Annotated in this window: 81 protein-coding genes, 1 tRNA gene and 3 pseudogenes; 47 read left to right on the top strand and 38 right to left on the bottom strand. The window is 71.1% G+C overall.

Going from position 1 to position 88,419, the window contains the following annotated elements; all coding sequences use genetic code 11:
* Positions 1-611: 611 nt before the first annotated feature.
* Positions 612-842, bottom strand: a pseudogene (locus IEY82_RS33075) (RNA-guided endonuclease TnpB family protein); the annotation flags it as partial.
* Between the two features lie 47 nt (positions 843-889).
* Here IEY82_RS33075 and IEY82_RS33070 point away from each other — a divergent pair.
* Complete coding sequence (locus IEY82_RS33070) at positions 890-1,708, top strand: DUF4253 domain-containing protein (protein WP_189128203.1); 819 nt, start codon at positions 890-892, stop codon at positions 1,706-1,708.
* 34 nt (positions 1,709-1,742) lie between these two features.
* Here IEY82_RS33070 and IEY82_RS33065 read toward each other — a convergent pair whose 3' ends face one another.
* On the bottom strand, positions 1,743-2,534 hold the full coding sequence (locus IEY82_RS33065) for an SAM-dependent methyltransferase (RefSeq protein ID WP_189128202.1): 792 nt from the start codon (positions 2,532-2,534) through the stop codon (positions 1,743-1,745).
* Positions 2,535-2,728: 194 nt separating this feature from the next.
* Positions 2,729-3,988, bottom strand: a complete 1,260-nt coding sequence (locus IEY82_RS33060; RefSeq protein ID WP_189128201.1) for a DUF5753 domain-containing protein — start codon at positions 3,986-3,988, stop codon at positions 2,729-2,731.
* Between the two features lie 228 nt (positions 3,989-4,216).
* Here IEY82_RS33060 and IEY82_RS33055 point away from each other — a divergent pair, with 228 nt between their 5' ends.
* Genes IEY82_RS33055 through IEY82_RS33010 form a run of 10 tightly spaced genes read left to right on the top strand, consistent with a single transcriptional unit; the run spans position 4,217 to position 13,568 of the window.
* Positions 4,217-4,975 (top strand): hypothetical protein, encoded by a 759-nt coding sequence (locus IEY82_RS33055; protein ID WP_189128200.1) that lies wholly within the window; start codon positions 4,217-4,219, stop codon positions 4,973-4,975.
* Positions 4,972-6,564, top strand: a complete 1,593-nt coding sequence (locus IEY82_RS33050; protein ID WP_189128199.1) for an MFS transporter — start codon at positions 4,972-4,974, stop codon at positions 6,562-6,564. The genes IEY82_RS33055 and IEY82_RS33050 overlap by 4 nt, the downstream gene beginning before the upstream one ends.
* A gap of 11 nt (positions 6,565-6,575) precedes the next feature.
* Entirely contained in the window at positions 6,576-6,785 is a 210-nt protein-coding gene (locus IEY82_RS33045; protein WP_189128198.1) for a hypothetical protein, read from the top strand.
* 32 nt (positions 6,786-6,817) lie between these two features.
* Entirely contained in the window at positions 6,818-7,015 is a 198-nt protein-coding gene (locus IEY82_RS33040; protein WP_189128197.1) for a hypothetical protein, read from the top strand.
* Positions 7,015-7,476 (top strand): glutamyl-tRNA reductase, encoded by a 462-nt coding sequence (locus tag IEY82_RS33035; RefSeq protein WP_229697759.1) that lies wholly within the window; start codon positions 7,015-7,017, stop codon positions 7,474-7,476. The genes IEY82_RS33040 and IEY82_RS33035 overlap by 1 nt, the downstream gene beginning before the upstream one ends.
* Positions 7,473-8,201, top strand: a complete 729-nt coding sequence (locus IEY82_RS33030) for a maleate cis-trans isomerase family protein (protein WP_189128195.1) — start codon at positions 7,473-7,475, stop codon at positions 8,199-8,201. Before IEY82_RS33035 ends, IEY82_RS33030 begins: the two co-directional genes overlap by 4 nt.
* Entirely contained in the window at positions 8,198-9,388 is a 1,191-nt protein-coding gene (locus IEY82_RS33025; RefSeq protein ID WP_189128194.1) for an FAD-dependent oxidoreductase, read from the top strand. Before IEY82_RS33030 ends, IEY82_RS33025 begins: the two co-directional genes overlap by 4 nt.
* A gap of 1 nt (position 9,389) precedes the next feature.
* Complete coding sequence (locus IEY82_RS33020) at positions 9,390-10,190, top strand: aspartate/glutamate racemase family protein (protein WP_189128193.1); 801 nt, start codon at positions 9,390-9,392, stop codon at positions 10,188-10,190.
* A gap of 3 nt (positions 10,191-10,193) precedes the next feature.
* Positions 10,194-11,171, top strand: a complete 978-nt coding sequence (hemB, locus tag IEY82_RS33015; protein WP_225263275.1) for a porphobilinogen synthase — start codon at positions 10,194-10,196, stop codon at positions 11,169-11,171.
* A 39-nt stretch (positions 11,172-11,210) separates the two neighbouring features.
* On the top strand, positions 11,211-13,568 hold the full coding sequence (locus IEY82_RS33010; RefSeq protein WP_189128192.1) for an RNA polymerase sigma factor: 2,358 nt from the start codon (positions 11,211-11,213) through the stop codon (positions 13,566-13,568).
* 95 nt (positions 13,569-13,663) lie between these two features.
* On the opposite strand, the gene IEY82_RS33005 is transcribed toward IEY82_RS33010, so the two are convergent.
* The 4 genes from IEY82_RS33005 to IEY82_RS32990 form a co-directional block, all read right to left on the bottom strand.
* Positions 13,664-15,586 carry a Xaa-Pro dipeptidyl-peptidase gene (locus tag IEY82_RS33005; RefSeq protein WP_225263274.1) on the bottom strand — a complete coding sequence of 641 codons (1,923 nt, stop codon included), beginning with the start codon at positions 15,584-15,586 and terminating at the stop codon, positions 13,664-13,666.
* 137 nt (positions 15,587-15,723) lie between these two features.
* A complete protein-coding gene (locus IEY82_RS33000) occupies positions 15,724-16,464 on the bottom strand; it encodes a hypothetical protein (RefSeq protein WP_189128191.1) in 741 nt (246 codons plus the stop codon).
* A gap of 51 nt (positions 16,465-16,515) precedes the next feature.
* A complete protein-coding gene (locus IEY82_RS32995) occupies positions 16,516-17,151 on the bottom strand; it encodes a class I SAM-dependent methyltransferase (protein ID WP_189128190.1) in 636 nt (211 codons plus the stop codon).
* A 219-nt stretch (positions 17,152-17,370) separates the two neighbouring features.
* Positions 17,371-17,919, bottom strand: coding sequence for a YybH family protein (locus IEY82_RS32990; RefSeq protein ID WP_189128189.1), 549 nt, complete (start codon positions 17,917-17,919; stop codon positions 17,371-17,373).
* A gap of 396 nt (positions 17,920-18,315) precedes the next feature.
* On the opposite strand from IEY82_RS32990, the pseudogene IEY82_RS39595 reads away from it, so the two are divergent.
* Positions 18,316-18,453, top strand: a pseudogene (locus tag IEY82_RS39595) (hypothetical protein); the annotation flags it as partial.
* Here IEY82_RS39595 and IEY82_RS39590 read toward each other — a convergent pair.
* The 3 genes from IEY82_RS39590 to IEY82_RS32975 are packed head-to-tail and all read right to left on the bottom strand — an operon-like array spanning position 18,417 to position 21,255.
* The gene (locus tag IEY82_RS39590; RefSeq protein ID WP_225263272.1) at positions 18,417-19,508 is read right to left on the bottom strand and encodes a glycosyltransferase family 2 protein; all 1,092 of its coding nucleotides are present in this window, start codon (positions 19,506-19,508) and stop codon (positions 18,417-18,419) included. The pseudogene IEY82_RS39595 and the gene IEY82_RS39590 overlap by 37 nt on opposite strands.
* A complete protein-coding gene (locus IEY82_RS32980; RefSeq protein ID WP_225263271.1) occupies positions 19,508-20,518 on the bottom strand; it encodes an iron-containing redox enzyme family protein in 1,011 nt (336 codons plus the stop codon). Before IEY82_RS32980 ends, IEY82_RS39590 begins: the two co-directional genes overlap by 1 nt.
* Positions 20,519-20,526: 8 nt before the next feature.
* Positions 20,527-21,255: a class I SAM-dependent DNA methyltransferase gene (locus IEY82_RS32975; RefSeq protein ID WP_189128187.1), complete on the bottom strand. Its 729-nt coding sequence runs from the start codon at positions 21,253-21,255 to the stop codon at positions 20,527-20,529.
* 192 nt (positions 21,256-21,447) lie between these two features.
* Here IEY82_RS32975 and IEY82_RS32970 point away from each other — a divergent pair, with 192 nt between their 5' ends.
* A complete protein-coding gene (locus tag IEY82_RS32970; protein WP_189128186.1) occupies positions 21,448-21,750 on the top strand; it encodes a hypothetical protein in 303 nt (100 codons plus the stop codon).
* A gap of 43 nt (positions 21,751-21,793) precedes the next feature.
* On the opposite strand, the gene IEY82_RS32965 is transcribed toward IEY82_RS32970, so the two are convergent.
* The 3 genes from IEY82_RS32965 to IEY82_RS32955 form a co-directional block, all read right to left on the bottom strand.
* Positions 21,794-22,486, bottom strand: coding sequence for an N-acetylmannosamine-6-phosphate 2-epimerase (locus IEY82_RS32965; protein ID WP_225263270.1), 693 nt, complete (start codon positions 22,484-22,486; stop codon positions 21,794-21,796).
* A gap of 166 nt (positions 22,487-22,652) precedes the next feature.
* Positions 22,653-23,138 carry a GNAT family N-acetyltransferase gene (locus tag IEY82_RS32960; RefSeq protein WP_189128184.1) on the bottom strand — a complete coding sequence of 162 codons (486 nt, stop codon included), beginning with the start codon at positions 23,136-23,138 and terminating at the stop codon, positions 22,653-22,655.
* 124 nt (positions 23,139-23,262) lie between these two features.
* Positions 23,263-23,532 carry a dsRBD fold-containing protein gene (locus IEY82_RS32955; protein WP_225263269.1) on the bottom strand — a complete coding sequence of 90 codons (270 nt, stop codon included), beginning with the start codon at positions 23,530-23,532 and terminating at the stop codon, positions 23,263-23,265.
* 239 nt (positions 23,533-23,771) lie between these two features.
* Here IEY82_RS32955 and IEY82_RS32950 point away from each other — a divergent pair, with 239 nt between their 5' ends.
* Together IEY82_RS32950 and IEY82_RS32945 are read left to right on the top strand one after the other, a co-directional pair.
* Positions 23,772-23,987, top strand: coding sequence for a hypothetical protein (locus IEY82_RS32950; RefSeq protein WP_189128182.1), 216 nt, complete (start codon positions 23,772-23,774; stop codon positions 23,985-23,987).
* Positions 23,984-26,122: a peptidase domain-containing ABC transporter gene (locus tag IEY82_RS32945; protein WP_189128181.1), complete on the top strand. Its 2,139-nt coding sequence runs from the start codon at positions 23,984-23,986 to the stop codon at positions 26,120-26,122. Before IEY82_RS32950 ends, IEY82_RS32945 begins: the two co-directional genes overlap by 4 nt.
* A gap of 78 nt (positions 26,123-26,200) precedes the next feature.
* On the opposite strand, the gene IEY82_RS32940 is transcribed toward IEY82_RS32945, so the two are convergent.
* Positions 26,201-30,100, bottom strand: coding sequence for a S8 family serine peptidase (locus IEY82_RS32940; protein WP_189128180.1), 3,900 nt, complete (start codon positions 30,098-30,100; stop codon positions 26,201-26,203).
* A 192-nt stretch (positions 30,101-30,292) separates the two neighbouring features.
* Between IEY82_RS32940 and IEY82_RS32935 the strand changes: the two genes are divergently transcribed.
* The gene (locus tag IEY82_RS32935; protein ID WP_189128179.1) at positions 30,293-31,267 is read left to right on the top strand and encodes a helix-turn-helix domain-containing protein; all 975 of its coding nucleotides are present in this window, start codon (positions 30,293-30,295) and stop codon (positions 31,265-31,267) included.
* Positions 31,268-31,313: 46 nt separating this feature from the next.
* Here IEY82_RS32935 and IEY82_RS32930 read toward each other — a convergent pair whose 3' ends face one another.
* Positions 31,314-31,685: a DUF5997 family protein gene (locus IEY82_RS32930; protein ID WP_189128178.1), complete on the bottom strand. Its 372-nt coding sequence runs from the start codon at positions 31,683-31,685 to the stop codon at positions 31,314-31,316.
* Between the two features lie 55 nt (positions 31,686-31,740).
* Between IEY82_RS32930 and IEY82_RS32925 the strand changes: the two genes are divergently transcribed.
* Positions 31,741-32,469, top strand: a complete 729-nt coding sequence (locus IEY82_RS32925) for a LysR family substrate-binding domain-containing protein (protein ID WP_225263268.1) — start codon at positions 31,741-31,743, stop codon at positions 32,467-32,469.
* An 87-nt stretch (positions 32,470-32,556) separates the two neighbouring features.
* On the opposite strand, the gene IEY82_RS32920 is transcribed toward IEY82_RS32925, so the two are convergent.
* On the bottom strand, positions 32,557-32,955 hold the full coding sequence (locus tag IEY82_RS32920; protein ID WP_189128176.1) for a hypothetical protein: 399 nt from the start codon (positions 32,953-32,955) through the stop codon (positions 32,557-32,559).
* A gap of 184 nt (positions 32,956-33,139) precedes the next feature.
* A complete protein-coding gene (locus IEY82_RS32915; RefSeq protein ID WP_189128175.1) occupies positions 33,140-33,616 on the bottom strand; it encodes an NUDIX domain-containing protein in 477 nt (158 codons plus the stop codon).
* Between the two features lie 483 nt (positions 33,617-34,099).
* Here IEY82_RS32915 and IEY82_RS32910 point away from each other — a divergent pair, with 483 nt between their 5' ends.
* Both IEY82_RS32910 and IEY82_RS32905 read left to right on the top strand, forming a co-directional pair.
* On the top strand, positions 34,100-34,615 hold the full coding sequence (locus tag IEY82_RS32910) for a GNAT family N-acetyltransferase (protein ID WP_189128174.1): 516 nt from the start codon (positions 34,100-34,102) through the stop codon (positions 34,613-34,615).
* Between the two features lie 236 nt (positions 34,616-34,851).
* On the top strand, positions 34,852-35,373 hold the full coding sequence (locus tag IEY82_RS32905; protein WP_189128173.1) for a tyrosine-type recombinase/integrase: 522 nt from the start codon (positions 34,852-34,854) through the stop codon (positions 35,371-35,373).
* A gap of 61 nt (positions 35,374-35,434) precedes the next feature.
* Here IEY82_RS32905 and IEY82_RS32900 read toward each other — a convergent pair whose 3' ends face one another.
* Positions 35,435-35,674, bottom strand: a complete 240-nt coding sequence (locus IEY82_RS32900; RefSeq protein WP_189128172.1) for a hypothetical protein — start codon at positions 35,672-35,674, stop codon at positions 35,435-35,437.
* A gap of 1,619 nt (positions 35,675-37,293) precedes the next feature.
* Complete coding sequence (locus IEY82_RS32895; protein WP_189128171.1) at positions 37,294-38,583, bottom strand: NsdA family TPR-like regulatory protein; 1,290 nt, start codon at positions 38,581-38,583, stop codon at positions 37,294-37,296.
* Between the two features lie 143 nt (positions 38,584-38,726).
* Here IEY82_RS32895 and IEY82_RS32890 point away from each other — a divergent pair, with 143 nt between their 5' ends.
* The 3 genes from IEY82_RS32890 to IEY82_RS32880 all read left to right on the top strand — a co-directional run bounded on the left by IEY82_RS32890 (position 38,727) and on the right by IEY82_RS32880 (position 39,703).
* Entirely contained in the window at positions 38,727-38,897 is a 171-nt protein-coding gene (locus IEY82_RS32890; protein WP_189128170.1) for a hypothetical protein, read from the top strand.
* A 33-nt stretch (positions 38,898-38,930) separates the two neighbouring features.
* A complete protein-coding gene (locus IEY82_RS32885) occupies positions 38,931-39,215 on the top strand; it encodes a hypothetical protein (RefSeq protein WP_189128169.1) in 285 nt (94 codons plus the stop codon).
* Between the two features lie 323 nt (positions 39,216-39,538).
* Complete coding sequence (locus IEY82_RS32880) at positions 39,539-39,703, top strand: hypothetical protein (RefSeq protein WP_189128168.1); 165 nt, start codon at positions 39,539-39,541, stop codon at positions 39,701-39,703.
* Positions 39,704-39,737: 34 nt separating this feature from the next.
* On the opposite strand, the gene IEY82_RS32875 is transcribed toward IEY82_RS32880, so the two are convergent.
* Positions 39,738-40,130 (bottom strand): hypothetical protein, encoded by a 393-nt coding sequence (locus IEY82_RS32875; RefSeq protein ID WP_189128167.1) that lies wholly within the window; start codon positions 40,128-40,130, stop codon positions 39,738-39,740.
* 174 nt (positions 40,131-40,304) lie between these two features.
* Between IEY82_RS32875 and IEY82_RS39585 the strand changes: the two genes are divergently transcribed.
* Positions 40,305-40,595 carry a hypothetical protein gene (locus IEY82_RS39585; protein WP_225263267.1) on the top strand — a complete coding sequence of 97 codons (291 nt, stop codon included), beginning with the start codon at positions 40,305-40,307 and terminating at the stop codon, positions 40,593-40,595.
* Positions 40,596-40,620: 25 nt separating this feature from the next.
* Here the strand turns inward: IEY82_RS39585 and IEY82_RS32865 are convergent.
* From IEY82_RS32865 to IEY82_RS32835, 7 genes are all read right to left on the bottom strand, one after another.
* A tRNA-Val gene (locus tag IEY82_RS32865) sits at positions 40,621-40,692 on the bottom strand.
* A 17-nt stretch (positions 40,693-40,709) separates the two neighbouring features.
* Complete coding sequence (locus tag IEY82_RS32860; protein ID WP_225263266.1) at positions 40,710-41,660, bottom strand: ROK family protein; 951 nt, start codon at positions 41,658-41,660, stop codon at positions 40,710-40,712.
* Between the two features lie 44 nt (positions 41,661-41,704).
* On the bottom strand, positions 41,705-42,022 hold the full coding sequence (locus IEY82_RS32855) for a hypothetical protein (protein WP_189128166.1): 318 nt from the start codon (positions 42,020-42,022) through the stop codon (positions 41,705-41,707).
* Between the two features lie 11 nt (positions 42,023-42,033).
* Positions 42,034-42,483 carry a peroxiredoxin gene (locus IEY82_RS32850; protein WP_189128165.1) on the bottom strand — a complete coding sequence of 150 codons (450 nt, stop codon included), beginning with the start codon at positions 42,481-42,483 and terminating at the stop codon, positions 42,034-42,036.
* A 40-nt stretch (positions 42,484-42,523) separates the two neighbouring features.
* Positions 42,524-42,952: a DUF3052 domain-containing protein gene (locus IEY82_RS32845; RefSeq protein ID WP_189128164.1), complete on the bottom strand. Its 429-nt coding sequence runs from the start codon at positions 42,950-42,952 to the stop codon at positions 42,524-42,526.
* Positions 42,953-43,067: 115 nt separating this feature from the next.
* Positions 43,068-43,475 carry a secondary thiamine-phosphate synthase enzyme YjbQ gene (locus IEY82_RS32840; protein ID WP_189128163.1) on the bottom strand — a complete coding sequence of 136 codons (408 nt, stop codon included), beginning with the start codon at positions 43,473-43,475 and terminating at the stop codon, positions 43,068-43,070.
* 9 nt (positions 43,476-43,484) lie between these two features.
* On the bottom strand, positions 43,485-43,667 hold the full coding sequence (locus IEY82_RS32835) for a DUF1918 domain-containing protein (RefSeq protein ID WP_189128162.1): 183 nt from the start codon (positions 43,665-43,667) through the stop codon (positions 43,485-43,487).
* Positions 43,668-44,075: 408 nt separating this feature from the next.
* On the opposite strand from IEY82_RS32835, the gene aceE reads away from it, so the two are divergent.
* From aceE to IEY82_RS32820, 3 genes are all read left to right on the top strand, one after another.
* Positions 44,076-46,823 (top strand): pyruvate dehydrogenase (acetyl-transferring), homodimeric type, encoded by a 2,748-nt coding sequence (gene aceE, locus IEY82_RS32830; protein ID WP_189128161.1) that lies wholly within the window; start codon positions 44,076-44,078, stop codon positions 46,821-46,823.
* Between the two features lie 130 nt (positions 46,824-46,953).
* Positions 46,954-48,453 (top strand): alpha/beta hydrolase, encoded by a 1,500-nt coding sequence (locus IEY82_RS32825; protein WP_189128160.1) that lies wholly within the window; start codon positions 46,954-46,956, stop codon positions 48,451-48,453.
* 15 nt (positions 48,454-48,468) lie between these two features.
* Complete coding sequence (locus tag IEY82_RS32820; RefSeq protein WP_189128159.1) at positions 48,469-49,212, top strand: maleylpyruvate isomerase family mycothiol-dependent enzyme; 744 nt, start codon at positions 48,469-48,471, stop codon at positions 49,210-49,212.
* A gap of 346 nt (positions 49,213-49,558) precedes the next feature.
* Here IEY82_RS32820 and IEY82_RS32815 read toward each other — a convergent pair whose 3' ends face one another.
* Positions 49,559-50,281: a helix-turn-helix transcriptional regulator gene (locus IEY82_RS32815; protein ID WP_189128158.1), complete on the bottom strand. Its 723-nt coding sequence runs from the start codon at positions 50,279-50,281 to the stop codon at positions 49,559-49,561.
* 110 nt (positions 50,282-50,391) lie between these two features.
* Positions 50,392-51,411: a PHP domain-containing protein gene (locus IEY82_RS32810; RefSeq protein WP_189128157.1), complete on the bottom strand. Its 1,020-nt coding sequence runs from the start codon at positions 51,409-51,411 to the stop codon at positions 50,392-50,394.
* A gap of 178 nt (positions 51,412-51,589) precedes the next feature.
* Here IEY82_RS32810 and IEY82_RS32805 point away from each other — a divergent pair, with 178 nt between their 5' ends.
* The 9 genes from IEY82_RS32805 (at position 51,590) to IEY82_RS32765 (ending at position 59,687) form a co-directional block, all read left to right on the top strand.
* Positions 51,590-51,937, top strand: a complete 348-nt coding sequence (locus tag IEY82_RS32805) for a hypothetical protein (protein ID WP_189128156.1) — start codon at positions 51,590-51,592, stop codon at positions 51,935-51,937.
* A 3-nt stretch (positions 51,938-51,940) separates the two neighbouring features.
* Entirely contained in the window at positions 51,941-53,089 is a 1,149-nt protein-coding gene (locus IEY82_RS32800; RefSeq protein ID WP_189128155.1) for a glutathionylspermidine synthase family protein, read from the top strand.
* Positions 53,086-53,517 (top strand): DUF350 domain-containing protein, encoded by a 432-nt coding sequence (locus IEY82_RS32795; protein ID WP_189128154.1) that lies wholly within the window; start codon positions 53,086-53,088, stop codon positions 53,515-53,517. Before IEY82_RS32800 ends, IEY82_RS32795 begins: the two co-directional genes overlap by 4 nt.
* A gap of 71 nt (positions 53,518-53,588) precedes the next feature.
* Positions 53,589-54,713 (top strand): PucR family transcriptional regulator, encoded by a 1,125-nt coding sequence (locus tag IEY82_RS32790; RefSeq protein WP_189128207.1) that lies wholly within the window; start codon positions 53,589-53,591, stop codon positions 54,711-54,713.
* A gap of 103 nt (positions 54,714-54,816) precedes the next feature.
* Positions 54,817-55,713, top strand: a complete 897-nt coding sequence (locus tag IEY82_RS32785) for an ACP S-malonyltransferase (protein ID WP_189128153.1) — start codon at positions 54,817-54,819, stop codon at positions 55,711-55,713.
* The gene (locus IEY82_RS32780) at positions 55,710-56,666 is read left to right on the top strand and encodes a beta-ketoacyl-ACP synthase III (protein ID WP_189128152.1); all 957 of its coding nucleotides are present in this window, start codon (positions 55,710-55,712) and stop codon (positions 56,664-56,666) included. The genes IEY82_RS32785 and IEY82_RS32780 overlap by 4 nt, the downstream gene beginning before the upstream one ends.
* Before the next feature lie 89 nt (positions 56,667-56,755).
* Positions 56,756-56,995 carry an acyl carrier protein gene (locus IEY82_RS32775; RefSeq protein ID WP_189128151.1) on the top strand — a complete coding sequence of 80 codons (240 nt, stop codon included), beginning with the start codon at positions 56,756-56,758 and terminating at the stop codon, positions 56,993-56,995.
* Between the two features lie 34 nt (positions 56,996-57,029).
* Positions 57,030-58,262 carry a beta-ketoacyl-ACP synthase II gene (fabF, locus tag IEY82_RS32770; protein WP_189128150.1) on the top strand — a complete coding sequence of 411 codons (1,233 nt, stop codon included), beginning with the start codon at positions 57,030-57,032 and terminating at the stop codon, positions 58,260-58,262.
* Positions 58,263-59,687 (top strand): acyl-CoA carboxylase subunit beta, encoded by a 1,425-nt coding sequence (locus tag IEY82_RS32765; RefSeq protein ID WP_189128149.1) that lies wholly within the window; start codon positions 58,263-58,265, stop codon positions 59,685-59,687.
* Positions 59,688-59,849: 162 nt separating this feature from the next.
* On the opposite strand, the gene IEY82_RS32760 is transcribed toward IEY82_RS32765, so the two are convergent.
* Positions 59,850-60,344, bottom strand: coding sequence for a DUF3145 domain-containing protein (locus IEY82_RS32760; protein ID WP_189128148.1), 495 nt, complete (start codon positions 60,342-60,344; stop codon positions 59,850-59,852).
* Positions 60,345-60,518: 174 nt separating this feature from the next.
* Here IEY82_RS32760 and IEY82_RS32755 point away from each other — a divergent pair, with 174 nt between their 5' ends.
* The 4 genes from IEY82_RS32755 (at position 60,519) to IEY82_RS32740 (ending at position 65,225) form a co-directional block, all read left to right on the top strand.
* Entirely contained in the window at positions 60,519-61,523 is a 1,005-nt protein-coding gene (locus IEY82_RS32755; RefSeq protein ID WP_189128147.1) for a S8 family peptidase, read from the top strand.
* 74 nt (positions 61,524-61,597) lie between these two features.
* Complete coding sequence (locus IEY82_RS32750; protein ID WP_189128146.1) at positions 61,598-62,134, top strand: RNA polymerase sigma factor; 537 nt, start codon at positions 61,598-61,600, stop codon at positions 62,132-62,134.
* Positions 62,131-62,577 carry a hypothetical protein gene (locus IEY82_RS32745; protein ID WP_189128145.1) on the top strand — a complete coding sequence of 149 codons (447 nt, stop codon included), beginning with the start codon at positions 62,131-62,133 and terminating at the stop codon, positions 62,575-62,577. Before IEY82_RS32750 ends, IEY82_RS32745 begins: the two co-directional genes overlap by 4 nt.
* Positions 62,574-65,225 carry a CHAT domain-containing protein gene (locus IEY82_RS32740; protein ID WP_189128144.1) on the top strand — a complete coding sequence of 884 codons (2,652 nt, stop codon included), beginning with the start codon at positions 62,574-62,576 and terminating at the stop codon, positions 65,223-65,225. Before IEY82_RS32745 ends, IEY82_RS32740 begins: the two co-directional genes overlap by 4 nt.
* Here IEY82_RS32740 and IEY82_RS32735 read toward each other — a convergent pair.
* The 4 genes from IEY82_RS32735 to IEY82_RS32720 form a co-directional block, all read right to left on the bottom strand.
* On the bottom strand, positions 65,165-65,977 hold the full coding sequence (locus IEY82_RS32735) for a sulfurtransferase (RefSeq protein WP_189128143.1): 813 nt from the start codon (positions 65,975-65,977) through the stop codon (positions 65,165-65,167). The genes IEY82_RS32740 and IEY82_RS32735 overlap by 61 nt on opposite strands.
* Positions 65,974-67,101, bottom strand: coding sequence for an alkaline phosphatase family protein (locus IEY82_RS32730; RefSeq protein WP_189128142.1), 1,128 nt, complete (start codon positions 67,099-67,101; stop codon positions 65,974-65,976). Before IEY82_RS32730 ends, IEY82_RS32735 begins: the two co-directional genes overlap by 4 nt.
* Positions 67,102-67,173: 72 nt before the next feature.
* Positions 67,174-67,764, bottom strand: coding sequence for a DUF5998 family protein (locus IEY82_RS32725; RefSeq protein WP_189128141.1), 591 nt, complete (start codon positions 67,762-67,764; stop codon positions 67,174-67,176).
* 171 nt (positions 67,765-67,935) lie between these two features.
* Positions 67,936-70,626 carry a bifunctional acetate--CoA ligase family protein/GNAT family N-acetyltransferase gene (locus IEY82_RS32720; RefSeq protein WP_225263265.1) on the bottom strand — a complete coding sequence of 897 codons (2,691 nt, stop codon included), beginning with the start codon at positions 70,624-70,626 and terminating at the stop codon, positions 67,936-67,938.
* Positions 70,627-70,796: 170 nt separating this feature from the next.
* On the opposite strand from IEY82_RS32720, the gene IEY82_RS32715 reads away from it, so the two are divergent.
* Together IEY82_RS32715 and IEY82_RS32710 are read left to right on the top strand one after the other, a co-directional pair.
* Complete coding sequence (locus IEY82_RS32715; protein ID WP_189128139.1) at positions 70,797-71,690, top strand: carbohydrate kinase family protein; 894 nt, start codon at positions 70,797-70,799, stop codon at positions 71,688-71,690.
* Positions 71,691-71,749: 59 nt separating this feature from the next.
* A complete protein-coding gene (locus IEY82_RS32710) occupies positions 71,750-74,350 on the top strand; it encodes an ABC transporter substrate-binding protein (RefSeq protein WP_189128138.1) in 2,601 nt (866 codons plus the stop codon).
* A 39-nt stretch (positions 74,351-74,389) separates the two neighbouring features.
* Here the strand turns inward: IEY82_RS32710 and IEY82_RS32705 are convergent, their stop codons facing one another.
* Positions 74,390-76,504, bottom strand: coding sequence for a RecQ family ATP-dependent DNA helicase (locus IEY82_RS32705; protein WP_225263264.1), 2,115 nt, complete (start codon positions 76,502-76,504; stop codon positions 74,390-74,392).
* A 180-nt stretch (positions 76,505-76,684) separates the two neighbouring features.
* Here IEY82_RS32705 and IEY82_RS32700 point away from each other — a divergent pair, with 180 nt between their 5' ends.
* Positions 76,685-79,183 (top strand): DNA gyrase/topoisomerase IV subunit A, encoded by a 2,499-nt coding sequence (locus IEY82_RS32700; RefSeq protein ID WP_372459727.1) that lies wholly within the window; start codon positions 76,685-76,687, stop codon positions 79,181-79,183.
* A 226-nt stretch (positions 79,184-79,409) separates the two neighbouring features.
* Positions 79,410-82,460, top strand: a complete 3,051-nt coding sequence (locus IEY82_RS32695) for a glycoside hydrolase family 3 N-terminal domain-containing protein (protein WP_225263263.1) — start codon at positions 79,410-79,412, stop codon at positions 82,458-82,460.
* A 51-nt stretch (positions 82,461-82,511) separates the two neighbouring features.
* Here IEY82_RS32695 and IEY82_RS32690 read toward each other — a convergent pair whose 3' ends face one another.
* Complete coding sequence (locus tag IEY82_RS32690; RefSeq protein ID WP_189128135.1) at positions 82,512-82,883, bottom strand: VOC family protein; 372 nt, start codon at positions 82,881-82,883, stop codon at positions 82,512-82,514.
* A 51-nt stretch (positions 82,884-82,934) separates the two neighbouring features.
* On the opposite strand from IEY82_RS32690, the gene IEY82_RS32685 reads away from it, so the two are divergent.
* Positions 82,935-83,498, top strand: coding sequence for a thioredoxin family protein (locus IEY82_RS32685; protein ID WP_189128134.1), 564 nt, complete (start codon positions 82,935-82,937; stop codon positions 83,496-83,498).
* A 3-nt stretch (positions 83,499-83,501) separates the two neighbouring features.
* On the opposite strand, the gene IEY82_RS32680 is transcribed toward IEY82_RS32685, so the two are convergent.
* A complete protein-coding gene (locus IEY82_RS32680) occupies positions 83,502-83,816 on the bottom strand; it encodes a hypothetical protein (RefSeq protein WP_189128133.1) in 315 nt (104 codons plus the stop codon).
* Between the two features lie 139 nt (positions 83,817-83,955).
* Here IEY82_RS32680 and IEY82_RS32675 point away from each other — a divergent pair, with 139 nt between their 5' ends.
* Complete coding sequence (locus IEY82_RS32675) at positions 83,956-84,450, top strand: beta-class carbonic anhydrase (RefSeq protein WP_189128132.1); 495 nt, start codon at positions 83,956-83,958, stop codon at positions 84,448-84,450.
* 43 nt (positions 84,451-84,493) lie between these two features.
* Positions 84,494-86,227, top strand: coding sequence for an NAD-dependent DNA ligase LigA (ligA, locus tag IEY82_RS32670; protein WP_225263262.1), 1,734 nt, complete (start codon positions 84,494-84,496; stop codon positions 86,225-86,227).
* Positions 86,228-86,320: 93 nt separating this feature from the next.
* On the opposite strand, the pseudogene IEY82_RS39580 reads toward ligA, so the two are convergent.
* Positions 86,321-86,511, bottom strand: a pseudogene (locus IEY82_RS39580) (transposase family protein); the annotation flags it as partial.
* An 804-nt stretch (positions 86,512-87,315) separates the two neighbouring features.
* Here IEY82_RS39580 and IEY82_RS39575 point away from each other — a divergent pair.
* The gene (locus tag IEY82_RS39575; protein ID WP_225263261.1) at positions 87,316-88,359 is read left to right on the top strand and encodes a CBASS oligonucleotide cyclase; all 1,044 of its coding nucleotides are present in this window, start codon (positions 87,316-87,318) and stop codon (positions 88,357-88,359) included.
* Positions 88,360-88,419: the final 60 nt, after the last annotated feature.

The following is an 88,419-nucleotide window of genomic DNA, read 5'->3' as shown; positions in this document are numbered from 1 at the left end:
GCCGTGCGGGCCGTGCGGGCCGTGCGGGCCGTGCGGGCCGTGCGGGCCGTGCGGGCCGTGCGGGCCGTGCGGGCCGTGCGGGCCGTGCGGGCCGTGCGGGCCGGGCGGTCGGCCGCGGGGCTTCCCGGCGGGCGGAGGCGCCGTAGCGGAGGCCCTGGTACAGGCGATATGTTCCGGTCGTGGTGCCCCGTACCGTGCCCGCGTCGGTCCGCACGACCGCGCGGTCTCCCGCGCCCCGCCCCGGCGGCCGGGCCCTCGTCGCTGGTGGCGCATCCCGTGAGCAGTACGGCTACGGCCGGCCAAATCCCCATGAACCCACCGTCATGGACCGGCACGGCCGGCCAGAAGGTCCATCGATCCAGGATCGTCCAGGACAAAGTCCCGGCCCCCGGAGACGTGTCAGTGCCCGGCACTACCATCTCCCCGACGGATCCGGATCGGAACGGTAAGGCTTGACCTCCTCCCCCTCGCGAACGAGGGGATTCCCACGGTCGCCCGTGAGGAATCCTGTTTCACCGCCGGTTGCCCGCCAGGAAGGAGGACTTCCCTTGAGGTCTTACATCGGCTCCGCAGGCGTTTCAGCTCTCCGCCGGCCCGGCGGCGAGGATGTTCTTGAGCATGCCGCGCCGCTCCCGCCAGGACGCGTCCGAGATGGCGCGCGCCAGCCTGTGATTCTTGACCATGTCGCTGACGGTCAGGGCGTCCACGGCGATCACTTGGTGCTCGTGAACAAGCCGGGTGCTGACCTTGCGCAGGCGTCCGCGGTCGGCGATCCGCGCGTGCACACGGGCCACCTGCGGCCGGGCCGTGGCCCGGTTGGCCGACCCCTTCGGTTTCCGGCTTTCCTTCCCGCCCTGAAGGACGGAGTCTCCAGCCTCAAGGAGATGCGATGAAGGACCACCGGCTGCCACGCGAGCTGTGCCGGCTGTTCGCCGACGGCGGCAGGGGCCGCACCCTGTCGGTCGCGCTGCCCGAGGGTGAGGCCGTCTGGCCCGACCCGGGCTACACCAGCCAGGGCGAGGCGTCGCGGCCCGCGTTCTGGATGAGCGACGAGCCGGCGACGGGCGCCGAGTGGGCCCGTTTCCGCGCCGAGCACCCGCGCAGCGGCCTGTGGCCGGTGCTGCTCGACGAGTCGGCCCAGCCCTGGTCGGTCGGCCAGGTGGTGCCCGACGACGCGGCGCTGATCGGCCACTTCACGGCCGAGGGGTTCATGGCGGAGGTGTGGCAGGAGTGGGTGGCCCAGATGCCGCCCGACGCGCTCGACGAGCTCGACCCCTTCGGCGCGATCTGCCCGGGCCTGGCGCCGCCCGGCGTGCCGGCGGCCGATCCGGGCGCCGTGGCCGACTGGCACGCCGAGCAGCTGGCCGGCCGGGGCCTGCCGCTCGGGCTGGTCGCCGCCCACCGGGGCGCCGACGCGCTGGCCGTCATGGGCTGGCAGGGGGCGCTGCACCACAACGAGTGGATGGTGCCGCTGGCGGCGGTCGTGCGCAGCTGGGAGGACCGGTTCGGCGTCCGGGTGGTGTGCGTCGGCTTCAACACGCTGGAGCTGAGCGTGGCCGCGCCTCCCGTCGAGCCCGAGCACGCGCTGCACGTGGCGGCCGAGCACTGGGCCTTCTGCCCCGACAACGTGGTCCAGGGGCCCGGCGACCTCCAGGGCTACGCCGAGCAGATCGCCGGGCGGCACACCTGGTCGTTCTGGTGGGACTGACCGCGCCCGGATCAGGCGGGCCGGGCCGGGCGCGTCAGATCAGGCGGGCCACGGCCCCATAGTTGCCCGACGTGCTCGGCTGCTCCAGGCAGGTGGTCTCGGCGCCGTCGGGCCGCCACTCCGGCACCCACACCAGGCCCGGCGCCACCAGGTCGAGGCCGTCCAGCAGGGCCGTGACCTCGGCCCTGTCGCGGATCGCGTGGCCGGGCAGGGTCATCGCCAGCAGCTCGCGGGCGGCCGGCAGCAGCTCCGGCGGGATGCCGTCGAACGTGGTCTGGAGCAGGGCCAGGTAGCTGTTGGCCGGGGCGGCGTGGCACAGGCACTTGATCACGTGCCCGGCGTGCTCGTCGCCGACGCCGTGCATCGTGACGAGCAGCATGCCGACCGGCCGGTCCCAGTCGAGGAACGTGCGCACCACCCGGTCGGACAGCAGCTCCTCGATCTGCCGCACGTCCCCCTCGACCACGCGCATCGCGTCGGTCACGGGCTCGATCGTGGCCCGGGCGTTGGCCAGCACCATGGGGTCGTTCTCGACGTAGACGACCCGGGCCTCCGCGCCGTGCAGCGTGTCACGGGCGATGTCGTGCAGTTGGTGGCCGGTGGGCAGGCCACTGGGCACGCCGCTGCCGATGATCAGATACTGGTCGACTCCGGCGAGCGCCAGGTGCCGGACCACGCGGGCGAGAAAGCCCAGCACGGCACGGGCGGCGGCGGTGGTCACGGGGGTGGCCTCGTCATAGCGCCGCACGGCCTCGCGGTCGGCCACGAAGTTGTTCTTGCCGCCCGCGGCGGCGTCCAGCATGCGGGTGATGCGAGCCTGAGACATATCGAGTCTCGCCAGATTACGGATGGCGCGCTCGTTCATTTCGTCTCGCCCCTTTCCCCTCGCCAGGCAATGCCGGGAAAGTTCTGGCTTCGTGTCTCACTCGGAACCAAGTTAAAAATGATCCAAATGTCCCAACAATTCAACACATTGGGGCCAACAAAATCAGGAAATATTAGTTTCCGACTTTGTTATGATCATCCTTGGGCGGCCCGGTCACGGTACGCATACAGCAGGTCGAGGGTCTCCTCGCGGGTCGTCGTCGTGACCGACAACTTGGTGAACGCCTGGTGATAGGCCTCGACGGCGGCCGGATCCGTGATCAATTCGTCGGATTCGACGGCGTGCGCGCAGGCGATGTCGGGCTCGAAAGCCTCCGCGAAACGCCAGAGCGTGAACGGCCCCGTACGCGGAAGATAAGCGGGATCTTGAATGGGGACCACGTGCACCGAGATGTGCGGGCGTTTGGCGTATTCGAGAAGCGTTTCGAGTTGCGTCAGATGCGCCTGTGGCTCGGCGATCGAACGCAGCAGCGCGCTCTCGTCCATGATCGCCCAGACGACCGGGCCGCCCTCGATCACCGGCTTCTGGCGGGCCAGGGCGAGCCGGGCCGCGTCGTCGACCGACTCCTGGCCGAGCGTGGCCGGCCCGGAGACCGTGATGGCGGCCCGCGCGTAGCCCTCGGTCCACAGCAGCGCCGGGACGAGCTGCGGGTGGTAGGTGCGGATCACCGAGGCGCGCTGTTCGAGCGCGCAGGCGGCGGCCAGCCAGACGGGTACGGCGTCGTCGTCCCAGCGCACCGGCTCGCGCTCGGCGCGGGCGAGCGACAGCACGTGCTCGCGGACGGGCAGCGAGGTCACGCCGTAGAGGTCGAGCAGGAGCTCCACCGTGGCGGGTGCGGGCGCGACGGCGCCCGCCTCGATGGCCTCGATCGCCGCCTTGCCGCGGCCGAGCGCGGCCTCGACCCGCTCGGGTGACATGCGCGCCGCCAGGCGCAGGCCGCGCAGCCGCCTGCCGAGCGCCTCGCGCTGCGCCCCGGAGAGCGCGGGCGCGACCTCGGGGATCTCCGGGATCCGGGGGGCGGGCTCGGGCTCGGGCTCCCGCTCCGGCAGGCCCTCGGCCCGCCGAGCCAGGCCGATCACGTCGCGCACGACGTGCAGCGAGCTGTCGGACAGGCCCGACGCGGACTCGCCGATCGCGCTCGCCGGCCCCGAGGATCGCTCCTCGCCGAGGTCGGCCTGCTCCTCGCCCACCAGCCAGCCCACGCTGACCTGCAGGCAGGCGGCCAGGGCGCGGAGCACCTGGAGCGTCGGGTTGGTCTGCTTGCCGGTGCGCAGCTGGCTGACATAGGCGCGGGTGATCGGGATGCCGGCCTTGGTCAGCTCGGCCGCCACCTGGGCCCCGCTGTAGCCACGCTTGCGCAGAGCGAGGTCAAGCCGCTCGGCGATGTTCGCCACCTGGCACCTCCCGCCGCCCGTAGGGCCTCCAGCGTAAGGGAAGCCGGGCGTTTCGTCGCATGTCCGGCCGCAGGTCCGGCATTCCGCTCCTTAAACCGATTCAAACTCAAATGATAACTACCAGTTGACACAACTTCGGCCAGGGTCCCACTATCGGACCGACACATGGAAACTGTGACTTGACGGCCGGACGGTTCTGGAGAGTCGCCGGCGAGGAGGAGGCCGGACGTGACCCCCGATCCCCAGAATGGTTCCTGGTTCGCCAGGCGGCCCAAGGCCGTGCCGGCGCAGGACCGGGTGATCCAACGCATCTGTTCCCGGGTGGCACCCGAGAGCAAGCAGGTGCACGTCGCCAACCTGCCGCTCGGCGGCGTGCAGGTCTGGGTCGACGGCAACGGCGAGCGGTGGGTGCTCTACCACCGCATGGCCCGCGAGCTCAGGCTCGCCGGCTGGCACACCGAGGTGGGCGAGGACCGCCTGATGGTCCTCGGCTGGAGCGCCGACTGCCTGACCCACCGGGCCCGGATGCTCGACGCCGCGCTCACCGGGCGACTGGCCGACTACGAGCACACCGCCCGCGCGGCCGTCGCCATCGGCACCCGGCTGCGCGACGAGAAGTACCCCGACGACCGCATCGCCGGCGAGGTCCAGGACCGCCTCGGCAGGCAGCTGCGCTGGCCGCACCGGCTGGCCGAGCTCGACGGCCTGGAGCGCACCGCGTCGCTGGAGCCGCTGCGGCTCAGGCTGGCGCAGGTGGCCGGCCTGGAGGCCAAGGTCAGCCGCCGCTGCGCGGAGCACCTGACGCTGGCCTCGCAGATCGTCCGGACACTCGTCGGCGGCAAGGCCCAGCCCTGGTCCCGGTCGCCCGGCCAGTCCGTGAGCCTGACGGAGCGGATGGTCGCGGCGAGCGTGCCCAACTGCCCCGAGATCCCGCGCCCCGAGCCGGTCACCGTCGCCCACCGTGACCTCGCGGAGACGCCGCGATGACTCTGACCTCCCTTCGCGAGCATGTCGCCGGACCCCCCGTCGAGCCCGTGGCACGGCCACGGCTCCGGGTCCGGGGACGCTTCGCCATACTGCGCCTGATCGCCTCCGGAGTGGTGATCGCGATCATGGCCGACAGCACGGCGACGATGCTGGCGATCCCCGTGCTGAGCCGTGACCCGATCGCGGCCGCCCTGCCCATGGCCGAGGTCACCTGGGTCAGCACGGTCAACTTCGCCGCGGTCGCCGCGCTGCTGGCCACCGCGGGTCGCTTCGCCGACCTGCTGGGCAGGCGCAACGTCCTCGCCCTCGGTCTGGCCCTCTACGGCCTCGGCGCGGCGGCGGTCATCGCCACCACGTCCTGGCCGCTGCTGCTGGGCGGGCGGGCCGCGCAGGGCATCGGCGCCGCGCTGATGTTCCCCGCCTCACTCGCCCTGCTGCTCGGCGAACTGCCGGCCAACCGCCGCGCGGGCGCCATCGCCCTGTGGAGCGCCTCGTCGGGCATCGGCGCGCTCGCCCTGCAGGGAGCCGGCGGGCTGCTGGTCGAGTCGTACGGCTGGCGCGGCCTGTTCCTGCCCAGCGCCGGGCTGGCGGCCGCGCTGCTGATGCTGACCCCCGCGCTGCCGCGCTCGCGCGGCACGGACCGCCGGGTGCCCGACGTGCTGGGCACGGTGTTACTGGTCGGGGCTATCGCCGCGGCCGTGCTCGCGATGTCCCAGGGCGGCGCGTGGGGATGGACCTCCGCGCGGACACTCGGCTGCGCGGCGGCGGCCGGGGTGCTGCTGGCAGGGGCCGTCACGACGTCGTGGCGCCACGCCGCGGGCGCCATCGACATGCGGCTGTGGCGGCGCCCCGGCTTCCTGTGGGCCGGAGGGGCGTCCCTGTTGTACGGCGCGGCGTCGTTCGTCGTGCTGGCCATGGGGCCGCTGTACCTGAGGTCCTCCGGCTTCGACCCCGTCAGCATCGGCCTCTGGCTGGCCCCGGTGTCGATCGCGATGATCGTGTCGAGCCCGCTGGCCATGCTGGCCGGCCGCCGCATCGGCCTCAACGCGGTCATCTACGCCGGAGCGCTCGCGCTCGGCGGCGGCTGCGCCCTCATGCTGGCCTACCCCCAGCCCAACGTGCTGAGCGTGATCGCCGCGCTGATGCTGGGCGGCGGCTTCGGCGCCCTGTCCACCGGCACCTTCGCGGTCGGCACCATGGCCGCCCATCCCACCCAGTACGCCTCCGCGGTCGGCGCCATCAACACCGCCCGCATGCTCGGCGGGGCGATCGGCGTGGCGGGCGCCTCGGCGCTGGTCGACCAGCCACTGCTGGACGGGCCGATGCCGGGCTTCGCCTCGGTGCTGGTCGCCTGCATGGCCGCGGCCGTGCTGCTCGGCACCGCCGCACTCGTCCGCGTCGCCGGCACCCCGCGCCGCCGGCCGGCCCGCATGTCCAGGCGGGAGGCGGAGGAGGAGCTCATCATGCTGCGCCGGCTCCTCGCCGAGCTCCGCGACAGTTTCGTCCAGGTACGCGACGAGGCCGAGGAAGAACTGGCCCGCTTCGGCGCCCGCGAACCTCTCACCTATAGAGCCGTCAACCAGCGCTGACAGGAGTGGCCATGCTCGCCGACGACCTCCGCAGGCCGTACCAGCACCCCTACGCCGTGACCGCACGCGGCGAACGGCCCGCACCGACCCCCACTTCGAGCGACGACCACCCGAGAACCGCCGCCTCCGCCGAACGCACCGTGCACCGGCTGCACCACATCAGGCAGGTGTCCGACCAGGCCATCAGCGTGATCGACCAGGTGCTCGAGCAGGCGTCTTGATCACCCCCAGAACCCCCAGCGGGAGGAACCCCATGGTCACCATCAAGGTCGAATGCCCGGCGAACGTGAACACCGACCGTCAACGGGAATTCGCGGACACCGTGATCGGGGCCGCAGTGGACATGCTCGGCGTCGAACGCACGGGGGTGCGGCTCGACCTCACCGACGAGGACGAGAAGCGGGCCCGTCGCGAAGCGGCGTTCTGGGCCGCGGCCTGGTCGGGTTGCTGATGACCGCCGACCTCATCCCTCCTCCCGTCCTGGGGGGCAGGCGCCGGTACATGGGGATCGGCCCGGCTCCCGGCCCGCGCGGTGGGCGCGGCAGGATCACCACGGTTCCCGTCCCGCGCAACGGGCACGCGGCCGTCACCACCGTCCCCGGCCCGCGCGGCGGGCGCGGCACGATCACGGCACCTGCCACGCCGAGGGTGGCGCCCGTCGTGACGGCGCTGCGGCGCAAGGCGGCGGCCGTGGCCGACGCGGAGCTGGGCCGGCTCGCCTCCCGGGCGCCCGGACTGGACGACTCCGCGCGCGACGAGGTCAGGGACACCGTCCAGCGCGTGGTCGAGGCGTTCCTGGACGGGCCTATCACCCGCGTCACCCGCCACGCGGACTCCCCGCTGGGCGACCGGTACGCCGACGCCCTGCGCACGCTGTTCGCACTCGAAGGTCAGCCCGGAGGGACGGCATGAGGCGAGGCAGAGTGGGCGTGATCGTGCCGCCCGCGAACCCGGCGGCGGAGCCCGAGCTGGCACGCCTGCTCGGATCCCGCGCGGACATGCACGTCACCCGCTTCCCCGTACGGCCGGGACTGGGCCTGGCCGAACGGCTGGAGAGCTACAACGAGGCGCTGCCCGCGATGATCTGCTCCTTCGGCAACCTGCCGCTGGACGCGATCGTCATGCTCTGCAGCGGCTCGCGCTACCTGCTCGGCCCCGACGAGGACCGGTTCCGGTGCGACGAGCTGAGCAGGAGGTTCGGGATCCCGTTCGCCTCGGCGACGATGGCCACGCTGGAGGCCATCGAGCAGGTGGGCGCCGACGAGATCATCCTCGTCTCGCCGTACCAGCCGTGGCTGACCGAGCTCGCCGAACGGTTCTGGAAGTCGGCCGGCGTGAACATCAGCCGGGTGGTGCCGGTGCGGGCGCAGGGCATGTTCGCGCCCTACTCCGTCACCCCGGCCGAGCTGGTCGAGCAGGTGGGCCAGGCGTGCCTGCCGCACGACGCCGTGGTGCTGATCACCGGCACCGGGATGCTCACGCTGCCCACGCTGGTGTCCATCGGCGCCGGCAACGACCGGATCCTGCTCACCTCCAACCTGTGCAGCGCCTGGTGGGCGCTGTCCAGGGCGACGGGCCAGCCGATCCGGCTGGGCCGGGTGCCGCACCGCCCGGCGGCCCAGGGGCAGCGGTCATGAACGGCGTCGTCGTGGTCGGCGCGGGCCCGGTCGGGCTGGCGGCGGCGCTCACCCTGGCCAGGGCCGGCGTGCCGGTCACCGTCCTGGAACGCGAGCCGGGGCTGGCCTCCCAGTCCCGCGCCTCCACCTTCCACCCGGCCACGCTCGACCTGCTGGACGACCTCGGCGTCGCCGAGCAGCTCATCTCCCGCGGCCGGATCGTGGAACGCGTCCAGTGGCGCGACCGGGCCGGCAGCGTGCTGGCCGAGATGGGGATGGGCAGCCTGGACGGGCTGACCCGGCACCCGTTCCGGCTGCACGCCGAGCAGTCCTCGCTCACCCCGCTGCTGCTGGCGGCGCTGTCCGACTGTCCGGAGGCGGACGTGCGGTTCGGCACGCGCGTGGACGGAGTGGCCGAGGGCGGCACCGGGGTGCGGATCCGCATCGGTCACACCTGGACCCGGGCCAAGTACGTGATCGCCGCGGACGGGGCGCACAGCACCGTGCGCAGGTCGCTCGGGCTGCCGTTCCCCCGCTCCAGCTATCCCACCCAGGCGCTGCGCGTCTTCACCGACTCACCGCTCGACCAGCTGCTGCCCCGCCTGGCGCCGCTCACGTACGTGCGCGACGTCGGCCAGTCCTGCAGCCTGCTGGCGCTGCGCGACCACTGGCGGATCGTCGTCAGGATCCCGTGCGACGCCCGCGACCCGCTGTCCGCCGCCAACGTCTCCGAGCTGGTACGCCGGGCGCTTCCCGGAGTCCGCCGGCCGGTGCGCGTCATCGGCGCCGACAGGTACGGCCTGGCCCGGGGCGTGCTGTCGTCCTACCGGTGCGGTCGCGTGCTGTTCGCCGGCGACGCGGCGCACCTCACCTCCACCGCCGGCGGGCTCAACATGAACGCCGGCATCCACGACGCCGTCGACCTCGGTCACGTGCTCGCCAACGTGCTCGGCGGCCGGGCCGGCGTCGACGCGCTCGACGCCTGGGCCTGGCGGCGGCGGGCCGTGCTGCTCGAACGGGTGATCCCGCGCAGCGAGGCGCGCGTCGCCGGCGTACAGGACCGCAACACCGCCAAGCTGGCCGCGGCGATGGCGGGGCTGCGCGCGATCGCGGGCGACCCGGAGGCCACCCGCGTCTACCTGGCACAGGCGTCGATGCTCGACACCGTCCCCCACTCGTTCACCTCCCCAGCGGTGAGGCACAGCTGACATGCGCATCTGGTTCCAGAAACACACCGTCGAAGGCCGCTCCGCGCTCCTGGACAAGTTGTACGCCGAGCACCTGGCCCTGGTCACCTCTCCCGGCACCACCGTGGAGATCCACACGCTCCCCCCGGAGACGTACGGCACGGCGTTACCCGAGCACCTGGTCGGTTACGGGCAGCTCGGACTGCTCTTCGGCCACTATTTCGCGCAGACGGCCGTGGCCGCCGAGCGGGCGGGTTGCACCGCGTGGATCAGCGGGGCCGGGCAGGATCCGGGTCTGGCGGTGGCCCGCTCGCGGGTCTCGATCCCCGTCGTCGGCTACGGCGACGCGGTGTGGCAGGCGGCCAGGATGGAGCGCCACCGGCTGGGCGTGATCGGCTTCATCCCCGACCTGGCCGAGCCCATCACCGAGAACATCCGCGCGGCGGGCGCCGAGCTGGCCTCCTATCAGGTCGTCGAGAACGGCACGGCGCTGGTCGAACGCGCGTTGGCACACGACTTCGGGCCGCTCGTGGACGCCTATTCCGCGGCCGCGCGGCGGGCAGCGGAGGCGGGGGCGCAGTGGCTGGTGCCGGCGGAGGGCATCCCCAACGTGATCCTGGTCCACCTGCGCATCCACGAGTTCCACGGCCTGCCGGTGATCGACCCCGGCGGGTTGGCGATCAAGACCGCTGAGCACCTGTGCGGCTTGCGGGCACTGAACATCACGGCGCGCGCCAACGCCGGCTACTGGTTCCGGCTGCCGCCCGCAGCCGCTGTCGAACATGCCGAGCGGGTTCTGCTCGGCAAGGTGATCGGAGGCTGAATCGTGAGTTATCCCGCAGACCGACCTCGCCGCCTGCGGCGTACCAACGCCCTGCGCGGCCTGGTCGCGGAGACCCGGCTGCATCCGGCGGACCTGGTGCAGCCCCTGTTCGTCCGCGAGGGGCTGGACGAGCCCAGGCCGATCGCCTGCATGCCCGGCCAGGTCCAGCACACCCGCGACAGCGTGCGCAAGGCGGCCGCGGCCGCGGCGCGGGCCGGCGTCGGCGGGCTGCTGGTCTTCGGCATCCCGGAGGCCAAGGACCGCGACGGGCGCGGCGCCTGGGACGAGCACGGCATCACGCAGCTGGCCCTGGCCGACATCGCCGCCGAGGTGGGCGACGAGACGGTGGTGATCGGCGACGTCAACCTGGACGAGTACACCGAGCACGGGCACGTCGGCGTGCTCGACGCCGGCGGCGACGTGGACAACGACGCCACGCTGCGCGCCTACGCCGAGGTCGCGGTCGCCCAGGCCACGGCCGGGGCCCACATGGTCGCGCCGAGCGGCATGATGGACGGCCAGGTCGGCGCGATCAGGGCGGCGCTCGACCGGGCCGGGCACCAGCGGGTGCCGATCCTGGCCTACGCCGCCAAGTACGACTCCGCCTTCTACGGCCCGTTCCGCGACGCCGTCGAGTCCCGCCTGGTCGGCACCCGCTCGACGCACCAGCAGGATCCCGCCAACCTGCGCGAGTCGTTGCGCGAGGTGCTGCTGGACGTGGAGGAGGGCGCCGACATGGTGATGGTCAAGCCGGCCGGGCTCTACCTCGACGTGGTGCGCAGGGTCGCCGACCTGGTCAACGTGCCGGTGGTGGCCTACCAGGTCTCGGGCGAGTACGCGGCGATCGAGGCGGCCGCCGAGCGCGGCTGGCTCAACCGCGACCGCGCGATCCGGGAGAGCCTGGTCGCGATCCGCCGGGCCGGGGCGGGCAGCGTGGTGACCTACTGGGCCACCGAGGTCGCCGAGCAGCTACCGGGCTGACTCGCGAGGCAGCACACAGCGGAAGGAGATGGGACTCGGATGTGGCGAACCCTGTCGGAGGACGCTCGCGAAGCCGTTCGCGAGCTGTGCGACGGCTACGGGCCCCATCTCTACGACTACTGCCGGACGGAGCTCGCCTCGAGCGACGCCGAGCTGGCCGTGGCGGGAGCGCTGCTGTCGGCGCAGGCCCGCGCAGACCGGGTGGAGCAGTCGTCCCTGCTGCGCCCCTGGCTGTACGCGCTGGCCCGCGCGCACCGCACCTATCTGGCCACTCCCACCAGCGTCGGCTCGTGGTCGCGGCCGGGCAGGATGTCGGACCTGCTGCCCGAGGCCCTGCGCGCCCTCGACCCGCCGCACAGGGAGCTCCTCGACCTGTCCGTACGGCACGGCCTGACCAGCGCGGAGATCGCGGTGATCTTCGACGTGGGCCCGGACGAGGTCGAGACCATCGTGCTGGAGGCGGCCGACGGGCTGGAGGAGTGGTTCGCCGCCGTCATCGCCGCGAGGACCCGCCATGGGTGCGCGGCGTTGGAGTCCCGGGTGACGGACTGGGCCTCCACGCCGGGCAGGCGGACCCGCGCGCGGATCAGCCGTCACATCGCGCACTGCGGCGCCTGCCGGCGGGCGCCGCGCACGATGGTGGCCGACACCCTGCTCCGGCAGATGCCGATCGCGCCCGCGCCGAGCACGCTCGGCGAGCAGCTGGCCTGGGCACTGCCGCTGCCCGGTGAGGCCGGAATGTGGCGCGACGACGGATTCCCCACCCAGGTGCGCGGCCTGACGGAGCCCGCGCCACCCCCGATCTCCTCGGTCCCCGGCCCCACGACGGGGACCAGGGGGAGTTCCGGGCCGGTGGCGGGCGCGGCCGCCGCCGGCCCGGAGCACACCGACGACCTGGCCGCGCATCGCACCACCAGCCGGCACGCCCGGCCAGGTCCGCCCGACCAGGGACCGGCCTCGGACGACGAGGCCCTGGTCACGACCAGGCCGATCCGCAGGGCGGCACCGGCCGACCGGGGCCGAGGGCCCATCCTGGCCGCTCCCGTCCATCTCCCCGACGACGTCACCGAGCTCGCCGACCCCGTCCAGCCCACCGACCCCACCGACCCCACCGCCCCCGCCGACCCTGTCCACACCGGCGTCTCCGGTCTCTCCGGCTCGGAGGCCGCGGCCCGAACGGGCACCGGAGCCGCGAACGGCATCGTCGTTCCGGCTTCCACGGTGCCCGGCCCTGACTGGGCCATCGTCCGACGCGCCCGCGGAGGCGTGCCGTACCGGAACCTTCCAGCGGCGTCCGCTCACGACCGGAGCACCAGCGGCCCGGCCGGTCACGAGAGGGACCCCTCACGCCGGGCCGAAGGTGGCCCGCCATGGGAGCACCACACGGACGATGGCCCACTGGGAAAGGTCGTGTACGCGCCGGCGGCGCGGATCCGGGCCACGGCCGAGGACCTGACACCGGCTCGCGAGGCCGGCGGCGAGCCGGTCTGGGCGCGCGGCCGGGAGAGCGAACCACCGTGGACCGGCGGGAGCGAGAGCGGTCCGGCCTGGGTGCCCGGCGGGCAGGTGGTGGAGCTGCGGGTCGGGCGGGACGAGTTCTGGCAGAACCGCCCCGACGAGGCCGAACCCGAGCCGGCGATCACGATCAGGACGGTGGCCCGCGTCGGGCTGTTCGTCGGCGTCGGCATCCTGGTCGCGGGCCTGGCCTGGTCGGGGCTCAACGCCCGCCAGCGGATGACCGTGATCTCCGAGATGTCCGCGCCGGGGCCGGTGGTGACGCCGGTGCCCGGCGGCCGTCCCTCGCCCCAGGCGGCGGTGCCCGTGCCCCCGCCGGGCGACGCCGCGACGCCCGCCGCGAGCCCGGCGGAGAGCTCGAACGTCGGCCCGACCGTGGCCGGCACCATGAGCCCGGCGGAACCGTCCGGGGAACGCGCGACGGGCGCGTCACGGCCGAGCGAGACGGGGACGACCCACCGGTCACCGGTCAGGCAGGCGGTCCTGCCCCGCCCGAAGGCCCCGGTGGCGTCGCTGACGCCCGCCTCGATCAGTCTGGACACCCGGCGCACCGGCTCGTTCGCGCTCGCCTGCAAGGGCGGCGCCTGCCGCGTCACGTCCGTCACCGGCTCGCGCGGCATCGCCGTGTCCGGCAGGTCGTTCCGGGTGAAGGCGCCCGCCTCCCGTCCCGACTGCCCCGGCCCGGCGGTCACCGGGTCCGGCACGATCACCGTCCGCTGGCAGGGCACGGCCAGGGGCGACGGCCGGACGACCGCGGGCACCACCACCGGCGGGGGCACGCTCAAGCTCCGCGTGACGTGGAAGGTGCCGAGAGATCCGGGCCCGTACGTGCAGGACGGCGAGGGTGGCGGCACCTGGACCAACTGCGGCTGGTACCAGTGAGGAGGGGCCCAGGACAGGACCGCCGGGTGGTGGTCGGCGTGGCAACCACCCGGCGGTCCGGCACGTCCTCAGGCCGGCCGGCCGGCCGGCACCGGTCAGAAGAAGCTGAACTCCGGCTCCGGCTCCGGCAGCCACAGCCGCTCGGGGCCACGGAAGGCGCCCTGGTCCTTCGGCACGTCCACCAGCGGCGTGCCCAGCACGAACGGCACCGAGACGCTGCTCCGGGCGAGGTCGACCGTGACGTTCGCGCCGGTGCCGGTCTCGCTGGTGTAGGTCCCGTCGGTGCCCGCGATCACCAGGGCGAGGCGGTGCCCCTTGGCGAAGGTGTAGTCGTGCGGCAACGTCTCCCACCTGACCGTGCCGTACGTCCCGACGGGCAGCGGAGCGGGCGCGCTGAGCGAGTCGCGGTTGCGCACGTCGATCCAGCCGCGGGCGACGATCTCGGCGGGCCGGTCGGCCACGTTGGTGACGACCTTGCGGTAGCAGGCGTCGTCGGCGGCCGTGCTCTCGCCGTGGCAGTCCTCCTCGGCGACGGTGGTGATGCCCTGGCCGCGCCGCCAGTCGACGCGGGTGGCGTCGCCGAAGTCGACGAGCAGGGCCGTCAGGTTGGCCGTGGGCTGGTCGAGCTTGACCCTCAGGTCCGCCGTGGGCGTGCCCGACAGTCGCAGGCTGAGCGGGAGCGGCCCGGTGGTGAAGGCCACGCGGCCCGGGTCGGCCGTGCCCACGTTCGCGATCATGTCCGACTCCGACATCCGCACGTCGGCGAACGACGCGGTCGCGCCCTTGGCGGCCGGCTTCAGCCCGAGCGAGCCGTCGGCGGCCGGACGCAACCGGAGCTTGGCCGCGTACGGCGCCGGCCAGTCGCGCTGCGTGATCCACTGCGTCGGCCCCACCTGCACGTCGGCGCGCGGCTCGTTCATGATGCCGTTGCGCACGCCGTGCAGCCAGTGGTCGAACCAGCGGTGCAGCGTGTCGACCCACAGGTCCCTGCGGCCCTCGAAGTCGAACGGGTCCACGTGCTGGTACTGGCCGACCCAGATCTTGCGCGGCACGTTCCGCTTGGCCAGCGCCTGCCACCAGGTGGAGAAGTTGTCCGGCTTGACGTTCAGGTCGTTGCTGGTGTGGGCCACGAAGACGCTGGCCCTGACCTTCGAGACGTCGCCCAGCAGGCCGGAGATGTAGTCGCGCTCGGCCCAGAAGGCGTTGTGGTCGCCGGTGTCGTCGCCGTCCTCGGCGTCCATGCGGTCGCGTACGGCCTGGCATTTGGCCTGCGGATCGGTGTCGATGTAGTCGGCCAGCCAGGAGGCGTAGTCGTAGTTGTAGACCACGCCGTTCGAGCGCTGGTACTTGTACCAGGAGCTGATCGCCGAGATGGGCACGATCGTCTCCAGCCCGCGCACCCCGGTGGCGGCGACGGCGTTGGCCAGCGTGCCGTCGTAGGACTTGCCGATCATCGCGGCCTTGCCGGTGGTCCAGTCGGCCACGGCCGGGCCGCCGTCGGCGCGGAACGCCGGGGCGCGGCCGTTCAGCCAGTCGATGACCGCCTTGCCGCCCAGCACGTCGGCCTTGCCGCCGATGTCGGGGCAGCCGTCGGACTTGGTGGTGCCGAGCATGTCGACGTTGAGGACGGCGTAGCCACGGGGCACGAAGAAGTTGTCGTAGTACAACGGAAATTTCGTGACATTCCCGTTGGCGTCGTAGACCTTCCGCTCCCCCTCGTTACCGCGTCCGGAGTTGTCGTAGTAGGGGCTCTCATCGATGATCACCGGCACCTTGAGCCCGGGGCCGGACTCCTTGGGCCGGATGATGTCGACGCGGACCCTGTCCAGCCGGCCGTCGGCGTCGCTGTCGACGGTGGACTCGACGTAGACGTGCTCGCGGACGGCGTCCGCGTAGGAGAAGACCGGTTGGGTGCGGTTGTTCTCGACGGTGATGACGGGCCCCACGGCCGCGTGGGCGGGGGCCGCCATCGCCACCGTGAGGGCGACGGCGAAGAGGGCCGGGCGTAATTGTGGCACGCGTGTCCTCCGTGGCAGATGATCGCAAAGGTAATCGCAATCTCTCAGACGCCCGGTGGCCTGACAAGCGCCTTGACCCCGCCCTCCCGCGGGCCGGGGCGCGGCCCGGCCCGCGGGAGGCCGCGGTCCCGCGCCGGTCAGCCCGGGAAGGCCAGGGTGTCCCGCCGTTCGTCCACGGGTGGCTCGGGCTCTCGCCGACCCCGCCTGGACAGCCGCGACGCGGCCAGCGCCAGCAGCGCCCCACCGGCGGCGGCGATCAGCAACGCGTACCCCGGAACCCCGCTCTGCCCGCCCGGCGGAGAAGCCGCGACGGCCGGGGCGGCAGGCGCCGTCGCGGGCGGGGCTGCCGGCCCGGCGGCCGGCGCGGTGGCCTGCGTGCCGGCCGATGGCACGGCGGCGGCCTTGGGAGGCTGCCCGTCGCGCGAGAACCCCGGCGGCCGGATGTCACCCCAGTAGTCCTTGCCCACCCGCATCACCACGTCGCCGGTCACCGGTCGCACCTCCAGGCCGCCCGGGACGCTGAGCGTGCCCACGAGATAGGGCTCGAACCGGCCCTGGACGCCCTCGACGCGCCACGATCCCTCGGGCACGGCGATCGCGGTGACGTAGTGACCGCGTTCGGGCAGCGGGGTGCCGCGGAAGGTCAGCTCCTTACCGCCGTCGCCGGTGAGCCGCAAGCCCGTCTCGCCCAGGTCGCCCTCATAGGGGTGGCTGCCGTGCTGGAGCACCCAGAACCCGAGCGTGTACGTCGTGCCGGGGGCGAACCGCTCGGGCATCGGGTCGAGATAGGTCACCGCCCAGTTGCCGGCGGCCGAGACCGGGAGCGCCCCGGCGGCCAGCGCGGCAACCGCGACCAGGATGGTCACAATCCTCTTCATCACACACCTCCGGTGTTGGTACACCGGAGAGGCGGCGCGGGTTCCCGGGGGTCAGCGGTGGGCGCGGCCGAGGATGTGGGTCATGGAGGGGGAGCCGGGCGCCGGGCGGAAGACGAAGCGGTCGTTCGCCTCGATCGTGAACCCGGCGTCGCGGATGGCGGCCGTGGTGTCGCGGTTGGGGCGGCAGCCACCGCACAACCGCCACCACAGCGGGGTGACGAGGTGCTCCAGGGTGGCCCGGACCCGCCTGCCGGAGCGTACGTGCTCGAAGAAGCGCAGCTCACCGCCCGGCCGCAGGACACGGCGCAGCTCGGCGAGCGCGGCGGCCTGGGACTCCACGGAGCAGAGCACCAGCGAGACCACGGCGGCGTCGAACGTCGCGTCGTCGAACGGCAGCTCGCCCGCGTGCCCGGCGACGACCTGGACCGGCACCGGCGAGGTGGGCGCGGCCCGCTCGGCCAGGCCGCGCAGCACGTCCTCCGGCTCGACGGCGACGACCTCCCGGACCTCCGCGGGATAGTGGGGGAAGTTGAGGCCGTTGCCCGCCCCTACCTCCACCACCCGCCCGGACAGCCCGGACAGCAGCCGATCGCGGTGCCCGGCCATGCCGAACCGTTCGGCCTGGCCGCTCATCCGTTCGTACATCCGAGCGAACCGAGGATGCTGATAGCGCGAGAGGTCCCCCATGCGGCCACACTAGGTCGCGCGTGGCCCGGGTGCGTGTCCCGTCGCGGTGGCGCCCGGTGGGGCGCCGTTCACAAGCGCGACCCCGGCCGCCCTCGGCGTCGACGGTCTCGTCGCGAGCTTTCACCGTCTGTGCCGTGGTCGCGGCCGGGGTGGCCCCTGATCTCGCTCGTCCTCGTCCCGGGCGTGCTCGCCGGGCATGACCTGGGCTCCGGGCCCCGGTCAGGAGGAGTCGTTGTTCATGTAGCGGTCGATCTTCCACTCGTTGCCGGTCTTCTTGAGGATGAAGAACTCCCTCATCTTCTGGCCGTCCTTCTCGCTGGACGCGCGGACGAAGGCCCAGTCACCGGCCGCGGCCGCCTCCTCGATCTTGTGCGTCGCGGTGTCCTTCTCCTTCAGCATCTCCTTGTAGAGCTTGGTCAGCGCGTCCGTGCCCTCCGCGGTCGCCATGCCCTGGACGGCGGCGAGCCCTTCCGGGGTGTACGCGGCGACGGCCTTGTCCGCGTCACCGGCCTTGAGGGCGTCGAAGTATCCCTGGACGGCGGCCTTCGGTGAGCCCTGCTCGGCGCTCTCCGTGGCCCCCGGGCTCATCTCCGAGCCGGTGGGCAGGGGGCTCATCTCGTTTTCGGGCGGCATCGGGCTCGTGGTCTCGGTCGGCGGACTGGCCACGCCCATGGCGGACGTACTGCCTCCGGCCGCGCACCCCGCCAGTAGGGCAGGAACGACGACGGCCGCCAGCAGGAGCGATTTGCGGTGGAAGTTCTGGTGCATGCCCGCTTGATGCCCAGGCGATCTCCACCCGAATGCCCACTTGTCCAGTCCGGACGCGCCCTTTACGGAGCTAAGGGGCATCGAGGTCGGGCACTAGAACTCCGTGACGATCTCCGCAGGCGGGTATACATGGCCGCTTTGATGACCCATGGGGAGGACGCAGCGCCGTTCGGAGTCGACGCTGCGGCAGCGCTGGGCGTCCTCGCGTTGCGGCAGCGGTTGGGGCTCGTTGCTCAACTTCGACTCGACCTCAGGCACCCCGAGGACGTTACGTTGGGACCACGAAGGGGTGGTCGCGATCTGATCACGATCGGACCTCTGAACGATCTCACGCCGTCCAGTGAAGCGTGACCGTGAGCAAGTTTTCCGGTTGCCTCCCAGGGCAGGTGGCGGCGCATGCCTGCCCAGAACGATCCTCCCGAGGACGACACGGTCGTGACGGTGACGGCCTGCGAGGACGGCCCGCTGCTCGTGCGGGGCCGGTTCGCGCTGCTGACTCAGGACGGCGTGCCGATCGATCCCGGCAGGGCCACGGTGGCGCTGTGCCGGTGCGGCCGGTCGTCGGTCAAGCCGTTCTGCGACGGCTCGCACAAGGTGGTGGGCTTCCGGGCCGCGAGCGAGCCCGGCCCGCCGGCCTGACGCCGGCGTTCGCGCAGCCGGCGCGGCGAGTGGGCGGCCGTGCCGAGCCTGCGGCCCGCGTACCGCACTCCCCCGGTCAGCGCCGCCCCCACGGCCAGCCAGCTGCAGGTGGCCCGTTCCAGCACCCAGACCGGGGCGAACAGCGACGCGCTGCCCGGGAAGACCCGCCGCCCGCCTGCCCGCCGCCGCCCCGCCTCGGCCAGGCCCACGGCCAGGCCGGCGCCCGCCAGCAACGCCCTCCACCGCCCCCGCGCCAGCCCCGCGGTCACGGCGGGCAGCACGGCCAGGAACAGCCCCATCCGCATCGGCTGTGCCAGGTCGTCGTAGGCCTGCCGGACCCGCTGCGACCAGAACCGCCTCGCGTCGCACGGCAGCCGCCGGACGTAGAGGCCGGGGTCGTGGACCTCGATCCCGTCGTGGGCGCGGACGGTGCGGATCAGCTCCAGGTTCTCGAACAGCACGTCGCCGTCGTAACCGCCCATCCGCAGGAAGAACTCCCGGCGCAGGCCGAACGTCCCCGGATAGTCGGCGCCCAGCCCCCGGTTGAGCAGCGTGCGGGCGGTGTCCCAGCGGGCGTGCCAGGGCGCCGGGTCGAAGTAGTTCTGCGGCCGGACCAGGTCGGCCCCGGCCAGCAGCGCGTGCATCCGGCGCAGTCCCGCCACGTCGTAGCGGACGTCGTCGTCGGCGATCACCACGCGGTCGGCGCGGGCCAGCCGCAGCCCGGTGGTGACGCCGGCCACCTTGCCGTTGGCGAAGCGGAGGCCGGCGTCGGGAGGCACGTGCAGGGCCAGGCCGCGCCAGTGGCGGGCGTGCCGCTCGAACAGCCCGGCGGGGCTGCCGTCCACGACGACGACCCGCACGTGACGGGCCAGGCCGCGCAGGTAGACGGTGAGCTCGTCCAGCCCCGAGTCGTCGTCCCAGCGCAGCGGCAGGACATAGTCGAGGTCCATCACACCGGGCTCGACGCGACGCTGTCACCGGCCAGCGAGGTCCGGCCCCGCTCCCAGCGGGGCATGACGTGACCGGCCCACAGCCGTTCCAGGGTCAGCGCGCAGGCCGCGCCCCACAGCAGGACGCCGGTCTGCTCGGGGTGCTCCGTCGCGAACCCGACGCACATGTCGTGCACGGCGATCTGCTCGTGCACCGCGTCGGCCTGCACGTGCTCGTCGTAGAAGCGGGTGGCCACGGCGTCGCCGCCGAGCCGCCGCAGGCCCATGGCGTAGCGGCGGTTGGGCTGCGAGGACGTCATCTCCAGGGCCGCCAGATGGCCGAGCGCGGCGCCGCGCAGCCTGCGGTGCAGCCCGAACAGCGACATGGCGTTGGAGATCGCCAGCGTGATGGGCGGCACCCGGCCGAGGTAGGCGCCGTAGGAGTCGTCCAGGCCGAGGTGGCGCATGGTGCCGCGGAACAGCTCGGCGTGCATGCGCTCGCGCCGGCCGCCGCCGTACTCGTCGGCCTGGATCTCCACCAGCGCGGCCTTGGGGCCGCCCCGCAGTCGCGGGATCACCCAGGTGTGCGGGTCGGCCTCCTTGAGGTGGTAGATCGACCGGTGGACGACGAACTCGCGGAACTGCTCCAGGGTGGCCTCGCGCCGCATGAACGCCGACACCGACGGCCCGTCGGCGGCGGCGGCCAGCTCGTTCAGCCTCCGCCGCACATCGCGCGGCCCCACCGGCTCCGGCCAGGGCACGGCCCGCGCCAGCGCCTCCTCGAAGGCCCGCTCCAGCATCGCGCGAACCCGCAGCAGGGACGGCTCCCACTCCCAGCGGTCGTCCACGTCGTCGAACCCCTGGTAGTGCAGCTCGTAGCAGGCGAACAGGGCGAGCTGCAGATCGGGATCCTCCAGGTCGGGCGCCGCGGACGGGAGGGGCGGCGCGGTGGCGCCGGGTGCCTCGCGAAGCCGTTCGAACAGGTGCGCGGTGATGGGACCGCGGGCCTCAGGCAGGCGTATCGGAATCACTCCCAAGGTCAGAGCCGGTAGACCGACACGTGTGCGGTGCTGGCATCGGTGAACGCGGCGCCGTCCCAGTCGGACCAGCGGTGCTCCAGCTCCATGCCGGCCAGGCGGGCCATCAGGTCGAGCTCGGCCGGCCAGGCGTAGCGGTGGTTGGCCGGCAACAGGCGTACCCCTTCGGCGGTCATCCTGACCTTCGTGGTGCGCATCAGCTGCTCGGCCGGGAACACCTGCGCGGCCTCGGCGACGACCACGTCCTCGCTCATCGACAGCAGCCGCAGCGCCGAGCCGTCCTGGAAGGCGTTCAGATTGGGCACCCAGGCCTCGACCACGAACCTGCCGCCGGGCCGCAGATGCTCGGCCGCGTTGCGGAAGCATCTGACCTGGTCGTCCTGCGACGGCAGGGCGTAGATCGTGTTGGCCGCCAGGAGCACCAGCCCGAACCGGCCCTTCACCGTGGTGGCGGAGAAGTCGCCCACGATCACCGCGATGTCCTCGCCGCCCGGCTTGGCCCGCAGCACCTCCACCATCTCCGGCGACCCGTCGATCCCCGCCACGCCGAGCCCACGCGCCGCCAGGGGCAGCGCCAGGCGGCCGGTGCCGATGCCGAACTCCAGCACGGGGCCGTCGCCGGCCAGCTCGTGCAGCCGCTCGACCGCGCGTTCGGTGGGCAGCTCGCGCACGGTCGCGTCGTAGATGTCGGCGATGCTCCGCCCGTAGGCGGAGGCGTCGAACGCCGGCATGGCACACCCCCCGGTTCGTGAGTTTCCGCAGTGGATGCCCGGGGGCGAAGTGCCTAAACGAGCACGTCGGGCGCTCGCGTCCGGGGCGAGAACCGGGTTCCGGGACGGACGCCGTCAAGACCCGGCAAAACGGCCTGAGGCTCGGTTACCGGCCTCCACCTCGGGTAACAGCACCTCACCAAGGGGGAAATCATGATCAAAATGCTGCACAAGATGGGCATCAAGTCCCAGCACGCCTACATTGCCGGCGCCGCCTCGATCGGCTTTTCCATCGCGTCGTGGATGGTGTCCAGGAACGCCAAGGGCTCGGCTCTCGAGCGGGCCGACCATTGGGGCATCTTCGTCGGCGAGTGGGCGCCCACGTTCTTCGCCCTGGGGGTGGCGCTGCGCATCGAGGAGACGCACCGCGACCTCGAGCAGGAGCAGGAGCAGGACGCCGACATGCTCCGGCGTTCGACCGCCGGGGTCAAGCAGCCTGCGCACTCCAGGTCCTAGGACGACGGCGGCGCCTCGGCGAGGCGCCGCCCGGTCCGCCTCCCTATCCGGCGGCCTCGATGACGGTGGCGGCAGGAGTGACCCGGGCGAGCCGGCCGGTGATGGCGATCGGGTCGCTGATGGCGTCACCCACGACCACCGACCAGGCGCCGGCCGCGAACGCCTGACGTACCTGGTCCTCGGTGCGGTAACGGCCCTCGGCGACGACCCGTACGCCGCGCGCGGCGAGCGCGCCCACCAGGTCGAGATCGGGCTCACCGGGCGTGGGCAACTGGCGGGCGGTGTAGCCGGACAGCGTGGTGCCGATGACGTCGGCGCCTGCCGCCCAGGCCTTCAGGCCCTCCTCGACCGTGGAGACGTCGGCCATCACCGGCCGGTCGAACTTGCGCCGGACGGCGGCCACCAGGTCGGGGCCCGACGGCGACTCGGCGGTGACGTCGATCGCGACGATGTCGGCCCCGGCCTCCACGAGCCCGGCGGCCAGACGCAGCGTCGGCGTGATGAGGTGCCGGTGCGCGAAGGGCACCCTGTGCTGGCCGATCACCGGCAGACCGGTGCGCTCGCGCACCGCCAGGACGTCCTCGGGCGTGTCGATCCGCAGCCCGGCGGCGCCGCCGAGCTCGGCGCACTCGGCGAGCCTGGCCACCATCCCGGTGTCGCGCAGCGGGTGATCCTCCGGCACCTGGCAGGAGACGACGAGCCCGCCGCCGATCCTGTCGAGCTGGTAGCCGCTCACGCGGCGGCACCCTGGTACGCCCATCGTCGGACTCTCATCCACGCATCCCAGGTCGTATGAACAGTTGATCAGATCGGTATAGCCCAAACCTGGCTTACGGTCAAGATCGCATACCCGAAACCCTGCCCGGACCACGCCGGCCGGGGGCCCCGGCGCTCCCGCGCGCTCACGACCGCCGCGACGCGCCGCTCCCGAGCCGCCGGAGCGGCTCGTCGGTCAGCCTGAACGTGGTCCACTCGTCCATCGGACCGGCGCCGAGCGACCGGTAGAAGGCGATGGCCGGCTCGTTCCAGTCGAGGACCGACCATTCGAGCCGCTGGTATCCGCGCTCGACGCAGATCCGGGCCAGCTCCGTCAGCAGCGCTCTGCCGTGCCCGCCGCCCCGCCGGTCCGGCCGGACGTACAGGTCCTCCAGGTAGATGCCGTGCGTGCCGCGCCACGTGGAGTAGTTGAGGAACCACATGGCGAACCCGGCCACCTCTCCCCCGTCCTCGGCGATGTGCGCGAAGACGGCGGGCGCGTCGCCGAAGAGCGTGTCGCGCAACTGCTCCTCGGTGACCTGGACCTCCTGCGGAGCCTTCTCGTATTCGGCCAGGTCATGGATCAGTTCGAGGATCAGGGGGACGTCGTCGGGGGTGGCGATGCGAATCATGCGCTCAGGGTAGGGGACCTTCGCCACCTGTCCGTACGGGGTCCGCGAGAAGACGAGCGCTCCCGCGGACCCCGTCCGGACGGCGATCCGTCCGTGCCGGAGGCGCGGCCGCCCCCTGCCGTGATCAGGCCAGCCCCACCCCCGAGCCGGATCTCGCGTTGCGCACCACGTCCTGGTCGGCCACCCCGAGCAGCTGCCGGGTGAGGTCGTCCAGCGCCCGGGCGGCGGCGAGTTCGTCACCGATTCCCGCGGCCGGCGGGTCGTGCGGGTTGCGGTGCGCCTCGCCGTAGCCGGTCAGCTGCGCGTCGGCCGGAGTCGCGAGAGTGGCCTGCGCGGTCGTGGTGTCGTCGTTCTCGGATATGTCGATCTGAACGTCCCAGTGTTTCTCGTTCACGATCTTCACCTCCTCCAATCCCTCGTTCTCCCCCTACCCATCACCAGGCCGGGAACCCGGCCCGTCCTCCGGCAGGCGGAGTCCGGGGCTCAGGTGGTTCCCAACTGACTTCCAAGAGGCCGTTCCTAGCCTTCTCCAAGGCCGGGGCCGATTCGGAGCCTCGGCGACCGGCGTTCGACCCGAGGCCGGGCGAACCGGGCAGGGTCGCGGAGACGCGGCGGGAAGGAACGGCACTGGACGTGGCCGGCCACGAGGCCCCTCAGGCGCACGACGCCCCCGGGCGGCACGGCGTCTACCGGGAGGAGGCGCTGCGCGGCCGCGACGGCGCCCACACCGGCGACCGCCTGTCGCTGGTGATCAGGACACCCTCGTTCCTGCTGCTGTGGGTGGCGGTGGCGGTCATCGCGGCGGGCGCGGCCGTGCTGACCGCGGTGATTTTGGAGACGGTCCGATGATGCGCCGCGTCCCCGTCCTGCTGCAGAACACCGACACCGAGTGCGGCGCGGCCTGCCTGGCCATGGTGCTCTGCCACCACGGCCAGCGCACCACCCTGCTCCAGGTGGCCGAACGGCTCCAGGTCGGCAGGGACGGCCTGAGCGCCAAGGCCATCGTGGACGGCGCCCGCGAGCACGGCCTGAAGGCGCGGGCCTTCTCCCTCGCGCCCGAGGACCTGGCGCGGGTGCCGCTTCCCGCGATCGCGCACTGGGAGTTCAGGCACTTCGTGGTGGTCGAACGCTGGTCGCCCGACCGGGTGGACGTCGTCGACCCGAGCCAGGGCCGTCGCCGGCTCACCGCCGAGGAGTTCAGCGCCGGGTTCACCGGCGTGCTGCTGGTCTTCGAACCCGGCGAGGGATTCCACCGGGGCACGACCTCGATGGCCAGCGCCTGGCGCCGCGAGTTCCTCCGCACCCTGTTCCGGCGCCGTCGCGGCCTGCTCGCGCAGGTCATCGCCGCCTCGCTGCTGCTGCAGTTGCTCGGGCTGGCGCTGCCGCTGTTCTCCGAGCTGCTGATCGACACCATCGTCCCCGCGCGGGGCGCGGAGCTCCTGTCGCTGCTGGGCGTCGCCGTGCTGCTGGCGGGCGCGGCCCAGCTGGTGATCGGTTACCTGCGGGCGGCGCTGCTCGTCGCCGTACGCGCCCGGGCCGACCAGGAGCTCACCGAGGGGGTGGTCGGTCACCTGGTGGCCCTGCCCTACCGCTACTTCACCCAGCGCGGCAAGGGCGACCTGGTCACCCGCGCCGCCGGCGTCTCGTCCCTGGGCGACATCCTCACCGGCCAGGTCGTGGCGGCGCTGCTCGACGGCCCGCTGGCCGTGGGCTACCTCGTCCTCGTCCACCTCTGGGACCCCGTCTTCGGGCTGGCGCTGACCGGCGTCGCCCTCCTCCAGACGGTGCTGCTGCTGGCCACCACCAACCGCATCGCCCTGCTCACCCGGCAGGAGCTGACCGCGCTGTCCGCCTCGCAGAGCAGCCTCATCCAGGCGATCACCGGCATCGAGACGCTCAAGGCGTCGGGCGCCGAGAAACGGGCGGTGGAACAGTGGTCGGGCCACTTCGCCAAACAGCTCAACGCCGACGTGCGCAGCGGCCTCACCAGGGGTTTCCTGGAGGCCTCGCTGTCCGCGATCCGGGTGGTGGCGCCGCTCGGGCTGCTGTGGCTCGGCGCCTGGCGGGTGCTGGACGGCGAGCTCACCATGGGCGAGCTGATCGCGCTCAACGCCATCGCGCTCGGCGCCCTGACCCCGCTGAGCTCACTGATGACCGGCCTGCAGAGCCTGCAGCAGGCCGGCGCGCACTTCGACCGGCTGTCGGACATCCTGGCCTCCGAGCCCGAGCCGAGCGACGGCATCGAGGTGCTCCGGCTCCGCGGCGCCGTGGAGCTGCGCGGCGTGAGCTTCCGGCACGGCCCCCGCGGCCCGTGGACCGTGCGGGGCGTCTCGGTCGCCATCCGGCCCGGCCAGAAGGTCGCCCTCGTGGGCGCCTCCGGCTCGGGCAAGAGCACCCTCGCCAGACTGCTGCTCGCGCTGCACCTGCCCACCGAGGGTGAGATCCGCTACGACGGCGTCCCCGCCGCCGAGCTGAACCTGCGCACCCTGCGCCGCCAGTTCGGCGTGGTCACCCAGGACCCCTCCCTGTTCAACGGCTCGATCAGGGAGAACATCGCGATGAACGACCCCGGCGCGTCACTCCGGCGGGTCGTCTCGGCGGCCCGGCTGGCCGGGCTGCACGACGAGATCGCGGCGATGCCGATGGGCTACGAGACCGTGCTCACCGACGGCGGCGGGCTGTCCGGCGGCCAGCGGCAGCGGCTCGCCCTGGCCCGCGCCGTGCTGTCACGGCCCAAGGTGCTGCTGCTGGACGAGGCCACCAGCAACCTCGACAGCGCCACCGAGGCGGTCATCGAGGCCAACCTGAGCCGCCTCGTCCAGACCCGGATCGTCATCGCCCACCGGCTCAGCACGGTCCGCGACGCCGACCTGATCCTCGTCATCGACTCGGGACGGGTCGTGCAACGCGGCACCCACGCCGAACTCATGGCCCTGGGCGGCAGGTACGCCGACCTGGTCGCCGCCCAGACCGTACAGGACTGACGCGCGTCACGGAGCCGGCCGCTGGACGCCCCCTCCAAGGGGATGGGGAGCGCCTTCGGGCGCCCCCCATCCCCCTGTTCACTTGACCTTGTAGGCGTCGACGATGGTCTGCCGCACCGAGTTGCCCGCGGAGTCCGCCGCCTCGGTCCTGATGCTGACCGTCCCCGGGGTGTCGGGGTGCCTGGTCACCACCCGATGCGTGGTGCCGAGGCCCGGTACGACGACGGCCGGAGTCCAGTGCGCGCCCTGGTCGGCGGACGTCCACACACGGAGCCTGGTCGAGCGGCCCACGCCGCCCTTGGCGTCGAAGGTGAAGGTGAACGGCCGGCCCGCCCGTACGGTGTCGTCCGCCGGCAGGCCGAGCCGGTGGACGAGCTGGATGAGCGGCAGCTCGGCGCACGGGTTCCGGTCGCCGAACAGCTTGCCGTCCAGGCAGGGGAAGGAGGGCTTGCCGGCCGCCGGGCGGGCGGAGCGGAACGTCCAGCTGGTGTCGACGCTGGTGCCGCCGTGCCGGCCGGTGAAGCCGTCCTTGAACACGTTGGTCAGCCGGTAGACGCCCTCGCCGGCGGGGACCGTGTAGTAGGGCAGGCCGAGCTGGTCGGTCTCGGGCGTCAGCTCCCGGTCACCGCTGAACAGGCGGGTCTCCTCGGTGCCCGGCGCCCCCTGGTAGGAGTGGCTCGGATCGGAGGCGTCGGCGTAGTAGCCCAGGCCCGCGGCGCTGAGCGTGCGCAGGCGCAGCCGGTCGCCCTGCCGGCAGGTGTCGCAGAAGAGCGCGAGATCGAAGTTGGCCGGCGTGTCAGGGCCGACCGCGGCGCGGGAGGGCACCAGCGGCTCGTTCCAGTGCTCCGTCTCCCGCACGGGCCGTGGGAACCCGCGGTTGGACGTGGCGATCCGCATGGCCTCGGCGGCCCCGGTGTCGCTGAACTGGTAGCCGCGCTGCCACAGCAGGTCCGGAGCGAGGACGCTGTAGTACTCGGTGCGACTGGCGGGGATGGCGAAGTTGATCGACGCCCGGTAGCTCAGGTTCACGCCGGGACCGAAGTGGTGGTTGACCTCCGAGGCGTTGGTGCCGGGGCCGTGCCTGCCCGCCGGAGGGGCGAACTGGGCGTGGTAGGTGGTGTCGATCTGCGCGAGCTCGCTCGGCTTGACGGTGAAGCTCAGGTTGCCGGGGACGCCGCCGCGCAACCAGGAGGCGAGCTTGTACTCGTACGGATTGGTCAGCTCGGCCTTCAGGTCGGCCCGCAGGGACGACTTACCCGCCAGGGCCGCCTCCACGCGGGCGATGTCGGCCTTGCCGAGAGAGATGACCGGGATCTTGGCGTGGTCCACGTACGGTTCGACGGACATCACCCGTCCCATGTGGCTGCCCGCGAGCACGCCCGCGGCGCCGGCGGCCACCGCCGCGTCCACGCCCGCGAGGAACTCCTCGGGAGCCTCGCCGGTGACGTAGGCCAGCTTCCCCCGCAGGTTCCCTCCCCTGGCCAGGGTGAGGCGGCGATCGGTGGCGAACTTGGGCATGGCGTCGAGCCGGTCGGTCGCGTAGTAGGGGTCCAGTTCCTGTCCCGCCACGGTCAACCGGACCTGTGCGGCGCGGCGGATCTGGTCGAGGTTCAGCACGGCGCCGCCCAGCGACGGGGCCCTGGTGGGCGAGACGAAGAAGCCGCTCGGCCGGACGCCCTCGTAGACCGTGATGAGACCGCTGTGCGTCTGGCGTCCGGACGCGGCCGACTGGGTGTACATCATGTTGAAGCCGTTCGCCTCTGACGGCCGCGGCGTGGCGAACTGGATCGGCTTGGTGCCGCTCCAGTCGAAGGTGACGGTGGCGTCGCCGTCGAGGCGCAGCTCCGGCTCGATCATGAGATGGTGCTGCGGCTCACGGTCCGGGACCGCGAAACCCAGCACCTGAGTGATCGCCGAGTAGACACCGCCGTGCGGCAGCCTGACGTCCTGCTCCCAGGTGTTGTCCGTGTCGGTGGCCCGCCACTGTCCGCCCTGGAACTCGAGCGGCTCGCCGTCCAGGAGCGGATCGGTGTCGTTCATCCGGGAGAAGGAGACGGTCGGATACATCCTGGACCACTTCGGGTCGCCGACCAGCCTGACCTTCAGGGTGTTGTACCTGGCCCCCTTGTGGAAGGCGATCGGCGCGGTCAGCCGTTCGGTGCCGCCGCTCGCCGTCAGCCTGCCCGCGTACCAACCGGCGGCGCCGACGGTGGGCTCGATGGTGAGCCGGGCTTCGGCGGTGCCGCCCGCCGGGATGGTCAGCGACGACGGCGTGACCGTCGCCATCCCGTCGGGGGCCGCGGCGTCGCCGTGCGCGAGCGCCACCGACAGGGCCAGGGTGACGGACTCCTCGCCGGTGTTGCGGTAGGTCACCCTCCTGGTCAGCGTCTGGCCGTCGTACGGCTCGACGAACTTGGCCGACACCTCCGACAGGTCGCCGAAGACGTGCTGGGTGACCGCCCTGCCCACGTCCAGCCGTCCGGCGCCCAGGTCGTACGGACTGCCTTCGAGGGGTTGAGCGGTGGCGACCAGCGCGGTCTTGAGCTGCTCCGGGGTCCAGCCGGGGTGTTTGGCGGCCATGATGCCGGCGGCGGCGGCCACGTGCGGCGTGGCCATCGAGGTGCCGGAGGCCGCGGTGTAGTGGTCGTCGACCGGTCCGCCCATCGCGGTGCCCGCGGCGCGGGCCGCGATGATCCGCACGCCCGGAGCGGTGATCTCCGGCTTGATCGTCGGGACGTCCCCCACGCGCGGGCCGCGGCTGGAGAAGTCGGCGACCCGGTCCGCGCCGTCCACCGCGCCCACGGTGAGCGCGGCCGTCGCCGCGCCGGGGGCCGCCACCGTCGAGCGATCCGGGCCCGAGTTGCCCGCCGCCACGACGAAGAGCGTGCCGTGCTCGGCGGTGAGCTCGTTCGCCGCCTGGCTCAGCGGGTCGGTGCCGTCGGTGGGGCTCCCGCCCAGGCTCATGCTGACCACCCGGACGCGGCGGGTCTCCGCCTGCCACTGCATCGCGGCGATGATCTCGGACGTCTGCCCGCTGCCGGAGTCGTCCAGCGCCTTGGCGATGCTCAGCCGGGCGCCCGGGGCCACGCCCTTGTACCTGCCGCCGGAGGCCGCGCCGCTGCCCGCGACGATGGCGGCCACATGGGTGCCGTGCCCGTGCCGGTCGGTGACCACGTCGGGATCACCCCCGCCGGGATTGCCCTCGGGCACGAAGTTGCGCACGGCGGCGATCCTGTCCCGCAGGTCGGGGTGCTTGTCGTCGACGCCGGTGTCGATGATCCCCACCTCGGCGCCGGTGCCGTCGAACCCGGCGGCCCAGGCGGTGGGAGCGCCGATCTGCGGGTTGCTCACGTCGTCGAGGGTCTTGACCCTGGCGTCGAGCCAGACCTTGCGCAGGCCGGCCCCCAGGGCGGGATCGGCGGTCGCCGGCCGTCCCTTGGCGATCGACGGCGCCTCGCCGCGGATCGACTCCCAGAAGGCGCCCGCCTGCTCCTTGTCCACCTTGAGCGCGGCGCCGTCGATGCTCTTCAGCACCAGCGGATCCTGGCCGCCCTTCAGCGCGCGGACCTTACCCGCGATCTCGGAGTCCTTCACCTGGTCCTGGTACTGGACGATCAGGCCGAGGTCGCCTCCCTTCGCACCGCCGCCGGCCGCGAGGGAGTCGAGGTTGAACAGCTCCTTGTCCAGCAGACCAGCGCCCACGTACGGCTGGACGTCGCTCGGGAACACGTAGTAGCCCCGCTTGTCCTGCTGGGCCCGGTAGGTGAGGGTCTCGCGGCCGGGGGCGAGGTCCACGGTCACCGAGGCGCGGCCCGAGCCGTCCCTGGCGTAGACGACGGTGTCCCCGGTCAGCAGCGTGAGCCTGACCGGGGACATGACGACGGATGACGGTTTCACGGCCGGGGCGGGCGGCGCCGCCGACGCGCCCTCGCTGACCACGGCCAGCGGCACGACCGCCAGCAGCAAAGCTCCGAGCACACGTAACCTGGGGGATTGCACCATCTGCGGGACAGCCTCCGAACACTGCGGCGCCCCGGCCGATCACCGGCCGAAAGCCATGGAGATCAATTCTTTGCTGACTTAATCTTGGGAATCGGTCACCGCGCAAGGGCGCACTCCGGACTGGAACCCGCCACATGGCGGGATGCCGCCAGATGAGTGAGGTTTCGCATGCTGGAAGCGATCGGGCTGTCACCGACCGAGAGCCACCTGTATTCCACCCTCGTCGACCGGCCGCGTTCGACCGCCGGAGAGCTCGCGGCGTGCTGCGGCCTGTCGACGGCGGCGGTCGCCCGCATGCTGGCGACCTTCGCCCGGCGCGGCCTGGCCAACCGGTTACCCGGGCGCCGTGCGCGCTACGTCGCCATCTCCCCCGACGTCGCCTTCAAGCCCATGCTGGCGCTGCGCGAGGAGGAGCTGAACCAGGCCCGCTCGGCCGTCCACGACCTGACCTCGTCGTTCCACCGCGCCACCAGGAACACCGTGCACCCCGGTGAGCAGATCGAAGTGATCACCGGCGCCGAGAACATCCTCAGCCGCGCGTACGCGATCCAGGACAGCGCGCGGGCCGTCTTCCGCGTCATGGAGAGGCCGCCGTTCGTGATGTCCGTCCTCAACAGCAACGAGGACCGCGAACGCCAGATGCTCCTCGCCGGCATCGACTACCGCAGCCTGTACGACCAGGAGACCCTGACCCTGCCGGGCAAGCTCGACACGATCTGGGCCGCCTGCGCCGCCGGCGAACAGGCGCGCGTGCTGCCCACCGTGCCGCTGAAGCTCTGGATGGCCGACGAGGCGGTCGCCCTCGTCCCCGTGTTCAACGGCGTCAACGGCATCAACGCGGCGTTCGTGGTGCACCGCTCCACGTTGCTCGACGCCCTCCTGGCCCTGTTCGAGCTGGAGTGGAAGCGCGCCTCCCCGCTGCGCGCGGCGCCCAGGCCCGCCTCGCCGGACCACGGGCCCGCCGAACTGGACAGGAAGCTGGTCGGACTGCTCGCCGCCGGCCTGACCGACGAGGTCATCGCCCGCTCACTCGGCCTCGGCCTGCGCACCGTGCAGCGCCGCATCCACCTCCTGATGAGAGACCTCAACGCGGTCACCCGCTTCCAGGCGGGCATGGCCGCCAGAGAACACGGCTGGACCTGACCTTCGCTGCCGCGTGGTACGGCGAGACGTCCCTGAGGGGATCTGTCTAGCGTTGCCTGAGGCGGAGGGCCTCTTTGCGGGCCTCGGCCTGGATGGACCGCTCGCGCTCCAGCCACGCCGGGTTCTCCGCCTTCAGCGCGTCGATCTCAGCGGTGGTGAGCGGTCCGGTGATCCCGCCTCTGGCCAGGCCGGAATGGGAGACCCCGAGCTTCGCGGCCACGACCTGCCTGGGGTGCGGGCCGTTGCGGCGCAGGTCAGCGAGCCAGGCAGGTGGCGACGACTGCAGCTCGTTCAGCTCGTCCCTGGAGACGACACCCGCCTGGAACTCGGCGGGAGTGGCCGAGAGAAGGACGCCCAGCTTCTTGGCCGCGGTCTCGGGCTTCATCGTCTGGACGGTCTTCGGTTTGGACGAGGTCATGGCGCCAAGAGTAGTCAGTCCGAACGGGTTCCCCTGCCATCGATACCCTGTGGACGTGACTGATGGAGAGATCGGCGGAGTGTTCCGGCTGGCGTACGCACCTGGGGTGACACCCGCGAAATGGGTCAACGTCTGGACCGAGAGGATGCCCGGCGTGCCGATCACCCTGGTCACGGTTCCCGCCGCCGAGGTGGTGCGACTCCTGCGCGACGGCGGCGCCGACGCCGGATTCGTCCGGCTGCCGGTCGACCGCGACGGGCTCAGCGTGATCCCGCTCTACGTGGAGACCACGGTGGTCGTGGTGCCCAAGGACCACGCGGTGGCCGCCGCCGACGAGGTGACCATCGCCGACCTGACCGACGACGAGGTGTTCCATCCCCTGGACGACACCATCGAGTGGACGGACCGGCCCGGGCTGCCCGCGTTCACCCGCCCGGCCACGACGGCGGACGCGGTCGAGCTGGTGGCGGCCGGCAGCGGGCTGCTCCTGGTCCCGCAGTCGCTGGCACGCCTCCACCACCGCAGGGATCTCACCTACCGGCCGGTGACGGACGCGCCGCAGTCTCAGGTCGCGCTGGCCTGGCCCACGGACGCGACCACCGACCTGGTGGAGGATTTCATCGGCATCGTCCGCGGGCGGACCGCGAACAGCTCGCGGGGCCGTACCCCCGCCTCCCCCTCGGCGAAACCGGCACCGCGACAGGCACCGAAACCCGCACAGAAGAGCTCGGGCCGCCGGGCCGCGCCGGCCGGCCGCAGAAAGAAGGGCCCCCGGCCTCGGTGACCCGCGGCCCCGTGGCGAGTGCGGTTGAGCCCACCGATGCGGCCATCCGGGCGGCGGCGCGGCAGGCTCGCTCGTCTCGTTCCACGCCTACCCGCCAGGACAGTCGCTGTCACCACCGCTGTATTCAGCGCAGTAGCCGGACGGCAGAGGGGGCGGAGGCCGGCGCAGCTCCGCTTGGCGCGCGTCCAGGTACAGCCCCGTCGCGACGAACCCGGCGATCGCCACTGCGATGAGGCCGAGGATCCACGCGCGCACGACCCTGCCGGTGAAGACACAGATGCCAGTCGCGAGGACAGGCGCGCCGGCCAAGATCACGATGGCTGCGGTCTCCCACGCCTTCGCGCCCTCGCGGTCGCCTTCGGGATATCCCAGCGAGGCACCGATCATCTGCCAGAGGCACACCGGGACTCCGACGCACCAGATGATCGCCAGAAGGGTGAGGATCATGCCGCTGACCGCGCCCGGCTCCGAACCTGCCGTCTTCACATTCGCGCCCCTTCTTCGGTGGGCGGTACTGGGTTCGAACCGGTGACCCCTCGCTTGTAAGGCTCGCCAGGAGAATGTGGAACCTCGCTTGATTCGGGATTTCACCTCGGCGAACGTTCCGCCCCGGTCCTCGACCGTCCACGTTCGTCCCGGGCCGTTGTCACTCAGATGGTCACTCAGATAGTCACTCAGTGGGAACGGCCTGGCCGTACTCCAGATAGACGGTCTTGCCAAGCTCGCGGGCAGTGGCGGCGGCTCTGAGGCGACGCGCAAGCCGCTCGATCAGCAGACCGTCGAGTTCCTCGACAGGATGAAACTCGTAGGCGCTCAACTCGTTGTCCACGAACGTGATCTGCTTGAGCAATTCGCCGTCCAAGGTTCCGCCGTCGAACACGAACAGCACCTTGTCGCCCTCCTCCGGGAGAGGCGCCCAATCGACCACGAGGAGACGGCCGATGGCCGGCTGAATGCCCAGCTCTTCTTGCACCTCTCGGATGCACGCCTCGTGCGGGGTCTCCCCCGGCTCGACGAACCCGCCCGGGATGTCCATGGAGGGCTTGTACGTAGGACGGACGAGAAGCACACGACCACTGTCATCGAAGAACAGGGCGCCAGCGGCGGCACGGGCCTCGGCGAACGGCGGGACCTGCTGATCGTTCACAGCCTCGACCTTACGCCACGAGTTCGGTGCACCCGCGCACCATCGTCAAGGAGGTCAACCGGTGAAAATGTACACCACCTATGCCGACAAGCACGTGATTCCTGCTCTCGGGGCGCGCAAGCTACGCGATCTCTCAGTAGAGGACGTCGATAAGTGGCTCGCTGGCAAGACGGGCGAACTGGGCACCCGGTCGCTCAGGCTGATCCACGGCATCCTCGACCGGCCGGTCACGTCGTGGCATACGACGAGGACTGTGCCGCCTGGCTACCGGTGGCTCAGACCGGCTGGGAGCACGACGACTTCGCGGTCTACGTCTGGCGATCCGTACGGCAGAAGGGCGACACCAAAACCGTCAAGTCTCGGCGATCACTCCAACACGGTGGTCACCGAGAGTGCCTCAATCGAGGCTGATCACCACGGAGAAGCCAGCGCTTATACAGCGCGAAGAACTGCCGCCTGCCCGCTACTTGTAGTGTCTACGCCATGCCTGATGCGATCACGGTCCACCCCGCGGAACCCGGTGACGGGGACATCCTCGGCGAGATCCACGCCCTGTCTTGGGGCGTCTCGCACGGCCCGTTTTGCACGCCGAAGGTCGCTGCGGCCGGGATCGAGGAGCGGCGCACCAAGTGGCACGGCATTCTGGCCGAGGGCGTGGACACGATCCTGCTGGCACGCTTGAACGAGCGGCCGGGGGCCTTCGCCCGGTTCGGGGCCTCCACTTCCCGCCCCGGCCTCGCGGAGATCCATACCTTCTTCGCCCACCCTGAGGTCTGGGGCAGCGGCATCGCGGTGCTCCTGTTGATGGCCGTCTTGGACCGAGTGCGAGACGCCGGGTACGACGACGTGCATCTGTGGACGCTCCGGGACTCCGCCCAAGCGCGCCGCTTCTACGCCAAGAATGGCTTCGCCGAGACCGGCAGGACCCACGACCACGACTTCGACGAAGGTCCCCCACTGGCCCTGATTGAGTTGGAGCGAGCCGTGCCTGGCCGCTGAAACGCTCGATCGGCAACTTCGTCGTGGCTGACGTCCCCGGCCTGGTCCGCATCGTCAAGCGCAAACTCAAGAAGATCCAGTACCGGCCTCCTCTGATCACCGGCCGCCTTGGACAGGGCGGCCTGACTCTCAAACCACCATGATCATCCCAGTCGACCTTACGAATTCAACGCGCGTGACCGCGGCGATGAGATCACACACCGCAGCCTCCCTCCAGCCGACGCGGGAGGCCACCGATGACCAGCCCCGCCGTGGCGAAGGTGTTCGAGCTGGCCGACCTGATGCCCGTACGTCTCCGCGCCCTGGTCCTTCTCGCCACCTTCGCCAGCCTGCGATGGGGTGAGGTAGCGGCCCTGCGGCGGATGGACCTGGACCTCGCGGCCCGGACGGTCAGCGTTCGGCAACAGCATGTGGAACTCGACACGGGCGAACTCCTCGTCGGCCCGCCCAAGTCCCGTGCCGGAGCCCGCACGGTCGCCATCCCGGAAGCAATCACCGGTGCACTCCGCGACCACCTCGACCAGTTCACCGAGCCCGAGGCCGACGCTCTGATCTTCACCGGCTCCCGAGGCGGCATCCTCCGCCGCAGCAACTTCTGGCGCGCGGCCAAGTGGGACAAGAGCACCAGGAAGATCGATTTTCCAGGGCTACACTTCCACGACCTGCGACACACCGGTAACACGATCGCCGCCTCTCCGGCGCGAGCCTCAAAGATCTCATACAGCGCATGGGACACGACTCCGTCAGAGCAGCCCTGATCTACCAGCACAGCACAGCGGAAGCCGACCGGCAGATCGCCAACGCGATGAACGCCAGTGCTCAAGAGCGTCGACGCTCACGAACCCCCGCCTCAATCCGCAAGCCAACGCCGATCAGGGCCATGATCCATAGACCAACGAGCCATGGCCACGAGGGGGATCGTTCATCAAAGATCAGAATCCCGAACGATATGGCGACACCGGCGACCACGGCGACAGTCCCAATGGTTCGGACCGCTTCATAGTCCTCGGAGGCATTGGTCGGCGAACGGTAAGGCTGGGGATCCTCGGACTCGGTCACGGCGGAGAGCATCCCACATGGGATCGAACGGCAGGAATCCCTCTCCTCGCGCTCCGCCCTGCCCGATCTTCCCGTCTGCCTCGTCCAACATGCAATGCAGCGGATCAAGGCCAGGGGTCAAGGTGGAACGCCCTACTGGACGAACGAACTTGGCCCCTGGCCTTGATGTGCTGGGCTCTGCCTGGGACGTGGCGGGCGGGAAGATCGGGTTTCCACCTCAACTAACTGCCCCGGATTAAACGCGTACGCCGATCATCCCGGAGCGGAGTCCCCCGCCGGAGGCATGCTCTGACCGCTGGTGTTCCGTGCCTTCTGCACGCGGTGCGCAAGCTGCTGCACGCTAGTAGCAGCGCCAATCCCCATCCCAGTCATGGGAGTCGTACGCCTCCACGATGACCCGGCGACCGCCACTTGGACGCCTCGTCCAACGGGCGCTTCGTGCAGGCCCGCGACAAGCAGACCGCAGAACTGTCTGGCAGGTCGCGGTCATGGACGGTGACCCGACCTCAAGCCCGCCCAGAAGACGGTGGCGGTCAAGATCCTCGCCCCGGTCCAGCCGGTGCCACCCGCCCCGATGCCGGCGCTCCCGCACACGCCCGTCCAGATCGACGGCATGTCCGTCACGCCGTACGTCTACGGCAACGGCCGCCTCGCCAAGCCCGGCATGCAGCCCGGCCGCTGCCTGGGCAAGGCCCACATTAACGGCACGAAGCCCCGTTTCCATGATCGGAAACGAGGCTTTCTCGCAGGTGGGCGGTACTGGGCTCGAACCAGTGACCCCTCGCTTGTAAGGAGCCATGATCGGCTGTGCGTGCCGCTGAGCTGGACCTGCTTCACACCGTCGCCACCTTCTCGGAAGCCATCCGTCAGAGCTAATGGCACGCTAATGGCACGGTGATCACGCCTCCCCCGCCTGCGGCGATGCCGATTGATCAGGGCCTCTCCATCGCGCTGGGGTCGCTGAATGGCACCCGAATGGCACGCACCCCGTGTCACGTACGCGCTGACTGCCCAGGCAGCGACAGAGCGACAGATCTCGGCACCACGATCAGCCACGTTGCCCGGTGGGCCAGGGTGAGGAACGAACCCTGGACCTTCGATCGCCCCCAGCCATGCAAGGGACCAGCCACGCCGTGGCGATCGTAAGGGCTGCATCTGTGCGGCGGCGCGGTAACCCCGGCCGAAGCGTTCGGCTGGTATGGAGGGGGCGGCGTGCGGTGCCCGGCCCGGTGTCCCGCCGCCGTCCGGGACCGGCCCCCAGGCCGCACGCCCGGACGGCGGGCGGGCGGAGGGCCGAGGTACGGCGGCGCGCCGTGGCAGCCTTCGCCTTTGCGCTTCTGCCCTTGAATCTGATTGCCGATCACTTCATGGGCACCCCCCTATTTTCTAGCAAGGAGGAGTTGCGCCAATCCGGCATAACACTTCGGACGGACCATTGGTGGCGCCTTGCTGGATGCATCGCATACTTTGTGGGAGCAAGGCCCCTACTGAAGCTTCAGCTCCGCTCGAAAGTTAGAATGGCTAAGCAAAAGTTTGACTATGACGGCTGGACGGTAGCTTCTCTGGCGTTAAGCGGCATCAGCGCTATTGCAACTGTGATTCAAACAATTGCTTCATAATTAGTCCAGAAGTTCATGCTGGTGTGCGATGAGTGCCCGACGAGCAGTAAGGAACCGTTCGTGGAATTCCTCAGCGAGCGCTTCTCGCCGATGATGTTGACGTAGCACTCGGTTGAGATCTCCAGCCCTGTTTACGAGGTCGGTGAGAGATCGTCGGTCAATGTCGAATGCTGCCATTCCGTGGTTTACCGCGGCGTCAAGATCTCCTCGTCGGGCGTGCACGATGCCGAGGTCTATGTGAGCGTCGGCAACTCGCATGGGGGCATTGGAGGTGCCGTCTGGGCGAGTGTGCATCTGGATGGTTTCGCGGGCGTGTTCTTCGGCTCGGTCATCGTCGACGAGCCAGGTGTAGCAGGTGGCAGCGTAAAAGACCCACTTAGCGTGATCGAAGACGAAGTGGTGGTCTGGGTGGTCGGGCATGGGCAGACTTCCGAGCACTTCGGCTCCCCGAGTCAGGGCACGATCGGCTTCGCGACGGTCGCCGACGCGAGCTAGGCCACGGGCTTCTTGAAGGGTGAGCTGGACCATGGCGCTGCTGGGGCCGGCCACTGCTTGGCCCATGCGAGCGGCGGTGACGACGTCTTCGTAGCGGCCTTCGACGAGGGCGAACCACGCCGACATCTCGTGTGCCCATCCCATGAGTTCGCCGTGCCCGACTTGGCGCCCCATCTCGAACGCGGTACGTCGAGCGGTCTCTGCCTCTTCCCTTTCGCCCAGGTCGTAGTGAACGCATCCCAGCAGGGCAGTTAGCCATCCGGTGATCACGAGCAATTCGCGGTGCTGGTCAAGCGTGAGGCGCCCGGCGAGTAGATGGTTGATTTGGGCCAGGCGCTTCTGTGTACGGTCCCGCAAGGTGCTGGCGGACACGACCGGATAGGCACGGCACAGCAGATCGACAGCCTCGGCCAAAGCTTCCAGCGTCCCGCTCCCCACGTCGGACGCCTGGAGTTGCTGTGCGAGTTGCATGGTCCCGTACAGGTCCGCCTCGGCCCGCAGGGCATCCATGGGCATCATGTGAGCCTCGATGAGGCGGCTCCCTGTCTGCCTGTTCTGGGTGAACCCGAGTGCTTCCGGCTCCAAGCCGGTCAGCTGGGTGAGCGCGAGCCGGTAAGGCGTACGCGGCCACCGGACCTCCCCGGCTTCCCAACGCCGGACCCGTTCCTCGTCACACGCCAGTCCCTCGGCGACGCCGATCGGTGTGGCGTTGATGCGGTCGGCCATGTCCGCACGGGTGAGTCGGTTCTCGTTGCGCCAGGCACGTAGCCGCACGTTCGGGATGTAGTCGGGCATCTGCGGGCCTTCCTCCCGGCTGGGGGCTCGAAAGGGGAAAACAAGTGGGCCGTTCAGGGGTTCTGCTCAGTCGCGGTTGCCGGTGGACTTGTCATCAGTCAACCACGGTACGTCACGCGGCCTCCCGCCATAGGGAACGCCGGATGAACGAGGAGATGGCGACGGTGATCCGGCCAGACGAGACAAGCAAGACGTCGCCCTGCCCTGCTTGCCGGGGGCGCGGGATCAAGCTGCGCGACTCGCGCCGTGCGCTCCTCATCGGCGACACCGACGGAGATCAGATCTCAAGTGAGGAGCGGGAGTGTCTCGACTGACTCGGAGACGGCCGGGCCGAAGGGAGCGGAAAAATGAATTCGATCATGCAGACGGCGGTGGCCGGTTTCCCGCCGAACCGGGACGAGGGCGACATGCTCGTCCGGCTGCGCGACCAGCTCACGAACCTCGGCGTCAATGCCGAGTTGCGGGATAACAACACCGCGCTCATGGTGCACAAGCTGGAGCCGGGGATGCCGGTGTGGGTGTTCGTCGGGTTCGGCGGGGCCTACTACTCCTGGCAGAACGCCGAGCAACGGCACCCGGCCAGCGACCCGGCAGGCGCGGCGAAGCTCCTGGCTGAGTACATCGCCAGGTGATGACCGGCGCGGCGAGACAAGCGTGGTCCCTACCGGAGGGGTAAGGGTCGCCGCCACCTTGTCTCGTCGCGCCTCGCCCGGCAGGCAGTTGCAGTGGCAGCCCCCACGGTGCCCTTCCCAGCCCGGCCACTGCGCTGCCTGCCGGTTTCTCTACGTTCGACTTCCCGCTTCCGCGAACCACGTGGACAGCTGACGGCAAGCCGGTTACGCCCAAACTTGGTAAAACAACCTGTCGGGCGTTGGACGGTCGTGATGCCGCTAGAGTCGGTGCCGCCGAAGTGTGCACAGCTTGTGCAGGCTCTTCAGGGGCGCATCGAGCCCGCATGCCCTCGACCGACGAAGCCAAGCAACTGGCCATGCCGAAGAACCGGCCGCTCCTGCCTGTCTTCGGCGCGGCCCGTGATGCCTCCGGCCGGCCATTGGCCGTCGTGGAGGTCCTGCTGCCCGCCGACCGGCACGAGTTGAAAGACGCGTATCCGATCGCATGACTGCCCGGCTGCACGCGGTCCGCAAGCTGCTGCGCTAGTAGCAGCGCCAATCCCCATCCCAGTCATGGGAGTCGTACGCCTCGACGATGACCCGGCGACCGCCAGCAGAGTCCTCGTCTCTGAAGTACAGGGAAATCATCGCTTTTGACTCGGCTCCGGCGATCGACGCGTTGTCGTAGTGGCGGTGGATCTCCTGTGGAGTAAGCGCCGTCTGCAGCGTAATCCTGACCCGGTAGTCACAATAGGACCCGCTGCCCCCGACTAGGTTCTTCCCGAAGGTCGCATCGCGATCCATCGAGAAGGCGTCTCGGCTGTTCGGCGGGAGCGGGTAGGCAACGACGCGATCGTAGAAGGCGTCCAGCCGGGCATCATCACGCCATATCGGGATCATGATCAGCAGGAACAGTCCGACCAGTGGAACGATCACGACTGCGGTTAAGCAGCCCCACATGATTCGCACTAGATCCTCCAGGAATGTCGGGCCGCCGGCCTGAGCGACTGTCTATCGCACTGGTGACACCGACGTCTTCCCGCACGGCTGTTACCTCGTCGGCGGGTCAAGCCCGTCAAGGACTTCGACGCCTCGTCCAACGGGCGCTTCGTGCAGGCCCGCGACAAGCAGACCGCAGAACTGGTCTGGCAGGTCGCGGTCACGGACGGTGACCCAACCCTCAACGGCAACTCGATCGCTGTCAGTTCGGGAGCGATCCTCAAAGATCTCATGCAACGCATGGGCCATGACTCCGTCCGGGCGGCGCTGATCTACCAGCACAGCACGGCGGAAGCCGACCGGAAGATCGCCGACGCAATGAACGTCAAGTTCACTGAAGACGCCAACGGATCTTCAAAGATCCCCCACACCGGCCAATGGCACGAAGCCCCATTTCCATGATCGGAAACAGGGCTCCTTTTACAGGTGGGCGGTACTGGGTTCGAACCAGTGACCCCTCGCTTGTAAGGCGAGTGCTCTACCGCTGAGCTAACCGCCCCTGATCGGCACTACACCTTACGACACCAACGGCTCCGGCCGCACATCCACCGCCCAGCCCGACCCCAGTTCGGGACGTCCGGCGGCCCGCCAGCCCAGCAGGGCGGCTCCCAGCATCCCGGCGTCCACCCCGAGGGCGGCCGGGACCAGCGGGGGCGCGTCCCGGAAGGCGAGCCGCTTCACCAGCCGGGTGCGCACCGGGTCGAACAGGGCCGGCCCCGCTTCGGCCAGCCCTCCCCCGAGCACGATCATGGTCGGATCGAGCAGCAGGGTGTAGGTGGCCAGGGCCACCGAAAGGGCCTCCACGGCCTCGTCCCACACCTCGACGGCCACCGGGTCGTCGGAGGAGACCACCTGCTCGGCCCGGACGCCCTCCAGGCCGGCCCGGAGGCTGTAGCGCCTGCCCACCGAGGCCGCCGAGGCGTACGTCTCCAGACAGCCGAGCTGGCCGCACGCGCACTGCTCGCCCTCGGGAAAGACGGGGATGTGGCCGATCTCGCCGCCCCACCCCGAGGCGCCTCCGTACGGCTCGCCGTGCAGGATCATGGCGCCGGCGATGCCGGTGCCGATGGGCAGGAAGAGGAAGTCGGGGATGCCGCGTCCGGCGCCGAGCACGCTCTCCGCCAGACCGCCGGTGCGTACGTCGTGGCCGAGCATGACGGGGATGTCCAGCGCGGTGAAGGCCGTGGCGGGCACGTCGCGCCAGCCGAGGTTGGTGGCGTAGAGGGCGGTGTCGGCGGAGACCAGCCCCGGGACGGCCAGGCCGACACCGGCGGGGACCCCGTCACCGGCGGCCGCCAGGTGGCTGATGAAGCCGCGGATGGCGGCCACGACCGCGTCCGGCCCGTCCGCGCGGGGCGTGGGACGCCGCTCGCTCAGCAGGACCGCGCCGGATTCGCTGACCAGGCCGCCCTTCATGGACGTGCCTCCGACGTCGAGACCGACGACGAACGAACTAGTTGCGGACACGGAAGGAGACGATAGCGCAGCTCAGTACATGTCCGGCAAGGCGGTCAGGCGCGGCCCAGCACCCGGTTGAGCGCGGCCTCCACCTCGGCCGACAGCCCCGGCGGCACGGGCGGCGCACCCGAGCAGGCGAACGCGTCGGCGCGCGCCAGGCGCACGGTGCCGCAGGAGCGGCATTCCACCTCACCGAGCCGGCAGATGAGCGCCGTGGACTGGCAGGTGCCGCACGTGTCGAGGTCGAGATCGTGCCGGCGTTGACAGTCCGGGCAGATCAGCACCTGCGCCTCCTGGCGCACCCCGCGCTTCCACGGGCTGGCCCCGCGGACGGGGTCGGTCTGCCGGGCCCCGCAGCGATAGCAGGGCATGATGTCCTCCGTTACGAAATATCGGCGAGTGCCTTGGTATAGGCGGCGATGTCACGCGCCGAACCGATCGGATTGACCACCGACCACCGGATCACGCCCTCGCCGTCGATGATGAAGGTGCCGCGGCGAGCGACGCCCTTCGCGTCATCGAACACACCGTACGCCCGCGCGACCTGTCCGTGTGGCCAGAAATCGGAGAGCAGAGGGAACAGGTAGCCCTCCTGCTCCGCCCAGGCACGATGGGTGAACAACGAGTCCACAGAGACGGTGAGGACCTGTGCGTCGCCCGGGAGGTCGCGCAGCGCCGCCAGCTCACTGCGGCAGATCCCGCTGAAGGCAAGCGGGTAGAAGACCAGCACGACCTTCCTGCCCCGAAAGCCTGACAGCTTCACCGGAGTGCCGTGCTGGTCCTGGAGCTCGAAGTCTGGAGCCGGGACGCCCACCTCGACCGGATGTTCCATCACGGACTTCATCCTGCCGTACGGCCGGCGCACTGGCTCCCTAGCGTCGGCCTTTCGGCGAAACGAGCCTGGTCCCCGACCAGTCGGGGGCGGCGGAGATGCTGCTGGTCTGCGAGAGACCCGCGGTAGCGGCATCCTCCCCGATGTCGCTCGGCTCCACGTGGCCTTCGCGCCCGGCCTTGGGAGTCAGCAGCCAGATCCGGCCGCCTTCGGCGAGTGCTCGCATGGCGTCGCTGAGGACGTCGAAGAGGTCTCCGTCGCCGTCACGCCACCACAGCAGCACCACGTCGACGACGTCGTCGGTCTCCTCGTCCAGCAGTTCGTTGCCGGTCAGGTCTTCGATGGAATCGCGAAGCTCGTCGTCGACGTCCTCGTCCCAGCCGATTTCCTGCACCACCTGACCCGGCTTGAGGCCAAGTCGTTCGGCCAGGCCGCGCTCGCTCTGCGCCTGACCCGCGGTCGCGCTCACGTTTATCCCTCCTGCTTGAGTGGCCGCTTATGCGGTTTATCGCTTCGGGACAGTCCACACGCTGTGACCCTCAGTCGTCAACGGTCGCCACGGGTACGGCAGTGGTTCGCAGGTATCAATTGGACAAAAACGACAGCCGAACCTGGCGTTGCGGGTTGTCGACATTCAGGTCGACGAGCGCGATCGACTGCCAGGTGCCGAGGGCCAGCCGTCCCTGGATCACCGGCACCGTGGCGTACGGCGGGATGAGCGCGGGCATGACGTGCGACCTGCCATGACCGCGCGATCCGTGGGCGTGGCGCCATCTGTCGTCGGCGGGCAGCAGGTCGCGCAGCGCGGCGAGCAGATCGTCGTCGCTGCCCGCTCCCAGCTCCACGAGGACCACGCCCGCCGTCGCGTGCGGGACGAAGACGTGCAGCAGCCCGTCCTCTCCCTGCGCCGCGGCGAACTCCGCGCACTGGGCGGTGATGTCGTGCACCGTCTCGCGCGAGCCCGTGTCCACGGAGATGATCTCGGATCTCACACGAGCAGCCTACTGAGGCACGACGACCGCGTCAGGCCCGGGAAAGACCAGCCCGGTATGCCCGTCGTCGAATCTCACGGTGTACGGGGGCCCGCCGTCGCCGCCCTTGACCTCGATGATCACGCCAGTCCGGTCTCTCTCGCCGACGGAGTTGCCATGCACGAGGAGCCGGTCGCCAACCGTCGCATTCATGCCTCCACACTCGTACGGCGAAGCCGGTTCGAAAAGAGGGATCGCCACTCCACTCAGGAGAGTCAGCCCCAATCCTGACCGAAACGTTGCGCTGAGAGCTGAAGAGGCCCGGGCGAGCCCCCGGCGCGGAGCCCGATACCCCCCACCCGGATGACGCCGTCCCGTTGAAGGTGGATACTCGGAGCATGCGGGCGAATTTTCGAAGGTTTTCCGGACTTGTTAAATTACCTCGGCCCTGTACTCTAGCCCCTTGATTCGTCCTATCATTGGTGGTCTAGGCCACCCATGACCCCCTGCCAGCAGGGACGTCCTGGTTACCAACGAGTAGAGATGCACTTTCTACGACTAGCGACCAGGATGGAAGGCGACCCAGACCAGACACCAGTCATCCTCGGAAGGCGAGACCCAGTGGCTTCCGGACGCCAGCGTTTCTCGATCATCAGCGACGGCCTACCCAGCCAGCTTCCTGATGTCGACCCCAGTGAGACCAACGAGTGGCTCGAGTCCCTCGACAACGTCGTCAAGGCGGAGGGCCGCAGCCGGGCTCGCTACCTGATGCTCCGCCTGCTGGAGCGCGCCCGCGAGCACCAGGTCGGCGTGCCGGGCCTGCGCAGCACCGACTACATCAACACCATTCCGCCGGAGCGCGAGCCCTGGTTCCCCGGCGACGAGCACGTCGAGCGGCGCATCCGCGCCTACATCCGCTGGAACGCCGCGATCATGGTGTCCCGCGCCAACGCCCGCACCAACGTGGGCGGTCACATCGCCACCTACGCCTCCGCCGCGTCGCTCTACGAGGTGGGCTTCAACCACTTCTTCCGCGGCAAGGACCACGGCGAGTCGGGCGACCAGGTCTTCTTCCAGGGGCACGCCGCGCCCGGCATCTACGCCCGCGCCTTCCTGGAGGGCCGCCTCAACGAGGCGCAGCTCGACGCGTTCCGGCAGGAGCTGTCGCACGGCTTCCACGGCCTGCCCTCCTACCCGCACCCGCGGCTCATGCCCGACTTCTGGGAGTTCCCGACGGTCTCCATGGGCCTGGGGCCGATCAGCGCGATCTACCAGGCGCGGTTCAACCGCTACCTGCTCAACCGCCAGATCAAGGACACCAGCCGCAGCCACGTCTGGGCGTTCCTCGGCGACGGCGAGATGGACGAGCCCGAGTCGCTCGGCGCGATCGGCCTGGCGGCCCGCGAGGAGCTCGACAACCTCACGTTCGTCATCAACTGCAACCTGCAGCGGCTCGACGGCCCGGTACGCGGCAACGGCAAGATCATCCAGGAGCTGGAGTCCTACTTCCGGGGCGCCGGCTGGAACGTCATCAAGGTCGTCTGGGGCCGCGACTGGGACCCACTGCTCGCCGCCGACGTCGACGGCGTGCTGGTCAACCAGATGAACACCACGCCCGACGGGCAGTTCCAGACCTACTCCGTCGAGTCGGGCGGCTACATCCGCGAGCACTTCTTCGGCGGCGACCCCCGCCTGCGCAAGATGGTCGAGCACCTGACCGACGACGACATCCGCAAGCTGTCGCGCGGCGGCCACGACTACCACAAGGTCTACGCGGCCTTCAAGGCGGCTCGTGAGCACGTCGGCCAGCCGACGGTCATCCTGGCCCAGACCATCAAGGGCTGGACGCTGGGCAAGGACTTCGAGGCGCGCAACGCCACCCACCAGATGAAGAAGCTCACCAAAGCCGAGCTCAAGGAGTTCCGCGACCGGCTCTACCTGCCGATCCCCGACTCCGCGCTCGAAGGCGAGCTGCCGCCCTACTTCCACCCGGGCGAGAACGACCCCGAGATCGAGTACATGCGGGAGCGCCGCGCGGCGCTGGGCGGCGTGCTGCCCAAGCGGGTGGTCCGGGCCAAGCCGGTCAAGCTGCCCGCCGACTCGGTCTACCAGCAGTTCGCCAAGGGCTCGGGCAAGCAGCAGGTGGCCACCACGATGGCCTTCGTACGCCTGCTGAAGGACCTCATGCGCGACAAGGAGATCGGCCACCGCTTCGTGCCGATCATCCCCGACGAGGCCCGCACCTTCGGTCTCGACGCCATGTTCCCGACGGCCAAGATCTACTCCCCGCACGGCCAGACCTACGAGGCCGTCGACAGGGAGCTGCTGCTGTCCTACAAGGAGGCGGTGCAGGGGCAGATCCTGCACGAGGGCATCAGCGAGTCGGGGTCGATGGCCTCGACGATCGCGGCCGGCACGTCCTACGCCACGCACGGCGAGCCGATGATCCCGATCTACATCTTCTACTCGATGTTCGGCTGGCAGCGCACCGGTGACGCGATGTGGCAGCTGGGCGACCAGATGGGCCGCGGCTTCCTGCTCGGCGCCACCGCCGGGCGCACCACGCTCAACGGCGAGGGCCTGCAGCACGAGGACGGCCAGTCGCCGCTCATCGCCTCCACCAACCCGGCGGCGGTGTCCTACGACCCGTCCTGGGCGTTCGAGGTGGCCCACATCGTCAAGGACGGCCTGCGCCGGATGTACGGCGATCAGCCCGAGGACGTGTTCTACTACCTGACCGTCTACAACGAGCCCTACCTGCAGCCCGCGCAGCCCGCGGACCTCGACGTGGCGGGCCTGCTCAAGGGCCTGTACAAGTTCGCAGACGGGCCACGGACCCAGGGGCCGAAGGCCAACATCCTGTCCTCCGGCGTGGCCGGGCCGTGGGCCGTGGAGGCCCAGCGGCTGCTGGCCGAGGACTGGGGCGTGTCGGCCGACGTGTGGTCGGCGACGTCGTGGTCGGAGCTGCGCCGCGAGGCGCTGGCGTGCGACGAGCACAACCTGCTCAACCCCGACGCCGAGCGCCGTGTCCCCTACGTCACCCAGGCCCTGTCCCAGGCCACGGGGCCGTTCGTGGGCGTCAGCGACTACATGAAGGCCGTCCAGGACCAGATCGCGCAGTGGGTGCCGGGTGACTGGTCCTCGCTGGGCACCGACGGGTTCGGCCTGTCCGACACCCGCTCGGCGCTGCGCCGCCACTTCCACGTCGACGCCGCCTCGATCACGCTGGCCGTGCTCACCAGCCTGGTCAAGCGCGGCGAGCTCGACGCCGAGGTGCTGCGCGAGGCGATCGCCCGCTACCACCTCAAGAACGGCGTGACCGAGGCCGGCGGCGCGGAGAGCAACGACACCCAGTCCATGGGCGTCTGAGCCCGCGACAGGCGTCCCCGCGCACTCGCGCGCGGGGACGTCCGCCCCTCGCGGCGCGTCGCCGTCCCGGCGGCCCTCACGTATTGTGGGCACTGCCTCCCCCCTTGAGAGCCCTAGGGGGAGAGCACATATGCGTCATGTCCTTGCCGCCGCCACGCTGGCAGTGTCCGCCACCGCCTGTGTGAGCACGGCGACGCCCGACACCGAGCCCAAAGGCGTCGTCGTCGACCCCATCTCCTGGGGCCCGTGCACGGACATCGTCCGTCCTGACGGAGAGCCGCCCGCCCGCCAGGAGCCCGGCGTCAGGTGCGGGAAACTCACCGTGCCACTCGACTACGACAATCCCGATCTCGGTACGATCGACCTGGCGTTGATCAAGATCGCGGCCACCGACCAGAGCAGGCGGCTGGGCTCGCTGGTGTTCAACTTCGGCGGCCCGGGCGGCTCCGGCGTCGACACCCTCGCCCAGGCGGCCAAGATGTTCGACACCCTGCGCACCCGCTACGACCTGGTCAGCTTCGACCCGCGCGGCGTCGACCGCAGCTCGGGCGTGCGCTGCGGCAGCAACGCGGACATGGACGCGTACGTCGAGCTCAACACGCTGCCGCCCACCCAGAAGACCCGTGAGGCGGGCAGGGCGGCCAACCAGAGGTTCGCCGAGCTCTGCAAGCGTGACGCGAGCCGCCTCCTGCCGTACATCGGCACCGGCAACACCGCCCGCGACATGGACCGGCTGCGCGCCGCGCTCGGCGACGCCAAGCTCAACTACCTCGGCATGTCGTACGGCACGCAGCTCGGCGCGGTCTACGCCACCAAGTACCCGAACAAGGTCGGCCGGGTGGTGCTCGACGCGCCGCTCGACCCGTCCGTCACGTTCAGGCAGCGCACCCTGGCCCAGACCAGGGGCTTCCAGCAGGCGTACGAGAGCTTCCTGAAGGACTGCGTCAAGGAGGGCTGCGAGCTCGGCGACACCGTGAAGGCCGCCGACGCGAACGTCATGCGGCTGATGTACAAGCTGGTCGACAAGCCGCTGCGGGTCGGCAACCGCCGGCTCACCCAGGGCCTGGCCTCCACCGGGCTCGCGGCCGCCCTCTACTCCGAGGGTGCCTGGCCGTTCCTGGAGACCGCGCTCGCGCAGGCGGACAAGGGACGGGGCGACGCGCTGATCTACCTGGCCGACTCCTACACCGGCCGCTCCAAGGACGGCACCTACACCACCCAGATGTCCAGCTTCCCGGCGATCACCTGCGTGGACTCCGCCGAGCGGCCCGACGAGGGCGAGCTGACGCGCACCTGGAAGGAGGCGATCAAGATCTCACCGTTGTTCGGCAGCGAGGGCGCGGGCGGGATCTGCACCTCGTGGCCGGTCGCGGGCAACAACGAGGCCCGGAAGGTGAACGCCAAGGGCTCGGCGCCGATCCTCGTGGTCGGCGGCAAGGGCGACCCGGCCACTCCCTACCAGTGGGCGCCCAGTTTGACCAGGCAGCTCGGGAACGCCACCCTGCTCACCTACGAGGGCCAGGGACACGGCTCCTACAGCTCGGGCAACAAGTGCATCCAGAGCATGGTGAACTCGTTCCTGCTCAAGGGCAAGGTGCCGAACCAGGACGTCGCCTGCGCGGCCGCCTGATCTAGTCTCGGGCGTGTGAAGGACTACTGCGCGCTCGTGGAAAGCGAAACCGCCCGCCTCGTCGAGCTGGTCACCGGCGCCGCCCCTGGCACGCCGGTGCCCAGCTGTCCGGGGTGGACGCTGGCCGAGCTGGTCACCCACGTCGGTGGCACGCACCGCTGGGTGATCCACCTCCTGACGACCCGGGCGAGCGAGCCGATCTGGTCGCGCGACGTGCCCAACGGCCTGGCGCCCGGTGAGAGCGGTGACGCCGCGTGGCTGGCGGCCGGAGCCGCACGGTTGCTGGCCGTGCTCCGGTCGACCGACCCCGCCACGCCGGTGTGGTCGTGGGGCGGCGACCACTCGGCCGCCTACTGGGCGCGGCGGATGGCGTACGAGCTGGTGGTCCATCGCGTCGACGCGGAGCTCGCGCTCGGCCTGGAGCCGGCGGTGCCCGCGCCGGTGGCGGCCGACGGGATCGAGGAGTTGCTCGGCAACCTGCCGCACGCCCGATGGGTCACGCGCCGCCTGGCCGAGGCCGGCGCGGACGGCGCCACGATCCACCTGCACGCGACCGACACCGACGGCGAGTGGACCATCACGCAGGGCCCCGGGGGCCTCGCCAGCTGGGAACCCGGCCATGCCAAGGGTGACGTCGCCGTCCGCGGCCCGGCCGGCGACCTGCTGCTCATGATGTACGGCCGGCGCTTCGCGGACACGCTGGCCGTCTTCGGCGACCGCGACCTGCTCGACCGCTGGCTGGCGAAGGCCGCGTTCTAGCGGGGCCGAGCGCGGACCGGGAGCCCTGGACGCGCCGCCGCTCGGCGATCGGCGGCGAGCCCAGGGAGGGCTGACCGCTCGTAAAGCGGCCCCGTGTGTGAGCCCGGCCGGCGGGGAAGGCGCCCGCGCGGACCCACCGCCGGTCATGCCGTCGGGGTGGTAGACCCGAGAAGACACCCGGCGTGTCGTTCGGACAGGCGACGCCGGCCCGCCTGGCGGATCGCCGCCGGCGCCGTCCGTCTCCACGCGGAGGACGGCGCCGTCTCCTGTCCGTCGAACAGGGACCAGGATCCACCGGGGAGGCGACAACCCTATGTCGGTGTTTTCGAGCGAATTTTCGAGTGACTCAGTCGAGCAGGGTGCCGTGCACGAGCATGTCGGGCACCTCGGTGGCGAACCCCTCCAGCGGCCGGTCGGGGCAGCGCTCGGCGGTGACCGTGGCCGCGGCGACGCGGTCGAGCCGGAAGACCCGCACGTCGTCGCGGAGCCGGCACCACGCCACGAGATACCAGAACCCGCCGCGCCCGCCCAGGAACACGCCGGGCTCGACGTCGCGCGAGGTCAGCGCGCCCTTGGCGTCGGTGTAGTCGAGCCTGAGCACGCGCCGCCGCTGCAGGGCGTCCTCGATGGCGCGTGAGACGCCCTCGCCGCCGAGGGGCCGGACCCCGCCCGGCTCGGCCGGCTCGGCCACCTGGACGCGCCGGGCGAGCTCCCGGGCCAGCTCGCCCTCGGGCCCCGGCATGGCCGCCACGACCTTGCGTAACGCGCTGCGCGCCTGCCGGCCGAACGGCTGGTCGCCGGCCCTGCTGAGCGCCACCGCGATGGCCACGGCCTCGGCGGGCGTGAAGTTGAGCGGGGGCAGCGACATCTTCCTGTCGATGGCGTATCCGCCCCTGCGCCCCGGCTCGGCGTAGATCGGCACCCCCGACTCCTGCAGCGCGGTGATGTCGCGCTCGATCGTGCGCACGCTCACCTCGAACCGCTGGGCGAGCTCGCGCGCGGAGCGGTGGCGGGGCGAGATGGCGCGCAGGTCCTCGACGAGCGCGTAGAGCCGATCGGTACGGTTCACAACCGGGACGCTACGCGCGGCGACCGACAATCGGCGGGCGGGCGGCGGCCCCCGTCAGGCGCTCCTCACCGGCGGGTCACAGAGGTCTCACGCCACGGCCACCGGTCGCGTCACCGGGTCCAGGCCAGCAGCTCGTCCAGCGCCCAGGTGTTGACCACCCGGGCGGGCTCGATGCCGCACCTTGCGGCCCGCTCGCAGCCGAACCGCTGCCAGTCGAGCTGGCCGGGCGCGTGGGCGTCGGAGTCGATCGCGAAGTCGCAGCCCATCTCGTAGGCCAGCCGCATCAGCCGTTTCGGCGGGTCCTGCCGGTCGGGCCGGGAGTTGATCTCGACGGCCACGCCGAACCGGCGGCAGGCCTCGAAGACCAGCTCGGCGTCGAACTCCGACTCGGGCCTGCGCCCGCCGCGGCTGGTGCCGCCCCGGACGATCCGCCCGGTGCAGTGGCCGAGGACGTCGACGTTCGGGTCGGCGATCGCCGTCACCATCCTGCGGGTCATCTCGTAGCGGTTCATCCTCAGCTTCGAGTGCGCGCTGGCCACCACCACGTCCAGCCGTGCCAGCAGCTCGGGCTCCTGGTCGAGCGTGCCGTCGGGGTTGATGTCGACCTCGACGCCGGTCAGGATCCGGAACGGCGCCAGCCGCTCGTTGAGCCGGTCGACCTCGTCGAGCTGCCGCCTCAGCCGGGCGGCCGACAGGCCATTGGCGATCGTCAGGCGGGGCGAGTGGTCGGTCAGCGCCCAGTACTCGTGGCCGAGCGCACAGGCCGCCTCGGCCATCTCCTCGATCGGCGAGCCGCCGTCCGACCAGTCGGAGTGGCTGTGCAGGTCGCCCTTGAGCGCCGCCCTCAGGGCCGCCGTCTCGTCGTCGAGGTCGGCTCCCTCGGTGGCCCGCATCCGGCGCAGGTAGGTCGGCACCTGCCCGGCCAGCGCCTCGGTGACCGCCAGGGCCGTCACCTTGCCGATGCCCGGCAGGTCGGCCAGTCCGCCCGTGTCCGCGAGCCGTACCAGCTCCTCCTCGGGCAGGCCCGCGACGACGGCGGCGGCGCGGCGGAAGGCGCGTACGCGGTAGGCCGGCTCGCCCGCGCGCTCCAGCAGGAAGGCGATCTCTCGGAGAGCCTCGACGGGCGTCATGGGTGTCTCATCCCTCCGGCGGATTGATGGGCCGGGAACGGCGGCGATAGGCTCACCGGTCAATGAAAGCAGGATTCTGATGGGAAACCCCTCGCCCCCGGCGCCACCTCCCTGGCCACCCGGACCACCGAGACCTTCCGGACGGCCGACCCCGCCGAAACCGTCCAAGTCGTCGCGGGTGATCACGCTGACCGTCATCGGCGTGGTCTCCGTCATGGTGGTCGGGTTCTGCGCCGCCACGCAGAACACCGAGGAGGTCGCCGCCGACTGCGTCGACATGAACGACCAGCTGTCCGACGGCTCCTACGCGGTCGTCGACGAGTCCTACTGCGACGACGACGACGGCAATTCCCACTACTACGTCGGCTCGCGCGGCGCCTACCACTGGTACTACGGCGGCAGCCGGGTCGGCACCCGCGTGCGCGGCGGCACCAGTCTGCGCCCGTCCGACGTCAACATCTCCTCGCGCGCCGGCCGTGAGATCCAGCGAGGCGGTTTCGGCAGCCGTTCGAGCAGTGGCGGCTGACGGGTGCGACGCGAGCGCGGAGCGCCCAGGGACGGCTGGGACAAGATCATCGAGAGCCAGGGCATCGCCTACCACCGCGCGGCCCACCCCGAGGGGCTGAACCGCCCCTACTGGGACGAGTCGGTCCACTACGTCTTCTCCATGGACGAGGTGGAAGCCCTGGAGGCGCAGGTCGAGGAGCTGCACGCGATGTGCCTGCAGGCCGCCGATCACATCGTCTCGACCGGCCGCTTCGCCGACCTGGCCATCCCCGACTGGGCCGCCGCCGACGTCGCCCGATCGTGGGAGCGGCGCGACCCCCACCTGTACGCCCGGTTCGACCTGCGCTACGACGGCACCGGGCCGGCCAAGCTGCTGGAGTACAACGCCGACACGCCGACCTCGCTGGTCGAGTCGTCGGTGGCGCAGTGGTTCTGGCTGAAGGACACGCACCCGGACGACGACCAGTGGAACTCCGTCCACGAGCGGCTCATCGACCGCTGGGGCGAGCTGTCCCTGCCCGCCGGGCCCGTCCACTTCGCCTGGACGTCCATGGACGAGACCGGCGAGGAGGCGATGACCCTGGCCTACCTCCAGGAGACCGCCGAGCAGGCCGGGCTGACCACCGCCGCCATCGCCATGGAGGACATCGGCTGGGACGAGCTCAACCGCCGTTTCGTCGACCTCGACGGCCAGATGATCCGCTCGGCGTTCAAGCTCTATCCGTGGGAGTGGATGCTGGCCGACGCGTTCGGGCGACACGCCGTGCGGCACGCGACCTGGATCGAGCCGCTGTGGAAGGCGCTACTGTCCAACAAGGCGCTGCTCGCGATCCTGTGGGAGCTGTTCCCCGGCCATCCCGGCCTGCTGCCCGCCTACCTCGACGGCCCGCGCGAGCTGACCTCCTACATCGCCAAGCCGCTGCTCGGCCGGGAGGGCGCCTCGATGCGCATCGTCACGCCCGCCGGCACCCAGGAGACCTCCGGCTCCTACGGCCAGGAGGGCTACGTCTTCCAGGGCTTCGACGCCCTGCCCGACTTCGACGGCCAGCGGCCCGTGCTCGGCGCCTGGATGGTGGCCGACGAGGCCGCCGGGCTGGGCATCAGGGAGACCACCGGCCTCATCACCGACGACACCTCGTCCTTCGTCCCTCACCGAATCGAGCGATCATGACCCTGCTGGAGACCCTCGCCCGCGGCGCGGGCGCCATCGCCGCCTACGCCGCCGTCGGCGTGATCCTGCTGATAGTCGGCTTCTACGTGATCGACCTCGCCATTCCCGGCAAGCTGAGCTCGATCATCCGCAGCGAGCGCAACCCCAACGCCACCCTGCTCGCCACCTCCGCACTCGCCGCGGTGGGGCTCATCGTGGCGGCCTCGATCTGGTCCTCCGGCGGCCGGCTGGGCGAGGGGCTCGCGGGCACCGCGGTCTTCGGCCTGGTCGGCATCGTGGTGCAGACCGTGGCCATGCTCGCCTTCGACAAGGTGGTCGGCATCTCGGTCCGCGATCTGGTCAAGGAGCCCGAGCTGCAGCCGGGCGCGCGGCTGCTCGCGGTCACCCACGTGGCGATCGGCCTGATCACGGCCGTCGCGGTCATCTGACCGGACCTGGCACTCTAGGAGGCGTGACAGACCGGATCCGGGCCGACACCACCCGAAGGCTGGAGCGGGCCATGGGCTCGCTCGGCACCGCGGCCATGGCCCGCATGGACGAGCGGCTCCCGTGGTTCCGCGCGCTCAGCGCCGAGGACCGCTCATGGGTGGGGCTGGTGGCCCAGGCGGGCATCGCCGCGTTCGTCGAGTGGTTCCAGCACGCGGGCGAGGATCGGCCGACTCCCAGCATCGAGTTCTTCGGCACCGCGCCGCGCGAGCTCAAGCGGTCCATCTCACTGCAGCAGACCGTCGACATCGTCCGCATCGTCGTCGAGGTCGTCGAGGCGCAGACCGACCAGCTGGCCGCGCCGGGCGGCGAGGACCAGCTCCAGCAGGCCATGCTGCGCTACACCCGCGACGTGGCCTTCGCCGCCGCGCACGTCTACGCGCGCGAGGCCGAGGCCAGGGGGTCGTGGGACTCCCGGCTGGAGGCGCTGATCGTCGACGCGCTGGTGCGCGGCGAGGTGGACGACGGGCTGCACTCCTGGGCCGCGGCGCTCGGCTGGACCTCCTCCCCCGTGGTGGTGATCGCCGGTCACGCCCCCGACGAGGACCCGGGCACGGTGATCGACGGGCTGCGCGAGAAGGGCCGCCGCATCGGCATGGACCTGCTCGCCGGAGTCCAGGCCGACCGGCTGATCGTGATCGTGGGCGGCGCCGGCAGCGTCAACGACGCCGCCCGGCAGGTGGTGGCCCGCTTCGGCCAGGGCTCGATCGTCATCGGGCCCGAGGTGCCCGACCTGCACGCCGCCGCCCGGTCCGCCCGGGCCGCGCTGGCCGGGCTCAAGGCGTCGTCCGGCTGGCCCGACGCGCCCCGGCCGGTGCACGCCGACGACCTGCTGGCCGAGCGGGCGCTCGACGGCGACGAGGACGCCAGGAAGCAGCTCATCGAGAACGTCTACCTGCCGCTGGCCGGCACGCCGCTGCTCGACACGCTGGCCACCTATCTGGAGCAGGGCACATCACTGGAGGCCACGGCGCGGTTGCTGTTCGTGCATCCCAACACGGTGCGCTACCGTCTCAAGAAGATCACCGAGCTCACCGGCTATCAGCCGACCGACGGCAGATCGGCCTTCACCCTCCAGGTCGGGCTCATTCTGGGCAGGCTCGCGGAGAGCGCCGTAACGTGGCGCGCCCTAACGTAACCCGCCCGAAACCTTCATTGTAGGCTTCCTACAAAACTGTGCGGACAAAGTTCGTACGGATCCCTATCAGCGTGTCGAACTTCTACAGGGCATGGTGGACTTCGTGCTTGTACTCGTCGCTCCGGGCCAAGGTGCCCAGACCCCAGGATTCCTCAGTCCATGGCTCGAGCTGCCCGGTTTCGCGGACCGGCTGGCCGCCTGGTCCGAGGTCGTGGGGCTCGACCTGATCGCCTACGGCACGACCGCGGGGGCCGACGAGATCCGCGACACCGCCGTCGCGCAGCCTCTGCTGGTGGCCGCCGCGCTGGCCTCCGCCGAAGCGCTCGGGGCCACTCCCGACCTGCTCGCCGGCCACAGCGTCGGCGAGTTCGCCGCGGCCGCGCTGTCCGGGGCGCTGACCCCGGAGCAGGCGCTGAGCCTGGTCCGCGAGCGCGCCCAGTCCATGGCCAAGGCCGCCTCCATCACCGAGACCGGCATGACCGCGGTGCTCGGCGGCGTCGAGGCCGACGTCCTGGCCTCGATCGACGCACACGGGCTGACCCCGGCCAACATCAACGGCGCCGGCCAGATCGTCGCGGGCGGCACACTCGAGCAGCTCGCCGCGTTCAAGGAGGCTCCTCCCGCCCGCGCCCGGCTCATCCCGCTCTCCGTGGCGGGCGCGTTCCACACGGCGCACATGGAGCCGGCCGTCGCCCACCTGCGCGAGGCCGCCCAGTCCGTCACTCCCGCCGATCCGCGGGTCAGGCTGCTGTCCAACGCCGACGGCCAGATCGTCACCGGCGGCGCCGACCTCATCGAGCGCCTGGTCAAGCAGGTGCGCAATCCCGTCAGGTGGGACTCCTGCATGGCCACCATGGCCGAGCTGGGCGTCACCACGATGATCGAGCTACTGCCCGGCGGCACTCTGACCGGGCTGGCCAAGCGCGGGCTCCGGGGCATCCAGACCGTGGCTCTGAAGAACCCCGAAGACCTCGACGCGGCCAGGGAGCTGATCAAGTGAGAATTCCCGACGTAGCCCCGGGCGCGAAGGTGCTGGCCCTCGGCCACTACCAGCCCGCCAACGTCGTAACCAACGACGACCTGGCCAAGACCATCGAGACCAACGACGAGTGGATCCAGTCGCGGGTCGGCATCAAGGAGCGCAAGATCGCCGGCGCGGCCGAGTCCGTCGAGGACATGGCCGTGCAGGCCGGCGGCAAGGCGCTGGCCGCGAGCGGGCTGTCCGCCGCCGACATCGACCTGGTCATCGTCGCCACCTGCACGCTCGAGACGCAGATCCCCAACGCCTCGGCCATCGTGGCCCACCGGCTCGGCATCACGGCGCCCGGCGCGTTCGACGTCAACGCCGCCTGCGCCGGCTTCTGCTTCGCGCTCGGCGTCGCCAGCTCCGCGATCCGCGCGGGTTCGGCCAAGCACGTGCTGGTCATCGGGGCCGAGAAGCTGTCGCAGTGGATCGACTGGACCGACCGCTCCACCGCCGTGATCTTCGCCGACGGCGCCGGAGCCGCGGTGGTGGGCCCCGCCGACGCCCCCGGCATCGGCCCGGTAGTCTGGGGCAGTTCGGGCGACAAGTCCGACGCGATCATCATCAACGAGCGCGACACCTTCCTGCACCAGGAAGGCCAGACCGTGTTCCGCTGGGCGACCACCGCCCTGCACCCGATCGCCAAGGAGGCCTGTGAGCGTGCCGGAGTCGACCCGTCCGAGTTGGCGGCGTTCGTCCCGCACCAGGCCAACCTGCGGATCATCGAGGCGATCGCGCGCAAGATCGGCGCCGACAACGCCGTCGTGGCCCGCGACATCGTCACCGCCGGCAACACCTCCGCCGCGTCCATCCCGCTCGCGCTCTCGCGCATGCTGGAGCGTGGCGAGGTTCGTTCGGGGCAGCTAGCGCTGATCCTGGGCTTCGGCGCCGGCCTCACCTATGCGGGTCAAGTCATCGAGATTCCATAGGATCCATTGCGGCTCCGGCCGTATCCACCACAGCTTGTACGGCTGGAGCCGTACAGAATCCAGCAGAAATCCAAAGGAGAACCACCGACATGGCTGCCACCGAGCAGGAGATCCTCGAGGGCCTCGGCAAGATCATCAACGAGATCACCGGCATTCCGGCGAGCGAGGTGACCCCCGAGAAGAGCTTCGTGGACGACCTCGACATCGACTCTCTGTCCATGGTCGAGATCGCCGTGGCCGCCCAGGACGAGTTCGGCGTCGAGATTCCCGACGACCAGCTCAAGAACCTCAAGACGGTCAAGGACGTCCTCACCTTCATCCAGCACTGAAGTCACACCCCTGATCGACAAGGAGCGCGAAAACGTGAGTGCGAACCGGGTACGTGTCGTCGTCACCGGGCTCGGCGCGACGACGCCCGTCGGTGGAGACGTCACCTCGACCTGGTCGGCGCTCCTCGCCGGTCAGTCGGGCGTCACGACCATCACCGAGGACTGGGTCGACACCGTCCCCGTGAAGTTCGCGGGGACGGCCGCCGTCGACCCGGCCGAGGTGCTGCCCCGGCCGGAAGCCCGCCGCCTCGACCGCAGCGAGCAGTTCGCGATGGTCGCGGCGCGCGAGGCGTGGCAGGACGCGGGCGCCCCTGAGGTGGCGCCCGAGCGCCTCGGCGTCGTGGTGTCCAGCGGCATCGGCGGCATCAACACCACCCTGTCCGCCTACGACACCTACAAGGAGCGGGGCTGGAACCGGCTCTCGCCCTTCACGGTGCCGATGCTCATGCCCAACGGCCCGGCCGCCTGGATCGGGCTCGACCGCGGCGCCCAGGCCGGCGTGCACGCGACCGTGTCCGCCTGCGCCTCCGGCGCCGAGGCCATCGGCTACGCGATGGACATGATCAGGTCGGGCCGTGCCGACGTCGTCGTCGCCGGCGGCACCGAGGCCGCGATCCACGGGCTCAACGTGGCCGCCTTCGCGGCCGCGCGCGCCATGTCGACCCGCAACGACGACCCCGCCGGGGCGTCCAGGCCGTGGGACCGCGACCGTGACGGGTTCGTGCTCGGCGAGGGCGCCGGCATCATCGTGCTGGAGTCCGAGGAGTTCGCCAGGGCGCGCGGCGCGCGCGTCTACGCCTACGCCTCTGGCGTCGGCTACTCCGCCGACTCGCACCACATCACCCAGCCCGAGCCCGAGGGCCGGGGCATCATCATGGCGATGACCCAGGCGCTCAACGACGCCGACATCACCGGCCTCGACGTCAAGCACGTCAACGCGCACGCCACCTCGACCCCCGCCGGGGACGTCATCGAGGTCCAGGCGGTCGCCAAGGCCATCGGCACCCATCCCCTGGTCACCTCGACCAAGTCCATGACCGGCCACCTGCTGGGCGGCGCGGGCGGCATCGAGTCGGTCTTCACGATCAAGGCGCTGCACGACCGGATCGTGCCCGCCACCATCAACCTGGACAACCTCGACGACGGCATCGAGGTGGATCTCGTCTACGGCGCCAACCGCAGGCTGCCCGAAGGCGACATCGCCGCGGTGAACAACTCGTTCGGATTCGGCGGCCACAACGCGACCGTCGTCTTTAAGGGAGCCTGAATGACCGTGCTCGACAACCGGGTGGTGACGTCCGGCTCCGATCAGGAGCCCGCGGATCCCCGAGACCCCGTCGTACGTCTGTCCGCGCTGCTCGACGAGGGCTCGCTGAGGCTGATCACTCCTGAGGACAAGAGCGGCGCACTCGCCGCCATGGGCCGCGTCGAGGGTGTTCCCGTCGTCGCGTTCTGCAGTGACGCCCGCTTCCAGGGCGGCGCGATGGGCAGCGAGGGCTGCGAGCACATCGTGCACGCCTACGACGTGGCCGTCCGCGAACGGGTGCCGGTCATCGGGATCTGGCACTCCGGCGGTGCGCGACTCGCCGAAGGCGTCGAGTCGCTGCACGCCGTCGGCCGGGTCTTCGCCGCGATGACCAAGGCGTCCGGCGTGGTGCCGCAGATCTCGGTGGTCGTCGGCGCCGCCGCCGGTGGCGCCGCCTACGGTCCGGCGCTCACCGACCTGGTGATCCTGGCCGACTCCGGCCGCATCTTCGTCACCGGCCCCGACGTGGTCCGCAGCGTGACCGGCGAGGACGTCTCCAGCGCGGCCCTGGGCGGCCCCGAGCCGCACAGCAAGCGCAGCGGCGTCGTGCACGTCGTCACCAAGACCGAGACCGAGGCGCTGCTGCGGGCACGCCAGCTGGCCTCGCTGCTCGGCCACCAGGGCCGGGTGCGGGCCTCCGACATCGGCGAGATCGACTTCTCCAGCCTGCTGCCGGAGTCAGCCCGCCGCGCCTACGACGTCAAGCCGCTGGTCAACGGCCTGCTCGACGAGCCGGGCATCGAGCTGCACCCCAAGTGGGCGCCGAACATCGTCACGTCGCTCGGCCGCCTCGGTGGCCGGACGGTCGGTGTGATCGCCAACAACCCGATGCGGCTCGGCGGCTGCCTCGACGCCACGTCCGCCGAGAAAGCCGCTCGCTTCGTACGTATGTGTGACGCGTTCGGTGTGCCATTGGTTGTCCTCGTGGACGTTCCGGGTTATCTGCCCGGGGTCGGCCAGGAGCACGACGGCGTGGTCCGGCGCGGCGCCAAGCTGCTGCACGCGTTCGCCGAGGCGTCGGTGCCGCGGGTCACGCTGGTCACGCGCAAGGCCTACGGCGGGGCGTACATCGCGATGAACTCCCGCGCGCTGGGCGCCACCAAGGTGTTCGCCTGGCCGACGACCGAGATCGCCGTCATGGGCGCGGTCGCCGCGGTGCGCATCCTCAAGCGGCGCGAGCTGGCGGCGGCGCCCGAGGAGGAGCGGGCCGAGCTGGAGCAGCGGCTGGCCCGCGAGCACGAGAAGCTGGCCGGCGGGCTCAGCCGGGCACAGGAGCTGGGCGTGATCGACGAGGTCCTCGACCCGCGCGAGACGCGCGGCGCGATCGCCAAGGTGCTCGCCCAGGCCACCCCCGCGAGGGGCGCCCACGGCAACATCCCGCTGTAAGAGCTGCCGAAAGGGTCCCGCACCGAAATCAGGTGCGGGACCCTTTCGCTGTCCGATTGACAGCCGTCCCATTGGCAGCCGTCCGATCGACGGCTGTCCGATCGACGGCTGTCCGATCGACGGCTGTCCGCTCTCGGCGGTTGTCAGGAGGCCGGGAAGAGGTCAGACGGCGGCGTGCAGCCAGCGGACCGGCGCGCCGTCGCCCGCGTAGCGGAACGGCTCCAGCTCCTCGTCCCAGGGCTTGCCGAGCAGTTTGTCGAGCTCGTCCTCCAGCACGCACCGGCCCTGGGCGGCCATCAGCATCGCCGTGCGGAGCCGGTCTTCGGGCACCATGATGTCGCCCGCCGCCCCGATGACCGCGCTGAAGGCGCCGAGCGTCGGCGTATAGGCGTGACGGGACCCGTCGACCCCCGACGAGGCGTCCTCGGTGATCTCGAAGCGGATGCGCTGCCACCCCATGAGGGAAGAGGTGATGGCCGCCGCGACACCGGGCCGGCCCTCCCACTCCGCCTGCGCTCGCACCACGTTGGGCGCGGCGGGTTGCGGCGTCCACGTCAGGTCCACGGGTACGCCAAGAACACCCGCGACCGCCCATTCGATATGAGGGCACAGCGCGGGCTGAGCCGAGTGGACGTAGATCACGCCACGAGCAGACACCGGACCTCCCGATCGGTACGAGGTGCGCCTTCCCCAACGGCCTCGTCCTGGGATGATCACAAGTGACTAGGGAGAGACTACCGTCGGTCGCAATCGGACACCAGAGGGGGGCCATACCAAGTTGTTGCGGCTGTGACGCGTGACACCGGCCCGGGCGCGGATAGATACCCGCTCATGGACATCGAACCTGCCGGCGCCGCGTTCATCCGGCCGGGCCAGCTGCTGACCGACCGTGGCGCCCTGTCCGCCGCGTCACGCTGGACCCAGGCCGTCTCCGAGGCCGACGGCGTGTGCGTGATCCAGCTGACGGCCGGGGCCGACGTCTGCGAGCTCGCCAGAGACCTGCGCGAACAGGGTTTCCGCGCCTCGCCCAACCATGTCCTCGCCGCCCAGCCGCTCTTCTTCGGCGGGCCGGCCTCCCGGCCGTTCCCCGTCCCGCGCGTCCACCACCGGCCGGGCCGGGACCACTCGCCCGTGGTCGTGGGACTGCTCGACACCCCCGTCGCCCCCCACCCGTGGTGGACGGGCAGCGACTGGTTTCGCGAGGTGGGCGAGGAGGTGCCACCGGGTGAGCAGGCCGGCCACGGGACCTTCCTGGCCGGCATCCTGGTGCGGCGGGCGCCGGGCGTGTCGCTCACCGTCCGCGGGGTCCTCGACGGGCAGGGGCTGGGCGACGAGGCCGGCGTGGTGCGGGCGCTGCACCGGATGCGGGAGGACCCGCCCCAGGTGCTCAACCTGTCGTTCGGCGGCCACACCTTCGACGACCGCCCGCCTCCCCTGCTCGCCGACGCGCTCGGCGCGCTGCCCGACACGGTCGCGGTCGCCTGCGCGGGCAACACCGCGAGCGACCGCCCGTTCTGGCCGGCGGCGCTGCCGGGCGTCGTCGCGGTGGGCGCGGTCGACGAGAGCGAGGAACGCCGCGCCCCCTTCTCCGCGTACGGCTCATGGGTCGACGCGTGTGCCCGTGGCACCTGGCTGACCAGCAGTTTTCTGGAGCGCGACGAGTTCGCCGGCTACGCCGCGTGGAACGGCACGTCCTTCGCTACCGCCCTGGTCGCGGGTGCCATCGCCGACGCGGCGAGGGAACGGCCGGTACGCGAGGCGGCGGCGCGGGTGCTCGCCCTCGAGGGGGCCCGGCAAATTGCCGATCTGGGGGTTCTCGTCCCGTCGAGTCTGTAGAGTTTACGCTCAGTCCTTGGCTGATCACGGGGAGGCAGCGTGGCCTCCTGGTGAGCCCGGGCGGAGGAGGCCGCATGCAGGAGCCACGCGATCCGGCGGAGTTGCTCAAGGCAGCGGCCGACGACGACCAGACGGCCTGGGATGAGCTCGAGTCGAGGTTCGGGCCGCGCATGTGGGCAGTCGCCCGGGTGTGCGGGCTGACCGAGGCCGATGCGGCGGACGCGGTCCAGGGAGCATGGCTGCGTCTGCTCGAACACCTCCATGACATCAGAGAACCATCAGGCGTTGGCGCGTGGCTGGCGACGACCACCCGCCGCGAAGCGCTTCTGATCCTCAGGAAGGAGCTCCCCCGAGCGCCTTTCTTCGACGTCGCACTCGACTCTGATCCAGCGGCGGCCGTTCTGGAGGCCGACAGCAGCCGCATCCTCTGGAGGACGGTCTCCACCCTGCACGAGCCATGCCGCACACTGCTCCAGCTGGTCGCGACGGATCTTGGATACCAGCAGGTTGCACTGCGTCTGGGCGTGCCCCTTGGCAGCGTGGGCCCAACCAGAACGCGGTGCCTGGAAAAGCTGCGCACCCTGATCTCATCACAGGAGACGGTGCAATGATCAACGACGAGTACTTCCTGGCGGCGCTCCGGCTCGCCGCCGGGAACGACCCGATGCCCGGGCATGTTTCCGCTGCCGCACGCGATGCCTATGGGCTACGGGTTCCTCAAGCGGTGACCGCCGCGCCTGCCGAGTGCGCCGCGCCCCACGGCGTACGCGGCATCGACGGTTGCCAACTGGTCCGCTTCGTCGCGGCCGGCCTCACCTTCGACCTGGAGGTGACGGTGGGCGACGGGCTCATCGACGTGGCGGGGCAGATCGTCCCGCATCCGGGAGAGGGCACCCACGTCGATGTCCGGACCCCCCATCTGACGCTCACGAGGCGTCTCGCGCGCACCGGCCAGTTCGCGGCCACCGGCCTGCCTCCGGGCTGGCTCAGCGTGGTGTGCCATCGTCCTGGCCACGCGCCGGTCCAAACCCGGTGGGTGCGCATCCGCCCATGACGAAGAACAGCGGCAGGGGATCCGGCGCCGTCTCCGGACGGCGCCCCCCTGCTCCTGACCGCCCCCCGCATTCGCCGCCTCCGGCCGAGGCGACCGGCGACGCCAAGCCGCTGGTCCTGGCCGCCGAGGCGGCGGTGCTGCGTTCCATCGTGGATCCCGAGCAGGCGCTGCACGCCGGTCGCACCGTGCTGTCCGCGGCCGAGTCCTGCGGCGACGTGGAGGCGGCCGTGGTCGCCCTCAGGGCGATGGCCCTCGGCGCCCGAGAGCTGGGCGACCTCCAGGCCGCCGAGCGGCATCTGCGCCGGGCCATCGCGACACCTCAGGCGCCCCGCGAACGCCTCGCGCAGGCGCGGCTCTCCCTGGTGACGGTCCGCACCGAACGCGGTCATCCCCTGCAGGCGCTCCGGATCGCCGCGCTGGCCTGGGCCTACCTCTCGCCCCTCGACCGGGCCAAGCTCGACACGCAGCGCGCCGTGGCGCTCGCTCATCTGGGCCGCTACCAGGAGGCCATCGCCTCCTGCGATCGCGCCCTGCAGGCGCTGGTCGCCGCCCCCGGCACGATCGACGACCGCAGGTTCCTCGCCGGCGGGCTGCTCAACCGCGGCCTGGTCCACGCCTACCGTGGCGACTGGGAGTCGGCCGCACGCGACATCACCGCCTGCCTGCAGATCGCCCGGCACGCCGGGCTCGACCACCTGGTCCGCCTGGCGTCGGCCAACCTGCCGTTCCTCGCGGTACGGCGAGGCGACCTCGCGGGCGCGTTCGGCCACTACCGGGCGGCCGAGGACACGTTGTTCGGCTACCCCGAGCGCCTGGCGACGATGCGGGCCGACTTCGCCGGTGCGTTGCTGGCCGCCCACCTCCCGGGCGAGGCCAGGGAGCTGCTCACCATGGCCGTGCCCGATCTGGAGGCGTCCGGCGCCCTGGTGGCGCTGGCGGAGGCGCGGCTCAAGCTCGCTCAGGTCGAGCTGCTGACCGGCGACGCGCGCCGGGCCCTGACCGTGGCGGCGCGGGCCGAGCTGGAGCTGGCCGCGCAGGACCGCGAGGCGTGGCTGCCCCTGGTCAGGGAGGTGACCCTGCGGGCCCGGCTGATGCTCGAAGGTCCCACTCCCCGGCTGCTGGGCGACCTGGTGGACTGCGCCGACGAGCTCGAAACCGGCTCGGCCCTGGCGGTGGGCGCGGGCGCCCTCCGGCTCGTGGCCGCCGAGACGGCCCTGGCGCTGGACGACCACCCGCTGGCCCGCGACCAGCTGGCTCACCTGACCGCGCACGCGATCCCCGACGCGCCGCGGGTGCCCGAGGGCACCCGGCTGATCACCCTGTCCTCCGAGGCGCAGGCCGGACACCTCGCGCGGGCCTCGCAGATCCCGGCGCCGGTGCGCCGGCACGCGCTCGCGCTGGAGGCATCGCTGCGGGAGGACGTCCCGGGCGCGCTCCGCGAGGTGCGTGTCGGGCTGGCCGAGGTGGGCAGTCAGATGGACGCGTTCGACGACCCGGCACTGCGGGCGCACGCGGCGCGGGCCGGCGAGCGGCTGGCGGCGTTCGGGCTGAGCCTGGCGGTGCGCGACGGGTCGCCCGCCGAGGTGTTCGGCTGGGCCGAGCGCTGGCGGGCGGTGGCGGCTCCCGCGCACCCTGGGGGCACGGCCGACCCCGACCAGGTGCGGGCCGCGCTGGATTCGGGGGCGCTGGTCGAGTTCGTCGTCGAGGGCAGGTCGCTGCTGGCGGTGGTGATCACCGGCGAGCGGATGGCGCTGCGGCGGCTCGGTGACCTGGGGCCGATCACGGAGGCGCTCATCCAGCTGCGTTACGCCCTGCGCAGAAGCAGCCTGGGCGACTGCGGGACCGGAGGCGGGCTGGTCGGGCCGGCGGCGGAGGAGCTCGAACGGCTGTTGTTCGGGCCGATCGAGGCCGAGCTGGGCGACCGGCCGATGGTGGTCGTACCCGCCGGAGTGCTGCACACGCTGCCCTGGGGCGCGCTGCCGTGTCTGCGCGAACGCCCCGTGAGCGTGGCCGCCGGGGCGACCGCGTGGCTCGCGGCCCGGCGCCGCGGGCCCGTCCCGTCCTGGCCGCCCCTGGTGGCCGCGGCCGCCGGGCCGGGGCTCGCCCACGCCGGGGCCGAGGTCGGCCGGGTGCTCGCTCTCCATCCTCGCGGCCGGCAGGTGGCCGGGCGCACCGGCGCCGTCCTGGACGCGCTGGTCACGGCCGACGTGCTGCACCTTGCGGCGCACGGCGTGTTCCACGCGCGCAGCCCGCTGCTGTCGGCCATCACGCTTGAGGACGGCCCGCTCATGGCCTACGACCTGCTCGGGCTCGCGCGTACGGCCAGGCTGGTGGTGTTGTCGGCGTGCGACTCGGGCATGGCCCGCACCCCGGCCGAGGGCGCGCCGCTCGGGCTGGCCGGCACGTTCCTGGCCAGGGGCACGACCTGCGTGGTCGCCGGGATGGTGCCGGTGCGCGACGAGGACGCGCTGGCCGTGATGACGTTGTTCCACGAACTGCTCGCCACAGGCTGCCCGCCCGCCTCGGCCCTGGCCTCGGCGGCGGCCAAGACGGGGGTGCTGGGCTTCGCCTGTTTCGGCGCGGGCGATCAGCCGGTCGCGACCGGTCTGCCCGGGTCGGCGACCCAGTTGGACCACGAACCCACGTAGAGGGAGCCGGACAGGCCCGCCACCTCCAGCGCCAGCACGTGGTGGGCGGCGGTCACCCCCGACCCGCAGTAGGCCCCGGCCGCCACGCCCGCACGCACGCCGAGCTCCCCGAAGCGCGCCCGCAGCTCGCCGGGCGGCAGGAACCTGCCGCCGGCGCCGAGGTTGTCGGTGGCCGGCGCGCAGACGGCTCCCGGGATGTGACCGGCGAGCGGGTCGACCGGCTCGACCTCGCCGCGGTAGCGGGCCGCGGCCCGGGCGTCGAGCAGCACACCGTCACCGGCGAGCGCTCCCGCCTGGTCGGCGGTCAGCACCGGCATCGCGCCCGGCTTCGCGGTGAAACCGCCCGGGACGATCTCGGGGGCCTCCTTGACCGTCGGCAGGCCGGCCTCGGTCCAGGCGGTCAGACCGCCGTCGAGCACGCGTACGTCCTGGTGGCCGAAGTAGCGCAGCGTCCACCAGGCTCTGGCGGCGACGGTGGAGCCCGCGTCGTCATAGACCACCATGGGCCGGTCGTCGTCGACACCGAGCCGCCGCATGGCGGCCTCGAAACCGGAGGCCGAGGGCAACGGGTGGCGGCCCTCCTCGCCGGGCGGGGCGGCGAGGTCGGTGTCGAGGTCGCAGTAGGCGGCCCCGGGCAGGTGCCCCTCCCGGTAGAGGTCGATCCCCGGCGGGCCGCCGAGGCGCCAGCGCACGTCGAGCACGGTGGCGTCGCGAAGCGCGTCGAGGTCGGCGGGTGTGATCAGCGGGCTCATCGGGTTGATACCTCCAGCAGCGGAACGTACTGCTCGGCGGCGGTCATCGAGCCGTGGTAGCCGGTGAACACCGCCTCGATCTTGTGGACGGTGGGAGCGGTGAGGGCGAGGTCGGTGTAGGGGACGGCCAGGACGTCGCCGATGCGCGGCAGCCATTCGGCCCGCACCGTCGGCCCGAACCAGCCGGACTCGACGGCCTCCTGCCTGGACACCACCCAGGCCCGGCCGGCCAGCGTCTCGCGCCAGGCGTCGAGCACCTCGCCGGCGGCGCCCTCCTCGGTGTAGATGTGGCGGGCCCTGGCCTCGCCTCCCAGCAGGGCGACCCCTCGCGTCAGCGCGGGCTCGGCATCCACCTCGATCTTGTCGGAGGCGTTGACCATGCCGTGATCGGCGGTGACGTAGAGAGCGGAGCCGCCGGGCAGCGTCTGCGCGAGCCGCTCGGCCATCTGGTCGACGATCGCGAGCTGCGTCAGCCATGCGTCGCTGCCCCAGCCGGTCATGTGGCCGACGGCGTCGAGATCGCCGTAGTAGACGACGACGTACGCGGGCGCCTCGTGGAGCGCCTCGCGCACCCTGGCGACGCGCTCCTCGATGGGGTCGGCGCCCAGGAAGCGCACGCCTCTGTGGACGGCCTTGGTCAGTCCGCTGTCCTCGAACGCGGACGGGGCCACGTAGCTCGCCGTGATCCCGGCCGCCGCGGCGCGCTGGAAGACGGTGGTGGCGGGCTGCCATGCGAGAGGGTCCATGACCATCTTGTCGGGCAACGTCCAGCGCAGGCAGTTGAAGAGATGGCCGGTGCCGGGAACGGCCAGCATGAGCCCCATCATCCCGTGCTCGCCCGGCGTCAGGCCGGTGCCGAGCGACCCCAGGCTGGTGACCGTCGTGGCCGGGAAGCCCGCGGTGAGCGTGGTGCGGCCGGCGGCGGCGAGGAACGGCGCCACGTCGGCGTGGGCGCGCAGCAGCTCGGCTCCGAGGCCGTCGACGAGGAACAGGCAGATGCTCCGGGCAGGCTCGATGCCGAGCACGTTGTGCTCGTCGAGGCCCAGCGCGGCGAGTAAGGACCGGGGCAGATCAGCCAGGGACGACCCGCCGTACGCCGGAATCAGGGGCGTGTTCTCGACCATTCTCCGAGCTTAGCCGCGCCCCTGGTCGCGCCGGAGCCATGAGGGGGTGGCGCCGGCTCGTGGTCGCGCCGGTCAGGTGGCGGCGCGGGCGGTGGCCTCGGACAGCGCCTTGGCGAAGGCGAGGACGTGGGTGACCGCTTCGGGGCCGTCGGCGGCCTCGCTGACCCGCAGGGACAGGTCGTCGGCGGTGATGGCGCCGGTGTAGCCGTGGTCGGCCTCACAGTTTTCGTCGCCGCAGGTGGCCGGCTCGAGGTCGACGTGGGAGATGGCGCCCCAGCCGATGGTGAGCGTGACCTCCGTGGGAGGGACGCCCGGCGCGTAGGCGGCCGGGTCTGGGACGACGCGGGTGACCGCGACCGACTGGACCCGGCTCAGGCGGACGGCCTCGGTGGTGGTGGAGGCGTAGGAGGTCGAGACGCCCTCGACCGCCGGGTGCTCGTCGGTGTGGCAGACCAGCAGCCTCGTGGCCGACAGCACCAGGACCGTGACGTGCCTGCGCACCTCCATGGCCGGGTCGAACGTGGCCTCGTGGTGCACCACGAATGCGGTCACTGCCTCCTTGCCCAGCGCGGACTCGACCGCATCGGTGACGAGGTCGGGGTAGTAGCCGCTGCGTTCGATCGCTTCACGCAGGCCCGCGGCTGAGACTCGGGTTTCCCTCATGGGTCCATCCTGCCAGGAGCGCGCAGTGCCCTCACCCCTCGTGCATAACGCTCTATAACGTCTTTTATCTGCTCATCGCGATATCCGGAGTTGAAGATTGCCGGGGTTCCCGGCGGCGTCGGGGATGGTCGGGGATGGTCGGGATGGTCGCCGGTGTCCCGGGCCGCCCGGTCAGGCCAGCCGGCGCGGGCCACCGTCCAGGCGGGGGCCGGGTGGTGTCCGCAGGGTGGCCCGGGCGCCGAGGATGATCACACCCGCCTCGCCCACCAGCACCTGGTCGAGCTCCAGCCGCGCCATCTCGGGCAGGTCGGAGGCCATCCGCCCGACGCGTACGAGGAGGTCCTCCAGGGCGTCGACGGCCACGGGCGGGTAGCCGTACTCGCCGAACAGGAGCGGGGCCGCCCGGACGGAACGCACGAGGGCGCCGGCGTCCTCCATCGTCAGCGGCGCGAGCCGGAACCCCTGGTCGAGCAGCAGGCGCGCGGTCACCTCGCCGAGCCCGAACGAGACGACCGGCCCGAACGCGGGGTCCTCGACGACGCCGACCACCGTGGGAACGGCAGGCTGGGGCGCCATGCGCTGCACGGCCAGCTCGGTGCCGGCGCCGAGCTGCTCGGTGAGCTCGGCGTAGGCGTGCCGGACGCCGTCGGGCGTGGCCAGGCCCAGTCGCACGGTGCCCGCCCGGCCGGCGGCCTCGGGGCCGGCGGCCTTGAGCACGACGGGCCAGCCGAACCGGCCCGCCGCCTCGACCGCCTCCTCGGGCGAGCCCACCACCTCGGCGGGCCACACGCTGAGACCGTAGCGGGAGAGCAGCTCGGCGGCGTCGACCTCCACGGGTGGCCCCGGCTCGGCGAAGGAGCCCAGCGCCCGCGACGTCTCCCCTCCGGAGGCCGAGCCGGCGGAAGCGGGCTCGGCCGCGGCGGCGGCGAGGGTCTGGCGGACCAGGTCGCGGGCGCCGTCGGTGTCGATGTCGTCCAGCGGGGGCGGCGCCAGCACGGGATGCGAGCGCCACGAGGCGTAGCGCACCACGTGGGCCAGTGCCCTGACGGCCTCCTCCGGCGCGGGGTAGGACGGGATCGAGCCCCGGCCGGGGGTGGCGCCCACGCTGAGTGAGGGGTGCATGCCGTTGTGCCCCTCGAAGGTGGCCAGCACCGGCTTGCCCGTTGCCTCCGACACGCGCAGCAGCTCGGCCGCCACGTCGTCGGAGTCGCCGGGCAGGGGCGGCATGTAGATGACGACCGCCGAGTCGACCGAGTCGGAGGCCAGTTGCTCGGCCAGGGCCGCCCCGAACTCCGCCGCCCCGGCCCGCGGGCCGAGGTTGGCCGGGGTGCCCGGCGACAGCCCGGCGGAGGCGCAGGCGTCGGCGGCCAGCAGCCCGAGCGCGTCGGAGTTGGTCACCAGCCCGACCCGGGGACCGGCGGGCAGCGGCTGGAAGGCGAGCAGTTGGCCCACGTCGAACAGCTGGATGAGGTCGTCCACCCGGATCAGCCCGGCCTGCTCGAACAGGGAGCTGATCGCGGTGTCGGGCAGCCCGAGCTCCCGGGCGGAGTGACCGGTGGGGGTGCCACCGCTCTTGACCACCACGATCGGCTTGGCGCGGGCGATCCGCCTGGCCAGCCGGGCGAACTTGCGCGGATTGCCCAGCGATTCGAGGTAGAGCAGGATCACCTCGGTCGAGGTGTCCTCCTCCCAGTACTGCAGCAGGTCGTTGCCCGACACGTCGGCCCGGTTGCCGGCCGAGACGAACGACGAGATGCCCATGCCACGCTGGGCCACCCGCTGGAGCAGCGCGGTGCCGAGCGCGCCCGACTGGCTGAAGAAACCGACGCGTCCCCGGCCGGGGACGGTGGCGGCGAGCGTGGCGTTGAGCTTGACGGCGGGGTCGGTGTTGGCGATGCCCAGGCAGTTGGGCCCCACCATGCGCAGGCCGTAGGCGCGGGCGATGCCGGCGAGCTCGTCCTGCCGGGCCCGGCCCTCGGCGCCGGTCTCGCCGAACCCCGACGACACCACGACCAGCCCGTGCACGCCCTTCTCGGCGCATTCCTTGACCACGTCGGCGACGCTCCCGGCGGGCACCGCCACCACGGCGAGGTCGACCTCGTCGTCGATGGCCGTGACGCTCGGGTAGGCGCGCACCCCGGCCACGGCCCGCACCTCGCGGTGGACCGGATAGACGGGTCCGGTGAAGTCGGCGGCCAGCAGGTTGCGCAGCACGGTCTGGCCGATGCCGCCCGGCTCGCGCGAGGCGCCGATCACCGCGACGGAGCCGGGTGCGAGCAGCCGGGCGATGGACCTGGCCTCCGCGCGGTGCTCGCGCGAGGTCGTCACCTCGGCGGAGACGTCGGTCGGGGTGAGGTCGAGCGTCATGCGGACCACGCCGTCGGCGAACCGGCTCTCGGCGGTGTAACCGGCCTGGCGCAGCACGCCCATCATCTTCATGTTGGCGGGCAGCACGTCGGCGACGAACCGCTCGATGCCGTGCTCGCGGGCGGTGGCGGCCAGGTGCTCGAGCAGCACCGAGGCCACTCCCCTGCCCTGGTGGGCGTCCTCGACCAGGAAGGCCACCTCGGCCTCGCCCGGCCCGGTCCTGTCGTAGCGGATGACGGCCACCATCTCGGTGCCGATGGTGGTGATCAACGCGACCCGGTCGACGTAGTCGACGTTGGTGAACCAGGCCACTTCCCGGTCGGACAGCCTCGGCCTCGGCCCGAAGAAGCGGAAGTAGATCGTCTCCTCGGACAACCGGGAGTAGAAGGCGCGCAGACGGTCGGCGTCGGCGGGCCTGATCGGACGAACGTGCGCGGTGCCGCCGTCGGCGAGGACGACGTCGGCCTCCCAGTGGGCGGGATAGTGAGCCTCCACACCCCGAGCGTAGCCGCGCGTCCCGGATGCCGAGACCCGCCCGTCCATTGGGCAACGCTTGTGCATCGACTGATGCCCGGTGTCGAAGGTCCGCCCCACGAGCAGCCCGGAAGCTGTTAGTTTTGCCGTGGCCAGGCTCGTTCTGTAGGCAGCAGCAAGGTGGTGGCATCATGACGCGGGTCGTCGTGGTGGGCGATCTCATGACCGACGCGGTCGCGCGCGCCCGTTATGCACTCGCCAGGGCCAGCGACACCCCGGCGGTCGTGACCATGCACGGTGGCGGTTCCGGGGCCAACATCGCGTCCTGGTTGGCGGTCGAAGGCGCCGAGGTGGCCTTCATCGGGCGCCGTGGCGCCGACATCACCGGCCGCAACCGCGACATGGAGTTGATGGGCTACGGCGTCGACGCCCGGCTCGTGATGGATCCCGAGCGGCCGACCGGCACCTGTGTCGTGCTCGTCACGCACAAGGGTGAGCGCACGATGCTCTCCGACCCGGGCGCCAATGCCGCCCTCTCGCCGGAGGACCTGCCGCGTGACCTGTTCAACGGCGGCGGCCACCTGCACCTGTCGGGCTACACGCTGATCAATGAGGGCTCCCGCGACGCGGGGCTGGCGGCGCTCGACATGGCCCACCACTCGGGCATGTCGATCACGGTCGACTGCGCCTCGTCCGCGCCTCTGGACCGTACGGGCGCCGAGCCGTTCCTCGAGTGGACGAGCGGCGCCAAGCTCCTGTTCGCCAACATCGACCAGGCCAAGGTGCTGACCGGCCGCGACGATCCCGAGGCGGCGGCCAAGGTGCTGACCGCGTGGTTCCCGCAGGTCGTGATCAAGCTCAACTCCGAGGGCGCCCTGTGGTTCGGCAACGGCCGCCCAGACCCGGTCCGGGTGGCCACCGATCCGGTCGACCGGATCGTCGACGGCACGGGTGCGGGCGACGCGTTCTGCGCCGGGTTCCTGCCGCCGTGGCTGGCGGGCAAGCCGCCGGCCGAGTCGCTGGCCTCGGGCTGCCGGCTGGCCACCAAGGCGATCATGCACCTGGGAGCGCGTCCCCGGCTCTAGTGCGGATCTTCCGGCGCGTTCTATCGTGAGAGGCCCGATATCTCTCCAGAAGGAGCCGGATGCTGGGCGTGCGTCCGTTACGGCCGGGCGACCCTGGGTCGGTCGGCGACTACACGGTCACCGGGTTCCTCGGCGAAGGCGGCCAGGGCAGCGTCTACCTGGGCCTGTCCCCCTCCGGTGAGCGCGTCGCGATCAAGCTGCTGCACGCCCGGTTCGCCGACGACGAGCAGGCCGTGCGCCGGTTCCGCCGCGAGGCCGAGGCGGCGCGCCGGGTCGCGGAGTTCTGCACCGCCCGGGTGCTCGAGGTGGGCGCGGCCGACGACCGGCCGTTCATCGTCGGCGAGTACGTCGACGGGCCGTCACTCCAGCACCAGGTGACCGCCGAGGGGCCCATGCGCGGCCAGGTGCTGGTACGGCTGGCGGTCGCGACCGCCACGGCGCTGGCCGCGATCCACCGGGCCGGCGTGATGCACCGTGACTTCAAGCCGAGCAACGTGCTACTCGGCCCCGACGGGCCCCGGGTGATCGACTTCGGGATCGCCCGGGCGCTCGACGTGAGCCAGAGCCTGACGACGGGCGTGGTGGGCACGCCCGCGTACATGGCTCCTGAACAGTTCCACGGCCGGCCTGAGCCGGCCAGCGACGTGTTCGCGTGGGCGGGCACGATGGTGTTCGCGGCGACGGGGCGAAGCGCGTTCGGGTTCGGGACGCTGCCGATGGTGATGCACCGCATCCTGAGCGCCGCCCCCGACCTGTCCGGGGTGCCGGAGCCGCTCGCCGCGCTGCTCCAGGCCGCGCTCGGCAAGGATCCCCGGTTCCGGCCGACGGCCGAGCAGGTGCTGGGTGAGCTCATCCGGTCGAACGGCCCAGCCGGTGCGACCACTCCACCGACGCCGAGCCCCGGCCGCAGCGGTTCGCGGCGCAAGGTGCTGGTGCCGGCCGTGGCGGCGGCGACGGCCCTCGTGATCGGCGTGACCGCCTGGCTGGTCAGCCGCGGCGACACCCCGGCCGGCTCGGGGCAGGCGGGAACGGCCACCGGACGGGCGACCGGCCAGAACGCGGCGGTGGCGGCGATCGCCAACCCGTCGGGCACGACCGGCGGGACGGTCCGGGTGGCCCTGAGTTCCGCCCTGGACTCCACCGACCCGGGCGACGCCTACCTCCCCGACACGCTGAACCTCATCCGCCTCTACGGCCGGTCGCTGACGATGTTCAAGCCCGCCCCGGGCGCGGCGGGCACGCAGGTCGTCCCCGACCTGGCCGAGCGACCAGGACAGCCGAGCGACGCCGGCAGGACCTGGACCTACACGCTGCGGCAGGGCGTGAAGTACGACGACGGCACCCCGATCACCTCGGCGGACGTGAAGTACGCGGTGCTGCGCAGCATGGACCAGGGCTTCGCCAACGGCTCGGCCCACTTCGACGAACTGCTGGCCCTGCCGACCGGCTACCAGGGGCCCTACACGTCGCCGGACGCGGACACCGACTCGGCCATCGAGACCCCCGACGACCGGACGATCGTCTTTCACCTCAAGAAGCCGTACGGCGCCTTCGACCAGGTCGTCCAGCTCCCCGAGACGGTCCCGGTGCCCCAAGGCCGGGACACGCGCGGCAGGTACCGCTTCGCGGTCGCGTCGTCGGGGCCGTACAAGTTCGAGAGCGCGACGGAGCAGCGGCTCGTGCTGGTGCGCAACGAGCAGTGGGACCCCGCGACCGACCGCAACCGCACGCGCCTGCCCGACCGCTTCGAGATGGACTTCGGCCAGGACGCGGCCGAGGCGGCCAGGAAGCTGTCCGACGGCGAGGTCACCTTCGGGCCGCCGGTGACGCAGGAGCAGGAGGCCGCGATCTCGGCCTCCCCGGCACTGCGGAGCCGGTCGGACATGCCGCTCACCGGCGTCGTCAACTACCTGGCGATCAACCCGCAGGTGGAGCCGTTCGACGACCCCGGCTGCCGGCGCGCGGTGATCCAGGCGCTGGATCTCGCGGCGGTGCAGCGGGGGTTCCGCACCGGGCTCGGCGCGGGTGAGGTGCCGACGTCGCTGGTGCCGCCGTCGATCCCGGGCACGCACGCGCCGATTCCCGGACTGACCGCGAACGGTGACCCGGACGCCGCCCGGCGCTCGCTCGCCGCCTGTGGCAAGCCCGGCGGGTTCGAGACCACGTACATCTACCGTGACGTGCCCGGCGAGGTCGCGGCCGCGCAGGCGGTGCGGACGGCCCTCGGCAGGGCCGGCATCCGGCTCACCCTGCGAGGCCACGGGGTCGCGGAGTTCCACCAGAGCTACGGCGGCAACCCGGCCTCCCTGAAGAAGGAACGAATCGGGCTGATCGCCAAGACCTGGGCGCCCGACTGGCCCGACGCGGGCTCGTTCCTGTCCTTGCCGGCCGACAGCAGGCAGATCACCAAGGAGTACTCGATCAACGTGAGTGTCCGCGTGCCCGCCATCGACTCCCTGGTCGACCAGGCGACGCGTGAGCTCGACGGCGCCGAGAGGGCCGCCCTGTGGGGGCGGGCCGAGCAGCGGATCGCCGAGGAGGCGGTGCTCGTGCCGCTGGTCTGGCGGCGCACGCTGCTGCTGCGCGGCCGGGGCGCGACCAACGTGCACGTCAGCCCGGTGTACGGCAACTACGACCTGGTGACGATGGGCGTGGCCTGACCCGGGGCCTGAGCAGTCTGATCGACCGGTCGCGGACGGTCAGGAGGTCGTGGCGAGCGCCAGGGGCAGCACGGCCGGGGCGCCCGCGTGCCGGACCAGGGCGGCGCCCAGGGTCATCGTCCAGCCGGTGTCGACGCGGTCGTCGATCAGCAGCACCGGCCCCCCGCACTGGGCGATGGCCGCGCCGAGCTCCTTGGGCATGGCCAGGGTGGCCCTGATCGCCTGCACGCGCTTGGCGCTGTTGAACTGCTGCCCGGGCGGGCCCGCGCGGTAGCCCAGCTCGCCGAGGTAGGCCAGCCGCCCCACCTGGGCGAGCCGTTCGGCGAACCCGCGTACGAGCAGGGGCCGCGTCGAGGAGGGGACGCTGACCACGGCCACCGGCCGCTCGCGCCACTCCCACGCCGACAACAGCTGGATCACGGCCTTGAACATGTCGTCGGCCATCGGTCCGTCGGGGCCGTTGAACAGCTCGCGCAGGCGGTTGCCCCAGCCGATGTCGGTGAGCCGTCCGAGCGCCCTGCCCGGCTCGGCGCCGAGCTCCGGCTTGATCCGGCCGGACAGGTCGGCCAGGCCGGTCGGCCACTGCCGGCGTGCCTCGACCGGGACACCGGGCCTGCTCAGGCTCTGCCGGGCGGCCTCCACCGCCTCGGTGGCGATCTCGGGCGAGCGGTGGCGGCCGGTGCAGTTGTCGCACCGGCCGCAGGGCTCGGCCGCGTCGTCGTCGAGGTGCCGTCGCAGGTAGTGCTCGCGGCACTCGGTGGTGGTCAGGTAGCCGAGCATGGCCTCCTGCTCGGCCCGGCGCTCGGCGGCGATGCGGGAGTAGCGCTCGGAGTCGTAGGCCCACGGCTCGCCCGTCGACTCCCAGCCGCCCTTGACCCGGCGGACCGCGCCGTCGACGTCGAGGACCTTGAGCATCATCTCCAGGCGGCTCCGGCTCAGGTCGACGGCCGTCTCGAGCGCCTGGGTGGACATCGTGCCGCGCTCCTCCAGCGCCTGGAGCGTGGCCCGGACGACCGGCTCCGGCGGGAAGGCCAGCGAGGTGAAGTAGGCCCAGATGTCGCGGTCTTCGGTGCCGGGCAGCAGGATGACCTCGGCCCGCTCGACGCCGCGACCGGCGCGGCCGACCTGCTGGTAGTAGGCGACCGGCGACTGCGGCGCGCCCATGTGGACGACGAACCCCAGGTCGGGCTTGTCGAAGCCCATGCCCAGCGCGCTGGTGGCGACCAGGGCCTTGATCTTGTTGTTGAGCAGCGCCTCCTCGGCCGCCAGCCGCTCGGCCGGGTCGGTCTGCCCGGAGTAGGCCGCCACCTCGTGGCCCTGCTCGCGCAGGTAGGCGGCGATTTCGTGGGCCGCGGCCACGGTCAGGGTGTAGACGATGCCGGAGCCGGGCAGCTCGCGCAGCGTCTGGGCCAGCCAGGCCAGCCGTTGCTCGGCCGTCGGCAGGCGTACCGCGCTGAGATGCAGGCTGTCGCGCTCCAGCGGCCCGCGCAGCACCAGCGGCTCGTCAGCGTCGGACCGGAGGTCCTCCGGCGGGCGCAGTTGCTCGGCGACGTCGCGGGTGACGCGGGCGTTGGCCGTGGCGGTGGTCGCCAGCACCGGGATGCCGGGCGGCAGCTCCTCGAAGAGGGTGGCCAGCCTGCGGTAGTCGGGGCGGAAGTCGTGCCCCCAGTCGGAGATGCAGTGGGCCTCGTCGACCACCACCAGCCCGGCGCTCTCGGCCAGCTCGGGCAGCACGTTGTCGCGGAAGTCGGGGTTGTTGAGCCGCTCGGGGCTGACCAGCAGCACGTCGACCAGCCCGTCGGCGACCCGGCCGTAGACCTCCTCCCACGCCTCGGGATTGGCGGAGTTGATCGTGACGGCGCGGATGCCGGCCCGCTCGGCGGCGGCGATCTGGTTGCGCATCAGCGCGAGCAGCGGCGAGATGATGACCGTGGGCCCCTCGCCGAGCTCGCGCAGCAGGGCGGTGGCCACGAAGTAGACGGCGGACTTGCCCCAGCCGGTGCGCTGCACCACGAGCACTCTGCGCCGGTCGACGACGAGGGCCTCGATGGCGGTCCACTGGTCGTCGCGGAGCCGGGCGTGCTCTCCGGCGAGCGCCCGCAGCCGCCCTTCGGCCTCTTCGCGCAGCATCGCCACATCGGGGGCTTCAATCATGTGTCCCTTGTTACCAGGTCCCGCCGACATCCGGCGCCCATCCGGGCTGCCGGGAAACCCCCTTTCGGAACGAAACACCCAAGCAATTGCTTGGGTGTCCGGGATGACGGCGCCGGTCACCGCCGTCCCCCGGAACCGAAGTGTCGCGGGCACTAGGGTTTCTTCGGCACAATGTTCGACATGGCCCGACGCACGACAACACCCCCTCCCGAGGATTTCGAGGAGCGGATCGTCGACATCGACGTCTCCTCCGAGATGCGCACGAGCTTCCTCGAGTACGCCTACTCGGTCATCTACCAGCGGGCACTCCCCGACGCGCGCGACGGTCTCAAGCCGGTGCAGCGGCGCATCCTCTACTCGATGAGCGAGATGGGTCTGCGTCCCGATCGCGGCCACGTCAAGTCCTCCCGCGTCGTCGGCGACGTGATGGGCAAGCTCCACCCCCACGGTGACAGCGCCATCTACGACGCCCTCGTCCGCCTCGCGCAGCCGTTCTCCATGCGCCTGCCCCTGATCGACGGGCACGGCAACTTCGGCTCCCCCGACGACCTGCCGGCCGCCATGCGTTACACCGAGGCCAGGCTGGCCCCGGCCGCGATGCTGATGGTCGAGTCGCTCGACGAGGACACGGTCGGCTTCAAGCCCAACTACGACGGCCAGGAGACCGAGCCCACGGTCATGCCGTCGGCGTTCCCCAATCTGCTGGTCAACGGCACGACCGGCATCGCGGTCGGCATGGCGACCAACATGGCGCCGCACAACCTCACCGAGGTCGTGGCCGCCGCCCGCCATCTGATCAAGAAGCCCGACGCGACGCTCGACGAGCTCATGCGCTTCGTCCCTGGCCCCGACCTGCCGACCGGCGGCTCGATCATCGGTCTGCAGGGCGTCCGCGACGCCTACGAGACGGGCCGCGGCACCTTCCGCATGCGCGCCAGGTGCGCGGTCGAGCAGATCACACCGCGCCGCAAGGGCATCATCGTCACCGAGCTGCCCTACAACGTCGGGCCCGAGCGCGTGGTCACCAAGATCAAAGAGCTGGTGACCAGCAAGAAGCTGCAGGGCATCGCCGACCTGAAGGACCTCACCGACCGGCACAAGGGCCTGCGCCTGGTCATCGAGATCAAGAACGGCTTCATTCCCGAGGCGGTGCTGGAGGAGCTCTACCGGCTGACGCCGATGGAGGAGACGTTCGGCATCAACAACGTCGCGCTGGTCGACGGCGAGCCGCGCACGCTGGGCCTGCGCGAGCTGCTGCGGGTCTACGTCGACCACCGGATCGAGGTCGTGCGCCGCAGGTCCGAATACCGCCGGCGCAAGCGCGAGGAACGCCTCCACCTGGTCGACGGCCTCATCGTCGCGCTGCTCAACATCGACGAGGTCATCCAGGTCATCCGGACCTCCGACGACTCGGCCCAGGCCCGGACCCGGCTGATGGAGGTCTTCGACCTCACCGACATCCAGGCCGCGTACATCCTCGACACGCCGCTGCGCCGGTTGACCCGCTACGACAAGCTGGAGCTCGACCGCGAGAAGCAGACGCTGTCCGACGAGATCGCCGAGCTGACCGGCATCCTGTCCTCCGACACCCGGCTGCGCCAGGTGGTGTCCGGCGAGCTGGCCGAGATCGCGAAGAAGTACGGCACCCCGCGCCGCACCGTGCTGCTGGAGGCGTCCGGCGCCACCCGCACCCCCACGGTGGAGCTCCAGGTGGCCGACGAGCCGTGCCTGGCCCTGCTCTCCTCCACCGGCCTGCTGGCCCGCACCACCGACGCCTCCCCGTTGGCCGGCGAGGGCGAGCGCACGGCGCACGACGTGCTGGTGGCCGCGGTGCGCACCTCCGTCAGAGGCGAGGTCGGCGTGGTCACGTCACTGGGCCGGCTGATCCGGGTCCAGGTGGTCGACCTGCCCACGCTGCCGCCCTCGGCCAACCCGCCGTCGCTGTCGGGCGGCCATCCGGTCTCCGAGTTCGTCTCGCTGCAGCCCGACGAGACGGTCGTGGGCCTGGGCGGTCTCGATCCCGACGGTCCCGGTCTCGCCCTGGGCACGGCCCAGGGCGTGGTCAAGCGGGTGGTGCCCGAATATCCGGCCAACCGCGACGACTTCGAGGTGATCACCCTCAAGGACGGCGACACCGTCGTGGGGGCGGTCGAGCTCGACTCAGAGGAACACGATCTGGTCTTCATCACCTCCGACGCCCAGCTGCTGCGCTACTCCGCCTCCCTCGTCCGTCCTCAGGGCCGGCCCGCGGGCGGCATGACGGGCATCCGGCTCGACGACGGGGCCCGCGTGGTGTGGTTCGGCTCGGTCGACCCGGCCCTTCCCGCCCAGGTGGTGACCGTGGCGGGCTCGTCCACCGCCCTGCCCGGCACCCAGGTGGGCGGCGGCAAGGTGGCCGACTACGCCGAGTTCCCGGCCAAGGGCCGGGCCACAGGCGGTGTCCGCGCCCAGCGCTTCCTCAAGGGCGAGGACGTGCTGCTGCTGGCCTGGGCGGGGCCCGCTCCCGCCAAGGCCGTCTCCGCGGTGGGCAAGCCGGTGCCGCTGCCCGAGGAGCTCGGCCGCCGCGACGGCTCCGGCGTCCGGCTCACCCACACCATCGGGGCGATCGGCGGCGCCCTGCGCTCCGGCCCGGTCCCCGAGGACCCGGCGCCAGAGGATGCGGCGCCGCCGGAGGGCTAGACATCTCCAGAGGGCAGGACACCGCTCCGCCAGGGCTGCCCCGGCGGGGCGGTGATCGCTCTCCTCGGTGAGACAACGCACGGCAGGTGCCGTACTCGTCCGTCGCGACGCCCTTGTTCCCGGGGAAGTCTCTGACCAGGGCACTAACAGCGATATTTCATCGGATGTTATGAAACGGCCTCGCCTTCCGATCTCATTTGAGAGAGCGCTCTCTCTAGGAGGCACCGTGTTCCGATCAAGGACTCCGATCTGGGCCGCGCTGGCCCTGCTCGGCTCGCTCCTCGTCGTCCCACCCGCCCAGGCGGCGGCCGCCGACCTCACCATCACCGACTTCGAGACCGACGGCCTGCCACCCGGCGTCACAGCCTGGGGCAACGACGGCCCGTCCACCCCCGTCCTGACCGTCGAGCCGGGCGCCGACCGGCCCGGCGCGCCCGCCGCCAACCGGGTCCTCAAGTCCGTCTACGACGTGAGCCAGTGGGGTGGCTGGTCCCACGACCTGACCGCCACCCAGGACTGGTCCCCGTACGAGGGCTTCTCCTTCTGGGTCAACGGCTCAGGATCAGGCCAGCGGATCTTCTTCGAGGTCAAGGACGGCGGCGGCGGAGCGGGCAGCTCCGAGCTGTTCGAGTCGTCCTTCACCGACGACAGCGCCGGCTGGCGGCAGGTGAAGGTGCCGTTCGCCGACTTCGTCCGCCGCGCCGACTACCAGCCCGGCGGCGCGCCGGCCGACGGCGAGTTGGACCTCGACGCCATGTGGGGCTACAGCATGCGGCTGCCGACCGCGTCCGGCACGCTGCTCTGGGACGACGTGCAGGTGTACGGCACCGCTCCCCCGCGCCCGACACGGCTGGCCACCGACCGCCCGGTCTACCCGGTCGACGAGAACGGCTCGGTGCGGGTGCGCGTCTCGGTGACGACGGCCACCGGCGAGCCGCTGCCGGCCGACCTGGCCGTCGGCTACCGCACCGGCGAGGGCACGGCGACTCCCGGCGAGGACTACACGGCGGTCGAGGGCACCCTGACCTTCCCGGCGGGCACCACGTCGGGCTCGACCAGGTCCTTCACCGTCAGGACACGTGGGGACAGCACGGCAGAGGCCGCCGAGACCATCCCGATCGTGCTGTCGGGCACCGGCACCAGGCCCCCGGCCGAGAACCCGGCCATCGTGATCAACGCGCACGGCCTGCCGTACCTCGACGCCCGCAGGCCGGTCAAGCAGCGTGTCGCCGACCTCCTCGGGCGCATGACGCTCGACGAGAAGGTCGGGCAGATGACGCAGGCCGAACGCGGCGCCCTGGCCAGCCCCAACGACATCGCCGCCTACCGGCTCGGCTCCCTGCTGTCGGGCGGCGGCTCCATGCCTGCCACCAACACCCCCGCGGCCTGGGCCGACATGATCGACGGCTTCCAGCTGCGGGCCCGGCAGACCAGGCTGCAGATCCCGCTCATCTACGGAGTCGACGCCGTGCACGGCCACAACAACGTGGTCGGCGCGACGATCTTCCCGCACAACGTCGGGCTCGGCGCCACCCGCGACCCCGAGCTGGTCGAACGGACCGGCGAGATCACCGCGCGCGAGGTGAAGGCGACGGGCATCCCGTGGAACTTCTCGCCGTGCCTGTGCGTCTCACGCGACGACCGCTGGGGGCGCGCGTACGAGTCGTTCAGCGAGGACCCGGCCCTGGTGACGCGGATGGCGACGATCATCGACGGCCTCCAGGACAACGGCGTGCTGGCCACGGCCAAGCACTACGTCGGCGACGGCGGCACGACCTTCGGCTCCTCGACGACCGGCGACTACACGATCGACCAGGGCGTCACCGAGGGCAGCCGGGCGCAGCTGGAGGCCATCCACCTGACGCCGTTCGTGGAAGCGGTCAGGCGCGGCGTGGCCAGCGTGATGCCGTCGTTCTCCAGCGTCGACCACGGCCAGGGGCCGACGAAGATGCACGCGCACCGCGAGCTGATCACCGACGTGCTGAAGGACCGGCTCGGCTTCAAGGGCTTGGTGATCAGCGACTGGCAGGCCATCGACCAGATCCCCGGCGACTACCCGAGCGACGTGCGCGTCTCGGTCAACGCCGGACTCGACATGATCATGGTGCCGAACGCCTACCCGGCGTTCGTCTCCACGCTGAAGGCCGAGGTCGAGGCCGGGCGGGTGCCGCTCGCGCGGGTCGATGACGCGGTGGCCAGGATCCTCACCCAGAAGTTCCGGCTCGGCCTGTTCGAACGCCCCTACGCCGACCGGTCACGGATCGCCGACGTCGGCTCGCCCGCGCACCGCGCCGTCGCCCGTACCGCCGCGGCCAGGTCGCAGGTGCTGCTGAAGAACGAGGGCGGCCTGCTGCCGCTGCGCCGCGACGCCAAGGTGTACGTGGCCGGGTCCAACGCCGACGACATCGGCAACCAGTCGGGCGGCTGGACGATCACCTGGCAGGGCTCCTCGGGACCGATCACGCCGGGCACCACGATCCTGTCGGCCATCCGCTCCCGCGCCTCCGCCGTGACCTACTCGCGCGACGCCTCGGCGCCGCTGCCCGGGCACGATGTGGGCGTCGTGGTGGTGGGCGAGACTCCGTACGCGGAGGGGTTCGGCGACGTGGGGCGCCAGGGGCGCACGCTGGAGCTGTCCGCCGCCGACCGGGCCGCGATCGACCGGGTGTGCGGGGCGATGAAGTGCGTCGTGCTGGTCGTCTCCGGGCGGCCGCTGCTGCTGGGCGACCTGTCACGGGTGCCGGCGCTGGTGGCCGCGTGGCTGCCGGGCACCGAGGGCGCCGGAGTGACCGACCCGCTGTTCGGCGCCGTCCCGTACACCGGGCGGTTGCCGTTCACCTGGTTCCGTACGGTGGAGCAACTGCCGATCAACGTGGGCGACGCGGCGTACGATCCGTTGTTCCCCTACGGCTGGGGACTGCGCACCGACCGGGGCCGTGACCGCCTCAAGGCGGTCCGCGACCGGCTCGCCTCCGGCGACGGGGCGTCGAAGGCCGCGGCGGCGGCGCTGAGCGTGGCGCTGACCGGCCCCAACTGGAACACCGACGGCACGGTGCGTGACGCGCGCGCCGTCCTCGGCGCGCTGCGGGCCGCCACGGCGCTGCTCGAACGGTCGAAGACCGACACGTTCGCGCAGGGTGACGCCGTGGTGTCGGTGGCCAGGGATCTGGCTCAGGCCACGGGCAAGCGCCCGGACCTGCAGGCCAGGGCGGACCAGAAGCTGGCCGCGGGCGACCTCGGCGAGGCGGTGGACCTGCTGGCGCAGTCGGCGCGCTGACGATCGGAGCGGTCCGGGGGCCGCGACCGGCCCCCGGACCCTCCGCGCGCGTCAGTCTCTGCAGAGACAGAACGGATGGCCGGCCGGGTCGAGGAAGACGCGAAAGTCGTCGTCCTCGCTCGGCTGGTGGTCGTGCTTGGTCGCGCCGATGTCGAGCACCGCCTTCTCGGCGGCGTCGAGGTCGTCGACCGTGACGTCGATGTGCAGCTGCTGGGGGCGCTCGGAGCCGGGCCAGATCGGCGGACGGTACTCCTCCACCTTCTGGAACGCCAGCCGGGCGGGCGAGCCGCCCTGGGTGACCACCACCCAGTCATCGTCCTGGTAGTCGATCGGCCACCCGAGCAACCGCGAGTAGAACCCGGCGAGCTCGCGCGGGTCGCCGCAGTCGATCACGGTCGTGCGGAATTCCGCGATGCCCTTCACGAAGTACCTCCGAATCAGTGGGAACGGCGCAGATCGAGGACAATGAACGGTATGGCCGTCAACTCTTTCATGGTTCCGCTCGGCACCCCGGCACCACCCTTCGACCTGACCGCCATCGACGGCGGCAGTGTCTCGCTCGCCGATCTCAAGGGCTCTCCCGCCACTCTCGTGGTCTTCCTGTCCAACCACTGCCCGTACGTGCGGCGCATCGAGACCGGTCTCGCCGCTCTGGCCGGCGACTACGGTTCCCGCCTGTCGATCGTCGCCATCTGCAGCAACGACAGCGTCAGCTATCCCGACGACGACGCCACACACCTGGCCGAGCAGGCCGCCCGCGCCGGATTCACCTTCCCGTACCTGCTGGACGAGACGCAGGAGGTGGCCAAGGCGTACAAGGCGGCCTGCACGCCCGATTTCTTCCTGTACGACTCATCGTTCGCGCTCGTCTACCGAGGCGAGTTCGACGACGCGCGGCCCGGCAACGACGTCCCGGTCACGGGCGCGTCGTTGCGGGCCGCCGTGGACGCGGTGCTGGCGGGGGCTCCGGTGGACGCACGTCAGACCCCGTCGATGGGCTGCGGCATCAAGTGGAAGCCGGGCAACGCCCCCGGATGACGCTCAGGCGGAGGCCCTGATGGCGGCGGGAAGCGCGAGAAGCAACTCGTGGGGCTCGCCGCCCTGCCAGTCGCGGATCAGCCGGACGCCGGCCTCTCCCGGGTCGAACTCCTCACACCCGAGCGGCCCGAAGCAGCCCGCCTCATCCAGTGGCAGGATGAGCGGGTCGTCGTCGGGAAGGCCCGCCGCGTAGGCCGCGGTGTCGAACAACGCCAGCGCCGATCTCGCGTTGCGGCCGCCGTCGTTGGACTCCACGCGGTCGAGGAGACGACGGGCCTGGGCACGGAGGTACGCGGCGAGCGATTCGGACCTACTCACGACATCCTTCTTCGATCAACACTTTCAGCTATGACATCATCACCCATGGTGACGGGTGGTGGTGGGACGTTCGGCCAACTCCCGCCTGTCGCACCCCCCGCGAGAGTCAGCCAAATGACCATGAGGGATTATTTGCGACATGAGCGCGTTCGATGATCTGTTTGCCGCCAACGCCGACTACGCCGAATCGTTCGCCAACTCCGCCCTCACCGGCACGGCGGCGCGCGGGCTCGCGGTCGTGACCTGTATGGACTCCCGCATCGACCCTCTCGGGCTACTGGGGCTCAAGGCAGGCGACGCCAAGATCCTGCGCAACGCCGGCGCCCGCGTGACCGACGACGTGCTGCGCACCCTCGTCCTGGCCGTCTACCTGCTGGGCGTCGAGCGCGTGCTGGTGATGCCGCACACCGACTGCGGCATGTCCAAGGTCACCGACACCGACGTGCACGACCTCACCCAGCGGCACGGCATCGACACCCGGAGCCTGGAGTTCCACACCGTCCCGGACCAGCACGCCGCCCTGCGGCACGACCTCACCCGCATCCGCACCACGCCGTTCCTCCCGGACGACCTGCCGGTGGGCGGCTCGATCTACGACGTCCACACCGGCAGGCTGCTGCCCTTGATGGACTGACCGGCCCCACGGAATCGTCAGTGGCGCCGGGCACGATGTGACCATGACCGAGGCACCTCCGCTCACCCCGCTCGACGACCAGGCCGCCTACGCCGCGGCCGTCCAGCTCGCCGTCGACGCCAACGCCGCCTACTACGGCAGCGGTGACTCGCCGCTCGACGACGACGCCTACGACCGGCTGATGCGCGGCATCGAGGCCTACGAGCGGGCCCACCCCGACCAGGTGCTGCCCGGCTCGCCCACCGGCAAGGTCGCCGGGGGCGCGGTCGAGGGCGACGTGCCGCACACGGTGCCCATGCTCAGCCTGGACAATGTCTTCGGCCCCGAGCAGTTGGCCGACTGGGCGGCCTCTCTGGAGCGCAGGCTCGGCCACCCGGTCACGGCGTGGAGCGTGGAGCCCAAGCTGGACGGGTTGGCGATCTCGGCCCGCTACCGGCACGGCCGCTTGACGCAGCTGGTCACGCGGGGCAATGGCAGCGCGGGCGAGGACGTCTCGCACGCCATCGGCACCATCGTCGGCCTGCCCGACCGGCTGGCCGACACGGTCACGGTGGAGCTGCGGGGCGAGGTGATGATGACGGCCTCGCAATTCGAGGAGGCGTGCGCCAAGCGGCAGGCGCACGACGGCACGACGTTCGCCAATCCGCGCAGCGCCGCCGCGGGCACGTTGCGCGCGCAGGACCGGCCCTACGTGTGCGAGCTGACGTTCTTCGGCTACGGCGTGCTTCCGCCGCCCGACGACGCCTCCGAGCCGGCGGTGCGGCTGCGCGAGCTGCCGCACAGCGAGATCATGGACTGGGTCGCCACGCAGGGCGTGCGAACCACGGCCGCCACGCCTGTCGCCGGCATCGTGGCCGAGACGCTGGAGCGGGTGCAGGAGCGCGTCGGCGAGATCGCCGCGATCCGTGCCGGACTGCCGTTCGGCATCGACGGCATCGTGATCAAATGCGACCTGGCAGCCGACCAGGCACAGGCGGGGTTCAGCTCCCGGGCACCGCGGTGGGCCGTGGCCTTCAAGCTGCCACCGGTCGAGAAGGTGACTCGGCTGCTCGCCGTGGAGTGGAACACCGGCCGCACCGGCGTCATCGCCCCCCGCGCCGTGCTGGAGCCGGTCGAGCTCGACGGCAGCGTCGTCACGTACGCCACCTTGCACAACGCGGCCGACATCGCCCGGCGCGGCCTGATGCTCGGTGACGGCGTCGTCGTCTACAAGGCCGGCGACGTGATTCCGCGGGTGGAGGCACCGGTGGTGCACCTGCGCACCGGCGAGGAGCGGCCGATTCCGATCCCGGAGGTCTGCCCATCCTGCGGCGACGCCATCGACGCCTCCCAGGAGCGATGGCGATGCGTACGCGGCCGGGCATGCCGGGCGATCGCCTCCATCGTCTACGCGGTCGGCCGCGACCAGCTCGACATCGAGGGCCTGGCGGAGAACCGCATCAAGCAACTGCTCGACGCAGGGCTGATCGCCGACTTCGCCGACCTGTTCTTCCTCACCCGCGAGCAGTTGCTTGGGCTGGAGCGGATGGGCGAGACCAGCACCGACAACCTGCTGGCCGCCCTGGAGCGGGCCAAGGGCCAGCCGCTTGTTGGTAAGTCCGGCTATCGCAACTTGCGGAATGGGTGCCTGAGGCCGCGGAATCGAAGGGTTGTGATCATGACCTTGTCGAAGGAGCCGCGGTTGGGTAGACGTACTCGGGCGAGCGAGTTGCCCATGGCGGGGAGGACAGCCGCCTGCGAAGCGAGCCGCCCGAGCATTCGCGGTTGCGGGCGGTGAGCTGGTCCAGGTACCTCAGTGGGCTTCTGATAATTGATTGTCAGGGTTCGTCACAGTTTCGACCTGACCTGAGATGCGGGGATTAACGGGCTAGACATTCCGCCACGCCGTGGTCGTCGAGATCCCGAATCCGGCGCCGAGCTTGGGGAACGTCTCTCCCTTGCATAGGTAGACCAGCACGAGTGGGCTTGTTGTCCCGGGTTGAGCAGCCTCCAGGTGGAGCCGATCCTCTTGCGGTGTCGGCGGATGAGGCCGGCGACGTAGTTCAGGGATGAGCGCGACAAATCGCCGGTAGCACGCTAGAACAGCATGCGAGGCCCCTGGTTGTGGCGGACGTGATTGTGGTGATCAACCCGCCTCTCAGGGGTTCGCCATACCATCAGGCGAACGCCACTCTCGCGATCACGCTGTGATCAGCAGCCCGCCGCGTGGAGATGAAAACGGCTCAATCTGCGGTCCAGATATTCCATGCCGGAACGACGTTTTCTTTCATGTCCGAACGCCATTCTGTAACTTATTGCCGTCGAATGGATGGAGTTACGGGGCTGGCTTCTCGATTCGAGAGTGTCTGCGAGAAGGAGTACGATAAATCTTCGAACGCGAAAACCCCGGCGCACGCGGGTTAACGCGAGCACCGGGGATGTGTTATTGCTTCGCACCTTGATCATATCCCAGGGGTCAACGGTCAGGCCACACCGGCCCTGAGCTGTTACCTGCGCGTGCCCGTTCCTCGTGCGCTGGCGAACTCTCAGGGAGCACAGCTTGCGGCTCGTTAGAGCGCGCGTCACGCGCTACCGGTCGATGGCGGATGTCGACCCGTTGAACGTCGAGTTGGATGCCACCTGCTCATCCGGCGGGAACGAGTCTGGGGCGACCACCGGGCTTCATGCCTTCTACCGGCTAGCCCCGGTCGAGGCTTCGGTGTCGTTCGGAGAGACCGTCGATGTCCCCGCCCAGCCCACTCGCAGTCGCAGGAATCATCCGGAAGGAAGCCGATCTCCATCGTCGCTGCCTTCCACCATGACGACGAACCGGCCGGCGTTGAGGAGAGCCTCGGATCCGGTGCGCCTCGCAGCCCCATGTACACGGTGACGATCGGCTACTGCAGCGATACCAGGACGCGTGATCGCACTTCTGGCGAAGCGGTGATCGTCAAGCGCCGAGCCTCCGGCGCGGCCCACGCACAGGCGCAGCCGCGAACACCAGCGCCGTCACGGTTGAGGATTCTGGACGCCCTGGACAACCTTTCGAGGGCCACCGCCATCCGCGCAGCAGTTGCAAGAGCGTCCGCCGTGGCGAGGGCGAACATTGCTGCTACCCCATCGATCGGCTACGAGTCATTGCGCAATGAGCAAAGAAGGGTGACGAGGGGATCATTTCGTTCTTCTTGCTTTCCGGTGCAGGTAGGCCGCGACCGTAATCATGAGACACAACAACATGCCGTCCTGAAAGAGGCAGGTATGCCCCACATTGAACATGCTGATCTCGTCGCATTTGCCGACGACAAAGTGAACCTCAAGAAGGACGAGATCGGCGACCAGCGAGACCAATTCGACAGGCTTCAAGACAAAATCGAGGCGAAGATCAGCTCCACGCCTGGTTACGGCCTCGTTAAAACGCTGCATTCCGGCTCGGTCGCCAAGGGGACCGCCCTCCGCAACAATGACGACCGCGACCTTGCCGTATATGTGGAGGCGGAGCAGGCGCCGGACGACACACCAGGGCTTGTGGAGTGGGTCCGTGACCGTGTTGTCGAGGCGTATCCCATCCTGGGAGATGATCAGATCGTCCCGAATACCCACAGCGTTACCATCACTTTCGTTGCCAGCGGACTCAAAGTCGATATCGTCCCCGTGCTATACAAAGGCGAGCCGGATGACGTTGGCTATCTCATCAATAAGGACAGCGATAAGCCGCTGAGAACCAGCGTCCGCCAGCACCTGGACTTCATCCGCGACCGTAAGAAGGTGCACCCGGTACACCTCGCGCAGCTCATCCGGTTTACGAAATGGTGGGCCCGGCTGCAGAAGAAGCGCGATAGCGACTTCAAGTGCAAAAGCTTCATGATCGAACTGTTGTGGGTTCACCGTAAGCAATCAGAAGGTTTTGTGACGCTGGGTGATACGCGCTGATCAGACTTCGAGTGCGACGGGCGGCATCCAGAGGTTGCCGGTGAAAGCGCGGTGGATCGC

The organism is Nonomuraea cavernae, from assembly GCF_014646355.1.
Lineage (GTDB): Bacteria > Actinomycetota > Actinomycetes > Streptosporangiales > Streptosporangiaceae > Nonomuraea > Nonomuraea cavernae.
This window is presented reverse-complemented; position numbering and strand designations above follow the sequence as displayed.

What these genes read in the sequence shown, in the direction of transcription:
- IEY82_RS33070 (WP_189128203.1), top strand. Translation starts at nt 890, where the DNA reads ATGAAGGACCACCGGCTGCCACGCGAGCTGTGCCGGCTGTTCGCCGAC.
- IEY82_RS33065 (WP_189128202.1), bottom strand. Translation starts at nt 2,534, where the DNA reads ATGTCTCAGGCTCGCATCACCCGCATGCTGGACGCCGCCGCGGGCGGC.
- IEY82_RS33050 (WP_189128199.1), top strand. Translation starts at nt 4,972, where the DNA reads ATGACTCTGACCTCCCTTCGCGAGCATGTCGCCGGACCCCCCGTCGAG.
- IEY82_RS33045 (WP_189128198.1), top strand. Translation starts at nt 6,576, where the DNA reads ATGCTCGCCGACGACCTCCGCAGGCCGTACCAGCACCCCTACGCCGTG.
- IEY82_RS33040 (WP_189128197.1), top strand. Translation starts at nt 6,818, where the DNA reads ATGGTCACCATCAAGGTCGAATGCCCGGCGAACGTGAACACCGACCGT.
- IEY82_RS33035 (WP_229697759.1), top strand. Translation starts at nt 7,015, where the DNA reads ATGACCGCCGACCTCATCCCTCCTCCCGTCCTGGGGGGCAGGCGCCGG.
- IEY82_RS33030 (WP_189128195.1), top strand. Translation starts at nt 7,473, where the DNA reads ATGAGGCGAGGCAGAGTGGGCGTGATCGTGCCGCCCGCGAACCCGGCG.
- IEY82_RS33025 (WP_189128194.1), top strand. Translation starts at nt 8,198, where the DNA reads ATGAACGGCGTCGTCGTGGTCGGCGCGGGCCCGGTCGGGCTGGCGGCG.
- IEY82_RS33020 (WP_189128193.1), top strand. Translation starts at nt 9,390, where the DNA reads ATGCGCATCTGGTTCCAGAAACACACCGTCGAAGGCCGCTCCGCGCTC.
- IEY82_RS33010 (WP_189128192.1), top strand. Translation starts at nt 11,211, where the DNA reads ATGTGGCGAACCCTGTCGGAGGACGCTCGCGAAGCCGTTCGCGAGCTG.
- IEY82_RS33000 (WP_189128191.1), bottom strand. Translation starts at nt 16,464, where the DNA reads ATGAAGAGGATTGTGACCATCCTGGTCGCGGTTGCCGCGCTGGCCGCC.
- IEY82_RS32995 (WP_189128190.1), bottom strand. Translation starts at nt 17,151, where the DNA reads ATGGGGGACCTCTCGCGCTATCAGCATCCTCGGTTCGCTCGGATGTAC.
- IEY82_RS32990 (WP_189128189.1), bottom strand. Translation starts at nt 17,919, where the DNA reads ATGCACCAGAACTTCCACCGCAAATCGCTCCTGCTGGCGGCCGTCGTC.
- IEY82_RS39590 (WP_225263272.1), bottom strand. Translation starts at nt 19,508, where the DNA reads ATGGACCTCGACTATGTCCTGCCGCTGCGCTGGGACGACGACTCGGGG.
- IEY82_RS32975 (WP_189128187.1), bottom strand. Translation starts at nt 21,255, where the DNA reads ATGCCGGCGTTCGACGCCTCCGCCTACGGGCGGAGCATCGCCGACATC.
- IEY82_RS32970 (WP_189128186.1), top strand. Translation starts at nt 21,448, where the DNA reads ATGATCAAAATGCTGCACAAGATGGGCATCAAGTCCCAGCACGCCTAC.
- IEY82_RS32960 (WP_189128184.1), bottom strand. Translation starts at nt 23,138, where the DNA reads ATGATTCGCATCGCCACCCCCGACGACGTCCCCCTGATCCTCGAACTG.
- IEY82_RS32945 (WP_189128181.1), top strand. Translation starts at nt 23,984, where the DNA reads ATGATGCGCCGCGTCCCCGTCCTGCTGCAGAACACCGACACCGAGTGC.
- IEY82_RS32935 (WP_189128179.1), top strand. Translation starts at nt 30,293, where the DNA reads ATGCTGGAAGCGATCGGGCTGTCACCGACCGAGAGCCACCTGTATTCC.
- IEY82_RS32930 (WP_189128178.1), bottom strand. Translation starts at nt 31,685, where the DNA reads ATGACCTCGTCCAAACCGAAGACCGTCCAGACGATGAAGCCCGAGACC.
- IEY82_RS32910 (WP_189128174.1), top strand. Translation starts at nt 34,100, where the DNA reads ATGCCTGATGCGATCACGGTCCACCCCGCGGAACCCGGTGACGGGGAC.
- IEY82_RS32905 (WP_189128173.1), top strand. Translation starts at nt 34,852, where the DNA reads ATGACCAGCCCCGCCGTGGCGAAGGTGTTCGAGCTGGCCGACCTGATG.
- IEY82_RS32895 (WP_189128171.1), bottom strand. Translation starts at nt 38,583, where the DNA reads ATGCCCGACTACATCCCGAACGTGCGGCTACGTGCCTGGCGCAACGAG.
- IEY82_RS32890 (WP_189128170.1), top strand. Translation starts at nt 38,727, where the DNA reads ATGAACGAGGAGATGGCGACGGTGATCCGGCCAGACGAGACAAGCAAG.
- IEY82_RS32885 (WP_189128169.1), top strand. Translation starts at nt 38,931, where the DNA reads ATGAATTCGATCATGCAGACGGCGGTGGCCGGTTTCCCGCCGAACCGG.
- IEY82_RS32880 (WP_189128168.1), top strand. Translation starts at nt 39,539, where the DNA reads ATGCCCTCGACCGACGAAGCCAAGCAACTGGCCATGCCGAAGAACCGG.
- IEY82_RS32855 (WP_189128166.1), bottom strand. Translation starts at nt 42,022, where the DNA reads ATGCCCTGCTATCGCTGCGGGGCCCGGCAGACCGACCCCGTCCGCGGG.
- IEY82_RS32850 (WP_189128165.1), bottom strand. Translation starts at nt 42,483, where the DNA reads ATGGAACATCCGGTCGAGGTGGGCGTCCCGGCTCCAGACTTCGAGCTC.
- IEY82_RS32835 (WP_189128162.1), bottom strand. Translation starts at nt 43,667, where the DNA reads ATGAATGCGACGGTTGGCGACCGGCTCCTCGTGCATGGCAACTCCGTC.
- IEY82_RS32825 (WP_189128160.1), top strand. Translation starts at nt 46,954, where the DNA reads ATGCGTCATGTCCTTGCCGCCGCCACGCTGGCAGTGTCCGCCACCGCC.
- IEY82_RS32810 (WP_189128157.1), bottom strand. Translation starts at nt 51,411, where the DNA reads ATGACGCCCGTCGAGGCTCTCCGAGAGATCGCCTTCCTGCTGGAGCGC.
- IEY82_RS32795 (WP_189128154.1), top strand. Translation starts at nt 53,086, where the DNA reads ATGACCCTGCTGGAGACCCTCGCCCGCGGCGCGGGCGCCATCGCCGCC.
- IEY82_RS32790 (WP_189128207.1), top strand. Translation starts at nt 53,589, where the DNA reads ATGGGCTCGCTCGGCACCGCGGCCATGGCCCGCATGGACGAGCGGCTC.
- IEY82_RS32775 (WP_189128151.1), top strand. Translation starts at nt 56,756, where the DNA reads ATGGCTGCCACCGAGCAGGAGATCCTCGAGGGCCTCGGCAAGATCATC.
- IEY82_RS32765 (WP_189128149.1), top strand. Translation starts at nt 58,263, where the DNA reads ATGACCGTGCTCGACAACCGGGTGGTGACGTCCGGCTCCGATCAGGAG.
- IEY82_RS32755 (WP_189128147.1), top strand. Translation starts at nt 60,519, where the DNA reads ATGGACATCGAACCTGCCGGCGCCGCGTTCATCCGGCCGGGCCAGCTG.
- IEY82_RS32750 (WP_189128146.1), top strand. Translation starts at nt 61,598, where the DNA reads ATGCAGGAGCCACGCGATCCGGCGGAGTTGCTCAAGGCAGCGGCCGAC.
- IEY82_RS32745 (WP_189128145.1), top strand. Translation starts at nt 62,131, where the DNA reads ATGATCAACGACGAGTACTTCCTGGCGGCGCTCCGGCTCGCCGCCGGG.
- IEY82_RS32740 (WP_189128144.1), top strand. Translation starts at nt 62,574, where the DNA reads ATGACGAAGAACAGCGGCAGGGGATCCGGCGCCGTCTCCGGACGGCGC.
- IEY82_RS32735 (WP_189128143.1), bottom strand. Translation starts at nt 65,977, where the DNA reads ATGAGCCCGCTGATCACACCCGCCGACCTCGACGCGCTTCGCGACGCC.
- IEY82_RS32730 (WP_189128142.1), bottom strand. Translation starts at nt 67,101, where the DNA reads ATGGTCGAGAACACGCCCCTGATTCCGGCGTACGGCGGGTCGTCCCTG.
- IEY82_RS32725 (WP_189128141.1), bottom strand. Translation starts at nt 67,764, where the DNA reads ATGAGGGAAACCCGAGTCTCAGCCGCGGGCCTGCGTGAAGCGATCGAA.
- IEY82_RS32715 (WP_189128139.1), top strand. Translation starts at nt 70,797, where the DNA reads ATGACGCGGGTCGTCGTGGTGGGCGATCTCATGACCGACGCGGTCGCG.
- IEY82_RS32710 (WP_189128138.1), top strand. Translation starts at nt 71,750, where the DNA reads ATGCTGGGCGTGCGTCCGTTACGGCCGGGCGACCCTGGGTCGGTCGGC.
- IEY82_RS32705 (WP_225263264.1), bottom strand. Translation starts at nt 76,504, where the DNA reads ATGATTGAAGCCCCCGATGTGGCGATGCTGCGCGAAGAGGCCGAAGGG.
- IEY82_RS32700 (WP_372459727.1), top strand. Translation starts at nt 76,685, where the DNA reads ATGGCCCGACGCACGACAACACCCCCTCCCGAGGATTTCGAGGAGCGG.
- IEY82_RS32685 (WP_189128134.1), top strand. Translation starts at nt 82,935, where the DNA reads ATGGCCGTCAACTCTTTCATGGTTCCGCTCGGCACCCCGGCACCACCC.
- IEY82_RS32675 (WP_189128132.1), top strand. Translation starts at nt 83,956, where the DNA reads ATGAGCGCGTTCGATGATCTGTTTGCCGCCAACGCCGACTACGCCGAA.
- ligA (WP_225263262.1), top strand. Translation starts at nt 84,494, where the DNA reads ATGACCGAGGCACCTCCGCTCACCCCGCTCGACGACCAGGCCGCCTAC.